The following is an 82,855-nucleotide window of genomic DNA, read 5'->3' on the forward strand; positions in this document are numbered from 1 at the left end:
TTTTCTGCGCTTTTTTATATTGATCGGCCACATACCGGAGCACATCCGCGTAATCCTTGAGGCTCTTTTGCAGGTTTACGGCTGTGGAACCGGTGTTATCCAGCTCATTCCATTTGGACTGAAGCCGTTCAAAGTCCTGGCCCTGCCAGCCTGCCCCAAGGGAGGCTACATCTTGATTCGCCTGGGACATCTTTTGTTTTTGCCTATCCACATAGTCCTCCACAGCGGAAGCCGCCTTTTCAAACTCCCGGTAATCGACATCGATGAAAGAGCTCATTTTCCGTTCCTCCTATTTAAAAGAGTCTGCCAAATTTGTATTGACGGTCTCCGTCTTGTTGTAGCCGTCCGATACCTGCTGCACAAGGAATTTGGAATAGTTCTGCATCACCTCAAACCGGCTGTCTTTAAAAGCATGTTTAATAGAATGGAAACGGCCGATGACATGATCCGAAGCCCTGCTTTGCCAGCTGCCGTTCAAACGCGCGATGGCCTTCTCCATTCGTGCAAACTCAGCATCGATTTGCTGATTGATAGTGGTAATCCGGCTGGCCGTGTTTACGACCTTCGCCGTATCAATTTTTATTTGACTCATCGCTTCACTGCCCCCTTATCATCCTTTGCCTATCCCTAATTTCGCTAAAAAGGCTTCTGATAGATTAGATGGATTTACCCTGCTTAAGCTTCGCTTTGCCCTTTCACATTCCTCAATAAAATCACGGATGCGGGCCGCGGCTACTTCGCTGCCAATCCCTTTAAAATCATGGCGGAGCCCCGCTTCGATGGACTCAAGCTCGGAAATAATACTGCTTAATTCTGCTTTTGCACTGCTTAAACCGCTCATTCTTTCTCCCCCTGCCCTTAAATACTCATGATCCGATTTTCTGCTTCGTCAAAGTCGGCGGCCGTATCCCGCAAGTATTCTATGACTTTATTCATCTGCCTTTTTGTCGGCAGATTTTCTGCAATCGCCAAATGGATGATGTCAAGCAGGCCTTCTGATAGATAGAGATAATTCAATTTCGAATCGACTTCGGAAATCCGCGCCTTCACCGAATCCAGCCGATTCGCGTAAGCCCTGAGTTTATAGGTGTCAATCCGAATGTGCGGCGTCGGAACAGCTTTCGGACCGGAACCAAACAGATTTTTCAAGCCGCCAAGAAAATGATTAAATTTCTCTGCCAGCATATCCCGGAATTCTGTCAGCTGTTTCTTGGTCCAGTTCGCAAATTGGGCCACCCCTTCGGCCACCCGGTCAATAATTTCCGGAATCAAGTCCGTGAACACATAGTCCGCAAACGCCGCAACTGCATCGGCAACATCACTTAGAACCTCAAACGCAATCACCGAAGCAACAAACAGTGCCACATATCCAATCGCAACAAACGCAAATTCCACCAGGGCAACGGTTGCCGCCAACAGAGCAGGACCCGCAACGATGGCTGTGACAACGAGAGCGACTGTCACGGTTACCGCTAGAATTTTTCCGGCAGTGGTCATTTTTCCATCTTGATATAAGGCATTTTTTAGTTTCCAGCCGGCGTCAGTTATGGCAACCAAAGCAGTAGTTAAAAAAGAACCTGCCGCAGGACTAATAAGGCGGTCCAAGCCTTGCGTAAATGGCGATGTAATATACTTTGAGATGATGGTGGATAAAGCATTAGGCTGGTCGGTTCGCACAATATTGCCATTTTCATCAAAGTGTACATTTTCCGTACCATGCTGAACCGCACCTTCTCCGACTAAATCGGCATAAAAATAGTTCACCCCATCGGCATGCTGCAGTATGCCGCCTACCAGAGATTGCAGAACATGATCCATTTGTACCGTACTCGTTGCCAAAGCAATTTCCTCTTTGTGCGCTTCCAAATAGTCGTTGGAGTGGCCCGGTCCATCATAGCTGATCGTTCTATCAATCCGGTCGGCCAAGCCAAGCTTTGCCGCGTAGAAGGTCGCGTGTTCCGCAAGATTTCCCCCTAACGAATGCCCGGCAAACGAAATATTGTCATACTTATCAAAATAGCCGTCTTTTTTAAGCTCATCGATAAATCGCTGCGCATCTCTTTGTTGGTCTGTAAGCCTGCCAGAGATTAAAGCAGCATCAGCCTTGAGCCAGTCCTGCTGAATATTTTGATACTCTGAGGGCGATTCGCTGCCGCGGAAGGAGACGATTAAGCCTTTATCGGTCTCTATAACGACACCATAGAAACCTGATTGCCCAGGGTTATTTTGGTCAAACGTTTTGACAATTTTCCAATCCATCGCTTCACTAGGCAGTTGATTGATTTTACCTGCATCTAGACTGACACTTTGATCTTTACCCACGTCTTTGCCTTTAGTCAGCTGATCAAAATGGCCCTGTGAATAGTTTGAGCTACCGTCCGCCTTCATTTTCAAAAGCCCCCCGACAGTATTGTCCGGGCTTTGTCCTGCACCAACAGAACCAGGAATGTTTTTGCGCGATTTGTCTTTTAGGAGTTCCAAATCCAGATAAGCGATATCGGTGGCAAACTTCAATTCTTGCTCTGTTAAAGCAGTCTTATCTGCCAATGTTATTCACCGTCCTTAGCTGTTGCCGAAGCATCGGCAAAATGATAGCCATTGGCATCCGCAACTGCGTCAAATTCTTTTACAACGTTGTAGTCAATAAACCATGAACTGGTGACATAAGGAACCTCTTTAAATTTCTTTACGCATTTGTCATATTCATCTTCCGCAATCACATGAACAGTCACTTGATAGGCGGTGTTTACCCCGGCTTGATAAGCCGCAGTCAGTGCCTTTTCAAACTGTTCCGGTGATAGATCAGGCTTTTCCTTGACAATGATATCTCCTGAAAAATAGCCTGGTTTATAAGCCTTAACGTATTCTTCCAAAGAAATATCCGGATTGGTCTCCGCCGAACTGTCTGCTTCCATCGCTACTGTGTGTGTTTCACTCTCAATTCCAGCTGAAGAAAGCTCCCGCGTGATAATTTGATTGAAGGACTTGCTAATCAGACTTGGAATATAGCCATCACTCACGAGCTCTCCATCCTTTGTCGTAACCGCCTTAAATACCAAGTCCTTCTGGTCCTTTGGGTGGACATAAGTGGTAACCGTATCATTCGTCGCTGTCCCATATCGGCCGCCAATATGGGTCACTTCAAATTCCTGGTGATACTTTTTTTGGAGCAGCTTTTCGACATCGGCGGCCTGCTCTTTATCCATTTCGCTGCAGCCAATCAAGCTAAAAATTGATAGTCCCATTGCGATGACACTCACCTTTTTCAATATTTTTTTCAGCATATTAATACCCACTTTCTTTGAGAAAAACCAAGTATCAGTATCTATTTCATCCGGGCGGAATTATTTTCAAAGTCAAGCTAAAGGCGATTGGCATGCCATCACCTTTAGCGTCATAATTTTTTCCAAAAATTCGTTTATTTAAAAGCGTCAGCCAAGTTAACGTTGGCTGTTTCTGTTTCAAAGTAGCCTTGGTCAACATTGACACGTAAGAACTTTACATAGTTATCAAGAATATCGTAATAGGTTTGGAAGTACTTCGCTGAAAACTCGTCATAAGCGGAAACGGTTGCTTGTGCTGCTTCCCCTTCCCATGTATTGGTAAGATTTTTAATCGTACTTTGGCTATTTTTTAATTCTTCCATCAGTTGTTGGTTCAGTCTTTCAATCGTATTCGCAATATCAGCCACCTGGGCCGTGCTTACTTTAATGGAACCTGCCATGCTAAAGTCACTCCTTCCTAGTTTGTTAGTTTTCTAACTTGAACCATATTGTTTTCTTGGGTAGCAGCGTAGTTGGCGCGCTGCGTATCAAGCGTGCGGCTTGCCGTTTGCAGCTTATCGGCCATTTGTTTTAAATCCTGGTTGAAGCCGTTGATCTGGTCAACGAAAGCAAGGTTATCCTCGCCCTCCCATGCCTCGCCCATGGTGTTGGCCGCCTGCATTAACTGAGTATAGATTCCGGTATAGGTTTCGGATAGTTCGGCTAATTTTTTGGATGCCGCCTCAAGCTCTTGAGGGGTGACTCTAATTCGTTTCGCCATTTGTCATTCTCCTTTCTCTTTTTTAAAAATTTATATCAACATGAGTTTCGAACCGTTCTTGATGCCCAGTTCGGCAACCGGCATGTTAATATTGAAAATAATTCCTGTTTCAGCATCACATAAGACCTCGCTGCCTGTCGCTTTGTACTTGCCATCAGACAGGTCGCCCAGAAGGGATGACACCAGAGTGAGGACCTCGCTCATTTGGCTTTCCAACGGAATATACACTTCGTAGCTTTGAGCGGCAGCAGGAAGGAAAATCTCCACGAGTACTTTATTCATCGCTGTCATCATTCTCCTTTTGCGAGTTTAATAGCTTGACCTTGACGGCCTTCCCGTTTTGAAGGGAATAAGCAAATTCTGCCGGCATCTCCTCGCGCATTTCGGAAGTGGTTTTGGCCGGCTTGAGCTGGAATTGCTCGGTAATGCCGCTGCCAATCCAGATACCATTTCCACTGTGAATATGTTGTTTGTACCATTTGTCAAAGGTAAGCCCGGAAAGATTCTTGGATTGTTCAGCAAAAATAATAGTCACGTTATACTTCGCGTCGCCCTTTTCCAGAATTAAGCCAAGTTTCTCCGCCCCCAGATTAGAAAGAGCATTTTTTAAAGCAGCAACCGAATTGATGATAATCACCTTTTGCTCAAATTGCGCCACTTCCCGGCCCTCTTCCAGTGCCTCTTTGAAGGTGTTGTTGCGGTAAACGACGAGATCAAAAAGATCTGCCATTATCTCCTCAAACTCTTTGGTTGTTGAATAATATTTGAAACCGGCATTGTTTTTCTCAATAAAACTTTGCTCAGCGTCAATCACAGTTATATCTAAACCTGCCTGTTGCACCATGAACTGGGATAAATCATGGACGAACAACTCGTGTTCCCTTCCGGCTGATAGAATCATATGGATATAGGATTTGCCGAACGGATAATAGTGAATTTGCAGCGAGTTCTTTTCCACGCCAATTGGAATGCTCAGACTTCCCTTTGAACCGCAATATTCAGCCAGGAATTCGTGATCCACTTTTTCTGGCAAAATCGAAATCCTCTTAGCGGCTGTTCCTTTCCAGGCTTCCTGCAGCTTCTCGCATTCTGCTTGAATAGTTGGATATGGCACGGGTTCGGCGGTAATTTGCGCGACCTGAAATTCATAAATAGCATCCCGCTTGACGAGGCCGCGGCCTTTGAATTTCGATGGGAATAAGCCATCCGTCTTGCCAACGACCGTTGCATAATCGGCCTCATCATTTAATTGCAAGGTTACTAGCTGCTTAAAGTTCTGCAGCAGCCTGAAGCGGACAGCGCCGGTTCCAAGTGCGGTGAGGACGAAATAGATTCCATACTTTGTGCCTTCACGCGACAAGTAGGCGACTGCTTCTTCCTTTTCATCATAAATCTCAGTGAATGCAGAGAAATTATGGATAGCAACGACAATCGCCGGAACTTTCTGGCCCGTTGCCTCGGCAAAGGACCGGTGATCCCCGCCGTAATCGGCAAACAGCTTCTTCCGCTTTTCCACTTCGCCCTGCAGCATTTTAAACAGGTTGCTGACTTTTTCGCTTTCATATGAAAGGATGACATCGCCGACATGTGGCGCTTTTGAAAAAGCCCTCAATGTTTCCGAAGCAAAGTCTAATAGATAGAGATTGACTTCGTCCGGAGTATGCTCATGAATGAGCGAATAAACCATCGTATTTAAGAAGGTCGTCTTGCCGGTACCGGCTGCTCCGTAAATGATCGTGTTGCCTTCGTCGGTGAGCGGCAGGCGAAGCAGGCATTGCTGCTGGTGGACCGGATCGTCGTATTCGCCGATGACCGGATTAAGCTTATAGGACTCCGCTCGGCTAACGGCCTGGGCCGTTTTCCATAAGTCAGCCTGAACGGTTTCCGATGCTACCGCAATTTCACTGACGGCCTCTTGGAGATCAGCTGGCTTATTTTCTGGCGGCAGCCACTTACCATGATCCGCTTTGTATTTTTTCCGAATATCATCCAAGAGGATTAGCGCTGGAATTGGCTCAAGCCAGAGCGGGCGGATTTTGATTTGTTCCTCATCCGCGATATTACTTAAGTATTCAGTAATCACATCAAGCTGCTTTTTCGGTTTCGCAAACAAGCTCTTCCGTTTATCGATTTTCGCCTGCTTCATCGGGCGGCCGTTTCGGTCGATGACGACAACGCTGTTATCTTTTTCAACAACCACTTTATCAGACGGATAATATGGGGCTCCGGCCCAGGCCGACTGCCCCATTTCAAACAATTCGTTATATCCGACCTGCAGGTAAAATCGCCCTGTATCGGTAAGCTCGGCAGCATCCGGACGCTTCAGCATATCCATACTGTCGGCCCGCTCCTGCACCTTTAAGCTGACCCGGAATTTACTGTTACTCCAAATCTGGTCATCCACAACACCGCTTGGCTTCTGGGTTGCTAAAATCAAGTGCACGCCAAGGCTTCGGCCAATCCGAGCGGCGCTGACTAACTGCGTCATGAACTCCGGCTGCTGCGTTTTCAGTTCGGCAAACTCATCGGAAATGATAAACAAATGCTGAAGCGGCTCACGGACGACTCCTTCGCGATATAGTTTTTGATATTTATAGATATCGATATTGCTCTCGCCAACCAGCTTGCTGGCCTCGGCAAAAATAGCCTGGCGGCGCTTCAATTCACTTTCGATGGACACCAGCGAGCGTTTGATCGCTGCGCCGTCCAGGTTCGTGATGATGCCGGCTGTGTGCGGCAATTTTTCAAACGATTTCGCCATCCCGCCGCCTTTGTAGTCGATTAGAATAAACGCCACCTCATGCGGGTGGTAATTTACCGCCAGCGACAGGATATAGGAAATGATAAATTCACTTTTACCCGAACCCGTCATACCGGCGACTAGGCCGTGCGGGCCGTGGAATTTTTCATGCAGGTCAAGCTTGAACAATTCGCCGAGAGTGTCGACGCCAACCGGCGCTTCCAGTGACTTCGTCGGGTCGTTGTCCTTCCAGCGGGTCAAAGCGTTTAAGTGCTCCACCTTGCCCACACCGTATAATTCCAGGAACGTGACCATTTGCGGCAGGTTAAAGGAATTGGCCAGCTCATCAAGCGGAACATTGGCCAGCTTCACGCTCAACTGGTAAGGGTCGGCACCGTTTAGGAAGATATCCGGTGTAAAAGAAGTCGTCTTCCCAGTAATATCGTTTTTGTCGAACAGCTTCCCGCTGTTTTCTTCCAGCTCCACCACCATCGAGCACTCTTTTGGCAGGTTTTTCAGTTCATCATAAAAAGTGACGACGCTGATATGCAGGTTTTCTTTCTTGGCATACACCTGCTTCAGCATCTCGGCTTTGAAGGCGAGCTCTTTGCTTAGGGCAAACACGATGTAGTACGGCTTGACATCCTCCATCTCGCTGTCATTGGTATTCGCACGGATTTCGATTTCTTTTTCGATATACGCAGAAACTTCTTTCAACTCATTGTTGTTGGTGGCAATGAAGCGGAATTTATTATCGTTGCTCCACACATGAGGGAGCCATTTTGTAAAGCCGAATTGTGCTTCCTCCTCCTGGTCATAGACGAATATCATTTTCACTTCATCGTAGCTATATAAAGCAGCCAATTGAAAAATCAACCCTTTGGCAAACTCGATTGTCTGCTTGCGGGTGCCAATGACGCCGGAAATATGATTTTCATATAAAGATAGAGTGATTGGAATATTTTTCAATACCTTTGGCGCTTCCACCAAGGTGTACAATTCTTCCTGCAGGTTATCATCGTCAATCGAGAATTTTTTCTCCGAATAGGTAAGGTCTGCTGCAAGCAGGCCGCTGCCTGTGCCGACCCGCAATTTCAGAAAGTCGTTTTGGCCGGGGCCGCGCTCCCACAGATTGCGCTGGACATTTTCAATCCGGTTGATGCAATCGCTGATGGGAACATGATTTTCCCGGAGAATTTCCTCCTGCTTTTCCGCTTCTTCATTAAAGACGACAGCGATTCGGTCGAGATAATCCTTGTATTTTTCCTGGCGGATTTTCTCTTTTTTCCGTCTGCGCCGCATATCGAACTTTTTGGTTAGAATTGGCCAGAGGATGGTTCCAAGCAGCATGCTGCACGACATCACGATCGATGGAATCGCCCTTGAAATATCGCCGGTCGCCATCGCGTTGTTGACAGCAAAAAGCGCAGTCGCCATTGAGGCCATCCCCATCGTCATCGACGGGCCAATTACCAGCATCATCGGCATCTCTTCGCCAATCGCGTTCGGCGGCGGGGAATCGATCTTGATAACCGCTTTTTCGACATCGCGCTTAAAGCGGGGCGAACGGTAAAAGTAGTCAACTTCCGGCACTTCGTACTCTTCTTCCTCATCCGGGGTTTCAACCGGTTGCGGTATGAACGGCTTTAACGCATGGGTCTTGATGGTTAGCGTTCCATCCGGATTATTAAAAGCAACAAAATAGCTGCCGAGGATCATTTTATAACCCATTATGTATATAGTGTCGCCAATCTTTAAGGCTTTGCTTTTCACTCTTTCGCCATCGACGAAGGTTCCGTTTGAACTGTTTTGATCCTCGATGCGCCACTGGCCGTTATGAAAGGACAGCTTCGCATGGGATGCCGAGACAAAACGATTGGCCAGCACAATGTCGTTCTGCTCGGTCCGGCCGATGGTTATCTCGATATCTCGGTCAACCAAGTATTTTGTAAAAATTTGTCGGTCGTCCGTGGTGGGCTCTGTGAAAATGATCGTTTTTTGGTCTTGGGTAGAAAGTCCTAAATTATATATGCTTAACGGCTGCAAGACCGTATTTCGGATCGGCTTCCCGGTATTGTCGAGAACCTTCACATCCTTATTCGATTTTAAAATCCACTCTCCATTGACCCCTTCAATGCCGATCAGTTTTCGGGAGGATTTGCCATTGGAATCGTAGATCCAATACTGTCCCCGCACCTTTTCCGGCAAGGATATCGAGTGAATTCTCTCCTTATTAATTAACGTAACATTCATCATTCTTCTCCTTGCATGCTATCTCTGACGCTACAAAACCAGCTTGGGATTCTCCATAATTATCCATAATCTTATTCTCACATAACTAATGTCCTACAAAAAGAGACTAAATTACCATTTTATAGGAAGGAGTTTCACGTGGGTAAGCTGAATAAAAATAAAAAACCACTTAGAGTGGTTTTTTAATCGCGCATTGCTCCTGCCTCACGGGAAGTCATGGCACCTTGTCCTGCGCTTACATCCTTTTGAATTTGTTGTTTAACTTGTTGAGCATCCGTTCCGGCAAATTCTGGTTTCATAACAGATGCTGTATTTGGTTTAGCTTGTTGATTCTGCTGCATACTAGTCCTCCTCGATTTATTGTTAACAAGTTTATTATTTGCCAAAAAAATACTTGGTATGTTAGAGCATGGATATTTATAGTTTAAAGATATTTTTGTTGCTCCATAGATAAAGAAGTATTTAGAATCCCCGCACAAAGAAAACTCGCCCATACAAGGGCGAGTTCAGGTTATGATAAAGCCAACTAGTTGGTTTATTTTAAGGTATTCTGCTGGGTTTCCTCTAGGTTTACTTGTTCGGTTTCGTAGAATTCCTTCGTATATTCCGCTTGGACGGCCTGGGCGTTAAGAATGTTTTCTAATATCAATATATAATCTGTACATTTTTCCCCTTTAATGCCCAATGTTTCCGCCTCAATCCGGCCATCGGGAAAAATGCGGATTTGAAGTTTTTCCTCCATCTGCCCTCTTCACTCCCTTTTTAGAAATCGATTGTCCTGCCGCCGCGGTTAAAGCGGACATCATCTGCATAACCCTGGCTGTCTGCCTTTTCCAATCCGCCGCCTGGTATAAGCACAGAGTCTTTTCCATACTCCTTGAGATCCTCCCGCGGTGTGGCTGCAACGGCACGGACGTTGGCCCACTCGCGGATTCCGCGGATTTGCTCAGCCTGGGTAACTGACAATGGCACCGTATTGGCAATCGCCCGTTCGAAATCCTCGAGGCGAATCGACCGGTCATTAGAATAAGCCTCAAACAAGGCATCAATGACCAGATGTTCGATTTCGGCGCCGACAAAGCCGTCGCAGTTTCTTGCCAAGGTGTCGAGCACGTTATCCGTTAACTGGAAATCGCCCTTTACTTCCTCATCCTTGATGCGCTTCTGGATATGCACCTTAAGAATTTCTTTTCGCTCCCTGAGCGTCGGCAGGTCGACAAAGAAGATTTCATCGAAGCGCCCTTTCCTCATCAATTCCGGCGGCAGGCCGGAAATATTATTGGCGGTGGCGATGACAAATACAGGGCTTGTTTTTTCCTGCATCCATGTTAAAAACTGTCCGAAGATCCGTGATGAGGTCCCACTGTCCCCGCCGCTTGTGATGCCGCTGAATCCCTTTTCAATTTCGTCAATCCAGAGGATGGACGGGGAAATTGCTTCGGCGGTTTTTATCGCCTTGCGCATATTTTCTTCACTGCTGCCGACGAGTCCGCTGAAGATTTTTCCCATATCGAGCCTTAAAAGTGGGAGCTGCCACATGGAACTGATCGCTTTACTGATTAAGCTTTTTCCACAGCCGGGAACACCAGTAATCAGCACCCCTTTTGGCGCAGGCAAGCCATATTTGCGGGCCGAATCGAGCCACGACTTATTCCGCTTTGAAAGCCAGCGTTTGAGGTTTTCTAATCCGCCGACGTCTTCGATTTTTAAATCGCTGGCGATGAATTCGAGAATACCTGTTTTCTTGATGATTTGTTCCTTCTCTTGCAAGATGACATTTACATCATTGATGTCCAGCCGGCCATCCTCAACCATTGCGCGGGCAAAAGCGTTTTCTGCCTCTGACAAGGTCAGCCCTAGTGCGGCTTTTGCAAGTCGCTCTTTTTCTTCGGTGGTTAAGGAGATTTGAATCCGGCCCGTTTGCTGATTGACGCGAATCATCTCGTCGAGTACTGCCTGAATTTCTTGGAAGTTCGGCAGGTCAAAATCGACAATTGTGATGTCTTTTTGCAAATCATCTGGAATCACGAGAAACGGGGACGTAAAGATGACATTAATTGGGCTCGGGCTTTGCTTTATTTTTAATAAAATATCTCTTAGCTTCCGGATCACCTGAAAGTCGGCATGCCGCCCCTGTCCGCCGAAATAGATATGAAAGTCCTGAAGCACAATGATACTCGGTTTATCATGCTTTTCAATAAACTCGAGCACCTTCATCGGCTGTTTGCTGTCACCGATGCCGACCGACTGCCGGTTATGGTCCTGAATCCCCTTTGTGATGCTCCAGGTAAATACTTCGCGTGGTGTTTTAATCAGTTCCGAATCCTGTGCTACCGAGCGAATTAGGGATAGGACGCGGTCTTCCTCCCAGGTTTGGATATATAAATAAGGAAATCTGGCCTTCAGTAGGTTTGCCAGAAGTGTTCTCGTTCCTTTTTGTTTGACGATAGCCATGGTTCTCCTCCTTCTTTTACTTATGTATAAACAGAAAGCCGGAACTCACCCCGGCTTACCCTAGTTATTTAATAATCAATGACTCTTCCAGAATGGATATGTGTATCAGTATGGTCAGTTTCGGAGAAAATCAGACGCTGCTTCATTTTTTCCAGCGTGTGCTCCTTCAATCCCATGATTTGCGCGAACTGTTCAAAAGATTCGAAACCGCCCAATTCCTCGCGTTTGAGGACGGCTTTTTTTGCTAAAATAATCCCTACTTCAGGGATAGTGGCAATTTCTTTTTCCGATGCTAGATTAATATTAATCTTCCTGATTCCTTGGTCATTGGAAAAAAGCGGCTGGATGGGCGGGGTCATTGGTGCAGCGCTTGCCTCCTGCTGGTTCGCGCGGGCCTCACTTTTCGGCTGCGGTGGCTTTTGCGTCTTGCCAAACTTCGCTTCCGCCTCCCGCCTAAGCTTCGTAACCTCTTGGTCCAGATACAATTTTTCATTGGCCTTTAACACATCTAACTGAACCAAATAGGCTGGGCGGATTTTAAAGGCGTGGATAATCGGAACAATCCACAAGGCCAGAAAAATCATCGCTTCGAATTCAGTGTAGGTTGGGATAAATGCCAGAAGGAAGATTGCCAGATAAACAAGCCCATAGATTCGCCAGCGTTTGTTTTTCACTTTGGTGCCGGCATAGAAAAATGCAATATAACTGGTCATGCCGATCGGCAGAAACGTGAAGATGATCCACCAGCTGTTCAACATCTCCCATTTCCTGCCCCTGTCTGTATATACTTTCGCCAAGTCTTGCTCCCCCTTTTATCGATTCACCAAATAGGTGAGCTGGATGGAATGATCCTCAAGCAGTTCTTCTTTTTCTAAAATCATTCCCTGTTCCTTTGCCTTTTCTAATAAATGTTGATAGACTCGTTGCTGCAGGTAGTGGGTGTAGGAGCCCTCCACCTTCTCAATCCATTCCTCGAATGCCTTGATGTCGGCTGATTTCGGGAGGACAAGCGAGTAGCAGCCCTCTTCGTTGACGATAAACGTCACTTCGTTTTCATTGTTTGTTTTTAGTGAATCGAGTGTCTCTGCTTTTCGGAACGAGCAGCTCCACTCCTCGAGCGCTTGCTGGAGAAGGGACTCATCCTTCATTCTAGTCGGAAGGACGGTATAGTCCTGATCGTTTTTTTGCGAACGGTTGGCGATTCCTTCGACAACCTCTTTTGTAACCGCAATCGCCAACGGAACCAGTACAATTTCAAGACTCATTTCGTTATCTCCTTCTTTCGTAATCTAGTTCTAGCAACATATGTAAATCGATAGGCTCCGCCATTCCGTTGGCGGATATCGTTCCGTCAGGGTGGAGCCTTATTTCTAGTTTGTTGGGAATCTGCGCCAGTTTGGTTTCAAGATGCTTATATGCATCCGTCAAGAAGCGGTACTGCTGGTTTTTCGAACCAATCCATGGACGGCCGAGGTCATGCTGGCTTTGGATATAAGGGCCGTCTATTAATAGATCCGTTTCCTTTAATAGGCTGTGCCAGCTTGAATTGGGCGACTTCAAAATTGCTTCATATTCATAGCCTGTAAACGTCACAATTGATAGGTTCAACTCTTTTATTTTTTGCGCAAGGGTGGTGAGCGCCTGGGCTTGGCTAAACGGCTCTCCTCCTAAAAAGGTGACGCCTTCTAGTTCAGGTGATGCTTCAAGAGTACGTTTGATATCTTCGTAGATTTCGTCAATATCCATTAAGCGGCCGCCGTTAGGGTCCCACGTATGCGGGTTAAAACAGCCCTCGCAGTGAATTGGGCAACCTTGAACCCAAATGCAGTATCTTAAGCCAGGGCCCTCCACCTTCGTTCTTTTTTCTATTCTCGACAGCCTTAACACAGGCATTGCCATCACCCACTTAAAAGGAAAATTCAGGTTTATTTTACCACAAGACCGTTAAGGGGGAGAAGGGCTGGGGGGAGGAATGGGTCTTTTGGCGGAGGAGGTGTTACTTCGGACAAAACTAGGGGCAAATGAATGCAAAATGTCCGAATGACGGGCTTCTTCGGACAAAACTAGGGGAATTTTAACAAAAATTGTCCGAAGTACCGAGCCCTTCGGACAAAATCGGAGGCAAATTAACAAAAATTGTCCGAATGTACCGCTTCTTCGGACAAAATCAGCAAAATATTTACTTAAAATGTCCGTAGGACCCGCCGATATGGACAGTAACAGCCAAAAATTTCCGTGAAATCTCCCCAATCCTTTCCCAACCACTCGAGCCAGACCACTGAATAACCGCTCCAACAAAGTCATATAGTTAGAAGTAGGAAGTTTTTGGGCGAGCCTTTTAAATTCGTACAAAGGGGGGAGTTTATGTTCAAGTTTTTTTCTCGGAAGAAGAAGCAGACGAAAAACGATGATGGAATAAACTCCCTTCTTTTAGATAAGCTGGACCGGATGATTGAGCTCCTCGAAAAGCAGCAGCAGGAACCAAACGGAAAGAGCATCCATATCGATAAAGTACAAATCGATTATCTGGAGAACATCACCTTTCAATTAGATAACATCGAAATTGATGAGTTAAGCGGGAAGCTGCTGATTGGCACGAACATTACCAGCTCTGATGATTTCGCCGCTTCGATTATCCAAAAGATTGACAAGCAGGAGCTAAAACAAGAGGCCATGTCTGGAGAAGAGGCCGCGCCCTCAAACGAAAACATTACCAAAACCTCTAAAGGCTTCCGTTTCCGAAATGGCGGCTAAAGGCAGGTTCCCCACGTCCCCCACGAACCCCCCGGCCTGCAGGTTCTTCGTTTGGATGGTTATACTTCCATTTTTTAAATTCATATGAACAGTGCATGTATGGGTGAATTTCGCCAAACCTCCGGAAAAGTTGTGTCATTCGCCCACACCCTGAATATGATAACGAAAAAAGAAATGGGCTGAATTCGGATGAAACTTTCGTTGGGAAAGATCAGCATTACCAATATCAGCGACTCATCGGGGGTGTTCTTTGGAAAAAAGAATACCCATAAAAAGTTTCACAGCGACACGACGATAAATGAAGTAATCGGAACTTTATCAGGAAATGAGAACACACTAACTCACGGCTATTGGATCAAAACCAAAGGCAGGAAGGATGAGTAATCCGTGGCATCCCCCATTTTATCGCCGACCTTTCATATCGGCAACATCAAGATTGGCAGCATTCAGGCCGCCTCCGTGTTCAGTATCGGCAACAACTTCATCGAGGATTTTAAAAGCAATAAAAAACACAATCAGGGCCTGGGCAACATTCACGGCGACCGCAACAACTTTGCCCATACGAGTGCAGGTCTGACCAATTACGAGGAAGACTTGAAGGCTAAAGCAGAGCCTGAACAGCCGGACGCAGCGGCAAAACAAAAAGACCCTTAATCCATAAGGGCCTTTTTGTTATATATTTTCCCGGCAAAATTCGGCTTGATGTCGTGGTCGAACAGACCCCTTCAAAAAACCTTTACTCTATCGCATCAATTTCTACTAAATCCCAAGAGGTAACAATGGCGAGCGGTTTTTGCTGCTGTTCTCCGGTTTCCGTAATGATAACGGCCTCAAGCTTTTGATTTTTCAAGTGATATTGTTCAAAAATTTCTTCTACCTCGAAGATATCAATATCTTTGCCAACAAACTCGACACGGCGATTTCTTTTTTCAGAAAACAGCTCTCTTACTTCTACTTCATCAATCACGATACTGTTGCCGGTTAGATGATTGGCAAACCAACCGATGATTTCCTCCGCCGTTAACAGCCACTTAAAACCGTTCTCATCATAAATAGGAAAAAGCGAAACGGATTTCTTTTGGATGACGGTTAAAATATCCTTTAGTTTGGCATTTTCATAATAGTAGAATACTGGTTTAGAAGCGATCGAATATGCCGCCTTTGGCTCTAAGAGCAACTCGGCAATCAGTTCGATTTTTTCAACGACAGCCTCATGCGGCTCCGCTATATAAAACCCTAATTCCACCTTGTCATGGACAATGGAGTTTCTTAGTCGGGCAAACATTTTCAAGTCATGGTAGTACTTTCGAATAATCGAGTGGCGTGGAAACCCTGACCGAAGCAGGTCGGTAAACTTATCGGATCGTTCCTCCACTATATTCCGCTGCAGCCAGGCATGTATTTGGTTAAAGGCCACTTCGAATCGTTCTGATAGTTTTTGATTTTGCAATGTTTCCACGGATTTCAGCTCCCAAAGTTTCACAATCTATTATTCTCATATTATATCTTACAAACTTGTAAATCACTGCTTGGAAGCACCCCTTTAATTCAAAAAAAACGGAAAGGTGCCTGTCCAATATAACAGGCACCCTTACTCTTACTCCAAATTACTATGTCTCTTAAACGCATCGGCATGGTCAACTTCATTTAATTGGCTAAACAATAGGCAAATTGTATCAAAAAGAATATGCACGCATTGGTCAAATAATGATCCAAGCGGCTGAATGGATTGCAGCTCGTTTTCACGTCGGTACTTCGTTGCTGCTGGCACATGAAGAATGTGATTAGCGGCACCAGCCAAGGCGGATTCAGGGTTGGTGGTAACAGCGACGACCTCACAGCCTAAAGATTTTGTTTTTTCAGCCGTCCAAACAACACTCTTGGTGGTGCCTGACCCCGAAACCGCAACCAACAGGTCACCCTCTGCAATCGAAGGTGTTATCGTTTCACCAACGACAAATACCGTCGCTCCCAAATGCATCAATCGCATCGCGAACGATTTCGCCATTAAACCGGAACGGCCTTCACCAATAATAAAAATCCTTTTTGCTTTTTGCAGGTTGGCTGCCAATTCCTGCAGCTGTTCCTCTGATACCTTTCCTAATACCGTTTCTACTTCTTTTAAAATCGTTGGAATGAATGACATCTATACTCCCTCCAGCTGTAATCCAATTTCTTTAAATTTTGCCGCCGCCTCGGACGGATTGTTTGCCTTTGTGATGGCTGAGCCGATAATCACAACCGAGGAACAAAGCGATTTTTGCAAACCTTCAATGGAATCGAGCGTAATTCCACCTGCGGCTGCAAGTTCAACGCCTGCTTTTTGAAAAAATCCGCTGGATTCCTGGCTGCCGCGGTTTTGTGCCCCTAATGTCTCCTGCTCATCCTTACTCACATGCACACAAAAAATGGCATCCTGATAGCGGAGCAGTTCCCTTTTTTGTTCCTCAGAAGTATTCAACAGGTCAATCATGACCTTTTTATTGTATTTCTTGGCGACCTCCATACAGGCATCAATCGTTACCAGCGGTGATACGCCCATGACCGTGGCCACATCGGCCCCCGCTTGGAAGCACATCTCGAATTCATAGCGTGCATTATCGATGGTCTTTATATCGGCAACAATTGTTTTATGAGGAAATACCTGCTTTAACTCTTTCACACTATGGATGCCGAACTCTTTGATTAAAGACGTTCCTACCTCAACCCAATCAATCGACTCTTCAACAAGTTGGGTAAGCTTGATAGCATCTGCAATCTCCATTCGGTCCAAAGCCAGCTGTATTTTCATATTGGGAATCTCCTTTCTTCAGTGATAAACCGTTTTACTAAACCGATTTATTAAAAAATAATACTCTATCCTTGGTTCCCAATCAATAATGGGCAGCTTATACCGTTTCTATGCGACCTAACCTTCTCATTTTTTAAACTTATGTTCTATTATAGCTCTGACAAACGACCATAAGGCTTAATTTTTTTGCCTTACGGTCGTTTAAGCTACTGTTCCCCCCCCCGTTGCCCTATACTCTCCGGCTCGGAAAAACAAACTTTTCTGACACGATTTGCTCATTGTTAATCTGCGCAAACAGCAGTTCTGCTGCTTTGTTGCCCATTTCTCTGGCAGGCTGTACGATGAAGGAAATAGGAGCCTCTAGTAAATGCCCAAAAGGTATATTATCAAAAACAACGATTTCCAGGTCTCTACCCAGCTTGATGCCTTTTTCCTTCAAAAAGTCCATGACTACCAAAAAAGACCGGTCATTAGCGGCAAAAAGAGCAGTCGGCTTCTCTTTCGCAGAAAATAACGCCTCCAGATTACTTTTCATTTCCGTTAAACTTGCTTCAACAACAAGCTCCTCTTTCAAAGCTAAACCCGAATCAGCCAAAGCCTTTTGATAACCCGCAAGCCGTTCAATCCTCGGACTTGTGATTAGTGGCTGCACTACAAAAGCAATATTCTCATGGCCCTTCCCGGCTAGGTCCCGAACCACCTGGTATGCCGACTCGGTATTGTCCGTCACCACAGAAAACGCATCAAGGTCCTCCACTTTCCGGTCCACAAACACGAAAGGGTAGCCTTCCCGCTGCAATTTTTCATACAATTCATGATTCCGCCCGGTTGGAAAAATAATCAGTCCATCCACCTGTCTTGCTCGCAGCATTTCAATGTACCCTTTTTCCTTTTCCGGATCATCATCGGCGTTGCAGACAATCGCGTGGATTCCATGCCGGTGGCAAAAGTCTTCAATCGCCCTGATCACTTCTGTTGAAAAATAATGCAGGATATTGCCAACGATAATGCCGACCATCGATGTCCGCTTCTGCTTAAGGCTTCTCGCTATGATATTGGGTTGGTATCCAAGCTTTTCAATCGCTTCCTCAATCTTGGCCCTTGTCTTATCAGCCATATATTCATAGCGCTTATTTAAATATTGGGAAACAGTACTTTTGGATACGCCCGCCTCCCGGGCCACATCCGCCATTGTTACTTTTTCCATTATCAATCTTCCTCTTCTCCACTTTCATGTTGACTTCATTGTAACTATAAAAATAGTTATTTTCCAGTTGCAGTTTTAAAGAAGGAAGACGTGACGAATCTGAAAAATGCAGCCAACAGAAAGAAGGATGACTCCTAAGTGAATTAAGGTACCTGGTCCTCCAACGCACAACCAAGTCCTTTCCACGTCATCCACTCTTCCTTTATTGAATTTCTCTCTAAAACGTTCTATACTATTCTTGCGTGTTTTATCTATTGGTCAACCATTTTGGCACAAATCCAAAACGGTTGATTTTTTTATGCACTTATTTTTACATTTGAAGATGCTTTGCCCATTTTTGCAGCTTTGATCGCCCAAACAGTCAGAATCGCTGAAACAAACAACGAACCTGCCATAAAGATGTACGATGCTCCAAAGCCACCGGTTGCCCCGTTCAAATACCCGACAATATACGATCCAACGAAGGAACCAAGCGCGCCCATACTGTTAATCAGCGCCATCGCACCGCCGGCCACATTACGAGGCAGGATTTCCGGAATGATTGCGAAGAACGGTCCATACGGAGCATACATGGCGCCGCCGGCAATCACCAATAGGATAAAGGAAAGCCAGAAATTGCTTGCCCCGATTGCATAAGAAACATAGAACGCAATCGCCCCAATCAGTAGGAACGGCCAAACGAACGCGCCGCGATTTAAAGTCTTATCTGAAAAATAAGATGCTGTAAACATAAGAATAATGGCTAAAACATAAGGTACAGAAGACAACCAGCCAGTTTCAATCATATCCATATTTGGCGCCGCTTTAATAATAGAAGGGAGCCACATCACAAATCCATAAACACCAATGCTCCATAAGAAGTACTGAGCACTTAACAAAATAACCGGTTTTGATTTAAACGCCTCGCCGTAATTTTTAACCGGCTTGATGCCTTGTTGTTCTTTTTCCAGCTGTTGTTCAAATTCAGCTTTTTCCTTATCGGTTAACCATTTCGCTTGTCTGGGTTTGTCATCTACTAATTTCCACCAAAGGAATGCCCAAATGATGGCAGGAATCCCTTCAACAATAAACATCCATCTCCAGCCCACGGAGTTAACAAGGTAACCGGAGACAATTGACATCCATAACACAGTGGCAGGGTTTCCTAAAATCAAGAACGTGTTCGCGCGGGAACGCTCTTCTTTCGTAAACCACTGACTAAGCAGCACAAGCATCGACGGCATGACGGCACTTTCCACAACGCCAAGCGCGAAACGAATGACGAATAATAGCTTAATATTTGTCACCATTCCTGTAAAAGAAGCCAATAGTCCCCAGGCAATCAACGACCAGAAAATCAGCTTTTTCGCACTTTTCCGCTCTGCATACGCCGCACCCGGCACTTGGAAAAAGAAATATCCCAAGAAGAATAGGGAACCAAGCAAGGAGGAAGTCCCCGCCGTAATGTGAAGATCCTTGGCCAATCCGGCAGCCGCACCGAATCCATAGTTGGCACGGTCAAGATACGCTAAACTGTAGGTGATAAAAGCAATCGGAATAAGGTGGAGCCATCTTTGTTTCGTTACCTTTTGATTCATGTTACTTCACTCCCTGTATATTTTTTTCAATATAATTCAATAACTCTACTTTCGTTGGATAACCATCGTTGTCGCCAGGAGCCTGAACAGCCAAGGAACCAATGGCGTTTCCTCGGACAACGGCGTCACGGATAGAAAGTCCCTCGAGCAGGCCGCTAATGACACCAACCGCAAAGCCATCGCCCGCACCAACGGTATCAACCACCTTTTCAACTTTAAAGCCCTGAACGATTCCTTCTTCCACGGCAGTTTTATAATAGGCACCGTCTTCGCCTAATTTGATAACGACGAGTTCAACGCCTTTTTCTAAATAAAAGGAAGCAATATCTGAAGGCTTGCGGTATCCGGTTAAAATTTCCCCTTCCGCAATACCTGGAAACACATAGTCAGCCCCGATGGCCGCTTCATTGATGACCCTCACCATTTCTTCCTGCGACAACCAAAGTGACGGCCTTAAATTGGGGTCAAAGGAGACAGTCTTGCCGTTATTTTTCAAAAAAGATAAGGCATGCCTGGCAAAGTTCCGTGTCTCGAGTGAGAGGGCTAACGGAATCCCAGTCATATGAAGATGCTTGGCTTTTGAAAAATAATCCCCATTGAAATCGTCCACTCCGAGATGGCTGGCCGCCGACCCTTTACGGAAATACTGAACCTCTGGGTCGCCCTCAGTCACCTTAGATTTCAGCTGGAATCCGGTTGGATAGAAATCATCTAATAGGACGCTTTTGATGTCGACGTTTTCATTTCCCAGCCGGTCGATAATAAATTTCCCGAAGGCATCATTTCCGACCTTGCTTACCCAGCCTGACTTCAGTCCAAGACGTGCCAATCCGATTGCCACGTTCGTTTCGGCACCGGCAAGCTCCCTCTTGAATTGGCTGATTGTGTGCAAGGGACCAGGCTCAGCAGCCATAAACATCGCCATCGCTTCCCCAAACGTAATCGTATCTAGCTGCTGTGGCATAGTAAAGCCTCCTCCCCTACCAATTCCATAAATTCTCTGATTCTTTCCTTGGGCTCAATCGAAAATTCAAGCGCCTTCACAATGTCTTGAGGGAAGTGGTTCAACACCATTTTCCAGGTGTGGGTCCCTTCCTTTTGCAGCGGGATTGTAACCAGTTCCCCATTTTGCGTTTCAACCTGTTTTAAATGCAGGTAAACCACATACGGCGAGAGCTCCTGTAAAGCTTCCTCGACATCTTGGTTGGTATAATACCAGTTTCCCGCATCGAAGGTCATTTTAACAGGAATCACCCATCTGTCAGCGTTTTCAAAAAAGCTAAACAGGTGATGGACATATCCGCCGTGAAGGGTCTGGTCATTTTCAACCAGTAGCTGGATTTCTTGGTGCCTTTTTAAAAAATCCCTTAAGCCGCTGAAATCGGAATGCTCTTCGCTAAAATGTCCCAGTGATACTTTGAGCCATTTCGCTCCAAGCATTCTGCCCTCTTGAAAAACAGTTGTTAATTCTTCTTCGTTTAATTGGTAATCCGCTTTCCACAGTTCAATTGGTGCGGAGTACACGGTGAAAAGTCCGTGGCGATCAATTTCTTGCTTTATTCTACTAAACTGTGAACATTGTATTGGAGCTAGTTTCTGCCGGTTTTCTGTTATGTCAAACGATGAATCTGGTTCTGGCATAAGTTCGCGGCGAATCTCAATTCCATAAGCACCCGCTTCAGCTATAAGTCCGACAAAGGCAGCCTGGCCGCGTTCCAGGACCTTGGACCGATCAAAAGCATTTAACGGGACAATCACATTCTGCATGCTAAGGATCCTTTCTATGATGTGTTATAATTTAACTAAACCGGTTTAGTAAATCGATTTATCTAAATTATAAACCCAATGTAAGCGCTTTTCAACAATTATTTTTCCAAGTAGCAAAGGTCAATCATTAAGAACTTTATAAAGGATAAGGTGCTAACGCAGAAAAAGCGGGGGAACTGTTTCCCCCGCCGTCTTTTTTAATACTTTCAGATTTTATTTTCATGGCATCTAACAAAACCAGGCCTCTCTATAACGGCAGCCTCACCTGAGCGGTGGTACCGTGGTTTCCTTTGCTTTGGAAGGTGATCGTTCCATTGTGCTGCTTGATGATTCTAAAGCAGATCATCAGGCCAAGGCCTGTCCCCTTTTCCTTGTTGCTGTAGAAAGGCTCACCAAGTCTTTTGATACGCTCTTCACTGATTCCAATTCCGTTATCGATGACCTGAAGCAGAAGCTGGTTACACTCAACCCCTACCGTGATTTTAATGAGACCTTTTCGTTTGGTATCCAGCGCATCCATACTATTTTTGCAGAGATTCAACAGCACCTGTTTGATTTGGTTAGTGTCGCACATTATCGTCGGGAGATCTGGCTCTATTTCCAGCAGAATTTCCACATCCTTCAAGTGCGCCTCCGATTTGATTAAGGTCTCCACCTCTTTTAACAAAACTGGAATATTCACTTGCTTCAGCTGGATTTCCTGAGGTCTTGCCAGGGAAAGAAACTCCTTAATAATGTCCTCCACCCGGTCGAACTCGCCAAGTACCACATCAAAGTATTCGTCCCTGATGATTCCCTGCTGGAATAGCTGAATAAACCCTTTAATCGAGGTCATTGGATTTCTGATTTCATGGGCAACACCGGCCGCTAGCTCACCCACCAATGATAATTTTTCCGATTTCGATAGCAGCTCCTCAGCTCTTCTCTTCTCGGTAATATCATTGCTGACCACCATGATATGTTCCACTTCTCCATTCTCACCAATAACCGGCGTGCCATTACATTCCAGCAGTCTCCAATCCCCGTTCGCATGTAACATGCGCAGCTCCACTTTCATAGTAGATTTGGTGTTTATTACCTCGGCAAATATCTTCATGATAGCAGCAGCATCTTCAGGATGAACCAGATGGATCGTGTTGTTTCCAAGGAACAATTCAGGTCCATAACCTAGGACGGTTTGATGGGATGGAGAGGCGTAAGTACAGGTTCCATCTCGATCAAATAATATAATCAAATCGGTCATGTTCTCCGTTATCAACCGGTACTTATTTTCACTTTCATGCAAGGCTTTTTCCACTTTTCTTCTTTCGGTAATATCCACGCACGAAGCGATGACCTCGACGACTTCTCCGCCCCGCTTTATCGGACTTAACGCCGCCAGATAGGTGACCCCATTGATTTCCCCTTCATAGGAAACATGTTCTTCCCCGTCCCAAGCCCTTTGATAATAAACTTCCTTGTCTTCGGTAAACTCCTCAGGTAAAAACTCTGCTAAACTCTTTCCTACCACAAGACTAGGGATAAGACCAAGCCGATACAGCAGCTCCCCATCACACAGGGTATGAATGAAACGGCCATTAATTTTTTTATACTTAAAGGTCATCCCTTGCTGAAGGCGGATGGTTTCATCTAATTCTTTTCTCGCAATCCGGACGAATTCTTCCGCCCACTTGCGTTCGTTGACGTCTTGAGATAAGCCGAATTCCTTCACCATCTGCTGAATGGCAAACCAATTGTTTTCAACCTCTTCGGCCGCTACAGGTTTTGTAAAAAAGTAACCCTGCCCTTCGTCACAAAGATGTTGCTGCAGGAACAATAACTGTTCCTTTGTCTCGATTCCTTCCGCTACCACACTCAAGTTTAAATTGTGCGCCATCGAAATGATCGTTTTGACAATCGTCTCGTCATTTGGGTTTTTGTGCACACGCTGGACAAACTCCTGATCAATTTTTAACGTATCAACCGGGAATTTTTGCAGGTAATTTAACGAACTAAATCCCTTTCCAAAATCGTCGATACTAATCCGTACACCAAGCTTTTTTAGCTTTTGTAACGTATAAATAGTCCGTTCAATGCTGGCCGTCATGCTTTCCGTGATCTCAAGCTCTAAAAATCGAGGCTCTAACTCCGTCTCGTACAAGACGATTGCAACGGTTTCATGCAAATTGGATTGCGTAAACTGACGGGCCGAGAGATTGACTGAGACCGTGGTCGAAAAACCTTTGCGCTGCCAGTCCTTGCATTGCTTGCAGGCGGTAAACAAGGCCCACTCGCCAATCGGAGTAATCAACCCAGTTTCTTCCGCGATCGGGATAAAGGTACCGGGAGCAATCATCCCGAATTCCGAATGGTTCCAGCGGATTAACGCCTCCACCCCGGTTATTTTCCCTGTTTTTAAATTCACCTTTGGCTGGTAATGAAGAAGCAGCTCTTCTTTTTCCAGCGCCTTATGGAGGTCCATCTCGATTTTCAATGGATTCATGTAGGATTTACGTTCTTTTTGGGAATAAAATTTAAAATTATTTTTTCCGTCATTCTTGGCATGGTACATGGCGAAATCCGCCTTTTTGATAAGGATTTCCACGCTTTCGCCATCTTCCGGATACATGCTGATTCCAATGCTCGGAGATGTAAAAATATCATAGTTTTCGATTTGGAAAGGCTCACTTAGAATATCGAGTATTCTTCTTGATACGATGGAAGCGACATCGCGATCGGCATTTTTTAAAATAATGATAAATTCATCTCCGCCCTGCCTGAACACAATGTCTTTATCATACAGGGAGGACTTCATTCGTTCCGCTACGTCCTTTAGCAATTGGTCTCCTGTCGTATGGCCAAGTGTATCGTTAATCAGTTTGAAGCGATCGAGATCTAAAAAGAGGATCGCCACCTGCTGGTTTCGTTCTTGAGCGAATAGCAGTTCCTTTGAAAGGGTCGAATTTAACTTATTTCGGTTGGGCAGGCCGGTTAAATAATCGTGGTAGGCCATATGCTCATTGGTTTCTTCAATTTTCACCTGTTTCGTAATGTCCTGTGCAATGCCAAAGACGCCATTAATTTGTCCGTTTACAATTAACGGGACAATCGTCACGTTTAAATGGATAATGGAATCCTCTCTATTCTTGATTGACGTTCGGAAATTTTGCGGTGTGCCATTTTTACATTGTTCAAAATGATAGATGGTATCTGGCAGTTTTTCCGAAGCAATGAACGAATGAAAAGAGACCGGCTTAAGTAATTCTTCTCTTCGATATCCCGTAAGTTGTTCACACACGGAATTGCAGCTTGTAAAATACCCATTTAAATCAAAAGAGTAGACACAGTTAGCATTATGTTCAAACAGCGATTTGTAACGCAGGTTATTGCCTTCTAATTCCTCCTGCAGTTTTTTATGTTTGGTAATATCTTTGACAATACAATACACACCGACCATTTTGTCATCAATCATAATCGGAATGGTGGTTGTGCTAGTGAAGAGAATGTCTCCGCTTTTATGGACGATTCTTAATTCCATCCGCTCGGAGTGGCCACTTTTCGCAAGTTTATAAGCTTGATAGGTTTTAGGCAGATCGGCCTTATAGACCCAATCTCTAAAAGACTTACTCATCATCTCTGCTTCACTGTATCCAGTTAAAGCTTCACAGCTTTTATTAACACTCGTCACCTTCCCATTTAGATCCAGGGAACACACTAAATCATGGTTGTAGTTAAAGAGCGACTTATACCTTTTTTCGTTCATGATGAGCTGTTCCTGCAATTGTAAGGACTCTCTCTTTTGCTCGGTAATGTCATAGATTGACCCGCTAATAGCAATGACCTTTCCACTCGAATCCAAAATCGAATGGGAGCGATTCTCGATCCACCTTACCTCGCCATCCGAACGAATAATGCGATATTCCACGGTCGTCGGGCTGCCCTCCAGCTGCCGGGCGATCGCATCGTCAATAATCCAGCGGTCGTCCGGGTATACAGAGTTCCGCCACAGAAATGGTTTATTCATAAAATCATCCTGTGTATACCCATAGATGGCGGCATTTCCCTTCGAAACCCATAACGTATCCATTGCCAAATCCCTATACCAAATCGTTAATTCCGGACTCTCAACTAATTTTCCTAACGCTTCATTCATCCCCATATGCTCATCAAAAAGGGCAGCAATCGACTTGACCTTCATATGTAAAACTCCGCTCCTTCAAGACATATCCCTTAGTAGATTCCATAAAATTACATTTTATGCCAAATATTCAAAATACACTCTTCACCATTATACTATTTCTACCAATAAAGAGAAATGGAAGAAACATAGGAAAAAGGTCATGATGCATGGGGACGGTTCTCGTGCATCACCATAAACCGAATATTTGTCATAGCTTCTGGCGAGATTATAAATAAGGTATATTTTTACAAATGGATGGTGAGTGTCGCGTGGTGGAGATTTTTGCGAGGGCGGTTGGTGCCTTTGTGGTGCTTTTTTTGTTAACAAGACTATTGGGACGAAAGCAGGTTTCACAGCTTACCTTTTTTAATTATATCACCGGTATTTCCATTGGAACAATTGCCGGGTCGTTGACGGTTGACCCAACCTTGAAGATTTCCTCTGGTTTTGTCAGCCTTTTAACATGGTGCGGACTGACGTTGCTGGTGGCATTTTTTGATGTCAAATCAAGATCGTTCCGCAAGGTTATTGAAGGGGAACCGGTTATCGTTATCAAACAGGGAAAAATACTCGAGCATGTCTTGAAAAAGCAGCGCCTCGACATGGATGAACTGCAGGTCCTGTTAAGGAATAAAGATGTATTTTCGATTGAGGAGGTAGATTACGCGATATTGGAGACAAATGGGGAATTGTCCGTCCTCTTGAAGGAACAAAAGCAGCCATTGAGGCGAGGGGATTTACCGCCGGCACAGGCAATGGGCGTGGGAGGAACTCAAGCTGCGCAGATCCCGATTCCCATACAGGTGATAGCGGACGGGAAAATCATTGATGAGAACCTTCAGCCAGTTAACCTAAATATTGCCTGGGTCCATGAACAATTAGCCCAAGCAGGAACAGACCTATCAGAAGTCTTTTACGCAGAACTGCAAAAGGATGGCACTTTATATATTGATAAAAATACCGACCATTTTGTTCACTAAAGGTGAAGCAAAGGGACGGTTCTCATGCATCATTTATGCACGAGAACCGTCCCCGCGTTCCATCTATTAAAACCATATCCTCTTATTATAATCATAGTCAGACACATCGTAATTCTCTTCTTCTATTGTTGGGGAATTGTCTTCACAAGGCTCCTCCGACGGGTTGTTGGCTAGTAGTTCCATTAATAGTTCCATCGCTGCATCCCCTTTCCTCTTTCTATCTCTATTATAGTGGAAGCGGTTACATTTTGTCCCCTGGTTTTTACTGGAAATGATAAATAGGGACGGTTCTTGTGCACCACCAAAATGATGCACAAAACCGTCCCCATGTATCACATTTCCTGTAGCAGACCGCGTTCGGCGACCGGCCCTATGTTTCCGGTTCTTGTACCTCAGAATAACGAAAATGATGCACAAGAACCGTCCCCATGTATCACCCATGTTTCAAAGCTTCCATTCCGGAAAGTCTGTATCTTTTTGTTTTTCATACTCTCTCATTCTGGAGTATGAGTTTCCCAGCCTTCTTACAATGTTTCCTTGTTGGCTCGCTGTTACTTCCTTACCCTTCAACTCTTCATATTTATTCTTTGCAAACATGTTTGCCACATTAGCTAAACTTTCAATTGTGTCCATTAATTCAGGGTGATCACTGTTATACCTCTTGGCGATGGAGTAAATATAATCAAGTCTATTTTGAATAAGCTGAAGCGTTTCGATATCAAACTGTTCCTGTTCCTTTTTCATCACATTCCACTCCTTATCATATCCTTATGTTTAAAAAGTGATAATGGAACTAAATAAAAAATAAATAAAAGTGGAATAGTTTCAAATGATGAAATTACTATTTTGATTGCCATGTAAAATAGTGATACAACAAAAAGGGATAGCCGACGAAAACCCACCCATGGAGGACCTTTTAGAAAATTACATCAAAAGCAAACACACCAATCATAATCAGCTGGATAACGGCCTTTGCAACCGTCCCGCTTAAAAAGGCAAGCAAGGTAGCAAACGCCACTTTCGTGGATTCTAGGAAGGATTTTTTTTGCAGCAATTCCGTGATTAATACCAAAACAAACGGAACAATAATGACGCCAAAAGGTGGAATCACAAAGCTTCCGATGATTAGCCCCAGAGTTGCCGCCCGTGTCCCCCATTTAGAACCGCCAGCTTTATCGACAAAGTGTAGATTTGCCAAATAATCCGCCAAAAATAAAACAATTGTCAATAAGACAAGCATGGTCCACGAAAGCCAAGAAAGTTCGTTTGGGTTAATTCCAAAGTGATACAGCACTACCCCTGCCCAAATGAGCAGCACTGACGGAATAATCGGGTATACAAGACCAACAAAACTAAATACAAAGCAGGCAATGATAATAATCCAGAATACAATACCGAGAATAATAATTACCTCTCTCCTATTTAAATTCTATCAACATCATTTCTATATTATGTAAAAATATTCCTCTTTCCAATACATATAAAAAAACAGCTTCCAACTTGAAAGCTGCTTTTTAGTAATGATGCGCAAGAACCGTCCCCATGCATCAATGCATCGGTAAGAAATATCCGTCTGCATCGAATTTCATTTCTTGGAGTTCTTCTAATACTTCGATGTTTTCTTTGTCTTTTAGTTCGTTGAAGATGACTTCTGATACGTATAGTTCACCGATGTGGAGGGTGTTTGGAATCCGTACGATTCTTGCTTGTTCCGGTGCCACTCCCCAGGTAGCGCGCAGTGCTGCTTTCAATGCTTCTTGGTCATTGTCAAGGACAATTGGAATACTTGCACGAGCCAAGAAGGTACTGGTGACGACATTTTCATTCATGGTTTTGATATCAATTTTTTCAAATAAACGCTTGGTAGTTAAATCCGCTAAGCCGATTCCTAAAGCGTTGCCGTGGCTGACCTCGCTTAAATTGGAGGCAATGACATATTTGATGCTTGGCTTTTTCGGCTCTTCAACGCCCAACACCCGGATTCGGCCGATAATGTTCGTATCAAAGCCGGTCCCGCTATAGTTTTTGCCGATTTCATCCACTAGCAAAATATCCATTTCGTCGACTGGCAGGCTTGGCATTAAGGTAAAGGCTTTTTTCAATAATTCTCTTTCACGTTCTTCGATCTGGTCCGGTTCTATAGCTTCAATGATCGCCGTTTCTTCATGAGCATTTTCCACAATGCCAATTCCAAATAGAGTGTTGGACTTGGCAATCGCCACTTTCCCTACTTCAGGCATCATTTCACTGATTCCTTTAATGCCATAAGTATGTAATGCCAGGGCTTGTTTATGCTTACCCATTCCGATGGACGCCATTTTTAAGACGCCGCTTTCAATTTTATTTTTAAAATCTGTATGCGGCTTGATGCGGCCCATCACGATGATGCCATCTGCATTGTAAGCAATCTTATCAACATAAACTGGGATTCCCTCTGATGTGACGCCAACTTCCTCGACGTCCATGGAGGAACGGATCTCGCAGCCAGTGAATTCTTCGGTTACACCTAAGCTTTCCACCATCTCTTTTTGCCCTTCAGCTGTAGCGCCGCCGTGACTTCCCATTGCCGGAAAAACAAACGGAGTTGCGCCTCTCTTCCTAATTTCATCTGCCACACTTTTCACGATTAAAGGGATATTGTTAATCCCCCGGCTGCCTACGGTAATAGCAATCTCCATGCCCGGCTTGATTTTTTCATCGGCATTGACTTGCTGGAATTGCTCCGCAATCGTTCCAGGGATATCCTGTAAACTTTCGACTTGAAATTTTTGTCTTATTTTCGCCATTTTAGGAAAAGACATAGTACTACTCCCCTTTCAAAAATAAACACCTTATTCATAAAAGAATTTCACACATACAAAGGCAGCAAGAGATCGGATAATGACCTCTTGCTTCAATTTCATCATAATTATATTGCCAAGTTCTCAGGAGCCAATTCAATCGCCATGCGAATCGCTTCTTTTAATGATTGCTCATCCGCAATATTTTTTCCAGCGATATCAAAAGCAGTTCCGTGGTCAACGCTGGTACGGATTGTTGGCAGACCAACCGTAATGTTCACGCCAGCTTCAAGGCCCAATACTTTAATTGGTCCATGGCCTTGATCATGATATTGTGCCACGACAATATCAAAATCACCGCGTCTTGCTCTGAAGAATAATGTATCAGCAGGAAGCGGACCTTGTACATTAATGCCTTCTGCTTGAGCTTTTTCTATAGCTGGAACAATTTTCTCTTCTTCTTCACCATGTCCAAACAAGCCATTTTCGCCTGCATGCGGGTTGATGCCGCAGACTGCAATTCTTGGTGACTTGATCCCTGCTTTTTGCAGTGTATCATGCGCAAGCTTGATCACTGTATATTGGCGCTCAGCATTAATTTTATGAATGGCGTCAAGAAGTCCGATGTGGGTAGTCACATGGATTACTCGTAGGTTTGGTGCAGAAAGCATCATCGCGAAATCTTTTGTGCCTGTTAATTCTGCCAAAATTTCAGTGTGGCCAGGATACATATGACCTGCTTTGTGCAGCGCTTCTTTGTTTAAAGGAGCGGTACAAATGCCGTGAATTCTTTGTTCATTCGCAAAAGAAATGGACTTTTCCAAATAGCGGAATGCTGCATTTCCTGCCTCTGAAGAAACTTGGCCCCAAGGCAGGTCTTCGGAAACTAAATCTAAATCGATAATATCAATAGTTCCGTATTCATACTTAGCTTCTTCAGGATTTGCAATGCTGTTTAATTGAAGATCAACATTCGTAACACCTAAAGCTCTTTTTAAAATTTTCAAATCGCCGACTACAAAGGGACGGCAATTTTCGTAGACGTTTTTGTCATTCAAGGACTTCACAATAATTTCAGGTCCTACACCTGAAGGGTCTCCCATTGTAATTGCAATAACTGGTTTATTTGCTGCCATCTTCGTTTCCTCCCGTTATAACATCTTATTACGCCAAGCATATGTTGAATAACACATCAATGGTGCATTACGGCATATGCTTGGCGGTTGTCCTATTTAACACTATTTCTTCAGCTCATCTAAAAATTAGCTACATACATACGGAGTGCCAGTATGACGCCAATCGCGGTCTTTAACATGAGCATTTACATCCGTAATGGTTTGTAAAGCATTGGCGAGGGCTTGGTCCGTTCCAAAGGCACCCGCTTTTGTCACTAGCGGCAAACCGTCAAAGAAGCCGCCGAACAATTTCCCGTACGGAATCCCGGCCTCCACTTCACCAATGACGCGAATTCCTTCGCCATTCAATACCTTACATGTGGCTCCAGCAATATCCCCGCCTGTTAAAATCGCCCCGCAGATAGACTTGCTATCAATTAATTGGCCGGCAATCACACCCATTGATTCGGCAATGGTATAACCTACATCAAAATTCGATATTCCTAGTTTCTGTTGCAGACCCTTCACTCGATTGATGGTCTCGCGCTCACGATTGGTCGTGACCACTAAATCGCCTTTATCCAACAATGCCTGACCAGCCTTCACAACCCGTTCAATTTCACGTTTTCTCCTGTCTTCATAAAAGAATTCTTCCGGAGAAATGACAATTTCTTCGACATGAAATTTATCTTTCAGAACTTGAATTTGCCGATCAATGACAGGATTTACACTACCCGCTACGACCAGCACCGGAAGTCGGTCATCCGACTGTTGATGACGCAATACCTCTTCACGCTTGCCTGTGTTGAAAAGATGATAAGCAATTCCGGCTGAACCTACCCATAGGAAATTCTCTTCTAAAATTTCCGCCGCTTCGACAATCATTTTTAATTCTTCATCAGTCGTTGCATCCACGACGATAATTTTTGAGCTATCACCCGAAGATAGATCTTTTATTTTTTCTGATAGATGACTTTTACCTTTTTGCACATCCGAAATGGAAATGAAGGTGACTTCCCGCTTACTTTGCTCCTGCAGCAATTTAGGCAGGTAGCTTTCTGTTACTGGGCAGACAGGATCCTGAGCAATAGGCGTTTCCTCTAAAAGAACACCATTCACATAATGATACCCATTCGTGGTCACTCGATTACTTTTCGGAAAAGCCGGAACCACAAACGAGGTTTTTAACTTATATGCATCCATGACGGCATCAATCTCTGGGCCAATATTTCCCCTCATGGTAGAATCAATCTTCTTGAAAACTTTTGAAACAGACAATTTATTCAATTGTGCCGCTAGATTAAACACTGCTTCATAAGCCTTTTCTGCGCTTAAGGCACGGCTATCTGAATTTAAGACAATCACATCTGCACTTAAATGTGCTGGCTGTAATTGTGTCTCGGCAAATAGCACTGTCGTGTTTAACCCTTGTTTGGCAAATTGAACACCCGTATCATTGGCACCTGTTAAATCATCTGCTATTACCGCTAGTTTCACCTGCATCCCGACCCCCTTCTATGCTATTTCTAGTTTGTCTTGTATCGAGTTTTATTATTTTTCATCGGATTTAAATCGCCTATTCACATTGGCATGATAAGCTCTGCAACAAACCAATAGATTTATTATAAAGTTTTTAGATGCTGTTTTATTTTTCACCTAAAAACGCTTTCAGCAATATTAATATTAAAACAAAATGTTGCATTTGGCAATATATCTAGAAAAAATGTCACAAAAAAATTCATTTTGTTGCTTTTTGCATCATTTTTTTTCATAAAAAAAACGCAAGCTATTATTTTAGCTTGCGCCACAGCGTAGAACGGTTAATGCCTAGACGTTTGGCTGCTTTCGATTGGTTTAAGCCTTCTTCCTCAAGGACTTTGGTGATAACTTGTTTTTCGATTTCTTCTAGTGTGCCGTTTAAATCAATAGAAGTTAAGGCCTCAGCCCTTTTCTCCGGCTGCTCGCATTGCGCTAAAACCGCCGCCACATCTTCCATCTCAATATAATAAGAACTTGTCTGTTTAAACAATTGCTCGATGACTTGTTTGAGCTGTTCTACATTGCTCGGCCAATCATAGCTGGCAAGGTTCGCCAAAGCGTCAGGCCGAATCCCAACGACCCCATTGCCGTATTTGGGATGAAGATCAGAAATAAAGACATGAATTAAATCCTCAATATCTTCCCTGCGTTCCCGGAGCGGCGGGATGTAAATTTTTTGCTGCCCTAAGGTTTGGTACAGTTCACAATCAAAAATGCCGCTCTTGACCTTTTCTTCCATATTGTCCTCGGAAGACACCAGCCACTTTATCTTTTTGTGATGATCATTCTGGACGATGTGATATAACTCCTTTTGTATATCAGCGCTTAAATGATCAATGTTTTTTACATAAATGACGCCATTAGCGTATTTTTGAAAAAAGTCTTCGACCATGAAATCCTTCAGCTGCCCTGCCCTTAATAAATCACTATGCAACACAATAAAGGGGTCATATAGGTTATTTCTTTTCACATAAATCGCGTGGGCCGCTAATTCTTTTCCATTTCCCTTTTCTCCGGAAATCCACACAGCTTCGTCACTTACACTGTATTGATCAATCTGTTTTAACACTTTCTGAATCGATTCACTTTTTCCAGAAAGAGAGACATACGAAGTGGATGTACGGAATTCGATAGCATTTTTCGCTTCTCTCTCCCCAACCTGTACAACGGATTGGTTCGAAAGATTTTTTTCGAAAAATAAAGCAATCGCACCGTCTTGAGGACAAGCAGCAATATTCCAGATTGACTGATTGATGTGAACGGCTCTTGTTTGCTTTTCCTTTGTAAACGCTGTTTCTTGAATCAGCTTTTTTATATCGTTGGAATTTTCAACAATCATCCAATGAAATTCGTGATTAAAACGTTCATTCCCATATACAAGTTTCTCTTCTTTATTAAAAACACCGATTGGTTGTTCGTTACAATCGAGAATGGATTGAAATAACGAAACATCCTGCTGCAGCTGCGAGAAGATACGATAGGATCTTTTCGCTTCCTCCAATGCATCCATAATCGCTTCCTTACCTGAAGTGATCAGAACGCCTGTTAGCCCCAATTGCTTGGCTGTCTGAACCGTGACCACGTCTCCGATAATCACTTCATAGCCATGCTTTTTTAAATTCGTTAAGATTTCTTTAACCTCGGTATCTTTTGTAATGGTTAAAGTTTTAATATCCAAATCAAGAATCTTGCAGATTGTCCCTGCACCTTGCGTAATATTCGAGAAGCCAACGATTGCCGCTTTACGCGAAAATCCCTTTACGAGGGTGATGATGCGTAATACATCATAACCGGACACTTGAATATCTATTACCGGTATGGATACCGCTTCCTGAATCAAGGACGCTGTACCGCCGCGGCTGATGATAACATGATAGCCATTATTTTCGGCTTCCTTGGCAATGGCCACACCTTCATAAAGATTCCCTAACTCGATATCGAATTGAAAATCCTCCACCTCTTGTTGGATATCTTTCATCATTTCATATAGTCCCTCATAAGGAACAATAACCAATGCTTTAATCATTTTCCCCTCACCTACTAAACATCCTCTATTCTTCTATTTTCCATTAGGACTCAGCTTTAGTAAAGCTTGGTGTTAACACTTTATTCATGCTCCCGCTCATATAGCCTTGAAGATCAAGGGTGACATATTTATAGCCGAAGCGCTGCAGGTTTTCTTGAATCTCTTGATGGTTTGCTAACACTAACTGCAAATCTTGAGGCTCCACTTCAATCCGAGCAATCTCGTCATGTGTCCTAACGCGCACCTGCCGGATACCTAGTAATTTTAGATATGCTTCAGACTTTTCTACCTTTGTTAATTTTTCCTGCGTGATCCTTTCACCGTAAGCAATGCGGGAGGATAAACAGGCCAACGATGGTTTTTCCCAGGTAGGCAGATTTAATTGCTTGGAAAGCTCACGAATTTCTTCTTTAAAAAGATTTGCCTCCTGTAGCGGGCCGCGGACACCATGCTCTCTCGCTGCGCGGACGCCGGGACGATGTTCACTCATATCATCAGCAATTAAGCCATAGACCACGTTTTGGAATCCTTTCTCGCGCATGATGGGAACAATTTCTTCGAACAGTCCGTTTTTGCAAAAATAACAGCGGTTCCGGTCATTTTCCGCGTAGCCCGGAATACTCAGTTCAGAGGTTTCAATCACTTGGTGTATGGCACCAATCAGCTTAGCGAGCTTTTTCGCTTCTTCCAATTCACTGGATGGATATGTTTCAGAATCAGCCGTCACAGCCAAAACGTTTTCCACTCCTAAAACATCAACCGCCACTTTTAATAAAAACGTACTGTCGACACCTCCGGAAAAAGCAACAACCACATTGCCCATCTCTTTTAAGATATCTTTCAAACGCTCGTATTTCTCGTTCATACAGATTTCCACCTATCTATATTTTTATATCTATTTTATTGATGCATAACAAACCATTTTTTAAAAACGTTCTGTTCCTTTGCATTTTGCAACACATTTTAATTATAAGCGAATTTCTCCTAAAGTAAAAGTAATTACTAAAGCGATTTCAAGAATATATTTTTTAAATGAAAACTCGCCGATTGGCGAGTCCGATAGGACGAAGACAGAGGCGCTAGTTGAATTTATGCGTTAGGGAATTATAAATTTTGAAAAAAATTTATAATTTCCTATTAGCCAAAAAAAGAGCCATTTTATAGAATCTCTATAAAATGGCCCCCTTTTGTTTTTTACAAGAACATATCTAATATTAAGGTAAATACTAATCCGGATACAGCCACAATAGTGGAAAGTACGGTATAGGTTCCGAATGCTTCTTTCAAAGTCATGCCCATAGATTCTTTAACCATCCAGAATCCCGCGTCGTTAACGTGTGATGCCATGGCACTACCAGCACCAGTTGCAAGTGCAACTAATTCCAAGTTAACATTCGGCATAGTTGCAAGTAACGGAAGAACCAAGCCAGGAGTTGTTAAGGTTGCAACAGTTCCGGATCCTAGGCAGACACGTAGTAATGCTGCGACAATCCAGGCAAACAGAACTGGTGACATATGGGATCCTTCGAATAATTTAGCAACATAGTCACCAACGCCGCCATCAACAATAACCTGCTTTAAGGCACCGCCGCCGCCGATAATCAATAGCAGCATTCCCAATGCGTTGACTGCTGAACCACAGGAATCCATCAACTTGCTCATTGGAATTTTTCTTGCTATGCCCATTGTGTAAACAGCGAACAGAACGGAAAGAATCATAGCGGTGTCAGAGTTCGTGATAAAGCGAATAACGGTGATGAACGCATTTTCTTTTAATCCCATAATATCGACAATCGCACCAATCGCCATTAAGATAACAGGGAATAAGGCAGTGAAAACGCTGATTCCAAAACCAGGTGTTTCTTCTAATTTAAATGATTTCGCCACACCAAAGGACGAACTGACTTCTCTATTGAATGCAGATGGAACAATTTTTTGAGCCAATTTTGGATACCAAATACCTGCAATAATAACAGTTGGGATCGCAACAATGATTCCGTACAGTAACATTAGACCAACATTTGCATGATATTCAGCAGCAACAGCAATTGGGCCTGGATGCGGCGGCAAGAAAGCATGTGCAGCCAACGCAGCCGTTACCATCGGAAGACCTAATTTGACAACCGAAACTTTTGCTTCTTTTGCGATTGAGAAGATAATCGGAATTAATAATACAATGGTAACCTCAAGGAATAGGGCAATTCCGCATATGAATGAAGCGATTAGAACAGCCCATTGAATTCGTTTTTCACCAAATTTGTCAATTAACGTTGAGGCGATACGATGCGCACCACCAGCGTCAGCGATTAATCGGCCAAGCATGGCGCCAAGACCAAAAATGATACCGATATGTCCAAGCGTTCCGCCTAAACCGGTTTCAATTGAATGAACAACATCTTTCACTGGAATGCCCAGTAAAAGCGCGACGATAAAAGACACAATGATTAAGGATACAAATGTGTTCAATTTGAATCGCATAATTAAAAGAAGTAATAATAGTACCCCGATAGCAATTATGACTAAAGGCATAATGTCATCCCCCATGTAGTATTTTTTTATTTTTTATGCTGCAACTTTTCATTTTACACATGATGCTTTTAGAATTGTCATGCCTTCAACGTTTCTGTACTTTCACCGAATTCTCTTATCACACATGCAAGTGCTTACAAATAAGAAGAAAAAATAAAGACTTTTAGAGTCGTTCTGTGAAAGTCTTTTTAAACTTTGGGACATTTTACCTAAATCATGGTAAATAGATAATATTTGCAACACATATATCCACTCAATGTTTCGGACAATACCAAAATTAAAATAACGTTGGTATTTGCATCACATTGGGAACGTTATCATTTTATACTGTAACGAATAATCTTGTCAATAGGATAAAATAGATTGATTTTGTTTATTTTTTCAACAGTCACCACACAAGAATGGAAAAATACCAACTTTCACTTGCAACACCTTAAGAAACCGCGCATTGTCGGCCTTGGACAACGTGGTTTACATTCTATTTTTCCCATTCTGTTTTGATTATTCTCTATTAAAAGAAAAATAGTTTTTCAAAAAAAAAAAACGGATAAAGGGAAGACACCTTTATCCGTTTTTTGAATATTTTTTTTTAATCCTATCGCTTACTCTCCAATAATGACTCGAAGGACATTTGGACGGTCTTTGAAGGTTTTCGTGCCTGCCCCATAGCCAATAGCCTTTACTTCAAATGATGGAATGGTGCAAAATTCTTCTGCCAGTACGGCTGCAATCGCTGCACCTGTCGGGGTTGTCAGTTCAAATCTGACATCGCTTTGTTCGATCGGCACACCTTTTAAAATTTCTAACGTGGCTGGTGCTGGGATTGGATAAATGCCGTGGTCGATATGTATTCTTCCTGTGCCGACAGGAATAGGTGAGGACTTGACTTTCTGTATGTCTAGTTGATGAAGTAAGATTGCTGCACCAACAATATCAATGATGGAGTCGACGGCACCTACTTCATGAAAATGAACCTTTTCTAATGGCACACCATGAATATGTCCTTCCGCTTCACCAATTTTGCGAAAGATTTTTAACGAAGTCGCTTTTACTTCCGCTGCTAACTCGGACGATTCAATCATTTTTACAATATCACTGTATGACCGGTGATGATGGTCATGTTCATGATGGTGATTGTGCTCATGATGATGATTGTGCTCATGATGATGATCGTGTTCTTGATTATGATCGTGTTCATGATGGTGGTCGTGCTCATGATGGTGATCGTGTTCATGATGGTGGTCGTGCTCATGATGATCGTGTTCATGATGGTGGTCGTGCTCATGATGGTGATCGTGCTCATGATGGTGATCGTGTTCATGATGGTGGTCGTGCTCATGATGATCATCGTGTTCATGATGGTGGTCGTGCTCATGATGGTGATGGTCAGCTTGTGTCAACAACACATCAAACTTCGTACTAGTAATACCGTTCTTCACGATTTTCTTCCAGGTTAATTGATATTCATCTTCAAAATGAAGTTTTTTTAATTCTTTTTCTAAAATAGCTGGATCTGCACCTGCATCCAGGAGGGCGCCGATAAACATATCCCCGCTGACCCCTGAAAAGCAGTCAATATAAAGTGTTCTCATCCCTTGTTTGCTCCTTTTTTTGCGATGTTATCAATCAGGACAGCGTTGTATGCTCCACCAAATCCATTATCAATATTGACCACACTGATACCTGAGGCGCAGGAATTCAACATCGTCAGCAGGGCGGACAAACCGTTGAAATTTGCACCATATCCAATGCTCGTCGGAACGGCGATGACCGGATGAGAGACAAGACCACCAACCACACTCGGCAGTGCCCCTTCCATGCCTGCAACAACGACGGAGACTGTCGCCCGTTGGATTTGGTCAATATTATCAAATAAGCGGTGGATTCCTGCAACACCTACATCATAAAAGCGGCGGACGTTACTGCCCAGTGCTTCGGCCGTAACCGCAGCCTCTTCTGCCACTTTCAGATCGGACGTGCCTGCGCAAACAATGGCAATGTAGCCTTGATAATCATCCACTTTAGTGGTGTTCTTTTTCCAAAAGAGAATTTGCGCTGTTTCATTATAAATAAATTCCGGATGTTCCCGAAGGATATAATCCGCCTTATCTTTTGAAATTCGTGTCACTAATACATCGTTATCTTTTGACCGGATTGCATGGATAATGGAAAGAATCTGCTCTTGCGTCTTCCCTTCCCCATAAATCACTTCCGGGAACCCCTGCCGATTTTTCCGGTGATGGTCGACTTTAGCAAACCCCAAATTCTCATAGGTAGCTAACTTTTCTTTTGCTTCAGAAACCGTTAATTTGCCACTTTGGACTTGCGACAATATCTCTTCTAACATTATTTTCACACACCTTAAACAAACTTGTTCGAACCAAACCATATCATCTATTATTTTCCTCGGCTGGTCCAAACATACTTTGAAAGCCGCTATTTGCCGGCCCACCCAATTATAGAATAATCTTCTTTAAAAAGCACAACTGAAGGTTTTTACTTTTTCAAATGAGGCATGGGGACGGTTCTTGTGCCTCAAAAAGTATCGCGGCAACCCTTTATGGGTATAAAGTCCGAGGGAATTTAGAGGGATATTACTTTTGCCTTTCATTTCATAAAATACATATATGGGGGTTAGCAATATGTTCAAAAGACTAATTATCTTGGTTATTCTTTTATCAGTTTTATTGGCATTGGTTTTGCTGAAAAATAATACACCTTCTCCTGTGAACAATACGCCAACGGCAAGCAGCGATTCCGCTGGGTTCACTACTATAGAATACGAGATTACCGATATTAAGGGTGAGCAATACTACGGTAAGGGTACCGACGGGACGAAAATCGAATTTTCTGCGGATAAAATCAGCGAGGGTGAAAGAATTCAAGTTCACGATACGGTCATTTGCTATTTTGATAAGCATAATTTTGGAAAAGGGTTAGTGAAAGTTGAAAAGAAATAAGCACCTGTAAGCTTGATGTTACAAAAAATGCACATGGGATTGAGTGTTGCAATCCGCATGTGCATTTTTTATTGGCACCTTGAATAAAGACAACCTATTAAATAGTCCGTTTCCCTTGATAGGGATTCGGTCTTTTTTACTGTTTTTGCTGATGAAACGCGAGAACCGTCCCCGTGTTTCGTTTTTCACCCTTGGCTATGATGCGCAAGAACCATCCCCGTGCACCACTTAGTAGGTGGTACATGGTTGGGACGATGACGAGTGTGAGCAGGGTGGATGTGAGCAGGCCGGATATGACGACGATGGCGAGTGATTTGGAGATGAGTCCGCCTTCGTCGGATAGGGCTAATGGCAATAGGGCGCCGATTGTGGCAAGTGCCGTCATCAAGATGGGACGAAGACGGGTTTTTCCGGCCTCAAGCAGGGCAGCTTTCAACTCCATGCCCTTCTGTTCATTTTGCTTCACCCGGTCCATCAGCACAATGGCATTGGTGACGACGATTCCGATTAACATTAAAAATCCTACTAACGCCGGCATTCCTAGTGCCTGGTTCGTCAAATACAATCCCAGCAATCCGCCGGAGAATAAGAATGGCAGCGATGAGAGAATCGCAACTGGCATTAACGTATTGCCAAATGCAACAAGCATCACAATAAACACCAGCACAACAGCGACTGCCATCGCAATCATCATATTCGTAAAGCCTTCATTCATCGCTTGTGCCTGGCCTTCGGAATGATAGGTAATCCCTGCCGGCAAATCCAACTCGGCCATCCGCTTATCCACCTCAGCCTGCACACCTGAAGCATTGTCAGTGGTGATGCGGCCCGTCACCTGCACATATTGCTGCTGATTTAACCGGTATAATGCCGACGGACTTGGTGCTTTTTTCAACGTTGCCACTTCAGATAGGGTGACTTGCTGCCCGATCGGATTTGTCATGCTTTGGCTCATGATCTTATCAATGGAGTCTAACGAATCCCCTGCCAATGACAAATGGATGTTTGTCGTTTTCCCTTCCACCTGCATGTTGGCGACCGTATCTCCGGAAATCAACTCCCTAACATAACCTGCCACCATGATTGGATTTAACCCCATTTCCGCAGCTTTTGCGTCATCGATTTCCAACTGTAACTGTTCCTTCACTCCCGAAAGGTTCGATTCGACATTTTCCAACCCATCGATACCTTTCAGCTTTTCTGTAATCATTTTTCCAGCCTTCTCTAAATCCTCGGCGTTCCCCCCTTCAACCATTAACGCCAAACCGCTTGTTCCGACAAGGCCAACGGGACTGAGCGCTACAAGCATTTGAGAATCAAGCTTTTCTACCTTGTTTCGGACCCGTTTCTCAAAATCTGTTGTTTGATTCTTTGTAGTGTCATCCTTCAGGTCAATCGATAAACGGACATATTCCCCATTCACAACGACTTGAACATGTTTCACCTGTTTTTCCTGCTTTAGGATTTCTTCCATTTTTACAGCAATCTGGTTTGATTTTTCCAGCGAAGTTCCAGCCGGTAAATCGCCTGTCAGCCGGTAAGATACAGCTTTTTCCTGCGGCAGGAAGTTCTTTGGAATTAGCGGAACTAAGACTAGCGATCCGGCAAATAGGACAACAGCCAAAATGATTGTGATTGCCCGTTTATTCAACACCCAGGCTAGCGTATGCCGATAGGCTTTTTCAAAAATCGATTCCTTGACCTCTTTGTGTTTGATTCCAAGTAAAAATAATTTTGCCAACAGCGGCACGACAGTTAATGACACAATCAGTGAGAAGGCGAGTGCCACAATGACCGTAATGCCGAACGGGGCAAAGAAGCGGCCAATGATTCCAGGTACAAAGGAAAGCGGGCCAAAGACGGCAATCGTCGTCAACGTTGAAGAAGTGATGGCTCCGCCCACTTCCTTTGCCGCTGACAGCACAAGCTTTTCATTTCGGTTCGGGCTTGTTAGCGTGCGGCGGTAAACATTTTCGATGACCACGATTGAGTCATCAATGACGCGGCCGACTGCCACGGCGATTCCGGCGAGTGTCATCATGTTTAAGCTATAGTCAAAATACTTCAGCGTAATCATTGAGGCCAAGATGGACAGTGGAATGGAAAGCACAGCCACCAGCGTTGCCCTGATGTTACGTAAGAAAAGAAAAGTGACAATTACGGCGAACAATGTTCCGAGCAATACCTCGCGAAGCATGCCATCAACAGATGATTTCACTTCTTTTGACGTATCAAATAATTTCGTTAAGGTGTAGCCAGTTGGAAGATCCAGTGCATCCAGCTTTTCCTTTGCTTGCGAAACGACTTCAACGGTATTGGAGCCAGGCAGCGCCTTCATTTCCACGAGGACCGCAGGCTTTTCATTCAGGCGGGTATACACCATTTCTTGTTTGTTTGTGTAAGAAATATCGGCAATGTCGGCCAGCTGTAGTTTTACGACCGCGCCCGTTGGCCCTTGTGCTAAAATCTGAATCGCTTTTACATCTTCAACCGAATCAAGCTTGAAATCAGCCTGCACGTTGAATGTTTTGTCATTGATATTGACCTGCCCGGCTGGGAATGAAAAATGGTGAGCCTGCAGTGTTTGCTTGACCGTATCATAGGTCACACCTTGCTGCTTCATTTTTTCCGGATCGAGTTTGATTACCACTTCCTTTTCAGTCTCGCCCGAAATATCGATAGCCCCGGCTCCATCAATTCCGGTCAAGACCGGCTTGATCCGCTCGTTGATATATTGCGTCAGGTCGGATTGATTAGCAGTTTCCGATGACAGCGCAAAGGTAAAGACGGGCATGGCGGAAGGGCCATCCTTTAGAATCTCCGGTTTTTCTGCACCAGCAGGCAGCTTGATGGTTGAGGCTGCGGTCGTGACTTCCTTCTCCGCTTCATCCATATCCTTGCTCATCTCAAATTCAAGAATTCCGATAACCATATTACTGTGGGCTTCTATATATAAGTTATCAAGCTTCTTGATTCCCGACAGCGTTTCTTCGAGCGGCTTGCCGATATCCTCTAATCCTTGCTCCGGGGTGGCGCCGACATATGGAACCTGAACGACAATATACGGAATGTCAACATTCGGCATCGACTCCATTTTCATTGTTTTGACGGAATAAATCCCCCCAGCAATCACCATCAACATGGCGATAAAAATAACCCCTGCATTCTTTAACGAAAACCTAATCCACGATTTCATAACTTCTTTTCCCCTTTTTATTCGGATATATTTGGGTGTATTTACCTTTTTTATTATAGAGTTTCCAACCCTCCATCAACCTCGGGCAGCTGCTGTAATTATAACTAAGACCTCAGACCTAGAGGGAATGAGGCATGGGGACGGTTCTGGTGCATCAAAATAAGGTTTCTTGCAGGAACATCTAACAAAACTATCAAAGAGGAACAAGTGAGGGAAATTATAGGATGTACTTGACTAACAATTGGATTTTTTTCAATTTTTGATACAAACAAACATTTTTTAATGAAAACTTATTTGAAGGAGAAAAAAACTCCCCCAGCGTTGTGCTGAAGGAGTCTTGGGATATTTATTTTATTTTGCGGATGTTCTGGATGAGGCACAAGAACCGTCCCCATGCATCACGCCACTGGTGAGGCACGAGGACCGTCCCCGCGGATCCGAGTTTTATCTAAGCGCGACCAGGGTCATTTGTTGTCCTCTTTTTGCTTCAAGGGTTAGGGTCACTTGTTTTCCTTGGCGGTTAAAAAGTTCATTGATCATGTTGCCTGATGCTTTTGCACTGTAGGTTCGGCCATCAGGGGTGTTGAAACGGAAGACTCCGTTTGGGTTTACTCCGCCGATTTGCGCTGTTACGCTAATTTGACTTGGCGCGGAGGCAGTTGCCTCACTAGGGATGTTAATAGTTTGGCCAATTTTCAGCTTGACCGGGTCCACTGTTGGGTTTAGTGCCTGAATGGCTGCAACTGAGACCCCAAGCGCTTTACTGATTTTTGTAAAAGTATCCCCGCTCTTAATAACATACACAGATGTACTTGTCGTTGAGCTGTTGGGTTTACTAGGCTCATTATTTGCCAAAGTAGGTGCGTTATTAGTTAAATAAGCAGCACTTACGTACGCTGTTTTGCCATTGTATTGAATTTGGGCCCAGCCAAATGAGGTTGAGGTCACGGACACTCCTTCGTTAAATTTTAACGAACCGAGTACCGCACCGCTCATGGAAGCAGATTGTCTAACTCTTAACGATGTGGCGGTCACAAACATCGTTTTTGCTTGAGAAGCAATAACTTGTTTTTGCGAAAGGTACGCTGCACTAACATAACAAACGCGTCCGTTAATCAGGATAGCCGCCCATCCGTTTTCGATAAATGCAACCTTGATATCTTCCCCTTTTTTATAGGTTCCAAGTATGCTGCTATCCGTGTTCGGCCGGGAACGGACATTCAGGGTTGTGGCGGTCACAGTCCTGTCTTCCACTTTTGGCAATAGAATTTTTTTACCGTTAATGGACGTAATCCCATTGGCGTCTAATATCTCCTGCGCGGTGACTCCGTGTTTTGCCGCGATGGTTTCAATATTTTCACCCGATTTAACCTGATAGGTGTATTCTTGAATAAATGCGGCATTCGCTGCACTTGTAAACAAACCAAAAACAACGGTAAAAATGCCTGTCACAACAAGCTTTTTCACGACATTGCTTTGAATCCATTCGTTAACCTGCGAAACATATGTATTCCAATTTGCCCGAATGTCTCTTAAGAAGCATTTAACATCTAACACATTTCGGATATCAAACTGGATGCTTTTATAATATTCACGTTTTTCCATCCTTGAAGTGAATACTGGCAGACTTTGCGTTTTCTTGCCGTTTCCGTACGTCACTTTCCTGCTAAGCGTCATTTCACCATTTACAACCATTTCTCTCGTCAAAATCATCATGTCTCCAATTCTCTCTCTATTTGGTTAAAACTGCCCCACTATAGTAATCGTCACAAAGGATCATTTTACGTCCCAAAATTGTCATAATTAGTCGAAAATAGATGAAGTTGGACTGACTTCCATGTTTTCTTAACAGAAATGGGTATTGTCTTTGCTTGAAAAAGAGGAGAGAGAAATGGGGGCACAGGTAAAGCAAAGGGACGGTTCTTGTGCCTCAATTTTTGAGGCACGAGAACCGTCCCCATGCATCATTATCTGATGAGAGTTGGACCGACTAGTGCTTGTGGGTTTTCGCCTAATGCGAGTTTGCTGATGTTTACGTAGCCTAATTGTTTGTAGTTGTTTAGCAGTTGTTTTAGGTCACGGAATTTGTTGTCTGTTTTTAATTTTTCTATTTCACCATAATAAACTGATAGTACGTATTCATCCTGGGTTGCTGGCTCGTAATGGCTTGAGTCTTCATCCATCAGTAAGGAACCCATATATTGATATCCATAATGAAATTGGCGGGTCAGTTTAACAATATTAATAAATTTTTGATATATGGAAGCATTTAATTTTTCGATAGCCGTTTGCACATTTTTCAATTCCTTATAGCTTGAAACGATGACCATGTATTTCTCCCCCTTGATTCGTATTAATCCCATGGCTTATCTACTGTAAGTTTAGACACGAGTTCTTTGTTTTGCTGCCTTTTCAGCTTGCGGATTTGTTCGCGTTCTTTGCCTGTTTCAAAAAGAAACTTCTCTTCCTCTGTTTCCGGAATCACTGCAGGCACTTCGATTGGCCGTTTATTTTCATCTAAAGGAACAAACGTAAAGAACGCCGTAGCCGCAATTCTTCGGTTTCCTGTTTCCAAATCCTCAGCAACTACCTTGCAGAAAATCTCCATTGACTTTTTCCCTGTATAGCTGACAAAGGATTCGATGCAGACCGAATCACTGACGCGAATTGGTTCGATGAAATTGACGGAATCTGTTGATGCTGTTACACATTCCTTAATCCGTGTATGTCTGCGGGCAGAAAGCACTGCACAGGCATCCATTTTCTTCATTAGAACGCCGCCGAATAATGTATGGTAGTTGTTCAAATCATTGATGAGCACTTGGTCGGTTTGAACAACACGTGTTTCTTTCACTTTTTTTGATTGCATTTCCATCACCCTATATATAAAAATGCCTTTGAAGCGTTCGCCTCATTAGGCATTAAATTTTTTATATGTTAATTATAATACTGCCACTGTGTTAATATACAATGCCGATAGAACATGGTGTTCATAACAAAACCGTATGAAGGCGCTTCCTGTCAGGCGAAACCGAAAAAAGCTCCCCCTTTTACAAGAGGAAGCTTTCTAATAATTTCCAGTGGAGGGGTTTTCCTTCGCCAGTTTTACCCTCGCAAAGCGGATAAACTCTTTGGCAACCTTCGATAGGTGCTCCTCCTTTTTCCAAATCAATGCCAGATTCCATTCAATCACCGGATTAGTGACGGGAATGGTTTTAAAATCATTTTTCAATTCCAAACAAGTAGTCTCAGGCAGTAACGTAATCCCGATATTGTAGGCAACCAATTCCTGAATAAAGTCCAACTGGGAGGTTTCAGAAATAATCGTCGGCTGAAATCCAGCTCCCCTGCAGGCCGTGATGACGAGATTTCGCAGTTCAAAATCCTTATTAAACATGATAAAGCTTTCTTCTTTCAGTTCCTGCAGTGATACTTCTTTTTTCCCGGCCAGATGATGTGATGGAGGAACAACCAGTTTCAGTTTTTCTTTTACAAACATATATTTGTCCAGAAGATCATTTTCTTCAGATAGAACGACGACTCCAAAGTCGAGTAAACCATTGATAATCTTCTCTTCTATCCGTTTCGACCCATCCTCTTCTAATTGGAAGGTCACCTCTGGATATTCCTGATGGAACGATGCAATCAGCTGTGAGAAAAAAATCGAATTGGTGATCGTCGGAAGCCCGATGCGGACATGCCGCGTTTTTAACTTAAGCACGGTATCAAGCTCTTCGCTCAATAGCTGCAGCTGTTCCTCGACTTTTACGGCATGTTTGACGAGAACCCGCCCCGCATCCGTCAACTCCAGCTTTTTCCTCGTCCGAATGAACAGAGGCGTCCCCAGTTCATCCTCCAACGACTTAATAATCCTGCTCAGCGCCGGCTGCGTAATAAACAAATTCTCCGCCGCCGTCGTAAAACTCCCCGTCCGTGTAACCTCAATAAAACACTCCAACTGTTTAAACTCCAAGCACATCAATCACCTTACATAAATTTAAAATATTATATAGTTTACCACAAATTGATACATGGGTGATGCATGGGGACGGTTCTTGTGCATCAAAATTACAAGTTCAAAGAGACTGTTTTATGATTTTTCGGGAGACTTTTACAGGTTTCCCGTTTTTCTTTTTCAACCAATCGTTTGGTTGGATTCCGACAAAACCCCGTTATTATTACTCTTTTCATAGAATTCAATGGAAAAACTCGTCGAAAATTGCTTGGGAAATAGAAGATGCTTTTCCTCTATACTCAAACAAATTTCGAGTTTTCCGTTAGCAAAAAAAAAAAAACACCCTGCCTAAGATGTAAGCAAGCATCTTTCGAAAGTGAGGCACGAGAACCGTCCCCATGACCTAATATAAAATTGGGTATGAGTACATAATAATAGTTGTGTGAGATCAGAAAAGTCTTCGGAACAGACCCAACCAGGATTTCTTCTGTGCTTCCACAAAAAAGGGATACTGATTTGCGTCAGTACCCCCTTTTTTTTCATGCCTTATTTGCGATTTTAAAAAAGACTAATCGGAAAGCGAGATGGAATGAATCGTGTCTAATAATCAGGGTATGCAACGAGATCAAACGCGAGAACAAATTGAGAAACACGATAAAAGAAACGATATTGAATTAGGCAATGAATTTCAAATTGGAAACACCAGTTCACAAAGCCAGAAAAAAAGCGGACGCCAAGTCAATAAAAAATAACTTCATTTTAATGTAATAAACAAAGCAGCTTGCCCATCAACGGAGGCAAGCTGCTTTTGAAATTGAGGCATGAGAACCGTCCCTGTGCATCACCATGCATCATTGGAAAACGCACTGAAAATGATGCACGAGAACCGTCCCCATGCATCACATTCTGTTTAGGCGAAGGGCGTTTAGGACTACTGAGACGGAGCTGAAGGCCATGACGGCGCCGGCGAGCCAGGGGGCTAGAAGGCCGAGCATGGCGAATGGGATGCTGATGATGTTGTATAGGAAGGCCCAGAGGAAGTTTTGTTTGATGTTGGTCATGGTGGCTTTGCTGATTTGTATGGCCTCGACCACCTTGCTCAAATCTCCTTTGATGACGGTAATGTCACCGGATTCGATGGCAAGGTCGGAGCCGGTCCCCATGGCGATGCCCACATCCGCAACGGTCAAGGCTGGGGCATCATTCATCCCATCCCCCACCATCACCACCTTCTTTCCTTGCTTCTGCAATGCTCGGATGATTTCCGCCTTTTGCTGTGGTGTGACGGTCGCTTTCACCTTTGAAATCCCGGTCTTTTTTGCAACCGCCTTGGCAGTCTCAAGGTTGTCGCCTGTCAGCATGATGACGTCCAGTCCCATCCCTTTCAAGCCAGATACCACCGCTTTCGAGGCTGGTTTTACCTCATCTGCAACAGCAATCATCCCGGCAAAGCGGTTTTGAATCGCAACCGCCATCACCGTCTTCCTTTCTTGTTCTTGTCGTGCAATTTCTTTACCCGCTCTAGGCGGAATATAAAGTTTATTTTTCAAAAAATAACTTGGATTCGCAATCAACACGTCTTTTCCACTCACAAACGCCTTAATTCCATAACCCGGGATTGCGACAACCTCATTTGCAATTGGAAGACTAACTCCCCTTCTCCGGGCTTCTGCTACGATAGCCTTCGCGATTGGGTGCCCCGAAGATCCCTCCACCGCACCGATAATGGCAAAGAACTCTCCCTCGCTAACATGCTCTACATACACGTCCGTAACGTGCGGCTCGCCTTTCGTGAGCGTTCCGGTTTTATCCAAGATTACCGTGGTGCTCTTCCCTAGTAATTCAAGAAACTTCCCTTCTTTAAAAAGAATCCCCGACTGGGCGGCTCGTCCACTCCCAACCATGACGGACGTAGGCGTGGCCAATCCTAAGGCACAAGGGCAGGCGATAATTAAGACGGCAATCATCTTTTCGAGCGCCGCGCTTAAAACCCCCGGCTCAAAAATCCAATACCACAGCACAAACGTAAGCAGCGCAATAACAATAATAATCGGAACGAAAATGCCCGTAACTTTATCGGCGATATGCTGAATTGGCGCCTTTGAGGCCTGCGCTTCCTCAACAATTCGAATAATTTGCGATAAGGTCGTCTCAGAGTCCCGTTTTGTGACCTTTATTTTTAAATTGCTGTTGTGATTGATGGTCCCGGCAAAGACAGTATGACCGTTGCTTTTTTCAACAGGGATGCTTTCCCCAGTTAACAATGACTCGTCAACCATTGAGTTCCCTTCAACAACCTCCCCGTCTATCGGGACTTTTTCGCCTGATTTCACGATAATCACTTGCCCTGGAGACAGCCGGTCAACAGGCGATGGAGATTCCTTTCCGTTCAAAAACAAGGTGGCCGTTTTCGTCTGCAATTGATAAAGCTGCTTGATTGCCTGTGTGGTTCTCATTTTTGTTCGGGCTTCAAGAAATTTTCCTAATAAAATGAATGTAATGATAAAAGCACTTGTTTCATAATACAACACTGGATGCGCAGAACTACCTAAGTGTGTGAACGTTAAATAATGGCTGTAAAAAAAAGCCGCCGACGTACTTAGCACCACTAGAACATCCATATTCGCACTGCCGCTTTTCAGCGCTTTCCATGCCCGTTCGTAAAATTTGAACCCGATGATAAATTGAATCGGAATCGTTAAAGCAAATTGGAAGAGGGGCTGGAGAAACAGCTCTGGCACGTCGATAAAAGAAGCCCATGTAAAGTGGGCAAACATAGCCCACGCTAAAGGTACAGTAAGCAAGGCCGAGACAAAGAAATGCCGCTTGAGAACCGTCATTTCTCTCCGTTTCTCCAGCTCGGACTGTATATGATTCTGCCGGTCGATTTTTGCATCATAGCCAATTTTAATGATTCTATTGATAATTTCCTGAATGCTTGTCCGATTCTTACTGAATGTGACGCGCCCCTTTTCCGTTGCCAGATTGACTTGCACTTCCTCGACCCCGTCTATTTTGGAGACAACTTTTTCAATTCTGGCAGCGCAGGCGGCACAATACATCCCACTAATCTCTATATGGGCCGTTTCCTTCATCCTCGACATTCACCACTTTCAACTTCCTCAAATTAATATATTCTATTAACAATAGGAGAGCTTTAGAACGATGCATGGGGACGGTTCTTGTGCATCAAAACGAGCCGAAAATGAGGCACGAGAACCGTCCCACGTTTCATTTTCGACAAATATAGACAAATTTCTTAAAATCCTTTAATCTATGTAAGGGCAAAGTCACTGTAAGGTGATGACGCAAAGCTATAGGGGCCTCTGTGATGGAGCAAGGCCAGCCAGCTGCCATCAAATGAATGAGGGGGATTTTTGATGTCAAAGAGTTACTGGCTTACACCGGAGGAAGTAATAAGAAGGAAAAAGATGAAGAAGAACCTTGTATATGTCTCTATTGTTTTTACCACAATCGTTCTTAGTGCATTACTAACAATAGTTTCGAATCAACTGTAAATACTCGATATCCGAAGCTAAGGGCAGCATGTTATTGCTGCCCTTTTTTATTTGGAAAAATAGTTGGGGGACGGTTCTTGTGCATTAATGAGGCACAAGAACCGTCCCCATGCCTCACTTCTGCCTTGTTTTAACCCAGTGGAGAATGGAAGTGATAACCGCCTCAAGTTCCTTGCCTGCTGGAGTTAATTCATATTCGACTTTCTTTTGTGAAGGGACAAGGACTTTTTTGATGACTAAGCCTTCTTTTTCAAGATCGCGCAGTCGTTCGGTTAAAAGCCTGTCAGAAATGCCAGGAATGTTCTCCACAAGCTCATGAAAACGTTTCGGCCCATTCAGCAATTGATAAATAATAATCCCCATCCACCGTTTTCCGATAAATTCAATCGTCCCATGGAAATCCTTGCAGATTTTACTTATCTCTTGTTCAGTACAGCTACAGTTTGATTTTTCCATTTCCTTACCTCATTTGCTTATCACCAATATTTTCACATTATATCACAATAGTTTTTGCTTGACTCATTTACTTACTAATAGTAAGCTAAAACACGAACTAAAAAATGCTTACTTTTAGTAAGTTTTATTTTTCAAAAGGAGGCAATAAGAATGTCCACTGCAACTATGAATGCACAAAGTTTTAGCGATGTAATCAGAGAACGTCACTCTGTTCGAAAATATGATCCTGCTTTTAAAATAGCCCGAGAGGAAATTGAAGAAATCTTAAATGAGGCTATCCTGGCTCCTTCTTCAAGCAATCTCCAGCCTTGGCGATTTATCGTGATTGAGGACCAAGAAATGAAGAAAGAGCTCCGGCAGATTGCAAACAATCAAGAGCAGGTCGAAACCTCTTCAGCCGTGATTGCGGTTTTGGGTGATAAGGAAATGTACAGAAATATTGAGAAGGTGTACCGAAGTGCTAATGAAGCCGGATATATGGATGAAGCCAACATGCACCGTCTAATTACTGGTTCAAACAGCTTGTACTCTAACTTACCCGAAGAAGTTCGCAAAAATATCGCGGCTTTTGATACAGGCCTAGTGTCGATGCAGCTAATGCTGTCTGCCAAAGCAAAAGGCTACGACACGGTCCCAATGGGCGGCTTTGACAAACAAAAATTCATGGATAAGTTCCAAGTATCCGACCGCTACATGCCAATGATTCTAATATCACTGGGAAAAGCAGCAGCACCAGCATTCAAAACCACACGGATTCCTTTGGAGGACTTAATAGAGTTTGTTTAATGAGTGAGATGGTAAGGCGTGGGGACGGTTCTCGTGCATCATTTCGAGTGAGGCACGAGAACCGTCCCCATGCATCATTCCATGCATCATTTGTATTTCGTAATGGGTATGTGAAAGTATAGGATTAAAAAAATGGTACATGCGAAACAGAGGAACCAGGCTAATATGGGCCTTGTATGGTGGAGGCGCAGGCCAAAAAACATAAAGATCCAGACTATGAGAGACCACCAGAAATTCCAGCCATGATCATAGGAGATTAGGTTTGCAGCCTTAAAAAGGCTCTCTATTGCGATACCAAAAATGACCCAGATAGATGCATAACCTATCTGTTTAAGCAGGCTTGCCTGAAAAGGGTATTTTGAAAGAAATATAAAGGCCATTTGGGGGAAAATCAAAAAAGCAATAATAAAATCAACAATGGTATGGTTGGGAATAAAAAAAGATTCTTTATAAGTCCATAGTGGATATTCATACATAATAATAGAAATAAAAAAGTTCACGGTTACGAAAAAAAGAATGGTTGGATAGTACTCCTTCCAATTCCTCCAATCACCCCAGCGCCAGGAACCCAGCAAATAAAGAAAAGGCAGCGCAAATCTTAAATACGAAACCACAGTGTGTAACATTACGTTCCCTCAAATCCTTTTCGAAAAACAATTTTACTACCATTTCTATTATTTGCTATAAACCTAAAATTGAAACATGGGGACGGTTCTTGTGCATCATGATGCAAAAGAACCGTCCCCACGCCTCACTATTCAATTTTCATCGTATGCGTTTAGCGCATTCACACTATGGGCAAGTGCAGACCCTGCCTTTAATGCGGTTGCGACAAAGATGGCTTCGACGAGCTCTTCCTTCGTAACATCCAATTGCTTGGCCTTTTTCGTATGAGTTTCAATACAGTAGGCACAGCCTGTCACATGGGCGACAGCAACAGCAATTAATTCCTTCTCCTTACGGCTTAATAACCCGGCTTTCAGGGCTTGCGTATCAAACTTCACAAAGGCTTGAAAGGATTCTTGCCCTAATTCTTTGAACTCGCCAAATCGATTCATGTTGGAGCGGTTGTAAAGCTCATCTCCCCCATCCTCATCATAGGCATTCAAGGCATTTAATCCATGTGCCAAGGCTGAACCTGCTTTCAAAGCAGTCGCGACCATAATCGCCTCCAGCATCTCTTCCTTGGAAGCCTCTAGTTTTTTTGCCTTCGCAACATGACCATCAATGCAATAAGGGCAACCCGTAACATGTGCCACAGCGACAGCAATGAGTTCTTTTGTCTTTTGAGGAATCGCCCCTGGCGCTAAAGCCAATTGGTCAAACTTCACAAACGCTTTAAACGTCTCGGGTGCAAGCTTTCCTAATTCCGGCAACCTACGAATATTTGACTTTTTATATAAACTTTCATCTATCAAATCTTTTACCTCCATTTCATTGGATGCGCGGGGACGGTTCTTCTGCCTCACAAAGTGAGGCATGAGAACCGTCCCCATGCATCATTTTAGACTCCTATATTCTCCTTGGGGTTTTCAGTTGTGTTTACATGCCCGCCGAAGCCGAAGTGGCCGGGATCGTGGGTTATTTTTTTACCTACTATCATAACGTAAGCTGCAGCAGCTACTAGATAGACAATCGTTCCGATAATGATCGGCATAGACAAAGATGACATGAGTAAATATCCTTGAAAAAATAATAGGGCAATTCCGATATAGACAACCGTATTTAAAACCATTGGCGACAGTTTAAATGGTGCTGCCTGATACAGCTCAGGGTGTTTCTTTGGTAATTTGGTGGCAGCAAAAACCGGAATCATATTCGCCAGCAGTAATACGCCAGTGCCTAATGCCGATATGATTCCTAAGGAAAGCCCTGTTACAATTGGAATTACTCCAATCACATAAAACAAGGTAAGTAACCAGTGCGGTGTTCCAAACTTTTTATTTACTTGCCCTAAGGATTTTGGCAGCCAGCCGTCTTCACAGGCAATCATAATCCCTTTAGTAACCCAGGAAAGAGTCGCATTTAATGTTGTTGCTAAGGCAAACATGGCTCCACCGACCATAAAGAAGATAAACAGCGGTTTTGGTAAAATCGTTTTTGCCACATCTGTTAAAGGCTTGTTCGCAACATCGGCAATCGGCAGCACCCCTGCAGCAATCGTCGCCATAAACGCATACAAGATTCCGACACCCAATGTGGTGGTAATAATCGTCAATGGGATATCTCTCCCGGGATTTTTCATTTCTCCACCTAGTTCCGCAATGACCTGAGCACCGCCGGTAGCAAAGGATAACAATCCTACAGCCATAAAAAATCCACCAAAGCCGCCTGAGAACATTTCACCTGAATTAAACACAGCGTAGTTCACCTCAGGCATTCCCCATACCACAAAAACAATCAAGGCAAGCAGTAAGACAAGAACCATTAATTTTTCAACTAGGGCTGCAAAATGTACGCCTACTAAATTCGCAATATAAAACACAGTCAGCAGCAAGAACGCGATCAGTTTTAGCGGTGCATTAGGCACCAGGCCTTGAACATATTCCGCAAAGGATATCGCATACATAGCCAGGGTTAACTGCGCAAGAATAAATAACGTTAACCAAAAGAACCCGACCTTTGGGGACAATAACCGGCTTGTATATCTGTACAATCCTCCTGTTGTTGGAATAGCTGAACCCATCGCGGCAATAGGAATAACCATAAACAAGGTAAAGATGGATGAAATGACAAAGGCCAACGAAACGCCGCTCCCCGTCATCCCAATGGCAATTCCGGTGAGGGCCATGACTCCAGCACCAATTATTTGCCCGATACTAATACTCATTACATCCCCAAGCCCTAAAACCTTTTTTAAATTCGATTCTTGACTAGCCATTTCATTCACCTCTTATATGTTTTTTGGGATTGTTACTGCGTCATCGGATGGTAGCTGCTTTATGATTAGGAGACGCGAGGTCGGAAAATTCCTTTTCGATCCGTTCCAACGCTTCCTTAATAATCGGTCTTGGGGAAGATACGCAAATTCGCTGGAAGTCTTGTCCCTCTTCACCAAACATACTGCCATCTTCCAATAAGACATTGGCTTTATTGTAAATACGATCATGAACCTCTTCTGGCGTGATTCCATAAGCGCTGAAGTCCATCCACATCACATACGTTCCTTCCGGAATGTGTACCTTCACTTGTGGCATTTTTTCAGCAAAAAAAGCTTGTACATATTCCATCGTTTCATCTAAATACTCCTTCAACTCTTCCAGCCATTCCTCTCCTTTATGGTAGACAGCGATCAACGCTGATACGGTAAAAGGCGATGGTAATTGGAAACCCATGGCTTGGCTGAAGATGTTCCTAAGTTCAGGATTCGGAATGATGACATTGGTGCAATGGAGCCCGGCCACGTTGAAGGTTTTGTTGATGGCCGTGCAGGTAATAATATGCTGCGTGTTCGCTGCCGCTTTGGCGATTGGGATAAAGGTTTGGTTCCGGCGAATTAAGTCCCCGTGAATTTCATCCGCAATGATAAGAACCTGATTTTTTTCACAAATATCTGATAATCTTGTTAATTCTTCCGGTGTAAAAATTCCTCCAGTCGGATTATGCGGATTGCAGAGGATAAACAGCTTCGTATTTTCATTCTTTGCTTTTGCCTCAAAATCTTCAAAATCAATCGAATAAGAGCCATCCTGTTCGCGGATCAGGGCGTTATTAACGACTTGTCGTCCGTTCCCTTCAATCGCCGCAGTAAACGGCGGATAGACCGGACGCTGAATGATCACCCCATCGCCGGGCTCGGTAAAAGCTCGTACCGCCACATTCAAAGCATGGACTGTTCCTGGACTATAGACAATTTCTTCGGTTTGGATGTCCCAGTCATGTCTCTTTTTAAACCAATGCTGAATCGCCTCGAAGTACTCCTTTGGAAAAATGGAGTAACCAAATATCCGATGCTCTACTGTTTGATGCAAGGCATCGAGTAAAGGCTGAGGAACTGGAAAATCCATGTCCGCCGTAAATAAAGGCAAAGTTTCTTGATCATACCTCTGGGTAATTCCCAATTCCTTAATTAAATCGCCGCCGTCCCATTTCAAGGAATACGTATTTCTGCGGTCGACGATTTGGTCAAAATCGTACTTCACTTGAAATCAACTCCCCCTCTTTTGAATTAAAACGCTTACAAATATTTTTAAAAAAAGTGCTTTTAACGATAGTATAGTTGCTAAACCATCTAAATATAGTTTAGCAACTATACTATATTTAGTCAATAAAAATTCTGAAAATTAAAACAATTATATCAAAATATAATTGTTAGGTCTTTCTGCTCATCGATATTGGAGGCTATTCCATCTGATAAAAGTGACTGGAAAAATAAGTATTATGCTATAATAAAGATAAGAATCTATTAAATTTTTAAAAAGGAGCAGTAATGAAAAAGGAAGAGATTATTTATGAATTAATGGAATCTGTCTATGACCTTTCCAGACAAATTAGCTCCTACGAAAGTATACCTAGAAAGTACGGTACCGAAGATGAGCTTTATATGGTCGAAGCACATACAATCAATTTAATCGGAAACAAAACCCAAACGACTGCTTCAGAGCTTGCCAATCTTACAAAAAAAACAAAAGGCGCCATCTCTCAAATGGTTAATAAACTAATCAAAAAAGGCCTAGTATTAAAATCCAAAAACCCAATCGATAAACGAGAATACATCCTAGAACTAACAGAAAAAGGGAAGATGGTTTACGATTTCCATTACCAATTAGATAAAGCGGAATATACCAAAATACTAAACAAACTACACCAATTTTCCGAAGAAGACCTACTAGTCTACATCAAAATATCATCCATCCTATCAGAAAATACGTCGAAATAGAGCACGGGGACGGTTCTTTTGCTCTAAATGAGGCATGAGAACCGTCCCCATGCTTCACCCAAGCCTCTTTAGCAAGAACCCTCCATTAAAGTGGGTGGGGTCGTAGGAGATGATGAAGGCTTTTGGTGATAGGGATAGGATGAGGTTTTTGAGTTTTTGTTCGCGGTTTCGTTTGGCCAGGATTTTCATGACCAGCCGCTTGCCTTCCTTTCCATCGGCCCCCCAAGAAGTGACTCCATAGCCCTGTTCCCTGAGTTTGTCAGGCAGGATACAGTCCACCGGCTCCACGATGACCTCCATCACGACGTAACCTAGAGCCAAATACCCTTCAATTTTACTGCCGACAAACACACCTAGTCCCCAGCCAAAGCAGTAGGCTGCGATGTTCATGGGTTTATCAAGATTATCAAGGACAATTGTCAGTCCCATCAAATAGACAAACACCTCACCCATCGACAGCACTGAGGCTAGAACCCGGTATCCTTTAATGACAATCATCACTCTCAAAGTAAATAAAGAAACATATAAAACGTTAATCACAATGATGGTAAGAATAATTGACGACATGACGTCCACCTCAGCTGTTAATCAAAAAGCATGTATTCTAGTTCACGAGGGTATTGGGTAATCGAAAAACTTCCTGTCTTGGTCAAAATAATCGTATCGGAATGCCTAAAGCCCCCAAGGCCCGGCACATACACGCCTGGCTCAATAGTGTAAACCATGCCCTCCTCGAGCACCAAGTCATTATCAAACCGCAAGTACGGTTCCTCGTGTTCCGATAATCCTAACCCATGTCCGATTCGATGATTCACATATTCTCCGTAACCAGCCTTTTTAAAAACCTGATACGACGCAATATCGACCTCTTTTGCCGTAATTCCCGGCTGAATCATTTCCATGCCGACCCGCTGCGCCTCGATCGCCAATTTCAATAAGTCCTTTTGTTTTTCAGATGGCTTTCCGACAAAAAACGTCCGCTCGTTTTCGGCTCGGTATCCGTTAAACCACACCTGACGGCTGTGAACGACAACATCGCCATCAGCAAATTTCCGCGTGCTGGAGTAAAGGTGCGGCATGGCGCTCCGCTTGATTCCGGAACAGGTCCAATTCGCGTAGCCAATCAACTCCTCCGGATAGTCCTTTGAGGCAATTTCCAATAAAAACTTGTCACCATACGAATCGAATTCCAATTCACTAATTCCGGCCCGTGCATGTTTGAGCGATTCGCCGATCGCATAGTCGGACAGCTGGCCGGCAACTTTCAGCAGCTCTATCTCTTGTTCATCTTTAATCGCCCTCATGTTAATAATTTTTTGACCAACGTCGACAAGCTCAAAGCCCTGCTCTTGTAAAAATAAATAGACGCTCGCAGGCAGCAGCCCCAATTCAACGCCAAGCTTTGTTCCGGCAGGATATTTTTTTATCAATCTAGTTAAATGATCTAAATAGGAAATCTCCTTGTGAGCCATATCAATCTGCTCATAATAAACATAGAGTTTGTCAACTTTCGCCTTTTCTAAAGCATGAAGCTCTTCCAGCCCTGGAACAATAAGTTCAGTTTTATCCGCATGGATGAGTGTCACAATGGGACGAGAATAGATAATCGCTCGAAAACCGCTTAAATAATATTGATTGTCGGGGTCCCAAATCAGACTAAGTCTGACGCCCTTCTGCTCCATAAACTCTCGAAAAATTTGAATCCTTTTATTTATCTTCATTAAAACTCCCCCCAAATCTACTTTTTCCCTCAAAAAACCCCCTGGCAGACTAGGTCTTCACCAGGGGATCATTTATTTCATTTCACACAAGATCGCGCGGAATTTCCTTATTCCATTTTTTCGAAAAAACTTGCTCCTCACCCTCAAAAGCTGTCAATTCATTGGTGAGATAAAACTTAGAGACATCTGCTTTCATGGTACTCACACTCTCAAGACGTGTCTGCCAGCTTCCGCGGCCCACCGTCAGCGTCCATTCGCAGCTAACCTCGGCCGACAGCGGGTCGCCCTCTTTAATGGTGTAAACATTCCGATTAATACTGCCATATTCGAGACCATTACTAGGCAGGCGGCGGGCTCCTTCGTCTGAAAAGTCATCGAGCACCCATACTCCGTTAATTAAATCATGGTGGACTTTCCGGGTGCGGTTCTCGGCCCTAAGGATTTCCCGTTCAGCGACAGCGGCCGTTTCCGGAGGACCAAATTCAGGCAGTTCCTGATCCAGCGGCTGCGGCGGCCGTACCGGCAAGGTCACACGCGTTTTTTCACCGGTAAAAACTTTCAAGGTCACCGGTTCCGGCGATGGCCAGGCATGCGGCCAATAGGTTGGCGACAACGCGACCGACCAGCGGTGTCCTTCAGGCAGCACATGCCCAATCGCATTGAGCTTGACGGTTACGGTATAACGCTCACCTGGAACAAGCGGAGTTGGGAACTCATGGCTGTCCCGATGAGTTAAATTCAACATGCCCCAGCTGACCAAGGTTGAGGCCCCGTCTGGCGCGATATCGCAAAGCCGGACGGCAAGCAAAGCGTTCGGCCGGTCAGACGACAATTCCACTGTCACCTCCGGAAAACCGAGGATTTCCACCGGTTCCATCAAGGGTTCTGAAGTGAAACAAACCGAAAGCCCATCTTCGAGCCGCTGGTCAGATGCAAGGTCGCCCGGCTGGCCAAATGGGCACCAAACACCGGAATAAAGTCCATGCTGCTGGACACTGGAAACGAGGATTTCCTGTTTTTCACCCGGCACCAGTTCTGACATTCTTTTTTCATCCAGCCAAAAACCCATTGGTTCGATCGCCGGCGACGGCCAGGCTGTTTCGGCCACCCACCGGCCAGAACGTTCCTCGTAATCTACTTGCGGCGGTACACTTTCTTGCATCCATGCCCTCAGCATCGGCTCCTCCATAATGCCGGTGTCGATTCCCTTTAACCAATAATCCCACCAGCGCAAGGCTTCCTGTAAAAAGCCAATCGCCGGACCGGGAACTGCTACCTCCGGATACTCATGCGCCCACGGGCCGATTAATCCTTTCCGTGGTCCCGGCAGTCCCTCTAGCAGCCTCAGGATGGCATTCGTATAACCGTCTGCCCAGCCGCCAACAGCAAAGACCGGAATATCGATATCCGCATAATTTTCACAGACAGAACCATGCTTCCAATAGGCATCACGGCGCTGATGCTTCATCCACTCCTCGACAAATGGCGGCGTTTTTTCAAGGCGCTCCAGCCAGCTCGATCGCCACGTTTCCCCGACCACTTCCGGATCTGCTGGACGGCCATTATAAACAAGCATCGTCGAAGCCCACCAAAGCATATCAGACGCCAGCACGCAGCCCCCCATATAATGGACATCATCGGCGTAGCGGTCGTCCGTAGAGCAAAGGGTAATAATCGCTTTTAAAGCAGGGTGACGCCTTGCAGCCACCTGAAGGCCATTAAAGCCACCCCATGACTTACCAATCATGCCTGCCGCTCCGGTACTCCATGGCTGCTCCGCAATCCAGTTTAATACATCAAGGGCATCCTCCTGCTCCTGTGGCAGGTATTCATCATAAAGAATCCCTTCCGAATCGCCAGCCCCCCGCATATCGACGCGAATGCTCGCATATCCGTGCCCGGCGAAATAAGGATGGCGGATCGAATCCCGCAGTGCCGTAAAATCATTTTTCCGGTATGGGATATATTCTAAAATTGCCGGAACCGGCTGCTGCTCGGCATCCTCTGGGAGCCAGATTTTTGCAGAAAGGCGCGTGCCGTCCGACATCGGAATCCAAACATGCTCGATTATATGGACCTTCCGCGGGAATTCTTTTTTAATAGAAAGATTCGAATCACGTACATTAAAAACCATGAAAAAACCTCCAAAACCTTTTCCATAAATTTTTCAAAAAAACGCCTGATAAGGATAAGCGCAGTAGCCAGGGCGGCACACTGCGCGTTAGCAATCATTTCTTTAAGGACTTAGCCCGCCTTTTCCTCTAAATCAAGGTCTTTTGAAGATGGGCTGCCGTAATCTTGCTTTAACCACCGGAGTAAGGACACTGTCAGCAAGAGATAAATGATGATAACCGGAACGGACACAATGACGGAGGAAGTTTGAATGACCTTCAGCCCGCCAATCATTAACAAGGCTACCGCCATAATGGCCAGAATGCCTCCCCATAACAGACGGTGCCAGCGCGCCGGCTCCTGCTCACCCACTAGTTCTTTAGTGGCAATAGCAGAAAGAATATAAGTGGCTGAATCCAATGAAGTCGCTAGGAAAATAAAGCCGAGAACCACGAAGAAAATCAAGACAATAGTGCTGAGCGGCAGAGACTTCAAGACAGCGACAATCGCGGCAGGGCCTCCCTGTTTGTCGAGAATTTCCGTGATTGGGACAATATCATTCAGCTGAAGGTGCATCGCATAACCGCCAAACACCGCAAAGTACAGCCAGCTTCCTAACGAGCCCCATAACAGAACAGCGCTGATTAATTCCTTGATCGTTCTTCCTTTTGAAATTCGGGCCACGAATAAGCCCATAAATGGCGATGTCGCCGCAAACCAGGCCCAATAAAAGACTGTCCAGCCCTGCGGGAAGCCTCCCCGATTAATTGGGTCTGTATAAAAGCTCATACGTACGATATTTTGCAGCATCAGGCCGAAGCTGTTTGTAAAATAAGATAGAATAAATAAGGTAGGTCCAACCAGCAGCACAAATAAGGCAAGCGCCAAGGCCATATACACGTTGATGTCGCTTAATTTGCGGATGCCCTTATAAAGTCCGAGATAGGCGCTGGAACAATAAATGACGGTCCAAATAAGAATAATGATGATACTCAATCCAAGTGATTGTTCCATTCCTAAAATTTCGCCAATGACTGCAGAAATCATCGGAACACCAAGCCCTAAGGAAGTGCCAAGTCCGCCAACCAGACTCCAAATCACCAGGATATCGATAATTTTTCCAACCAAGCCGTCAGCGTGCTTCCCAAGTACACCGCGGCAGGCGGTACTGATTTTTAAAGAGGATTGCTTTTTCACAAAGAATGAGTAAGCAATGGTTACAGTTGGAAGCGCATACAACGACCATGCTGAAATCCCCCAATGGAATAAACCGTAGGTGACAGCCCACTCCGCCGCTTCAGGGCTTTTTGCCTTGATGCCGAATGGCGGGCCGGTATAATAATAGATCGGTTCCATGATCGACCAGAACATAATACTCGTACCCATCCCAGCGCAAAACAGCATCGCGCCCCAGCTAAAGTTGGAGAATTCAGGCTTTCCTTCGCCGAGTTTGATTTTTCCATAGCGTCCAAAAATCAGCCAAACTAGCAAGATAAATAATCCTGCGGTCAGAAACTGAAACGCCCAATCCAGCTTAAACGTAATGTCTGTCATCATGTTGTTTAATAACGGTTCCGCCGTTTCACGATTGAAGACCAGTAGTAAGGTTGCAGCAACAATAACAATTAATGAAGACCAAAATACAATCGGATCAATTTTTACCTTCCCCATTCTTCCACTCCTTTGTAAATTTCATTTCTAGTAAAATAGTTTCTAAAAACCCCCCAATCGTGGTAAAATTGGTTAAAATATAATCATGATTACTTTATAATTAAGATTATATTATTCCATCTGAAATTTTTCAATGAAAATTCTAAAAATTTGATATACTCAAAAAAGGCGATAGATGAGGAGAATTGGCTGTAATGAAGAAGAAAATTCAAATGAGCCGTATGTGGCAATATTTTGTGGAAGCGACGGCGGAAATTATTGAGGAAGAGGGCATTAATAAGATCACCATTCGGAAGGTGGCCGATAAAGCAGGCTACAATAGTGCCACCATCTATAATTATTTTTCCGAGATCTCACATTTAATTTTTTTCGCGGCGATGAAGTTTCTAAAGCCCTATACAGATGAAGTGTCCACATATATGGATAAAGGGAATAATCCCGTAGAGAAATACTTGTTGGCCTGGGAATGCTTCTGCAAGCACTCGTTCCAAAACCCGCAGATTTTTCATGCTGTCTTTATCATGGACCTAGGAGAACAGCCGGAAAATCTGCTTGAACGTTATTATCAGATTTATCCGGAGGAACTGATCTCCATCCCGGAGGAGCTAAAACCGATTCTATTCGAACGGAACATGTCCAAACGAGGAAGATCATACTTGGAATTAGCCCTAAAGGAAGGCTATATCAAAGAGGAAAATATCGATGCCATCAACGAAATCACCATCCTCATCTGGCAAGGCATGTTCACCAACATCCTAAACAACCGCAGGCAATACACACCAGAAGAAGCCATGCAAATGACCATGAACTACATCACAGAAATCGTCAGAAACCAAGCTGTTTTTAACTTTGGGTGAGGCACGGGGACGGTTCTTTTGCCTCATTGGCGTTATCACGGAAAAAAGCCCAACAAGCGGACGATTGCTGGTTGGGACTTAGATTGTTATACGGCGTTTTAAGCTCTTTTTTTCTATAAAAATTTAGGCAAGCCCTCCCGGCGCACTTTTTTATTTTGGCTTATACACTTGGTTATTTAACCAGTCACAAAAAGTCAAATTACATAACCTAACCTTAACATTATGTTTTTAAGATGGGGGGGTTATGCAGATGTACCATTATAAATATACGAAATTAAGTGGACAAAGGCAGTCATATAATAACCAAATTTCGGTATCACCATTACACCTGCAAGAACAAATGCCTAAAGTTAACCAATTAAATGGTCTTGGAATTCCAGCAGGCTGGAGTGGTCCAGTTAATCCAGTAGGTTGGTGGGGTCCGGTTAATAATGATCCTGGGCATCCGGTTAATTGGGCGGCGAAAATAAATCAAACAGGTTTAGGTGCTCAAGGACAGCCAGCCAGTTGGGCCCCCATGAATCAAACGGGTTTGAGTACCCAGGGTCAGCCAGCCAGTTGGGCTCCGATGAATCAAACGGGTTTGAACACTCAAGGGCAAATGATGGGTTGGGGAGGTCCTGGACGTCCGCCAGGCTGGGGAAATTATGGCTATCCAGCAGGCTGGGGTAATCCGAGAGTTCCGATGGGCTGGTGGAATAACGCGGGTCAAGGTCAACCGGGGATGTTCGGAGGTTTACTTAAGGTTGGAAAAGGAGCATTAGGCGGGCTGGGAATTCTCAGCAGTATCATTAGTATCGGACGGTTTTTATTTTAAAGTGTAAAAAATACGATTTAAAGTAACAGAAACATTAGTATAAAATGCAAAAATGAAAGCCATTCGCATATGAATTGGCTTTCATTAATTTTTATGACCGAACCAAATTATTTAGCGGGATTATAACCTAAACTCCATCCCCTCTTCTGCAATATGAAAGCCATTCGCCTCAATTTGGCTCCGAATCTCCTGCTCCGAATCGATTGCCGGATTTGAATGATTTAAATGGGTGAAATAAATCTCAGTCGTTTTTGTTAAATCTTGCAGCAGGTCCATTGTTTCTGTCATGAGCGGATGAGGGATTTCGCGATAATCCCGCCCAATATTTTCAAGATCCTTTTCGGAATGAAAGGTCCCATCGAGTAAACATATGTCTGCTTCCTCGCAAACGGAGCGAATGTCATGGTCCCACTCGTGCCAGCGATCGATATCTGGGACATAGAGGACTTTCTTATTTGGTCCCTTAATCCAAAAAGCAAATGTCTCCGAAAATTCATTGCGATGCGGCACTTCAACAGGTGTTACCGTAACACAAGGAGAAACCTGAATATCCTGGCTATCCTGGAGTTCTTGGACACTTATATTGCCAAGCTTCGTTAATTGGCTCCATGGAGCCTGTTCTTCTAATAAATACTTCATTTTTGACCCAGCCATTACCGGGATTCCCTTTGCGCCAATGGCTTCTCGTCCTAAAAATAATAGACCTGGGTAATGTCCCAAATGGGCATGAGTTAAAAAAATATGATCCATTAGCTTGGTTTGCAGATCGTATTTCATTTGCAGCCTAGCCATTTGCTCCTTCAGATCAGGTGATGCATCAATCAAATGCCATGTCTGCTCATTGGCTTCGACAATCGCCAACGATGCGGCAAGGCGTCTAAACTGCGGGTTTCTGATTGCCTCTGAACAATTTTTACAAAAACAATTTGGATGGGGCAGCCCAGCATCTTGAGCAGTTCCTATTACGCTTAAGATGACCTCACTCATAGTGAAACACTCCTTTTGTGATTTGTTTCGCCTTCATAGTTTTTCTTTGTAATCGTCCAACCGGTAAATCCGAATAAAATATTCATGAGTGGGACTAGGAAGGCAAAGAACGCAAACGGAATAAATTCACCTGGACTAACACCGAGTATTCCCGCAGCAAATACAGCAGGTACCCCCCACGGAACAAGGTTGATTCCAACAGTTCCTGCAGCTTCTACACAGCGAGAAAGGTTCTTCGTATCAATCCCCATCTTTTTATAGTTTTTGACAAATGTTCTTGCTGGTAAAATGATAGCTAAAAATTGTGCCCCACTGGCAAATGCGACTATAAAGGTAGAAAGAATGGTGGTGCTGATTAAGGTTCCAGTAGAATGAACTTTTGACATCATCTTTTTAGTTAATACCTCGAACGACCCAGTCTCTTCTAAAATTCCCCCAAGTGCGGTTGCTAAAATCAACAAGCCAATTGTCCCCAGCATCGACATAAGTCCTCCTCGATTTAACAAGGAATCTAATGCTTTTATTCCAGACTCTACATGGAATCCACTTGTCATGACTTGAATGACAGTAGTTACGGAAGACCCCTGAACGAAGATGGCGAGCACACCGCCTAAAATACCTACACCCATTAATGCCGGAATGGCAGGTGTTTTTTTAACCATTAAAATAATGGTTAATACTGGCATCAATAATAGTAAGGGGTGTATGACAAAAACATCATCCAAACCTGTTTTCATTGCACCAATGACCTTTGTATCTACCCCGCCATTGATTCCTGCTGACTGGCCCACTACCCAATACAATAGAATGGAAAGTAGAAAGGCTGGAATCGTATCCCAGAGCATGTGCTTGACATGACTAAACAAGTCGGTTTCAGCCATTGCCGGTGCAATGTTGGTTGTATCAGACAGGGGGGATAATTTATCACCAAAATAGGCACCTGAAATCACTGCTCCTGCTACAAGCCCTGGAGAGAAACCAAGACCTTCTCCGATCGCCATGAAAGCAAGGCCAATTGTTGCAATAGAAGTAAAAGAGCTTCCTAGTGTGATAGAGATAATTCCGGTAACCAGTGCCACAATCGGTACAAACATAGCAGGTTTAATAATGGACAATCCATAGTAAATCATAGTCGGAATGACGCCGCTCGCAATCCATGTGCCGACAATAATACCGATAATAAGCAAAATAAATACGGCAGGCAACGCTCTTGAAACACCATTTACCATCATCTTTTGGACATCATCCCAGCTCCACCCGGCCATAATGGAAACAATTGCTGCTGCGATCACTCCAATCATTAACGGAATATGCATCCCCGCTTTCCAAATGAAAATGGAAAGCGCCGCAGCTCCTATCAAAGCAATAATAGGAATGAGCGACTTCCCTAAAGACAGTTCCTTTTTCATGTACACCTTCTCCTTAGATAATTTAATAGAATAAAAAAAGCCCCCATCCCTAAAAGGGAAGGAAGCTCCACGGTACCGCCCTAGTTAGCAGATTAACCTTCTGCTCGCTTGTTTAGATAACGGCCGAAGCAGGCCCCTAGTTCCCTATCAGGCTCTGATTTCAAAGATAATATCAGTCGCTTTAATAGTTCAACGCTTTTATGCTTTTACGCAGTTAAGTATATGGATATATTAATAGAATAAATCATCATAGTCAATCTTTTTTAAATTGGGTAAGTGATGCATGGGGACGGTTCTCGTGCCTCATTATTGGTATTCGCATGAAACAGAGGGACAGTTCTCGTGCATCATTCCGTTTTTTTCGCACAAAAAGGCCCAACCAGCGGACGATTGCTGGTTGGGCCTTTAGGCTGTAATACGATTTTAAAGGTCTTTTTTTCCTATAAGGATTTAAGCAATCCCCCGTAGAAAATCTACCAATGCCTTTGTAAACTCTTTTGAGGTTTCGATATTAGAAAGGTGGGATCCTTCTAGTTCAACATAACGTGTACCATTAATTTGGTCGGTTAAGTATTGGCCGTCGCGAGGAGGTGTGGCCAAGTCATCTTTGCTCGAGATGACCAATGTCGGCACGGTAATACTTTTCACCGTTTCTCGCTCGTCCATGTCGCGAACAGCCGCACAGGCCGCAGCATAGCCCTCGGCAGACGTTTCCAAAAACACCTTTTTAACCTGCTTCACTTCCTCCGGCCCTTGCTGCACGTAGGATTCTGTAAACCAACGCGCTATGACACCCTCAGCGATTGGCTCCATCCCGCTGTTTTGCACAGCAGAAATTCTCGTATCCCAAATTTCACGCGGCCCGATAAAGGCAGCCGTATTGCAAAGCGCCAGTTTCCCAAGACGCTCGGGAGCATTCAGCGCCAGCCACATTCCGGTCATGCCGCCCATCGAAACGCCGGCGAAGTGGGCACGTTCAATCCCCAAACTGTCTAACAGGCCCACAACATCCTGGCCAAGCTGATCAATCGAATAGGGACCAGCAGGAACATCAGAAGCCCCATGGCCGCGTGTGTCATACCGCAGCACACGGAAGTATTTCGTTAACTCTTCTATTTGGGGATCCCACATGGTGAGATCCGTTCCCAGCGAGTTGGAAAGGACTACAACCGGAAGCTCCTCCGCCCCGTCGAAACGGTAATGCAGACGAACCCCGTTAACTTCTATAAAATTCATGAAAAAACACCCCTGTTACTTATTATTAGCTTATTAAAAAAATGGGATGAGGCAGGAGAACCGTCCCTGTGCATCATTTCAAATTGCATGAGGCAGGAGAACCGTCCCCACGCATCACCCACACATCATTTAACCTCTAAAAAATCGCTGCCTTCAAACCAGGCCGGGATGCCTGCAGTCAGTAGGGCGACTAGGGAGACGTCGGCGATTTCGGCGTCGGTTGCTCCGAACTTTTTTGCTCCCTGGGTATGGAGTTCGATTCCTTTTGGATACATTTCCGCTACGTTAATTCCGACTAAAACTAGTTCTTTCAATTTACGAGAGACAACATGGTCTCTTAGGACTGTTTTTCTTAAGTCAGCGTATCCTTCTAGACATGCCGGGTTGTATTGATGTAAAACCTTCACCCAGCCAGGAAGTTCTCCGCCTGCTTCTTTTTCATAATAATCCAGAGCATTAACCTCTTCATCTTCCAAAAATGAGGCAGGAGAACCGTCCCCTTGCATCACTCCAAGGTCAGAAACCGCATATTCGAGGGCTTTTACGCCGGTGAACCAGGCTGGGATGCCTCTGGAGATGATGCAGACGGATAGGATGTCTGCAAGTTCTTCGAGGGTTGCTCCTGAGTCGATGGCGCCCTTGGTGTGGTAGATCATGCTGCGTTCATAGCGGCGGGCCGCATTGATGCCGACTAAGATTAATTCCTTCTCTTTTTTGGAAAGGACTCCGTCTACTAAGATTTCGCCCCTTAATTTTGTATAATATTCAAGCGCCTTAGGAGCAAAATGATGCATTTTAGCTACCCATTCTGGAACCTGGCCGTAAACCTTTTCAAAAAATTCTAGCCCATTAAATTCTGTTGACATGTCACCATCTCCAAACATTTATTTTTCTAAGGATCGTCCCCAAATACCATAAAGTGATGCACGAGAACCGTCCCTCTGCCTCAAAAAATGATGCACGAGAACCGTCCCCATGCCTCATACTGAACGAAAAACTGTGGCGATTCCTTGGCCGCCGGCGATGCATAGGGTGCCGAGGCCCCATTTTGCTTGTCTTTTTTTCATGGCGTGGATGAGCGATACGCAGATTCTGGCGCCGCTATTGCCTATTGGGTGGCCAAGGGCGATGGCGCCGCCGTTGACATTTACCTTTTCCATTGGCAGCTTCAATTCTCTTAAACACGCTAGCGACTGGGCTGCAAACGCTTCATTTAATTCTACCAAATCCAGGTCGTCTTTGCTGATTCCAGCCATTTTCAACGCTCTTTCGCTTGCTTCCACCGGGCCGATTCCCATCCGGTCCGGCTGCACACCGGAAAGGCCGAGCGCCGTAATTTCGACTAGTGGCTCAAGATTATATTTTTCGACCATATCCCCGGATACCACTAGGAGCATCGAAGCTCCGTCATTTAATCCGGAGGCATTCCCCGCCGTCACCGTTCCGTCCTTTTTAAAGGCTGGCTTCAGTGCAGCCAGCTTTTCCAAACTCGTTTTCCGTGGGTGCTCATCTACTGAAAAGATAATCGGCTCGCCCTTTTTTTGGCGAATTTTCACAGGAACAATTTCATCCTCAAAAGCGCCGCTTTCGATCGCTTCATGCGCTTTTACCTGGCTCTCATAGGCAAACACATCCTGTTCCTCGCGGGAAATCGCATAGTCTTCAGCAAGATTCTCAGCCGTCATTCCCATCACCAGCCGGCCATATTTATCCTCAGGCTGTGAACCAGGCTGGCTTTCTTTATTCGGGTCCAAAATTTCCGCGTTGCCTGACAGGAAGCCATAGCGGCCATTGCGGATGTAATAAGGGGCGGCACTCATACTTTCCACCCCGCCGACAATGTAGGCATGGCCGATGCCGGAGCGGATTGCCATAAACGCATTATGGATCGCCTGCATGCCGGAACCGCAGGCGCGATGAACGGTGTAGCCAGGAAGCGATTCAGGCAGGTCCGCCATCAGAAGCGCCTTCCTCGCAATATTGGATTGATCCTGGCTCTGCTTCGCCTGGCCAATGATGACTTCATCAATTTCCTCAATCGGAATCAATTTTTTCGCCAATAAATCTTCAAATAACGGCACTAACAGCTCATCCGGCTGCAGGTCCTTCAATGTTCCGCCGATTTTTCCTACCGCCGTCCGCTGGGCGCTGACCACAAATACTCGATTATCCATTCTTTCCATCTCCCTACCGTAATGCTAAAATCTCTTCACTTATTTCAAAAGACGCCTCGGTCTTTTCTCTGACTTCATCCAAGCTCACACCCGGCATTAATTCCTTCAACACGAGCTTTCCGTCTTCAATCTTAAATACCGCTAACTCGGTAATGATGACATCGATCTTCCGAAGCGACGTAATCGGATACGAACACTTCTCCACAATTTTCGACTCTCCATTTTTTGAAGTATGATTCGTCGTAACAATGACCTTGCCGGCCCCGCTCAACAGATCCATTGCGCCGCCGACGCCCATAATGTTTTTTCCAGGAATCGCCCAGTTGGCAATGTACCCTTCCTGATCGACCTGAAGCGCGCCAAGGATGGCGACATTCACATGCCCGCCGCGAATCATCGCGAATGACTCGCCGCTATTAAAATAAGAAGCGCCAATACCCTCTGAAATAGGAAGCTTTCCAGCATTGACCAAGCTTGGGTCAAGATCCTCCTCGCTCGTCAGCTCCTCCACCCCGAGCATCCCATTTTCTGTGTGGAAATAGACCGAACCCGGCTGGACATATTTCGCGACAAGCGTTGGAATCCCAATACCAAGATTGACAACGGAGTTAGGCTTCAGTTCGGCTGCTGCGCGCTTGGCAATCAACTCTTGAATATCTTTGTTGGTCATTTGGAAACAACTCCTTCTTTGCTTAAAATCAATTGGCTTTCGACAATCGCGTCCACAAATAAATGTGGGGTGACGATTTCTTCCGGTGAAAGCTCGCCCGCTTCGACAATCTCATCGACCTCGGCAATCACAAAGTCCGCTGCCGTTGCCATTAACGGATTGAAATTTCGCGCCGTTTTATAAAAAACCAAGTTTCCCAGAGTGTCAGCTTTGGCCGCTTTGACAAGCGCGACATTGGCTTTTAATGGAGACTCAAGCACATACAGTTCGCCATTGATTTCCCGCGTTTCTTTCCCTTTTGCCAGCTCCGTTCCAGCGCTTGTTTTTGTAAAATAACCGCCAATCCCGGCACCGCCCGCACGAATCGATTCCGACATCGTTCCCTGCGGCATCAATTGAATTTCAAGCTTGCCTTGATTATAAAAATCGCCGACCTCACGATTGCTGGTAAAATAAGAGCCAATCGCCTTTTTGATTTTTCCCTGGCGCAATAAAATTCCAAGGCCTTTTCCAGCCTCGCCAAGATTATTACTGATCACGGTCAACCCATTGACATCGTGGCGTGTCAGTTCGTCAATCAATGTTAACGGTGCCCCGACAAGGCCGAACCCGCCAACCATCAGTGTGTGTCCCGATTGAATTTTTTGAATGGCCGCTTCTGGCTTCATTTGTTTTTGCATGATTATCACCTCGTAAAAAATTGATTACTTTTTCCAAACAAAAAGCCCAGCCATCCCAAAAGAAAGCACAACTCTAGTGCACTTCTTTTGGAAAGGCTGGGCTACCCTCATTATTGTGAAAACGGGGATGCCGTTCTCACCGTGAAGATCTCAACTTTCCATCATCGCCGTCAACTTGTGACTCGATTTCTTCTATTATATTATACTATTTTATTTTTATCCCAAGAATCCCCAAAGTAGAACAGCACCACAATAGATAATCCCAACCCAGAACATCATCACAACGGTGTAGCCCATTACGTCTTTTAATTTAAGGTTGGATAATGCCAGCGCCGGCAAGATCCAGAATGGCTGGACTAAATCGTTCCAGGCATTTCCGAGCATGACGGACATAGACGTATGGGCAATGGATGCGTGCAATTCTTTCGCCGCGTCAATCATGAATGGTCCTTGAACGACCCAGTGGCCGCCCGCAGACGGAGCAAAGAAGTTAATCACGAACGAGCTGACCAGTCCCCAGAATGGCAGTGTATGGGCTGAAGAGAACTGCACAAACCAGTGGGCGATGGTATCTACCAAACCGGACCCCGCCATAATTGCCATGATGCCGGCGTAAAACGGATATTGCAGGATGATACCGGAAATTGTCTTAATTCCGTCATTTAAACTAGAAACATAGTTTGCCGGAGTTCCTAGAAGGATAATGCCAAGGAAAAGAATAATAAAGTTGATCATGTTTAAATCTAATTTGCCGCCCTTTGAAAAGAAGGACACGACATAAATGATACCGATAATTCCAATTGCCAATGAAAGCAAGCGGCTGTTGTTTAACTTGGTTGCAAATGTCACTTCTTCATTGCCGAGGGCAGTTGCTGCTGCCACCTGTTCACGCGCCTCAATCTCCGGATTGATTTCAATGACATTTTCCTTCTTCTTCGGATGCAGCCAAGCGTTTAATAAAGGAAGAGTGATGATAACGATCAAGCTGGTAACTAGCATCGGTATTGAAAAAATGGTTTCTGATAATGGCACGACGCCCATTGCTTTTTCCATTGGGTGGCCAGGTGTTGAAATCAACACTGGAATACTAGCGGAAAGACCTAATCCATATAACGTAAATCCGCTGTACGCGGCTGCGATAATCAGCGGGTAATGAACTCCTTTGACCTTTAAGGCAAGTTTTTTGGCGATGATTCCCCCAATCACCAAACCAAAGCCCCAGTTTAAGTAACTGCCGATTCCCCCGACCAATGTCGCTACGATAATGGCCATTCGAGGAGTATGAACGAGTGAAACAATTTTGTTTAAGAAACGGTCAATAATCGGCGCCTTCGCCAGCACATAACCCATCGCCAGGATGACAGCCATCTGGGTCGTAAAAGATAACAGATTCCAGAAACCTGCTCCCCAGCTGGTTGTAGCAGCCACAAATCCTTGTCCTTCGACAAGAACCGCCAAAACTAGTGTTAGGATGGTCAATCCAATCGCAAACACAAATGGATCGGGAAGATACTTCCTCATCAGATTCGTGAAAAAACCAGTAATTTTCTCCATGCTTTCGCCCCCTTGTTGTTTTAGAAAAATAGTTTAAGTTAACGCTTTCATTACATTCGAAAAAAAATCCCCTTCGTTAAAGCTTCTATCCTTATTGTAAAGGAATCGAAAAGGTTTCCTCATTAACAAATAATGGATGACAGCGTTAGCTGTGCTGCCGCTCACCTCCATTAAGCCAATAAAAAATACCCAGCCCTGCCAAAAGGAATAAGAAAACACAAGGGTTCCCTATTGTCTTTTGGAAAAGCTGGGTATTCTTAATTTAAGGTGGAATGGGTAAATTCCATCGTTAAGAAGACGCTTTTCGAAAGGTATTTATTTTATAAAAAAACTATAATATATCTTTCGTTTAGTTGTCAAATTATTTTTTATTTTCCAATTGATTTATTTTTTCAAAATATCTTTTATGGGCTGCTTTCAAGGCGACAATCACAGAATTAACCGAAGGGGCAAAATAATGCTCTTCAATCCGTTTGACCAGCTCGTCAACACCATTCGACAAATTGTAGCCAATCACAAGCCGCTTGATAAAGTCCTTGGCCAAATCAGTAATAAACGTAAACTCCGCATCCACAATGGAATGGTTCGTTGGATCAACCTCCAGAACAATTCCGGCATGCTTATAAATCTCATACATCGCACTCCCTGTCGGCGCCTTCGCATAAGCAGTCACTAACACCGTGTTCATCTCATGTTGTGAATTCAAGTTGGACCCTCCCTTAATTTTACTCTTATTATACCAAATGTGATGCATGGGGACGAGGCGTGGGGACGGTTCTTCTGCATCATTTTGAGCAAGGGAAGGATTGGGGTTCCTGTTTTGCAAACGAAGGAAGTGAGGCACGAGAACCGTCCCCACGCCTCACTTTATGGTTTTAGGATTACCTTGACCCCTTGCTTTTGAACGCCGACTTCGAAGCCTTCGACTGCTTTTTCAAGCGGAAGGACATGGGAAACCAGCTTCAGATAAGGAAATTTTCCGGAAGAAGCCATGGCGATGGTCCGCTTCAAGGTTTGCTCGGTTACACCGTATACCCCTTTGACCGTTACTTCTCCACGGACAATTTCGTTGGATGGCAGCACGGTTTCCTTGGCGGAAATGCCCACCAATAGCAATTCGCCGCCTTTTGTGCACATTCTAACGCCGGATACCATTGATTGATGGAAGCCGCTTGTTTCAAACACATGGTCGACACCCTGTCCATGTGTCAGCTCGGATATGGCCTCCACATCGTTCACCTGATCGGCATACACAATGTCCGTTGCGCCTAGCTCCTTGGCCAGCTGCAGTCTTTCTTCATCGACAGACAAGCCTGTTACAATCAGCTTTTTCAAGCCGAGGCTGGATAAGGATGCGATTAGGGAAAGACCGATAGGACCCGGTCCGATGACAACAGCCGTGTCGCCTGGCAGAATGTCGGCCCGCTCAAGCGCACGTACGCCAATGCCCAGCGCCTCGAGCATACCGGCCACCTCAATCGGCATCGTTTCCGGAATTGGCAGCACATTTTTATAATGAATCGCTGCATATTCGGCCATTCCGCCATTTTGCCGGAAGCCATACTGCAGGGATTTCGCCGGCACCTTGTCCATCGCGCCTTTGCCATGGTCACAAAGATTCGTTCTGCCCCGCAGGCAATTCGCACATTCGCCGCAGGCCACATATGGATTGATGATGACCCGGCTGTTCAACAAGTGCTCATGCTCAGGTTTGTTCACGCCAACGACTCTCCCGGCAAACTCATGGCCGAGAATAACAGGCGTCGCCACCCACTCATAGGCGCGCATCCCCTCGTACATGTGCAGGTCACTCCCGCAAATGCTCACAGCCTCTACCTGGACAAGCACCTCATTTTCTTTCAGTTTAGGAGTTTCCACTTCCTTTACTTCTACGCCATGGTCTCTTGTTGCTTTGACAACTGCTTTCATTTTTCCTCACCCTTTCTGGATTTATTTTTCTAAAAAAATATTTACCATTCTTCCACCGCAATCGCTCTGATCGGTGAACCTGTCAAACCTTTTAAATTCAAAGGAGTTCCGATAAAGTAGAAATGTTTTTTCGAAAGCTTATCCAAGTTGACGATGTTCTCCATAATGAGAATATTTCTGCTCAGCAAAGCAAGGTGGACATCCCTTTGCATATTGTCATTGATATCGGCATTCGCTAGATCCAGGCCGATTGCTTTAATTTTATTCTCGACGACCCAATCCCCAACAGAAGGAGCAAGGGATTTGCACTCATGGAATCCTTCGCCGTTCCATTCCCCGTTCCAGCAGCGGAACAGCACGATACTATTCTCTTTAATTTCAAGCTGGTCCCTCTCAACCACCGCTTCTACCATTTCTCGCGTTACCGGTTCTGCAGGATTTTTATCCGAACAATCAATTAAAACGGCGTCCCCCATCGTTGCATCAATCGGAATCTGCTCAATCGTTAAGCCATCTTTGAAAAAATGATAGGGGGCATCCATGTGCGTGCCGCTATGGTCAGACATCATGAAAATCTTGCTTGCATAGCCTTCGCAAGGAGCCGTATATCTTGGTTTTGAAAAATCGTGTGTGATATGATCCATGAACACTACTTTTGGATGGGATGGAAAAGAAACTAAGCCGTCGTACAACAATACTGATAAATCAACAGTTTTCATAATTACGCACCTCTAGTAGTTAATTTTTTAAAAATGAGCGTGCTGCTCTATTTCTTCAGCCATTTCATTAATTGAAGCAACTGGGCATTTTTCGTTTGAATGGCGTCAGTTTGGGAGTCCTTGTCCCAATCGTAAAACCCTTTGCCCGATTTGATCCCGAGCTCACCATTTTGCACTTTTTCCCAAAGCAGCCTGGAAGGTTCGGTCCGGTTCTCCAAATCCTTATAAAGGTAAGACGCAATGTGGTGATGGACGTCCAAGCCGTTCAGGTCTCGTTGCTCGAGTGGACCGGTGAATAGAAGCCGGATCCCAAGACTCCAGCGGACAACGGTATCAATTTCCTCCGCAGTCGCAATCCCTTCCTCCAGCAGTGAAATCGCCTCCCGCGCCATCGCATGCTGAATCCGGTTACCGATGAAACCAGGGATATCTTTTTGAATTAAGACAGGTTCCTTATGGATTTTTTTGAAAAATTGCATGACTTCATCACAGACTTGATCTGAAGTTTTGTCCCCGCGAATAATCTCCACTAACGGAATAATCGCCGCCGGCATGAAAAAATGCGTGCCGATGAAGCGCTCGCGGTGCTTTAGCTGTTCGCTTATTTGGTTAATGGATAACCCTGAAGTGTTCGTTGCAAAAATTGTCGCCGGGTCGCAAATCTCTTCCAGCGTTTGAAAGAGAGTTTGCTTTAATTCCAAGACTTCCGGTATCGCTTCAATCACCATCCAGGAGTTTTGCGCATCTTGAAGGCTGTCTGAAAGTGAGATCCGGCCAAGTGCGTCATTCACTTCTTGTTCAGAGATAAACTCGTATTCTCTTAGAACCTCATACTGATCCCTGATTCTATCCTTAGCTTCGTTCAGGATTGTCTGGTTCTGTTCTACCATGTGAACGGTTACATAATTTTGCGCAAGTAATTGGGCAATCCCCCTGCCCATCGTTCCCGCACCAACAACCGTAATTTTTCTATCCTCCATATAAGCGTGGTCCCTCCTTATTTTGAAAATAAAAAAACCCAGCCCCATAAAAAATAAGAACAAACCCATCCTTATCTTTCAATGGAAAGCTAGGTATCCTAAATTACATGAAACGGGTAATTTCACCATTAAGAAACTGCTTCTCATTCACTATTAAAACTGTTTATATTATTATGATATTTCGAAATTCAGTTTTCGTCAAGTGATGCATAGGGACGGTTCTCGTGCATCAAAATGGGGTTAACTGAAGCAAGGGGAGGCATGGGAAAGGTTCTTCTGTTACCAAAAGTTTTTCATAGAGAAATAAATGAGGCAGGAGAACCGTCCCCATGCCTCAAACGTGAAACCTCGCACTAAATATGTTATATTTCCATGTATTGAGAAATTTTAGTATTGGGGTTGATAACGTTGATTGAGTATACTGAGCTGCATCATGTAAGTTTGAATGTTACAGATTTAAGCAGGGCTAAGAAATTTTATAGTGAGATACTATGTTTAGAAGAACTTACCCGGCCTGCTTTTGATTTTGAAGGGGCTTGGTACGGTATAGGGAATCAACAGCTGCACTTAATCGTCCTTCCCCACTCGCAAACCCTTCGGCAAGACAAAAGCTTAAGCAGCAGGGAAGGACACTTTGCCCTTCGAGTCAAAAACTATGCAGAAACTTTAGCTTGGCTGAAAAAGAATGGAGTAAACGTCCTAGAAAAGCCAAACAGCGTCAGCGGCTTTGCCCAAATCTTCTGCGCCGACCCGGATGGAAATCTCATAGAATTAAACGTCGATCAATCGGAGTTGTGATGCACGGGGACGGTTCTCGTGCATCAAAATGGGCTGGGCGGAGGAAAGAAAAATGAGGCAGGAGAACCGTCCCTATGCCTCATGCTCTAAATATAAGATTAGGGGATACCCCTAAAATTCTTGCAGCCTGGCGTTGGGATATACCTCTAATATTTTTTACTTTTTGAAAGACTTCCTTTCTTTGCGCCTTTGGCAGTACCTTTACGCGAGTGATATCCCCAGGGCCAAGTAGTTTCTTAATTTCGAACCTTGCCTCTTCGTCAGGCAGCCTTGTTCTTTTCTCTTCCAGGCATTCATCGTTGTTAATTTTTTCGTTATATTCTTTGAATTTTTCCATCGCAAAGGTTTGATCAGGGGATATTTTTCCGAAAATAAAATTTGCATCAAGCAGCTTTCTACCATCACGATATTCACCATAATACTCACGGCAGCTGCTCCATCTCCATTCATCTGGCCTGTCTGCGATTCCTGCCTTAACGGGATTTTGATGAATGTACCTAGTAACTGTTAGTAAATACCTATTATCTTCTACATTTTCACTTCTAAATCGCCCCTGAAACAAATGCCCCGTCGTGTCGTACTTCCAGTTATAATACGAGGCATAGCTGACACCAATCCGCTTCATCGTATTAGATATATCTTCCTTACCCTCTCGCAAAAGGAGATGGACATGGTTGCCCATCAAACACCAGGCGTATATCTCCAATTCCGATTCCATTTTATACTTTACTAAAATATCAAGAAACCTATTACAATCCTCATCATCATGGAAAATCTCCTGCCGATTCGCTCCTCTCCACATAATATGGTAAACACCGCTCATACTCTTCACCCTTGCACTTCGGGGCATCATAATCACCTAACCTTGAATTTAAATGGGGAAACAAGGTGAAGCATGGGGACGGTTCTTATGTCTCAAAAATGTACAATAGGTCGTCATAAATAAAAAGTTTGTAGACCAAATAGTTATCATTAAGGGAATAGTCATATAAAAGTAGTTTAAAAAAAGTGGGTTAAAATAAGAAGCGCGAGAACCGTCCCTAGGTTCTGCTTGATTCCGGGGGTTAAACTGGGGTTACAGCTCTATCATATACTACTTTAAATAGTTTTTCATCTTTTTACCATTTAGGGAGGCAAAAAATTAGAGGCATGAGAACCGTCCCCATGCATCAGCGACGGTCCAAAAATGATGCATGAGAACCGTCCCCATGCATCACTATTTCAAACCACATATACTGCGTTTTTGCCGGCAAGTTTGGCGTTGTACATGGCGGAGTCTGCGCTTTTTAGGATGGTGGCGGGGGTGTCGTCTGGCTGGCAGACGGCGATGCCGATGCTGGCGGAGACCCTGCAATCGTTGACGCTTAGCTGCAAAAGTTTTAAGATCCGGTTTGCTAGAGCCTCCGCTTGATGGGTGTTTGCGCCTTTAAGCAACACTGTGAACTCATCACCGCCAAGTCGGCTCACAAAAACATCCTCATCTTCTAATTCTTTTAGTTTTCGAGAAACCTCTATTAGAACCTCATCCCCGGCCTCGTGGCCATACTGATCATTCACCCTTTTAAAGCCATCCAAATCAATAAACATCAGACAAGCCTGTTTCTTTTTTCTTAAGGAATGCTCTAATTTCCTCAAAAAATAATGTCGATTGGGAAGGCCTGTCAACGAATCATATAAAGCCATTTGCATTAGTCTTTCATTTAACTCTTGTATTTTTAGCTGTTTATTTTGGAGCTTGTCCGTTAATACCCCTACCCCAATTGAGCAGGATAGCGTAATGACAGAGATACCAATATGCAGTGCCGCGCTTTCATCGATCATATCTTCACTGTGGAACTTTTTTTCATAAAAAAACCAGCTTAAATGATAGGCATTGAGGATGATTCCAGTAAAAACTCCGCCATATAATCCTAGATAATAGGAAAAGATAAAGCACGGGAAAAGCAATGCAAACCACGCCATGTCGTCGATGTAAAACGTTTCGTAGTCATCTAAAAAGTCGGGTAAGATTGCAAAAAATATACATAGCAAAACAAGCGGCACAGGAATTTTCCTACTAACGCCCACATTCAAATTCATCAATCAGTTATCCTCCTTGGCAGCCCAGCTGAAAATAGCAAACATCCCCATTTCAAGGAATTAATTTAGTAAAATTATAATTCAAATTCACATATTTTAATAGATTACAAAAAATGGTGATGCATGGGGACTGATCTGGTGATGCATGGGGACTGATCTGGTGATGCACGGGGACGGTTCTTTTGCCTCAAAAAAGGAAAAATGATGCATGAGAACCGTCCCCATGCATCATTCTTTTTACTGACCATCTGTTTTCTTTGAGTTTTCCTGGGCGCTTTTGGCTTGTTCGGCTTGCTTCTGTGCTTTTTCGCGTTGTTGCTCCAGAGCCTTTTTGGCTTGTTCTTTCGCTTGCTCTGCCTGCTTTGCGGCCTCTTCACGTTTTTGCTCTGCTAGTTTTGCCGCATCAGCACGTTTTTGTTCCTCTATTTTAACTGCCGCCTCGCGCTGGCTTTCTGCCATTTTTTGTGCTTCTGCTTTAGCTTGATTTACAGTGGTCTTTGCAACTGCATTAACTTTCTCAAGAGGCTTTTGCTCAGTTTCCTCGGCAGCCTCATTCGTGGCTTTTTCAACATCTGCCGTATTTGCGGTATCTTCCGTAGACTCCATATTTCCTTCTACAGGCTGTACATTGGTGGTTTCATCTTCCACTTCGCCCGCGGCTTGGTCGTCCCCAGTGTTTTCCTGCTTAAGCTCCAACTCCGCTAACTTCTTGCTGATTTTCTTTTCAATCTTTTCTTGTACTTTGCTGACGTTCTTGGCTAATGCCTCTTTTGCACGAGGGTTGTCCACTTTTTCCAAGGCGGTTTGCAAAGCTAACAAGTTAGCAGCAAACTTAGCCTCAATCGCTGCCCGGACTGGGTCAACAGGTGCTGCCGTTTCGTCTCCTTCAACAGTTATACCTTCATCGTTAGTCGCTGTTTCATCTTCGGACGTCCCAGGCTGAGAATCCTCAACCGTCTCGCCTTGCTGATATTTGGCCAAAGCCAATTCTTGTTGTTCCAGCGCTTGTTGAAGAGTTTCATTGGCTAATTCCTCTTCGCCAGAAGCTAGCAATGCCTCCGCCTCTTTAATGCGTTCCTCCGCGAAAGAAGCCAGCAGTTCCGACTCTTTTACTTCATCAAAGGTTAACGCTAATTGAACATTCTCCATTAATTTTTTTACAAAGTAGAGAAAATCTCCAGGTAGTAAAGATGGTTCTTCACCTGATACTTCTGTCGTACCCTCTGTTTGCGCAGCATCGGTTGTTGTTTCAGTAGTATCGGCTGCAGCCCCAGCATCCACGGTAGTTGTTGGTTCGGATGCCACCGAAGATGTTGCCTCTGCATCGGTTGATTCAGATTCAGTAGTTGCATCAACAGTTTGTCCTACCTGAACCGTCTGATCCTGTTGAACAGTATCTTCTGTTGGTGTAGCAGTGGTCACGGGTTCCTCCGCAAACGCCGAACCAACTCCACCAGTGAACACAAATCCCGCAGCTATTACGCTTGTTGCAAGGACATTGCGAACCTTTTTGAATGACTGAACATTTTTTACCATAAAAAAATTCCTCCTAAACTAGTTTATGTTTAAAGGAAGAATCTCGAAATAAACCCTATTAAGCTAGAGCCTTTTCGCGATTCTCCATTTGGTAACCCAGCCGCCATAGCGATATACGCCTTAGGCCTGTGACTTTGCGTCTCTACCTTTCGATAGATTTGCCTTTTACAAATGAAGAACGACACCCAAAAGACTCTCGTCCATCATTTTCTACTTAAATATATAATAAACGACAAAAAATGAGTAGATGGTCCCGTTAAAATGATGCAGAGGGACGGTTCTTATGCATCAAAATAGTTGTCAAACGCTTAAATAACACAACTATGCTCCAAAAAATGATGCACGAGAACCGTCCCCATGCATCACTCAATCAACAGAGCCCATTGTTTGGAATACTTCGTTTGTTTGTGGTGTGACGTAGAGGGTTCGGCTCGGGAAGGCTATTTCTACTGCCTCTTCCTCTAGTATCGCCATGATTTCTAGATTGATTTCGTGTTTGATTTTTACGTGTTCTGCCCAAACGGTCGAGTTTGTGAAAAAGTAGATTAGAACATCAAGACTGCTCTCGTTATAGTGGTCGAACGCGACCATAATGGTATCCGGGTGGATTTCCTCATGCGTCCTTAGCAATTGTTCAATCCGCCTTACTACTCGTTCCAATTCTTCCTTCGTGGTTTTATAGTTAAGTCCTAAGTGAAAATCGATCTTTCTTTTTCCCATACGGCTCCAGTTCGTAATCGCTTCGTTCGCGAGTGTCGCATTTGGAACCGTCACTAGAGCTTGGCTAAAGGTTCGAACCTTCGTGCTTCTAAAATTGATATCTTCGACGATCCCCTCTACGCTCGGCGTCTTGATCCACTCTCCAATCGAAAATGGTTTTTCCGTGACAATCACGACCCCGCCAATGAGATTCCCGACAGCTTCCTTTGCCGCTAAAGCAAAGGCAAGTCCCCCTAAGCCAAGGCCGGCAACCAATCCATTGACATCATAATTAAACTCCTGCCCGATAATACTGATACTAATGGCGATAATAATGACGCGAATGGTCCTTGAAATAAACGGAAGAAGAATCAAATCAATCTTATTGTTCATTTTTTCATTAACACTGATCAAGATTCCTGTGCTAGGAGAAGACAAATTAAACAATCCCCACGTAATTAAAACAATGATCATCGAACGCAAAAATTTGATAAACAACGCATTTTGCTGCTCCATAAAAGGGAAATAATCCATCGCCAGGTACAAACCTACAATAATAAACGCCCACCCTAAAGGACGTTCAAAACTCAAACAAATCTGTGTTAAAAATTCAGTCGGTGTTTTGCGGGTCAATTTTACAATCAACTGAAACACATATTTAGTAAACAGGTTTCTAAAAAGAATAAATACAGCCAAAATTCCAATCGAAATTCCTAAATTTTTTAACATGTCATAGTCTATGTCCGCCGTTGAAAAAGCCAATACCAAAGAATCCAAAGACATTTCAAAAAATACCTTCCCTCTACTCCAAGACTTTATAACATCATTAAACCATTACAACGAAATATAATAACTTTTTTAAAAAAATAATGGAATACATCAATAGTCTCAGATTGAAGCACGGGGACGGTTCTCTTGCCTCACAATTGCCTGTGCTGAGTCAGCTTTGAGGCAGAGGGACGGTTCTTATGGTTCAAAAAATGGTGTACTAGAAGACACAAATCCATCCGATTATTACCAATAGTTAAGTTAGGGGAAAATGGCGGGCAACGACTGAAATGAGGCACGAGAACAGTCCCTACGTATAATAGCGCGGAGTACGATAGTACATGGTTTGGTTAAAGGCTGGAAAGATTGAGTTAAAGTGTATAAAGATGTTTGCATCGAGCAGTTCAGGATACTGACGGAAAAGACGTTGGTCGCCATAGATGATGGCAGATAGGGCAAGGTTCAATTCACGCTGGAAGATCAGGAATCGCCGCTGTGCCGTTTGTTCATCAAATTCCCCTCCACTCACATACACATTTCCGCTTAAAATAGGCGCTCCCTTCTTTGTTGTCATCCATTCTGCCAGTACTTCATCACGCTTGGAAACGTTAATACCTTTTAAATCATAATGATAGCCAATGCTCAAAAACAAGTCACCGGTTGTATCGGAATGTGTCAAAGTGTATTTTCGGCCATAAACCTGCATCGATGATGAGGAAGGCAAGCAGTTAACATGCAGCTTAGAAGGATTGAAATCCGGATTCATAAACATACTCCCTATAAAAGATTTAACCCTTTATAGAATATTTCGGAAAAATGAAGACTGTGAACCATTTTGGAGGTTCTTTTGTTTAGAGTAGCTAGCAATGATGCATGAGACCGTCCCCGCGTCCAAACACAAAATGATGCACGAGAACCGTCCGAGACCACTGAAAAACATTTCCAAATAAGTGGAAATGAGATGTATTTTTCTGAATAAATAAATAAAAAAGCC

Annotated in this window: 78 protein-coding genes and 2 riboswitches (1 of these 80 only partly in view); of the genes, 12 read left to right on the forward strand and 66 right to left on the reverse strand. The window is 44.2% G+C overall.

Going from position 1 to position 82,855, the window contains the following annotated elements:
• The 15 genes from ACFPA1_RS23195 to nrdG form a co-directional block, all read right to left on the reverse strand.
• A protein-coding gene (locus tag ACFPA1_RS23195; RefSeq protein ID WP_378586104.1) for a WXG100 family type VII secretion target crosses the window boundary here: on the reverse strand, positions 1-277 show its 5' portion. The gene continues 29 nt to the left of window position 1, outside the view; 277 of the gene's 306 nt are visible here — the first part of the coding sequence; its start codon is at positions 275-277; its stop codon lies off the left edge, out of view.
• Between the two features lie 12 nt (positions 278-289).
• Positions 290-592 carry a WXG100 family type VII secretion target gene (locus ACFPA1_RS23200; protein ID WP_378586107.1) on the reverse strand — a complete coding sequence of 101 codons (303 nt, stop codon included), beginning with the start codon at positions 590-592 and terminating at the stop codon, positions 290-292.
• Between the two features lie 18 nt (positions 593-610).
• On the reverse strand, positions 611-841 hold the full coding sequence (locus ACFPA1_RS23205) for a hypothetical protein (RefSeq protein WP_213143948.1): 231 nt from the start codon (positions 839-841) through the stop codon (positions 611-613).
• 17 nt (positions 842-858) lie between these two features.
• On the reverse strand, positions 859-2,547 hold the full coding sequence (locus ACFPA1_RS23210) for an Mbeg1-like protein (protein ID WP_378586110.1): 1,689 nt from the start codon (positions 2,545-2,547) through the stop codon (positions 859-861).
• 2 nt (positions 2,548-2,549) lie between these two features.
• On the reverse strand, positions 2,550-3,284 hold the full coding sequence (locus ACFPA1_RS23215) for a hypothetical protein (protein ID WP_213143946.1): 735 nt from the start codon (positions 3,282-3,284) through the stop codon (positions 2,550-2,552).
• 134 nt (positions 3,285-3,418) lie between these two features.
• Positions 3,419-3,724, reverse strand: a complete 306-nt coding sequence (locus tag ACFPA1_RS23220; protein WP_213143945.1) for a WXG100 family type VII secretion target — start codon at positions 3,722-3,724, stop codon at positions 3,419-3,421.
• 17 nt (positions 3,725-3,741) lie between these two features.
• On the reverse strand, positions 3,742-4,044 hold the full coding sequence (locus ACFPA1_RS23225) for a WXG100 family type VII secretion target (protein ID WP_213143944.1): 303 nt from the start codon (positions 4,042-4,044) through the stop codon (positions 3,742-3,744).
• Between the two features lie 30 nt (positions 4,045-4,074).
• The gene (locus ACFPA1_RS23230) at positions 4,075-4,338 is read right to left on the reverse strand and encodes a methyltransferase (RefSeq protein ID WP_378586114.1); all 264 of its coding nucleotides are present in this window, start codon (positions 4,336-4,338) and stop codon (positions 4,075-4,077) included.
• A complete protein-coding gene (gene essC / locus ACFPA1_RS23235; RefSeq protein WP_378586116.1) occupies positions 4,319-9,040 on the reverse strand; it encodes a type VII secretion protein EssC in 4,722 nt (1,573 codons plus the stop codon). The genes ACFPA1_RS23230 and essC overlap by 20 nt, the downstream gene beginning before the upstream one ends.
• A 179-nt stretch (positions 9,041-9,219) precedes the next feature.
• On the reverse strand, positions 9,220-9,378 hold the full coding sequence (locus tag ACFPA1_RS23240) for a hypothetical protein (RefSeq protein ID WP_213143942.1): 159 nt from the start codon (positions 9,376-9,378) through the stop codon (positions 9,220-9,222).
• Between the two features lie 194 nt (positions 9,379-9,572).
• Positions 9,573-9,779, reverse strand: a complete 207-nt coding sequence (locus tag ACFPA1_RS23245) for a DUF2997 domain-containing protein (RefSeq protein WP_378586119.1) — start codon at positions 9,777-9,779, stop codon at positions 9,573-9,575.
• A 20-nt stretch (positions 9,780-9,799) separates the two neighbouring features.
• On the reverse strand, positions 9,800-11,491 hold the full coding sequence (locus tag ACFPA1_RS23250; protein WP_378586122.1) for an AAA family ATPase: 1,692 nt from the start codon (positions 11,489-11,491) through the stop codon (positions 9,800-9,802).
• A gap of 68 nt (positions 11,492-11,559) precedes the next feature.
• The gene (locus tag ACFPA1_RS23255) at positions 11,560-12,288 is read right to left on the reverse strand and encodes a ComEA family DNA-binding protein (protein WP_378586125.1); all 729 of its coding nucleotides are present in this window, start codon (positions 12,286-12,288) and stop codon (positions 11,560-11,562) included.
• A gap of 15 nt (positions 12,289-12,303) precedes the next feature.
• On the reverse strand, positions 12,304-12,756 hold the full coding sequence (locus ACFPA1_RS23260; protein ID WP_378586127.1) for a hypothetical protein: 453 nt from the start codon (positions 12,754-12,756) through the stop codon (positions 12,304-12,306).
• A gap of 4 nt (positions 12,757-12,760) precedes the next feature.
• Positions 12,761-13,384 carry an anaerobic ribonucleoside-triphosphate reductase activating protein gene (gene nrdG, locus ACFPA1_RS23265; protein ID WP_378586129.1) on the reverse strand — a complete coding sequence of 208 codons (624 nt, stop codon included), beginning with the start codon at positions 13,382-13,384 and terminating at the stop codon, positions 12,761-12,763.
• Between the two features lie 471 nt (positions 13,385-13,855).
• Between nrdG and ACFPA1_RS23270 the strand changes: the two genes are divergently transcribed.
• From ACFPA1_RS23270 to ACFPA1_RS23280, 3 genes are all read left to right on the forward strand, one after another.
• Positions 13,856-14,245 carry a hypothetical protein gene (locus tag ACFPA1_RS23270; protein WP_378586133.1) on the forward strand — a complete coding sequence of 130 codons (390 nt, stop codon included), beginning with the start codon at positions 13,856-13,858 and terminating at the stop codon, positions 14,243-14,245.
• A 189-nt stretch (positions 14,246-14,434) separates the two neighbouring features.
• Positions 14,435-14,629, forward strand: coding sequence for a hypothetical protein (locus ACFPA1_RS23275; RefSeq protein WP_378586136.1), 195 nt, complete (start codon positions 14,435-14,437; stop codon positions 14,627-14,629).
• A 3-nt stretch (positions 14,630-14,632) separates the two neighbouring features.
• Positions 14,633-14,899: a hypothetical protein gene (locus ACFPA1_RS23280; protein WP_378586139.1), complete on the forward strand. Its 267-nt coding sequence runs from the start codon at positions 14,633-14,635 to the stop codon at positions 14,897-14,899.
• A gap of 82 nt (positions 14,900-14,981) precedes the next feature.
• On the opposite strand, the gene ACFPA1_RS23285 is transcribed toward ACFPA1_RS23280, so the two are convergent.
• The 8 genes from ACFPA1_RS23285 to ACFPA1_RS23320 all read right to left on the reverse strand — a co-directional run bounded on the left by ACFPA1_RS23285 (position 14,982) and on the right by ACFPA1_RS23320 (position 25,764).
• Positions 14,982-15,704, reverse strand: a complete 723-nt coding sequence (locus tag ACFPA1_RS23285) for a hypothetical protein (protein WP_378586142.1) — start codon at positions 15,702-15,704, stop codon at positions 14,982-14,984.
• Between the two features lie 138 nt (positions 15,705-15,842).
• Entirely contained in the window at positions 15,843-16,391 is a 549-nt protein-coding gene (gene hxlB / locus ACFPA1_RS23290; RefSeq protein WP_378586144.1) for a 6-phospho-3-hexuloisomerase, read from the reverse strand.
• Positions 16,392-17,036, reverse strand: coding sequence for a 3-hexulose-6-phosphate synthase (gene hxlA, locus ACFPA1_RS23295; RefSeq protein WP_378586146.1), 645 nt, complete (start codon positions 17,034-17,036; stop codon positions 16,392-16,394). It lies immediately after the preceding gene.
• A gap of 229 nt (positions 17,037-17,265) precedes the next feature.
• Complete coding sequence (locus ACFPA1_RS23300; protein WP_378586149.1) at positions 17,266-18,243, reverse strand: LacI family DNA-binding transcriptional regulator; 978 nt, start codon at positions 18,241-18,243, stop codon at positions 17,266-17,268.
• A gap of 296 nt (positions 18,244-18,539) precedes the next feature.
• The gene (locus ACFPA1_RS23305) at positions 18,540-19,820 is read right to left on the reverse strand and encodes an MFS transporter (protein WP_378586152.1); all 1,281 of its coding nucleotides are present in this window, start codon (positions 19,818-19,820) and stop codon (positions 18,540-18,542) included.
• Position 19,821: 1 nt separating this feature from the next.
• Complete coding sequence (locus ACFPA1_RS23310; RefSeq protein WP_378586154.1) at positions 19,822-20,784, reverse strand: sugar kinase; 963 nt, start codon at positions 20,782-20,784, stop codon at positions 19,822-19,824.
• Complete coding sequence (locus ACFPA1_RS23315; protein ID WP_378586157.1) at positions 20,769-21,587, reverse strand: sugar phosphate isomerase/epimerase family protein; 819 nt, start codon at positions 21,585-21,587, stop codon at positions 20,769-20,771. Before ACFPA1_RS23315 ends, ACFPA1_RS23310 begins: the two co-directional genes overlap by 16 nt.
• 247 nt (positions 21,588-21,834) lie before the next feature.
• A complete protein-coding gene (locus tag ACFPA1_RS23320; RefSeq protein WP_378586159.1) occupies positions 21,835-25,764 on the reverse strand; it encodes a PAS domain S-box protein in 3,930 nt (1,309 codons plus the stop codon).
• A gap of 251 nt (positions 25,765-26,015) precedes the next feature.
• Between ACFPA1_RS23320 and ACFPA1_RS23325 the strand changes: the two genes are divergently transcribed.
• The gene (locus ACFPA1_RS23325) at positions 26,016-26,726 is read left to right on the forward strand and encodes a DUF421 domain-containing protein (RefSeq protein WP_378586162.1); all 711 of its coding nucleotides are present in this window, start codon (positions 26,016-26,018) and stop codon (positions 26,724-26,726) included.
• 66 nt (positions 26,727-26,792) lie between these two features.
• On the opposite strand, the gene ACFPA1_RS23330 is transcribed toward ACFPA1_RS23325, so the two are convergent.
• The 11 genes from ACFPA1_RS23330 to larB all read right to left on the reverse strand — a co-directional run bounded on the left by ACFPA1_RS23330 (position 26,793) and on the right by larB (position 39,062).
• Positions 26,793-27,041 carry a hypothetical protein gene (locus tag ACFPA1_RS23330; protein WP_378586165.1) on the reverse strand — a complete coding sequence of 83 codons (249 nt, stop codon included), beginning with the start codon at positions 27,039-27,041 and terminating at the stop codon, positions 26,793-26,795.
• Between the two features lie 129 nt (positions 27,042-27,170).
• Entirely contained in the window at positions 27,171-27,470 is a 300-nt protein-coding gene (locus tag ACFPA1_RS23335) for a hypothetical protein (RefSeq protein WP_378586167.1), read from the reverse strand.
• A gap of 172 nt (positions 27,471-27,642) precedes the next feature.
• A complete protein-coding gene (locus ACFPA1_RS23340; protein ID WP_378586273.1) occupies positions 27,643-28,134 on the reverse strand; it encodes a DUF456 domain-containing protein in 492 nt (163 codons plus the stop codon).
• Between the two features lie 139 nt (positions 28,135-28,273).
• Positions 28,274-29,527, reverse strand: a complete 1,254-nt coding sequence (locus ACFPA1_RS23345) for a lactate racemase domain-containing protein (protein ID WP_378586170.1) — start codon at positions 29,525-29,527, stop codon at positions 28,274-28,276.
• A gap of 107 nt (positions 29,528-29,634) precedes the next feature.
• Complete coding sequence (gene pdxA / locus ACFPA1_RS23350; RefSeq protein WP_378586173.1) at positions 29,635-30,642, reverse strand: 4-hydroxythreonine-4-phosphate dehydrogenase PdxA; 1,008 nt, start codon at positions 30,640-30,642, stop codon at positions 29,635-29,637.
• A 126-nt stretch (positions 30,643-30,768) separates the two neighbouring features.
• Positions 30,769-32,124 carry a four-carbon acid sugar kinase family protein gene (locus ACFPA1_RS23355; RefSeq protein WP_378586176.1) on the reverse strand — a complete coding sequence of 452 codons (1,356 nt, stop codon included), beginning with the start codon at positions 32,122-32,124 and terminating at the stop codon, positions 30,769-30,771.
• Positions 32,125-32,410: 286 nt separating this feature from the next.
• Positions 32,411-34,186 (reverse strand): PrpR N-terminal domain-containing protein, encoded by a 1,776-nt coding sequence (locus ACFPA1_RS23360; protein ID WP_378586178.1) that lies wholly within the window; start codon positions 34,184-34,186, stop codon positions 32,411-32,413.
• 43 nt (positions 34,187-34,229) lie between these two features.
• Entirely contained in the window at positions 34,230-35,051 is an 822-nt protein-coding gene (gene larE / locus ACFPA1_RS23365; protein ID WP_378586181.1) for an ATP-dependent sacrificial sulfur transferase LarE, read from the reverse strand.
• Positions 35,052-35,380: 329 nt separating this feature from the next.
• Complete coding sequence (locus ACFPA1_RS23370; protein WP_213143921.1) at positions 35,381-36,715, reverse strand: gluconate:H+ symporter; 1,335 nt, start codon at positions 36,713-36,715, stop codon at positions 35,381-35,383.
• A gap of 602 nt (positions 36,716-37,317) precedes the next feature.
• Positions 37,318-38,307, reverse strand: coding sequence for a LarC family nickel insertion protein (locus ACFPA1_RS23375; protein ID WP_378586184.1), 990 nt, complete (start codon positions 38,305-38,307; stop codon positions 37,318-37,320).
• Positions 38,304-39,062, reverse strand: coding sequence for a nickel pincer cofactor biosynthesis protein LarB (gene larB, locus ACFPA1_RS23380; RefSeq protein ID WP_378586186.1), 759 nt, complete (start codon positions 39,060-39,062; stop codon positions 38,304-38,306). The genes ACFPA1_RS23375 and larB overlap by 4 nt, the downstream gene beginning before the upstream one ends.
• Before the next feature lie 295 nt (positions 39,063-39,357).
• Here larB and ACFPA1_RS23385 point away from each other — a divergent pair, with 295 nt between their 5' ends.
• Positions 39,358-39,675, forward strand: coding sequence for a hypothetical protein (locus ACFPA1_RS23385; protein WP_378586188.1), 318 nt, complete (start codon positions 39,358-39,360; stop codon positions 39,673-39,675).
• A 136-nt stretch (positions 39,676-39,811) separates the two neighbouring features.
• Here ACFPA1_RS23385 and ACFPA1_RS23390 read toward each other — a convergent pair whose 3' ends face one another.
• The 5 genes from ACFPA1_RS23390 to ACFPA1_RS23410 form a co-directional block, all read right to left on the reverse strand.
• A complete protein-coding gene (locus tag ACFPA1_RS23390) occupies positions 39,812-42,871 on the reverse strand; it encodes an efflux RND transporter permease subunit (protein WP_378586191.1) in 3,060 nt (1,019 codons plus the stop codon).
• 444 nt (positions 42,872-43,315) lie between these two features.
• Positions 43,316-44,587, reverse strand: a complete 1,272-nt coding sequence (locus ACFPA1_RS23395) for an SH3 domain-containing protein (RefSeq protein ID WP_378586193.1) — start codon at positions 44,585-44,587, stop codon at positions 43,316-43,318.
• Positions 44,588-44,838: 251 nt separating this feature from the next.
• On the reverse strand, positions 44,839-45,201 hold the full coding sequence (locus ACFPA1_RS23400; RefSeq protein ID WP_378586196.1) for a hypothetical protein: 363 nt from the start codon (positions 45,199-45,201) through the stop codon (positions 44,839-44,841).
• A gap of 23 nt (positions 45,202-45,224) precedes the next feature.
• Positions 45,225-45,740 carry an acyl-CoA thioesterase gene (locus tag ACFPA1_RS23405; protein ID WP_213144474.1) on the reverse strand — a complete coding sequence of 172 codons (516 nt, stop codon included), beginning with the start codon at positions 45,738-45,740 and terminating at the stop codon, positions 45,225-45,227.
• 198 nt (positions 45,741-45,938) lie between these two features.
• The gene (locus ACFPA1_RS23410; RefSeq protein ID WP_378586199.1) at positions 45,939-46,844 is read right to left on the reverse strand and encodes a LysR family transcriptional regulator; all 906 of its coding nucleotides are present in this window, start codon (positions 46,842-46,844) and stop codon (positions 45,939-45,941) included.
• 578 nt (positions 46,845-47,422) lie between these two features.
• Between ACFPA1_RS23410 and ACFPA1_RS23415 the strand changes: the two genes are divergently transcribed.
• Positions 47,423-47,578: a hypothetical protein gene (locus ACFPA1_RS23415; protein ID WP_378586202.1), complete on the forward strand. Its 156-nt coding sequence runs from the start codon at positions 47,423-47,425 to the stop codon at positions 47,576-47,578.
• Between the two features lie 147 nt (positions 47,579-47,725).
• Here ACFPA1_RS23415 and ACFPA1_RS23420 read toward each other — a convergent pair whose 3' ends face one another.
• Complete coding sequence (locus ACFPA1_RS23420; protein WP_378586204.1) at positions 47,726-49,921, reverse strand: heavy metal translocating P-type ATPase; 2,196 nt, start codon at positions 49,919-49,921, stop codon at positions 47,726-47,728.
• A 178-nt stretch (positions 49,922-50,099) separates the two neighbouring features.
• Positions 50,100-50,184, forward strand: a riboswitch (cyclic di-GMP riboswitch).
• Between the two features lie 22 nt (positions 50,185-50,206).
• On the opposite strand from ACFPA1_RS23420, the gene ACFPA1_RS23425 reads away from it, so the two are divergent.
• Positions 50,207-50,344, forward strand: a complete 138-nt coding sequence (locus ACFPA1_RS23425; protein WP_378586206.1) for a hypothetical protein — start codon at positions 50,207-50,209, stop codon at positions 50,342-50,344.
• A 114-nt stretch (positions 50,345-50,458) separates the two neighbouring features.
• Here ACFPA1_RS23425 and ACFPA1_RS23430 read toward each other — a convergent pair whose 3' ends face one another.
• On the reverse strand, positions 50,459-50,800 hold the full coding sequence (locus ACFPA1_RS23430; protein WP_378586209.1) for a winged helix-turn-helix transcriptional regulator: 342 nt from the start codon (positions 50,798-50,800) through the stop codon (positions 50,459-50,461).
• 150 nt (positions 50,801-50,950) lie between these two features.
• Between ACFPA1_RS23430 and ACFPA1_RS23435 the strand changes: the two genes are divergently transcribed.
• Positions 50,951-51,586 carry a nitroreductase family protein gene (locus ACFPA1_RS23435; protein ID WP_378586212.1) on the forward strand — a complete coding sequence of 212 codons (636 nt, stop codon included), beginning with the start codon at positions 50,951-50,953 and terminating at the stop codon, positions 51,584-51,586.
• 86 nt (positions 51,587-51,672) lie between these two features.
• Here the strand turns inward: ACFPA1_RS23435 and ACFPA1_RS23440 are convergent, their stop codons facing one another.
• The 4 genes from ACFPA1_RS23440 to ACFPA1_RS23455 form a co-directional block, all read right to left on the reverse strand.
• The gene (locus tag ACFPA1_RS23440; protein WP_378586214.1) at positions 51,673-52,212 is read right to left on the reverse strand and encodes a CBO0543 family protein; all 540 of its coding nucleotides are present in this window, start codon (positions 52,210-52,212) and stop codon (positions 51,673-51,675) included.
• Between the two features lie 132 nt (positions 52,213-52,344).
• The gene (locus tag ACFPA1_RS23445) at positions 52,345-53,019 is read right to left on the reverse strand and encodes a carboxymuconolactone decarboxylase family protein (RefSeq protein WP_378586275.1); all 675 of its coding nucleotides are present in this window, start codon (positions 53,017-53,019) and stop codon (positions 52,345-52,347) included.
• Positions 53,020-53,090: 71 nt separating this feature from the next.
• The gene (locus tag ACFPA1_RS23450; protein WP_378586217.1) at positions 53,091-54,467 is read right to left on the reverse strand and encodes an APC family permease; all 1,377 of its coding nucleotides are present in this window, start codon (positions 54,465-54,467) and stop codon (positions 53,091-53,093) included.
• Positions 54,468-54,507: 40 nt separating this feature from the next.
• On the reverse strand, positions 54,508-55,728 hold the full coding sequence (locus ACFPA1_RS23455) for a MalY/PatB family protein (RefSeq protein ID WP_378586219.1): 1,221 nt from the start codon (positions 55,726-55,728) through the stop codon (positions 54,508-54,510).
• 287 nt (positions 55,729-56,015) lie between these two features.
• On the opposite strand from ACFPA1_RS23455, the gene ACFPA1_RS23460 reads away from it, so the two are divergent.
• Entirely contained in the window at positions 56,016-56,465 is a 450-nt protein-coding gene (locus tag ACFPA1_RS23460; protein WP_213143907.1) for a MarR family winged helix-turn-helix transcriptional regulator, read from the forward strand.
• A gap of 54 nt (positions 56,466-56,519) precedes the next feature.
• Here the strand turns inward: ACFPA1_RS23460 and ACFPA1_RS23465 are convergent, their stop codons facing one another.
• The 4 genes from ACFPA1_RS23465 to ACFPA1_RS23480 form a co-directional block, all read right to left on the reverse strand.
• Positions 56,520-57,032: a DUF2179 domain-containing protein gene (locus ACFPA1_RS23465; protein WP_213143906.1), complete on the reverse strand. Its 513-nt coding sequence runs from the start codon at positions 57,030-57,032 to the stop codon at positions 56,520-56,522.
• 17 nt (positions 57,033-57,049) lie between these two features.
• Positions 57,050-58,186, reverse strand: a complete 1,137-nt coding sequence (locus tag ACFPA1_RS23470; protein WP_378586223.1) for a M24 family metallopeptidase — start codon at positions 58,184-58,186, stop codon at positions 57,050-57,052.
• Between the two features lie 82 nt (positions 58,187-58,268).
• Positions 58,269-60,320, reverse strand: a complete 2,052-nt coding sequence (locus ACFPA1_RS23475; protein WP_378586226.1) for a CocE/NonD family hydrolase — start codon at positions 60,318-60,320, stop codon at positions 58,269-58,271.
• A 110-nt stretch (positions 60,321-60,430) separates the two neighbouring features.
• Complete coding sequence (locus ACFPA1_RS23480; RefSeq protein WP_378586228.1) at positions 60,431-61,969, reverse strand: BCCT family transporter; 1,539 nt, start codon at positions 61,967-61,969, stop codon at positions 60,431-60,433.
• Between the two features lie 194 nt (positions 61,970-62,163).
• Here ACFPA1_RS23480 and ACFPA1_RS23485 point away from each other — a divergent pair, with 194 nt between their 5' ends.
• Together ACFPA1_RS23485 and ACFPA1_RS23490 are read left to right on the forward strand one after the other, a co-directional pair.
• Positions 62,164-62,826 (forward strand): TetR/AcrR family transcriptional regulator, encoded by a 663-nt coding sequence (locus ACFPA1_RS23485; RefSeq protein WP_378586230.1) that lies wholly within the window; start codon positions 62,164-62,166, stop codon positions 62,824-62,826.
• A 250-nt stretch (positions 62,827-63,076) separates the two neighbouring features.
• Positions 63,077-63,643, forward strand: coding sequence for a hypothetical protein (locus tag ACFPA1_RS23490; protein WP_213143902.1), 567 nt, complete (start codon positions 63,077-63,079; stop codon positions 63,641-63,643).
• A 120-nt stretch (positions 63,644-63,763) separates the two neighbouring features.
• On the opposite strand, the gene ACFPA1_RS23495 is transcribed toward ACFPA1_RS23490, so the two are convergent.
• The 12 genes from ACFPA1_RS23495 to ACFPA1_RS23550 all read right to left on the reverse strand — a co-directional run bounded on the left by ACFPA1_RS23495 (position 63,764) and on the right by ACFPA1_RS23550 (position 75,981).
• Complete coding sequence (locus tag ACFPA1_RS23495) at positions 63,764-64,630, reverse strand: MBL fold metallo-hydrolase (protein WP_378586232.1); 867 nt, start codon at positions 64,628-64,630, stop codon at positions 63,764-63,766.
• Positions 64,627-66,039 carry a Na+/H+ antiporter NhaC gene (gene nhaC, locus ACFPA1_RS23500; protein WP_378586234.1) on the reverse strand — a complete coding sequence of 471 codons (1,413 nt, stop codon included), beginning with the start codon at positions 66,037-66,039 and terminating at the stop codon, positions 64,627-64,629. The genes ACFPA1_RS23495 and nhaC overlap by 4 nt, the downstream gene beginning before the upstream one ends.
• A gap of 450 nt (positions 66,040-66,489) precedes the next feature.
• Positions 66,490-67,275, reverse strand: coding sequence for a 3-oxoadipate enol-lactonase (gene pcaD, locus ACFPA1_RS23505; RefSeq protein WP_378586237.1), 786 nt, complete (start codon positions 67,273-67,275; stop codon positions 66,490-66,492).
• Between the two features lie 125 nt (positions 67,276-67,400).
• Complete coding sequence (locus tag ACFPA1_RS23510; RefSeq protein WP_378586239.1) at positions 67,401-68,141, reverse strand: carboxymuconolactone decarboxylase family protein; 741 nt, start codon at positions 68,139-68,141, stop codon at positions 67,401-67,403.
• Between the two features lie 114 nt (positions 68,142-68,255).
• A complete protein-coding gene (locus tag ACFPA1_RS23515) occupies positions 68,256-69,449 on the reverse strand; it encodes a thiolase family protein (protein WP_378586241.1) in 1,194 nt (397 codons plus the stop codon).
• Between the two features lie 13 nt (positions 69,450-69,462).
• Positions 69,463-70,119 (reverse strand): 3-oxoacid CoA-transferase subunit B, encoded by a 657-nt coding sequence (locus ACFPA1_RS23520; RefSeq protein ID WP_378586244.1) that lies wholly within the window; start codon positions 70,117-70,119, stop codon positions 69,463-69,465.
• On the reverse strand, positions 70,116-70,799 hold the full coding sequence (locus ACFPA1_RS23525; protein ID WP_213143895.1) for a CoA transferase subunit A: 684 nt from the start codon (positions 70,797-70,799) through the stop codon (positions 70,116-70,118). Before ACFPA1_RS23525 ends, ACFPA1_RS23520 begins: the two co-directional genes overlap by 4 nt.
• 216 nt (positions 70,800-71,015) lie before the next feature.
• On the reverse strand, positions 71,016-72,353 hold the full coding sequence (locus ACFPA1_RS23530; protein ID WP_213143894.1) for a short-chain fatty acid transporter: 1,338 nt from the start codon (positions 72,351-72,353) through the stop codon (positions 71,016-71,018).
• Between the two features lie 361 nt (positions 72,354-72,714).
• Complete coding sequence (locus ACFPA1_RS23535; RefSeq protein ID WP_378586248.1) at positions 72,715-73,059, reverse strand: DUF3870 domain-containing protein; 345 nt, start codon at positions 73,057-73,059, stop codon at positions 72,715-72,717.
• 161 nt (positions 73,060-73,220) lie between these two features.
• Complete coding sequence (locus tag ACFPA1_RS23540; protein ID WP_378586251.1) at positions 73,221-74,282, reverse strand: zinc-dependent alcohol dehydrogenase; 1,062 nt, start codon at positions 74,280-74,282, stop codon at positions 73,221-73,223.
• Between the two features lie 41 nt (positions 74,283-74,323).
• Positions 74,324-75,001, reverse strand: a complete 678-nt coding sequence (locus tag ACFPA1_RS23545; protein ID WP_378586253.1) for a cyclase family protein — start codon at positions 74,999-75,001, stop codon at positions 74,324-74,326.
• Positions 75,002-75,048: 47 nt separating this feature from the next.
• A complete protein-coding gene (locus tag ACFPA1_RS23550; RefSeq protein ID WP_378586255.1) occupies positions 75,049-75,981 on the reverse strand; it encodes a 3-hydroxyacyl-CoA dehydrogenase NAD-binding domain-containing protein in 933 nt (310 codons plus the stop codon).
• Between the two features lie 408 nt (positions 75,982-76,389).
• Here ACFPA1_RS23550 and ACFPA1_RS23555 point away from each other — a divergent pair, with 408 nt between their 5' ends.
• Positions 76,390-76,779, forward strand: coding sequence for a VOC family protein (locus tag ACFPA1_RS23555; RefSeq protein WP_378586258.1), 390 nt, complete (start codon positions 76,390-76,392; stop codon positions 76,777-76,779).
• A 79-nt stretch (positions 76,780-76,858) separates the two neighbouring features.
• Here ACFPA1_RS23555 and ACFPA1_RS23560 read toward each other — a convergent pair whose 3' ends face one another.
• From ACFPA1_RS23560 to ACFPA1_RS23580, 5 genes are all read right to left on the reverse strand, one after another.
• On the reverse strand, positions 76,859-77,632 hold the full coding sequence (locus ACFPA1_RS23560; protein WP_417611619.1) for an REP-associated tyrosine transposase: 774 nt from the start codon (positions 77,630-77,632) through the stop codon (positions 76,859-76,861).
• Between the two features lie 368 nt (positions 77,633-78,000).
• Complete coding sequence (locus ACFPA1_RS23565; protein ID WP_378586278.1) at positions 78,001-78,858, reverse strand: GGDEF domain-containing protein; 858 nt, start codon at positions 78,856-78,858, stop codon at positions 78,001-78,003.
• A 237-nt stretch (positions 78,859-79,095) separates the two neighbouring features.
• Positions 79,096-80,394, reverse strand: a complete 1,299-nt coding sequence (locus ACFPA1_RS23570) for a DUF5667 domain-containing protein (protein ID WP_378586264.1) — start codon at positions 80,392-80,394, stop codon at positions 79,096-79,098.
• An 87-nt stretch (positions 80,395-80,481) separates the two neighbouring features.
• Positions 80,482-80,567: riboswitch (cyclic di-GMP riboswitch) on the reverse strand.
• Positions 80,568-80,760: 193 nt separating this feature from the next.
• A complete protein-coding gene (locus ACFPA1_RS23575; protein ID WP_378586267.1) occupies positions 80,761-81,876 on the reverse strand; it encodes a mechanosensitive ion channel family protein in 1,116 nt (371 codons plus the stop codon).
• Positions 81,877-82,171: 295 nt separating this feature from the next.
• On the reverse strand, positions 82,172-82,627 hold the full coding sequence (locus tag ACFPA1_RS23580) for a staygreen family protein (protein ID WP_378586270.1): 456 nt from the start codon (positions 82,625-82,627) through the stop codon (positions 82,172-82,174).
• Positions 82,628-82,855: the final 228 nt, after the last annotated feature.

Source organism: Neobacillus sp. GCM10023253 (assembly GCF_042653105.1).
Classification (GTDB): domain Bacteria; phylum Bacillota; class Bacilli; order Bacillales; family Cytobacillaceae; genus Neobacillus; species Neobacillus citreus.

What these genes read in the sequence shown, in the direction of transcription:
- ACFPA1_RS23525 (WP_213143895.1), bottom strand. Translation starts at nt 70,799, where the DNA reads ATGCAAAAACAAATGAAGCCAGAAGCGGCCATTCAAAAAATTCAATCG.
- ACFPA1_RS23465 (WP_213143906.1), bottom strand. Translation starts at nt 57,032, where the DNA reads ATGTCGTCAATTATTCTTACCATCATTGTGATTAACGTTTTATATGTT.
- ACFPA1_RS23400 (WP_378586196.1), bottom strand. Translation starts at nt 45,201, where the DNA reads ATGGTCATCGTTTCAAGCTATAAGGAATTGAAAAATGTGCAAACGGCT.
- ACFPA1_RS23450 (WP_378586217.1), bottom strand. Translation starts at nt 54,467, where the DNA reads ATGGCTAGTCAAGAATCGAATTTAAAAAAGGTTTTAGGGCTTGGGGAT.
- hxlB (WP_378586144.1), bottom strand. Translation starts at nt 16,391, where the DNA reads ATGTCATTCATTCCAACGATTTTAAAAGAAGTAGAAACGGTATTAGGA.
- hxlA (WP_378586146.1), bottom strand. Translation starts at nt 17,036, where the DNA reads ATGAAAATACAGCTGGCTTTGGACCGAATGGAGATTGCAGATGCTATC.
- larB (WP_378586186.1), bottom strand. Translation starts at nt 39,062, where the DNA reads ATGTTAGAAGAGATATTGTCGCAAGTCCAAAGTGGCAAATTAACGGTT.
- ACFPA1_RS23540 (WP_378586251.1), bottom strand. Translation starts at nt 74,282, where the DNA reads ATGAAAGCAGTTGTCAAAGCAACAAGAGACCATGGCGTAGAAGTAAAG.
- ACFPA1_RS23460 (WP_213143907.1), top strand. Translation starts at nt 56,016, where the DNA reads ATGAAAAAGGAAGAGATTATTTATGAATTAATGGAATCTGTCTATGAC.
- ACFPA1_RS23335 (WP_378586167.1), bottom strand. Translation starts at nt 27,470, where the DNA reads ATGAAAAAGGAACAGGAACAGTTTGATATCGAAACGCTTCAGCTTATT.
- ACFPA1_RS23560 (WP_417611619.1), bottom strand. Translation starts at nt 77,632, where the DNA reads ATGATGCCCCGAAGTGCAAGGGTGAAGAGTATGAGCGGTGTTTACCAT.
- ACFPA1_RS23275 (WP_378586136.1), top strand. Translation starts at nt 14,435, where the DNA reads ATGAAACTTTCGTTGGGAAAGATCAGCATTACCAATATCAGCGACTCA.
- ACFPA1_RS23260 (WP_378586127.1), bottom strand. Translation starts at nt 12,756, where the DNA reads ATGAGTCTTGAAATTGTACTGGTTCCGTTGGCGATTGCGGTTACAAAA.
- ACFPA1_RS23385 (WP_378586188.1), top strand. Translation starts at nt 39,358, where the DNA reads ATGTTCAAAAGACTAATTATCTTGGTTATTCTTTTATCAGTTTTATTG.
- ACFPA1_RS23490 (WP_213143902.1), top strand. Translation starts at nt 63,077, where the DNA reads ATGTACCATTATAAATATACGAAATTAAGTGGACAAAGGCAGTCATAT.
- ACFPA1_RS23405 (WP_213144474.1), bottom strand. Translation starts at nt 45,740, where the DNA reads ATGCAATCAAAAAAAGTGAAAGAAACACGTGTTGTTCAAACCGACCAA.
- ACFPA1_RS23545 (WP_378586253.1), bottom strand. Translation starts at nt 75,001, where the DNA reads ATGAAAACTGTTGATTTATCAGTATTGTTGTACGACGGCTTAGTTTCT.
- ACFPA1_RS23435 (WP_378586212.1), top strand. Translation starts at nt 50,951, where the DNA reads ATGTCCACTGCAACTATGAATGCACAAAGTTTTAGCGATGTAATCAGA.
- nhaC (WP_378586234.1), bottom strand. Translation starts at nt 66,039, where the DNA reads ATGAAAAAGGAACTGTCTTTAGGGAAGTCGCTCATTCCTATTATTGCT.
- ACFPA1_RS23520 (WP_378586244.1), bottom strand. Translation starts at nt 70,119, where the DNA reads ATGACCAACAAAGATATTCAAGAGTTGATTGCCAAGCGCGCAGCAGCC.
- larE (WP_378586181.1), bottom strand. Translation starts at nt 35,051, where the DNA reads ATGAACGAGAAATACGAGCGTTTGAAAGATATCTTAAAAGAGATGGGC.
- ACFPA1_RS23300 (WP_378586149.1), bottom strand. Translation starts at nt 18,243, where the DNA reads ATGGAAAAAGTAACAATGGCGGATGTGGCCCGGGAGGCGGGCGTATCC.
- ACFPA1_RS23480 (WP_378586228.1), bottom strand. Translation starts at nt 61,969, where the DNA reads ATGGGGAAGGTAAAAATTGATCCGATTGTATTTTGGTCTTCATTAATT.
- nrdG (WP_378586129.1), bottom strand. Translation starts at nt 13,384, where the DNA reads ATGCCTGTGTTAAGGCTGTCGAGAATAGAAAAAAGAACGAAGGTGGAG.
- pdxA (WP_378586173.1), bottom strand. Translation starts at nt 30,642, where the DNA reads ATGGCAGCAAATAAACCAGTTATTGCAATTACAATGGGAGACCCTTCA.
- ACFPA1_RS23305 (WP_378586152.1), bottom strand. Translation starts at nt 19,820, where the DNA reads ATGAATCAAAAGGTAACGAAACAAAGATGGCTCCACCTTATTCCGATT.
- ACFPA1_RS23570 (WP_378586264.1), bottom strand. Translation starts at nt 80,394, where the DNA reads ATGGTAAAAAATGTTCAGTCATTCAAAAAGGTTCGCAATGTCCTTGCA.
- ACFPA1_RS23445 (WP_378586275.1), bottom strand. Translation starts at nt 53,019, where the DNA reads ATGGAGGTAAAAGATTTGATAGATGAAAGTTTATATAAAAAGTCAAAT.
- ACFPA1_RS23240 (WP_213143942.1), bottom strand. Translation starts at nt 9,378, where the DNA reads ATGCAGCAGAATCAACAAGCTAAACCAAATACAGCATCTGTTATGAAA.
- ACFPA1_RS23245 (WP_378586119.1), bottom strand. Translation starts at nt 9,779, where the DNA reads ATGGAGGAAAAACTTCAAATCCGCATTTTTCCCGATGGCCGGATTGAG.
- essC (WP_378586116.1), bottom strand. Translation starts at nt 9,040, where the DNA reads ATGATGAATGTTACGTTAATTAATAAGGAGAGAATTCACTCGATATCC.
- ACFPA1_RS23310 (WP_378586154.1), bottom strand. Translation starts at nt 20,784, where the DNA reads ATGCCACAGCAGCTAGATACGATTACGTTTGGGGAAGCGATGGCGATG.
- ACFPA1_RS23485 (WP_378586230.1), top strand. Translation starts at nt 62,164, where the DNA reads ATGAAGAAGAAAATTCAAATGAGCCGTATGTGGCAATATTTTGTGGAA.
- ACFPA1_RS23355 (WP_378586176.1), bottom strand. Translation starts at nt 32,124, where the DNA reads ATGCAGGTGAAACTAGCGGTAATAGCAGATGATTTAACAGGTGCCAAT.
- ACFPA1_RS23205 (WP_213143948.1), bottom strand. Translation starts at nt 841, where the DNA reads ATGAGCGGTTTAAGCAGTGCAAAAGCAGAATTAAGCAGTATTATTTCC.
- ACFPA1_RS23475 (WP_378586226.1), bottom strand. Translation starts at nt 60,320, where the DNA reads ATGGTTTTTAATGTACGTGATTCGAATCTTTCTATTAAAAAAGAATTC.
- ACFPA1_RS23550 (WP_378586255.1), bottom strand. Translation starts at nt 75,981, where the DNA reads ATGGAGGATAGAAAAATTACGGTTGTTGGTGCGGGAACGATGGGCAGG.
- ACFPA1_RS23200 (WP_378586107.1), bottom strand. Translation starts at nt 592, where the DNA reads ATGAGTCAAATAAAAATTGATACGGCGAAGGTCGTAAACACGGCCAGC.
- ACFPA1_RS23470 (WP_378586223.1), bottom strand. Translation starts at nt 58,186, where the DNA reads ATGAAGATAAATAAAAGGATTCAAATTTTTCGAGAGTTTATGGAGCAG.
- ACFPA1_RS23360 (WP_378586178.1), bottom strand. Translation starts at nt 34,186, where the DNA reads ATGATTAAAGCATTGGTTATTGTTCCTTATGAGGGACTATATGAAATG.
- ACFPA1_RS23495 (WP_378586232.1), bottom strand. Translation starts at nt 64,630, where the DNA reads ATGAGTGAGGTCATCTTAAGCGTAATAGGAACTGCTCAAGATGCTGGG.
- ACFPA1_RS23515 (WP_378586241.1), bottom strand. Translation starts at nt 69,449, where the DNA reads ATGGATAATCGAGTATTTGTGGTCAGCGCCCAGCGGACGGCGGTAGGA.
- ACFPA1_RS23565 (WP_378586278.1), bottom strand. Translation starts at nt 78,858, where the DNA reads ATGAATTTGAATGTGGGCGTTAGTAGGAAAATTCCTGTGCCGCTTGTT.
- ACFPA1_RS23580 (WP_378586270.1), bottom strand. Translation starts at nt 82,627, where the DNA reads ATGAATCCGGATTTCAATCCTTCTAAGCTGCATGTTAACTGCTTGCCT.
- ACFPA1_RS23215 (WP_213143946.1), bottom strand. Translation starts at nt 3,284, where the DNA reads ATGCTGAAAAAAATATTGAAAAAGGTGAGTGTCATCGCAATGGGACTA.
- ACFPA1_RS23375 (WP_378586184.1), bottom strand. Translation starts at nt 38,307, where the DNA reads ATGAGAACACTTTATATTGACTGCTTTTCAGGGGTCAGCGGGGATATG.
- ACFPA1_RS23425 (WP_378586206.1), top strand. Translation starts at nt 50,207, where the DNA reads ATGTCAAAGAGTTACTGGCTTACACCGGAGGAAGTAATAAGAAGGAAA.
- ACFPA1_RS23575 (WP_378586267.1), bottom strand. Translation starts at nt 81,876, where the DNA reads ATGTCTTTGGATTCTTTGGTATTGGCTTTTTCAACGGCGGACATAGAC.
- ACFPA1_RS23250 (WP_378586122.1), bottom strand. Translation starts at nt 11,491, where the DNA reads ATGGCTATCGTCAAACAAAAAGGAACGAGAACACTTCTGGCAAACCTA.
- ACFPA1_RS23370 (WP_213143921.1), bottom strand. Translation starts at nt 36,715, where the DNA reads ATGCCTTTAGTCATAATTGCTATCGGGGTACTATTATTACTTCTTTTA.
- ACFPA1_RS23220 (WP_213143945.1), bottom strand. Translation starts at nt 3,724, where the DNA reads ATGGCAGGTTCCATTAAAGTAAGCACGGCCCAGGTGGCTGATATTGCG.
- ACFPA1_RS23430 (WP_378586209.1), bottom strand. Translation starts at nt 50,800, where the DNA reads ATGGAAAAATCAAACTGTAGCTGTACTGAACAAGAGATAAGTAAAATC.
- ACFPA1_RS23440 (WP_378586214.1), bottom strand. Translation starts at nt 52,212, where the DNA reads ATGTTACACACTGTGGTTTCGTATTTAAGATTTGCGCTGCCTTTTCTT.
- ACFPA1_RS23270 (WP_378586133.1), top strand. Translation starts at nt 13,856, where the DNA reads ATGTTCAAGTTTTTTTCTCGGAAGAAGAAGCAGACGAAAAACGATGAT.
- ACFPA1_RS23420 (WP_378586204.1), bottom strand. Translation starts at nt 49,921, where the DNA reads ATGAAGGAAACGGCCCATATAGAGATTAGTGGGATGTATTGTGCCGCC.
- ACFPA1_RS23395 (WP_378586193.1), bottom strand. Translation starts at nt 44,587, where the DNA reads ATGATGATTTTGACGAGAGAAATGGTTGTAAATGGTGAAATGACGCTT.
- ACFPA1_RS23225 (WP_213143944.1), bottom strand. Translation starts at nt 4,044, where the DNA reads ATGGCGAAACGAATTAGAGTCACCCCTCAAGAGCTTGAGGCGGCATCC.
- ACFPA1_RS23390 (WP_378586191.1), bottom strand. Translation starts at nt 42,871, where the DNA reads ATGAAATCGTGGATTAGGTTTTCGTTAAAGAATGCAGGGGTTATTTTT.
- ACFPA1_RS23315 (WP_378586157.1), bottom strand. Translation starts at nt 21,587, where the DNA reads ATGCAGAATGTGATTGTCCCGTTAAATGCTTTTGATCGGTCCAAGGTC.
- ACFPA1_RS23510 (WP_378586239.1), bottom strand. Translation starts at nt 68,141, where the DNA reads ATGTCAACAGAATTTAATGGGCTAGAATTTTTTGAAAAGGTTTACGGC.
- pcaD (WP_378586237.1), bottom strand. Translation starts at nt 67,275, where the DNA reads ATGAATTTTATAGAAGTTAACGGGGTTCGTCTGCATTACCGTTTCGAC.
- ACFPA1_RS23345 (WP_378586170.1), bottom strand. Translation starts at nt 29,527, where the DNA reads ATGTCTTTTCCTAAAATGGCGAAAATAAGACAAAAATTTCAAGTCGAA.
- ACFPA1_RS23320 (WP_378586159.1), bottom strand. Translation starts at nt 25,764, where the DNA reads ATGAAGGTCAAGTCGATTGCTGCCCTTTTTGATGAGCATATGGGGATG.
- ACFPA1_RS23530 (WP_213143894.1), bottom strand. Translation starts at nt 72,353, where the DNA reads ATGGAGAAAATTACTGGTTTTTTCACGAATCTGATGAGGAAGTATCTT.
- ACFPA1_RS23230 (WP_378586114.1), bottom strand. Translation starts at nt 4,338, where the DNA reads ATGATGACAGCGATGAATAAAGTACTCGTGGAGATTTTCCTTCCTGCT.